At 52.0% G+C, this 115,343-nt stretch carries 105 protein-coding genes and 1 riboswitch (2 of these 106 running past the window's edge); of the genes, 61 read left to right on the forward strand and 44 right to left on the reverse strand.

Annotated features, from left to right (window positions below; genetic code table 11):
* Both EFO84_RS01340 and EFO84_RS01345 read right to left on the reverse strand, forming a co-directional pair.
* Nucleotides 1-113: the start of an EVE domain-containing protein gene (locus EFO84_RS01340; RefSeq protein WP_127346263.1), read on the reverse strand. The gene continues 373 nt to the left of window position 1, outside the view; 113 of the gene's 486 nt are visible here — the first part of the coding sequence; it begins with the start codon at nt 111-113; the stop codon falls past the left edge of the window.
* A gap of 9 nt (nt 114-122) precedes the next feature.
* Nucleotides 123-743: a hydrolase TatD gene (locus tag EFO84_RS01345; protein WP_127346264.1), complete on the reverse strand. Its 621-nt coding sequence runs from the start codon at nt 741-743 to the stop codon at nt 123-125.
* Nucleotides 744-791: 48 nt separating this feature from the next.
* Between EFO84_RS01345 and EFO84_RS01350 the strand changes: the two genes are divergently transcribed.
* Nucleotides 792-1,280, forward strand: a complete 489-nt coding sequence (locus EFO84_RS01350) for a TspO/MBR family protein (RefSeq protein WP_127346265.1) — start codon at nt 792-794, stop codon at nt 1,278-1,280.
* On the opposite strand, the gene EFO84_RS01355 is transcribed toward EFO84_RS01350, so the two are convergent.
* Nucleotides 1,277-1,894 (reverse strand): glutathione S-transferase family protein, encoded by a 618-nt coding sequence (locus EFO84_RS01355; RefSeq protein WP_127346266.1) that lies wholly within the window; start codon nt 1,892-1,894, stop codon nt 1,277-1,279. The genes EFO84_RS01350 and EFO84_RS01355 overlap by 4 nt on opposite strands.
* A 58-nt stretch (nt 1,895-1,952) precedes the next feature.
* Here EFO84_RS01355 and EFO84_RS01360 point away from each other — a divergent pair, with 58 nt between their 5' ends.
* Entirely contained in the window at nt 1,953-2,666 is a 714-nt protein-coding gene (locus EFO84_RS01360) for a YoaK family protein (RefSeq protein ID WP_127346267.1), read from the forward strand.
* Here EFO84_RS01360 and EFO84_RS01365 read toward each other — a convergent pair.
* Nucleotides 2,640-3,578, reverse strand: a complete 939-nt coding sequence (locus tag EFO84_RS01365) for a sodium-dependent bicarbonate transport family permease (RefSeq protein ID WP_127346268.1) — start codon at nt 3,576-3,578, stop codon at nt 2,640-2,642. The genes EFO84_RS01360 and EFO84_RS01365 overlap by 27 nt on opposite strands.
* 74 nt (nt 3,579-3,652) lie before the next feature.
* Here EFO84_RS01365 and EFO84_RS01370 point away from each other — a divergent pair, with 74 nt between their 5' ends.
* On the forward strand, nt 3,653-4,897 hold the full coding sequence (locus EFO84_RS01370) for an APC family permease (protein ID WP_127346269.1): 1,245 nt from the start codon (nt 3,653-3,655) through the stop codon (nt 4,895-4,897).
* Nucleotides 4,898-4,940: 43 nt separating this feature from the next.
* Here EFO84_RS01370 and EFO84_RS01375 read toward each other — a convergent pair whose 3' ends face one another.
* From EFO84_RS01375 to EFO84_RS01390, 4 genes are all read right to left on the reverse strand, one after another.
* Nucleotides 4,941-7,025: a TonB-dependent receptor family protein gene (locus EFO84_RS01375; RefSeq protein WP_127346270.1), complete on the reverse strand. Its 2,085-nt coding sequence runs from the start codon at nt 7,023-7,025 to the stop codon at nt 4,941-4,943.
* 102 nt (nt 7,026-7,127) lie between these two features.
* Nucleotides 7,128-8,426: an anti-phage deoxyguanosine triphosphatase gene (locus EFO84_RS01380; protein WP_127346271.1), complete on the reverse strand. Its 1,299-nt coding sequence runs from the start codon at nt 8,424-8,426 to the stop codon at nt 7,128-7,130.
* 32 nt (nt 8,427-8,458) lie between these two features.
* Complete coding sequence (locus tag EFO84_RS01385) at nt 8,459-9,118, reverse strand: class I SAM-dependent methyltransferase (protein WP_164742349.1); 660 nt, start codon at nt 9,116-9,118, stop codon at nt 8,459-8,461.
* Nucleotides 9,111-9,596: a YajQ family cyclic di-GMP-binding protein gene (locus EFO84_RS01390; RefSeq protein WP_127346273.1), complete on the reverse strand. Its 486-nt coding sequence runs from the start codon at nt 9,594-9,596 to the stop codon at nt 9,111-9,113. Before EFO84_RS01390 ends, EFO84_RS01385 begins: the two co-directional genes overlap by 8 nt.
* Before the next feature lie 67 nt (nt 9,597-9,663).
* Between EFO84_RS01390 and EFO84_RS01395 the strand changes: the two genes are divergently transcribed.
* Nucleotides 9,664-11,727, forward strand: coding sequence for a sensor domain-containing diguanylate cyclase (locus EFO84_RS01395; protein WP_127346274.1), 2,064 nt, complete (start codon nt 9,664-9,666; stop codon nt 11,725-11,727).
* Here EFO84_RS01395 and EFO84_RS01400 read toward each other — a convergent pair.
* The gene (locus EFO84_RS01400; RefSeq protein WP_127346275.1) at nt 11,717-13,108 is read right to left on the reverse strand and encodes an amidohydrolase family protein; all 1,392 of its coding nucleotides are present in this window, start codon (nt 13,106-13,108) and stop codon (nt 11,717-11,719) included. The two genes, EFO84_RS01395 and EFO84_RS01400, sit on opposite strands and share 11 nt — an antisense overlap.
* A 194-nt stretch (nt 13,109-13,302) precedes the next feature.
* On the opposite strand from EFO84_RS01400, the gene EFO84_RS01405 reads away from it, so the two are divergent.
* Genes EFO84_RS01405 through EFO84_RS01415 form a run of 3 tightly spaced genes read left to right on the forward strand, consistent with a single transcriptional unit; the run spans nt 13,303 to nt 16,563 of the window.
* The gene (locus tag EFO84_RS01405) at nt 13,303-14,223 is read left to right on the forward strand and encodes an alpha/beta fold hydrolase (protein WP_127346276.1); all 921 of its coding nucleotides are present in this window, start codon (nt 13,303-13,305) and stop codon (nt 14,221-14,223) included.
* Nucleotides 14,216-15,262, forward strand: a complete 1,047-nt coding sequence (locus EFO84_RS01410; RefSeq protein WP_164742350.1) for a hypothetical protein — start codon at nt 14,216-14,218, stop codon at nt 15,260-15,262. Before EFO84_RS01405 ends, EFO84_RS01410 begins: the two co-directional genes overlap by 8 nt.
* Before the next feature lie 17 nt (nt 15,263-15,279).
* Nucleotides 15,280-16,563 carry an O-acetylhomoserine aminocarboxypropyltransferase/cysteine synthase family protein gene (locus EFO84_RS01415; RefSeq protein WP_127346278.1) on the forward strand — a complete coding sequence of 428 codons (1,284 nt, stop codon included), beginning with the start codon at nt 15,280-15,282 and terminating at the stop codon, nt 16,561-16,563.
* A 5-nt stretch (nt 16,564-16,568) separates the two neighbouring features.
* Here the strand turns inward: EFO84_RS01415 and EFO84_RS01420 are convergent, their stop codons facing one another.
* From EFO84_RS01420 to EFO84_RS01440, 5 genes are all read right to left on the reverse strand, one after another.
* Entirely contained in the window at nt 16,569-18,035 is a 1,467-nt protein-coding gene (locus EFO84_RS01420; protein WP_348534527.1) for a cryptochrome/deoxyribodipyrimidine photo-lyase family protein, read from the reverse strand.
* 11 nt (nt 18,036-18,046) lie between these two features.
* The gene (locus EFO84_RS01425) at nt 18,047-19,387 is read right to left on the reverse strand and encodes a DASH family cryptochrome (RefSeq protein WP_127346280.1); all 1,341 of its coding nucleotides are present in this window, start codon (nt 19,385-19,387) and stop codon (nt 18,047-18,049) included.
* A 14-nt stretch (nt 19,388-19,401) separates the two neighbouring features.
* Nucleotides 19,402-20,499 (reverse strand): NADH:flavin oxidoreductase, encoded by a 1,098-nt coding sequence (locus tag EFO84_RS01430; protein WP_127346281.1) that lies wholly within the window; start codon nt 20,497-20,499, stop codon nt 19,402-19,404.
* Nucleotides 20,500-20,586: 87 nt separating this feature from the next.
* On the reverse strand, nt 20,587-22,239 hold the full coding sequence (locus EFO84_RS01435) for a M48 family metallopeptidase (protein WP_127346282.1): 1,653 nt from the start codon (nt 22,237-22,239) through the stop codon (nt 20,587-20,589).
* Nucleotides 22,240-22,258: 19 nt separating this feature from the next.
* Nucleotides 22,259-22,852 (reverse strand): LemA family protein, encoded by a 594-nt coding sequence (locus tag EFO84_RS01440; RefSeq protein ID WP_127346283.1) that lies wholly within the window; start codon nt 22,850-22,852, stop codon nt 22,259-22,261.
* Between the two features lie 80 nt (nt 22,853-22,932).
* Between EFO84_RS01440 and gmk the strand changes: the two genes are divergently transcribed.
* Genes gmk through EFO84_RS01460 form a run of 4 tightly spaced genes read left to right on the forward strand, consistent with a single transcriptional unit; the run spans nt 22,933 to nt 26,432 of the window.
* Nucleotides 22,933-23,577, forward strand: coding sequence for a guanylate kinase (gmk, locus tag EFO84_RS01445; RefSeq protein WP_127346284.1), 645 nt, complete (start codon nt 22,933-22,935; stop codon nt 23,575-23,577).
* A gap of 58 nt (nt 23,578-23,635) precedes the next feature.
* Nucleotides 23,636-23,911 carry a DNA-directed RNA polymerase subunit omega gene (rpoZ, locus tag EFO84_RS01450; RefSeq protein WP_127346285.1) on the forward strand — a complete coding sequence of 92 codons (276 nt, stop codon included), beginning with the start codon at nt 23,636-23,638 and terminating at the stop codon, nt 23,909-23,911.
* Between the two features lie 5 nt (nt 23,912-23,916).
* Nucleotides 23,917-26,034 carry a bifunctional GTP diphosphokinase/guanosine-3',5'-bis pyrophosphate 3'-pyrophosphohydrolase gene (gene spoT, locus EFO84_RS01455; RefSeq protein WP_127346286.1) on the forward strand — a complete coding sequence of 706 codons (2,118 nt, stop codon included), beginning with the start codon at nt 23,917-23,919 and terminating at the stop codon, nt 26,032-26,034.
* A 5-nt stretch (nt 26,035-26,039) separates the two neighbouring features.
* Nucleotides 26,040-26,432, forward strand: coding sequence for a RidA family protein (locus tag EFO84_RS01460; protein WP_127346287.1), 393 nt, complete (start codon nt 26,040-26,042; stop codon nt 26,430-26,432).
* Nucleotides 26,433-26,439: 7 nt separating this feature from the next.
* Here EFO84_RS01460 and EFO84_RS01465 read toward each other — a convergent pair whose 3' ends face one another.
* Nucleotides 26,440-27,762 (reverse strand): Na+/H+ antiporter NhaC family protein, encoded by a 1,323-nt coding sequence (locus tag EFO84_RS01465; RefSeq protein WP_127346288.1) that lies wholly within the window; start codon nt 27,760-27,762, stop codon nt 26,440-26,442.
* A gap of 137 nt (nt 27,763-27,899) precedes the next feature.
* On the opposite strand from EFO84_RS01465, the gene EFO84_RS01470 reads away from it, so the two are divergent.
* The gene (locus EFO84_RS01470) at nt 27,900-29,423 is read left to right on the forward strand and encodes a carbon-nitrogen hydrolase family protein (RefSeq protein ID WP_127346289.1); all 1,524 of its coding nucleotides are present in this window, start codon (nt 27,900-27,902) and stop codon (nt 29,421-29,423) included.
* Nucleotides 29,424-29,448: 25 nt separating this feature from the next.
* Complete coding sequence (locus EFO84_RS01475) at nt 29,449-31,101, forward strand: fatty acid--CoA ligase (protein WP_240642618.1); 1,653 nt, start codon at nt 29,449-29,451, stop codon at nt 31,099-31,101.
* Here EFO84_RS01475 and EFO84_RS01480 read toward each other — a convergent pair.
* From EFO84_RS01480 to EFO84_RS01495, 4 genes are all read right to left on the reverse strand, one after another.
* The gene (locus tag EFO84_RS01480; protein WP_127346291.1) at nt 31,084-32,001 is read right to left on the reverse strand and encodes a histone deacetylase family protein; all 918 of its coding nucleotides are present in this window, start codon (nt 31,999-32,001) and stop codon (nt 31,084-31,086) included. The two genes, EFO84_RS01475 and EFO84_RS01480, sit on opposite strands and share 18 nt — an antisense overlap.
* Nucleotides 32,002-32,003: 2 nt before the next feature.
* Entirely contained in the window at nt 32,004-33,833 is a 1,830-nt protein-coding gene (locus EFO84_RS01485) for a GNAT family N-acetyltransferase (protein ID WP_127346292.1), read from the reverse strand.
* A 24-nt stretch (nt 33,834-33,857) separates the two neighbouring features.
* A complete protein-coding gene (locus EFO84_RS01490) occupies nt 33,858-35,162 on the reverse strand; it encodes an amidohydrolase (protein WP_127346293.1) in 1,305 nt (434 codons plus the stop codon).
* An 82-nt stretch (nt 35,163-35,244) separates the two neighbouring features.
* Complete coding sequence (locus EFO84_RS01495; RefSeq protein ID WP_127346294.1) at nt 35,245-35,874, reverse strand: TIGR01621 family pseudouridine synthase; 630 nt, start codon at nt 35,872-35,874, stop codon at nt 35,245-35,247.
* Between the two features lie 53 nt (nt 35,875-35,927).
* Here EFO84_RS01495 and recG point away from each other — a divergent pair, with 53 nt between their 5' ends.
* The 11 genes from recG to hemB all read left to right on the forward strand — a co-directional run bounded on the left by recG (nt 35,928) and on the right by hemB (nt 46,442).
* Nucleotides 35,928-38,030 (forward strand): ATP-dependent DNA helicase RecG, encoded by a 2,103-nt coding sequence (gene recG, locus EFO84_RS01500; RefSeq protein WP_127346399.1) that lies wholly within the window; start codon nt 35,928-35,930, stop codon nt 38,028-38,030.
* Nucleotides 38,031-38,101: 71 nt separating this feature from the next.
* Nucleotides 38,102-38,857, forward strand: a complete 756-nt coding sequence (gene ubiE / locus EFO84_RS01505; RefSeq protein WP_127346295.1) for a bifunctional demethylmenaquinone methyltransferase/2-methoxy-6-polyprenyl-1,4-benzoquinol methylase UbiE — start codon at nt 38,102-38,104, stop codon at nt 38,855-38,857.
* An 11-nt stretch (nt 38,858-38,868) separates the two neighbouring features.
* Nucleotides 38,869-39,459: a ubiquinone biosynthesis accessory factor UbiJ gene (locus tag EFO84_RS01510; RefSeq protein WP_240642619.1), complete on the forward strand. Its 591-nt coding sequence runs from the start codon at nt 38,869-38,871 to the stop codon at nt 39,457-39,459.
* Nucleotides 39,459-41,093: a ubiquinone biosynthesis regulatory protein kinase UbiB gene (ubiB, locus tag EFO84_RS01515; protein ID WP_127346297.1), complete on the forward strand. Its 1,635-nt coding sequence runs from the start codon at nt 39,459-39,461 to the stop codon at nt 41,091-41,093. The genes EFO84_RS01510 and ubiB overlap by 1 nt, the downstream gene beginning before the upstream one ends.
* A gap of 2 nt (nt 41,094-41,095) precedes the next feature.
* On the forward strand, nt 41,096-41,257 hold the full coding sequence (gene tatA, locus EFO84_RS01520) for a twin-arginine translocase TatA/TatE family subunit (protein WP_127346298.1): 162 nt from the start codon (nt 41,096-41,098) through the stop codon (nt 41,255-41,257).
* A 5-nt stretch (nt 41,258-41,262) separates the two neighbouring features.
* A complete protein-coding gene (gene tatB / locus EFO84_RS01525) occupies nt 41,263-41,592 on the forward strand; it encodes a Sec-independent protein translocase protein TatB (protein WP_127346299.1) in 330 nt (109 codons plus the stop codon).
* Complete coding sequence (tatC, locus tag EFO84_RS01530; RefSeq protein WP_127346300.1) at nt 41,589-42,323, forward strand: twin-arginine translocase subunit TatC; 735 nt, start codon at nt 41,589-41,591, stop codon at nt 42,321-42,323. Before tatB ends, tatC begins: the two co-directional genes overlap by 4 nt.
* A gap of 15 nt (nt 42,324-42,338) precedes the next feature.
* Nucleotides 42,339-42,824 carry a hypothetical protein gene (locus EFO84_RS01535; RefSeq protein WP_127346301.1) on the forward strand — a complete coding sequence of 162 codons (486 nt, stop codon included), beginning with the start codon at nt 42,339-42,341 and terminating at the stop codon, nt 42,822-42,824.
* Nucleotides 42,825-42,835: 11 nt separating this feature from the next.
* Nucleotides 42,836-43,621, forward strand: a complete 786-nt coding sequence (locus EFO84_RS01540) for a TatD family hydrolase (protein WP_127346302.1) — start codon at nt 42,836-42,838, stop codon at nt 43,619-43,621.
* A 2-nt stretch (nt 43,622-43,623) separates the two neighbouring features.
* Complete coding sequence (locus EFO84_RS01545; RefSeq protein ID WP_127346303.1) at nt 43,624-45,414, forward strand: sensor domain-containing diguanylate cyclase; 1,791 nt, start codon at nt 43,624-43,626, stop codon at nt 45,412-45,414.
* A 23-nt stretch (nt 45,415-45,437) separates the two neighbouring features.
* A complete protein-coding gene (gene hemB / locus EFO84_RS01550) occupies nt 45,438-46,442 on the forward strand; it encodes a porphobilinogen synthase (RefSeq protein WP_127346304.1) in 1,005 nt (334 codons plus the stop codon).
* Between the two features lie 9 nt (nt 46,443-46,451).
* Here the strand turns inward: hemB and EFO84_RS01555 are convergent, their stop codons facing one another.
* Together EFO84_RS01555 and rhlB are read right to left on the reverse strand one after the other, a co-directional pair.
* On the reverse strand, nt 46,452-47,369 hold the full coding sequence (locus EFO84_RS01555; RefSeq protein ID WP_127346305.1) for a Ppx/GppA phosphatase family protein: 918 nt from the start codon (nt 47,367-47,369) through the stop codon (nt 46,452-46,454).
* A 5-nt stretch (nt 47,370-47,374) separates the two neighbouring features.
* Nucleotides 47,375-48,664 (reverse strand): ATP-dependent RNA helicase RhlB, encoded by a 1,290-nt coding sequence (gene rhlB / locus EFO84_RS01560; RefSeq protein WP_127346306.1) that lies wholly within the window; start codon nt 48,662-48,664, stop codon nt 47,375-47,377.
* A gap of 102 nt (nt 48,665-48,766) precedes the next feature.
* On the opposite strand from rhlB, the gene trxA reads away from it, so the two are divergent.
* The 8 genes from trxA (at nt 48,767) to EFO84_RS01600 (ending at nt 57,905) form a co-directional block, all read left to right on the forward strand.
* Nucleotides 48,767-49,093: a thioredoxin TrxA gene (gene trxA, locus EFO84_RS01565; RefSeq protein ID WP_127346307.1), complete on the forward strand. Its 327-nt coding sequence runs from the start codon at nt 48,767-48,769 to the stop codon at nt 49,091-49,093.
* A 219-nt stretch (nt 49,094-49,312) separates the two neighbouring features.
* Complete coding sequence (rho, locus tag EFO84_RS01570; RefSeq protein ID WP_127346308.1) at nt 49,313-50,578, forward strand: transcription termination factor Rho; 1,266 nt, start codon at nt 49,313-49,315, stop codon at nt 50,576-50,578.
* A gap of 2 nt (nt 50,579-50,580) precedes the next feature.
* On the forward strand, nt 50,581-52,008 hold the full coding sequence (locus EFO84_RS01575; protein WP_127346309.1) for a serine hydrolase domain-containing protein: 1,428 nt from the start codon (nt 50,581-50,583) through the stop codon (nt 52,006-52,008).
* A 10-nt stretch (nt 52,009-52,018) separates the two neighbouring features.
* Nucleotides 52,019-53,506 (forward strand): 4-hydroxy-3-polyprenylbenzoate decarboxylase, encoded by a 1,488-nt coding sequence (gene ubiD, locus EFO84_RS01580; protein ID WP_127346310.1) that lies wholly within the window; start codon nt 52,019-52,021, stop codon nt 53,504-53,506.
* The gene (gene fre / locus EFO84_RS01585) at nt 53,503-54,201 is read left to right on the forward strand and encodes an NAD(P)H-flavin reductase (RefSeq protein WP_127346311.1); all 699 of its coding nucleotides are present in this window, start codon (nt 53,503-53,505) and stop codon (nt 54,199-54,201) included. Before ubiD ends, fre begins: the two co-directional genes overlap by 4 nt.
* A 45-nt stretch (nt 54,202-54,246) precedes the next feature.
* A riboswitch (TPP riboswitch) is annotated at nt 54,247-54,355 on the forward strand.
* Between the two features lie 54 nt (nt 54,356-54,409).
* Nucleotides 54,410-56,503 carry a TonB-dependent receptor gene (locus EFO84_RS01590; RefSeq protein ID WP_127346312.1) on the forward strand — a complete coding sequence of 698 codons (2,094 nt, stop codon included), beginning with the start codon at nt 54,410-54,412 and terminating at the stop codon, nt 56,501-56,503.
* A 29-nt stretch (nt 56,504-56,532) separates the two neighbouring features.
* On the forward strand, nt 56,533-57,144 hold the full coding sequence (gene pnuC / locus EFO84_RS01595) for a nicotinamide riboside transporter PnuC (RefSeq protein ID WP_127346313.1): 612 nt from the start codon (nt 56,533-56,535) through the stop codon (nt 57,142-57,144).
* Complete coding sequence (locus EFO84_RS01600; protein WP_127346314.1) at nt 57,126-57,905, forward strand: phosphotransferase; 780 nt, start codon at nt 57,126-57,128, stop codon at nt 57,903-57,905. The genes pnuC and EFO84_RS01600 overlap by 19 nt, the downstream gene beginning before the upstream one ends.
* A gap of 53 nt (nt 57,906-57,958) precedes the next feature.
* Here EFO84_RS01600 and EFO84_RS01605 read toward each other — a convergent pair whose 3' ends face one another.
* From EFO84_RS01605 to EFO84_RS01620, 4 genes are all read right to left on the reverse strand, one after another.
* Nucleotides 57,959-58,156: a DUF3185 family protein gene (locus EFO84_RS01605; RefSeq protein ID WP_127346315.1), complete on the reverse strand. Its 198-nt coding sequence runs from the start codon at nt 58,154-58,156 to the stop codon at nt 57,959-57,961.
* An 86-nt stretch (nt 58,157-58,242) separates the two neighbouring features.
* Nucleotides 58,243-58,719, reverse strand: coding sequence for a Dps family protein (locus EFO84_RS01610; protein WP_127346316.1), 477 nt, complete (start codon nt 58,717-58,719; stop codon nt 58,243-58,245).
* Nucleotides 58,720-58,837: 118 nt separating this feature from the next.
* Nucleotides 58,838-59,764, reverse strand: coding sequence for an oxygen-dependent tRNA uridine(34) hydroxylase TrhO (gene trhO / locus EFO84_RS01615; protein ID WP_127346317.1), 927 nt, complete (start codon nt 59,762-59,764; stop codon nt 58,838-58,840).
* Nucleotides 59,765-59,834: 70 nt separating this feature from the next.
* Complete coding sequence (locus EFO84_RS01620; protein WP_127346318.1) at nt 59,835-60,353, reverse strand: protein tyrosine phosphatase family protein; 519 nt, start codon at nt 60,351-60,353, stop codon at nt 59,835-59,837.
* Between the two features lie 68 nt (nt 60,354-60,421).
* Between EFO84_RS01620 and EFO84_RS01625 the strand changes: the two genes are divergently transcribed.
* From EFO84_RS01625 to EFO84_RS01650, 6 genes are all read left to right on the forward strand, one after another.
* Entirely contained in the window at nt 60,422-61,324 is a 903-nt protein-coding gene (locus EFO84_RS01625) for an META domain-containing protein (protein WP_127346319.1), read from the forward strand.
* 83 nt (nt 61,325-61,407) lie between these two features.
* Entirely contained in the window at nt 61,408-64,872 is a 3,465-nt protein-coding gene (gene recC, locus EFO84_RS01630) for an exodeoxyribonuclease V subunit gamma (RefSeq protein ID WP_127346320.1), read from the forward strand.
* A complete protein-coding gene (gene recB / locus EFO84_RS01635; RefSeq protein WP_127346321.1) occupies nt 64,862-68,605 on the forward strand; it encodes an exodeoxyribonuclease V subunit beta in 3,744 nt (1,247 codons plus the stop codon). The genes recC and recB overlap by 11 nt, the downstream gene beginning before the upstream one ends.
* Entirely contained in the window at nt 68,605-70,551 is a 1,947-nt protein-coding gene (recD, locus tag EFO84_RS01640; protein WP_127346322.1) for an exodeoxyribonuclease V subunit alpha, read from the forward strand. Before recB ends, recD begins: the two co-directional genes overlap by 1 nt.
* Nucleotides 70,552-70,968, forward strand: coding sequence for an alternative ribosome rescue aminoacyl-tRNA hydrolase ArfB (gene arfB / locus EFO84_RS01645; RefSeq protein ID WP_127346323.1), 417 nt, complete (start codon nt 70,552-70,554; stop codon nt 70,966-70,968).
* A 127-nt stretch (nt 70,969-71,095) separates the two neighbouring features.
* Nucleotides 71,096-73,630 carry a penicillin acylase family protein gene (locus EFO84_RS01650; protein WP_127346324.1) on the forward strand — a complete coding sequence of 845 codons (2,535 nt, stop codon included), beginning with the start codon at nt 71,096-71,098 and terminating at the stop codon, nt 73,628-73,630.
* A gap of 14 nt (nt 73,631-73,644) precedes the next feature.
* On the opposite strand, the gene EFO84_RS01655 is transcribed toward EFO84_RS01650, so the two are convergent.
* On the reverse strand, nt 73,645-74,538 hold the full coding sequence (locus EFO84_RS01655) for a MaoC family dehydratase (protein ID WP_127346325.1): 894 nt from the start codon (nt 74,536-74,538) through the stop codon (nt 73,645-73,647).
* Between the two features lie 130 nt (nt 74,539-74,668).
* Here EFO84_RS01655 and EFO84_RS01660 point away from each other — a divergent pair, with 130 nt between their 5' ends.
* From EFO84_RS01660 to EFO84_RS01670, 3 genes are all read left to right on the forward strand, one after another.
* The gene (locus EFO84_RS01660; RefSeq protein WP_127346326.1) at nt 74,669-75,748 is read left to right on the forward strand and encodes a helix-turn-helix transcriptional regulator; all 1,080 of its coding nucleotides are present in this window, start codon (nt 74,669-74,671) and stop codon (nt 75,746-75,748) included.
* 52 nt (nt 75,749-75,800) lie between these two features.
* Entirely contained in the window at nt 75,801-76,709 is a 909-nt protein-coding gene (locus EFO84_RS01665) for a DUF3667 domain-containing protein (RefSeq protein ID WP_240642620.1), read from the forward strand.
* Between the two features lie 272 nt (nt 76,710-76,981).
* Nucleotides 76,982-77,656: an ankyrin repeat domain-containing protein gene (locus EFO84_RS01670; RefSeq protein WP_164742351.1), complete on the forward strand. Its 675-nt coding sequence runs from the start codon at nt 76,982-76,984 to the stop codon at nt 77,654-77,656.
* 121 nt (nt 77,657-77,777) lie between these two features.
* Here the strand turns inward: EFO84_RS01670 and EFO84_RS01675 are convergent, their stop codons facing one another.
* Both EFO84_RS01675 and EFO84_RS01680 read right to left on the reverse strand, forming a co-directional pair.
* Nucleotides 77,778-78,095, reverse strand: coding sequence for a hypothetical protein (locus EFO84_RS01675; protein ID WP_127346329.1), 318 nt, complete (start codon nt 78,093-78,095; stop codon nt 77,778-77,780).
* A 100-nt stretch (nt 78,096-78,195) separates the two neighbouring features.
* Nucleotides 78,196-78,642 (reverse strand): methylated-DNA--[protein]-cysteine S-methyltransferase, encoded by a 447-nt coding sequence (locus tag EFO84_RS01680; protein WP_127346330.1) that lies wholly within the window; start codon nt 78,640-78,642, stop codon nt 78,196-78,198.
* A 114-nt stretch (nt 78,643-78,756) separates the two neighbouring features.
* On the opposite strand from EFO84_RS01680, the gene EFO84_RS01685 reads away from it, so the two are divergent.
* Entirely contained in the window at nt 78,757-79,974 is a 1,218-nt protein-coding gene (locus EFO84_RS01685) for an Nramp family divalent metal transporter (protein ID WP_127346331.1), read from the forward strand.
* A gap of 8 nt (nt 79,975-79,982) precedes the next feature.
* Here the strand turns inward: EFO84_RS01685 and EFO84_RS01690 are convergent, their stop codons facing one another.
* The 5 genes from EFO84_RS01690 to EFO84_RS01710 form a co-directional block, all read right to left on the reverse strand.
* Nucleotides 79,983-80,933, reverse strand: a complete 951-nt coding sequence (locus EFO84_RS01690) for a hypothetical protein (RefSeq protein ID WP_127346332.1) — start codon at nt 80,931-80,933, stop codon at nt 79,983-79,985.
* Nucleotides 80,934-80,993: 60 nt separating this feature from the next.
* Nucleotides 80,994-82,673 (reverse strand): NAD-dependent malic enzyme, encoded by a 1,680-nt coding sequence (locus EFO84_RS01695; RefSeq protein ID WP_127346333.1) that lies wholly within the window; start codon nt 82,671-82,673, stop codon nt 80,994-80,996.
* A 62-nt stretch (nt 82,674-82,735) separates the two neighbouring features.
* A complete protein-coding gene (locus tag EFO84_RS01700) occupies nt 82,736-83,428 on the reverse strand; it encodes a 2OG-Fe(II) oxygenase (RefSeq protein ID WP_127346334.1) in 693 nt (230 codons plus the stop codon).
* Nucleotides 83,421-84,425, reverse strand: coding sequence for an alpha/beta fold hydrolase (locus EFO84_RS01705; protein ID WP_240642621.1), 1,005 nt, complete (start codon nt 84,423-84,425; stop codon nt 83,421-83,423). Before EFO84_RS01705 ends, EFO84_RS01700 begins: the two co-directional genes overlap by 8 nt.
* Nucleotides 84,426-84,438: 13 nt before the next feature.
* Nucleotides 84,439-85,065, reverse strand: coding sequence for a peroxiredoxin (locus tag EFO84_RS01710; protein WP_127346335.1), 627 nt, complete (start codon nt 85,063-85,065; stop codon nt 84,439-84,441).
* Between the two features lie 190 nt (nt 85,066-85,255).
* Between EFO84_RS01710 and EFO84_RS01715 the strand changes: the two genes are divergently transcribed.
* Entirely contained in the window at nt 85,256-86,938 is a 1,683-nt protein-coding gene (locus EFO84_RS01715; RefSeq protein ID WP_164742352.1) for a serine hydrolase domain-containing protein, read from the forward strand.
* On the opposite strand, the gene EFO84_RS01720 is transcribed toward EFO84_RS01715, so the two are convergent.
* The gene (locus tag EFO84_RS01720) at nt 86,935-87,684 is read right to left on the reverse strand and encodes a DUF2306 domain-containing protein (RefSeq protein WP_127346337.1); all 750 of its coding nucleotides are present in this window, start codon (nt 87,682-87,684) and stop codon (nt 86,935-86,937) included. The two genes, EFO84_RS01715 and EFO84_RS01720, sit on opposite strands and share 4 nt — an antisense overlap.
* 144 nt (nt 87,685-87,828) lie before the next feature.
* On the opposite strand from EFO84_RS01720, the gene EFO84_RS01725 reads away from it, so the two are divergent.
* The 3 genes from EFO84_RS01725 (at nt 87,829) to EFO84_RS01735 (ending at nt 91,271) form a co-directional block, all read left to right on the forward strand.
* The gene (locus EFO84_RS01725; RefSeq protein WP_127346338.1) at nt 87,829-89,007 is read left to right on the forward strand and encodes a histidine kinase; all 1,179 of its coding nucleotides are present in this window, start codon (nt 87,829-87,831) and stop codon (nt 89,005-89,007) included.
* Entirely contained in the window at nt 89,004-89,654 is a 651-nt protein-coding gene (locus EFO84_RS01730) for a response regulator transcription factor (protein WP_127346339.1), read from the forward strand. Before EFO84_RS01725 ends, EFO84_RS01730 begins: the two co-directional genes overlap by 4 nt.
* A gap of 114 nt (nt 89,655-89,768) precedes the next feature.
* Complete coding sequence (locus EFO84_RS01735) at nt 89,769-91,271, forward strand: DUF3300 domain-containing protein (RefSeq protein ID WP_127346340.1); 1,503 nt, start codon at nt 89,769-89,771, stop codon at nt 91,269-91,271.
* 44 nt (nt 91,272-91,315) lie between these two features.
* On the opposite strand, the gene EFO84_RS01740 is transcribed toward EFO84_RS01735, so the two are convergent.
* Genes EFO84_RS01740 through gorA form a run of 3 tightly spaced genes read right to left on the reverse strand, consistent with a single transcriptional unit; the run spans nt 91,316 to nt 93,843 of the window.
* Nucleotides 91,316-91,711 (reverse strand): rhodanese-like domain-containing protein, encoded by a 396-nt coding sequence (locus EFO84_RS01740; protein WP_127346341.1) that lies wholly within the window; start codon nt 91,709-91,711, stop codon nt 91,316-91,318.
* 9 nt (nt 91,712-91,720) lie between these two features.
* Nucleotides 91,721-92,470 carry a sulfite exporter TauE/SafE family protein gene (locus EFO84_RS01745; protein WP_348534528.1) on the reverse strand — a complete coding sequence of 250 codons (750 nt, stop codon included), beginning with the start codon at nt 92,468-92,470 and terminating at the stop codon, nt 91,721-91,723.
* Nucleotides 92,471-92,481: 11 nt separating this feature from the next.
* Nucleotides 92,482-93,843 carry a glutathione-disulfide reductase gene (gene gorA, locus EFO84_RS01750; RefSeq protein ID WP_127346342.1) on the reverse strand — a complete coding sequence of 454 codons (1,362 nt, stop codon included), beginning with the start codon at nt 93,841-93,843 and terminating at the stop codon, nt 92,482-92,484.
* A 91-nt stretch (nt 93,844-93,934) separates the two neighbouring features.
* Here gorA and EFO84_RS01755 point away from each other — a divergent pair, with 91 nt between their 5' ends.
* Nucleotides 93,935-94,642 carry a M48 family metallopeptidase gene (locus EFO84_RS01755; protein ID WP_127346343.1) on the forward strand — a complete coding sequence of 236 codons (708 nt, stop codon included), beginning with the start codon at nt 93,935-93,937 and terminating at the stop codon, nt 94,640-94,642.
* A 5-nt stretch (nt 94,643-94,647) separates the two neighbouring features.
* On the opposite strand, the gene EFO84_RS01760 is transcribed toward EFO84_RS01755, so the two are convergent.
* Nucleotides 94,648-96,930, reverse strand: a complete 2,283-nt coding sequence (locus EFO84_RS01760) for a S9 family peptidase (protein ID WP_127346344.1) — start codon at nt 96,928-96,930, stop codon at nt 94,648-94,650.
* 99 nt (nt 96,931-97,029) lie between these two features.
* On the opposite strand from EFO84_RS01760, the gene prlC reads away from it, so the two are divergent.
* Entirely contained in the window at nt 97,030-99,099 is a 2,070-nt protein-coding gene (gene prlC / locus EFO84_RS01765; RefSeq protein WP_127346345.1) for an oligopeptidase A, read from the forward strand.
* Here prlC and EFO84_RS01770 read toward each other — a convergent pair.
* Nucleotides 99,080-99,292, reverse strand: a complete 213-nt coding sequence (locus EFO84_RS01770; RefSeq protein WP_240642622.1) for a DUF2970 domain-containing protein — start codon at nt 99,290-99,292, stop codon at nt 99,080-99,082. The two genes, prlC and EFO84_RS01770, sit on opposite strands and share 20 nt — an antisense overlap.
* A gap of 26 nt (nt 99,293-99,318) precedes the next feature.
* Complete coding sequence (locus EFO84_RS01775; RefSeq protein WP_127346346.1) at nt 99,319-99,633, reverse strand: hypothetical protein; 315 nt, start codon at nt 99,631-99,633, stop codon at nt 99,319-99,321.
* A gap of 152 nt (nt 99,634-99,785) precedes the next feature.
* Here EFO84_RS01775 and rpe point away from each other — a divergent pair, with 152 nt between their 5' ends.
* Nucleotides 99,786-100,469 (forward strand): ribulose-phosphate 3-epimerase, encoded by a 684-nt coding sequence (gene rpe, locus EFO84_RS01780; protein WP_127346347.1) that lies wholly within the window; start codon nt 99,786-99,788, stop codon nt 100,467-100,469.
* Nucleotides 100,466-101,470, forward strand: coding sequence for a tryptophan--tRNA ligase (gene trpS, locus EFO84_RS01785; protein ID WP_127346348.1), 1,005 nt, complete (start codon nt 100,466-100,468; stop codon nt 101,468-101,470). Before rpe ends, trpS begins: the two co-directional genes overlap by 4 nt.
* Before the next feature lie 6 nt (nt 101,471-101,476).
* Here trpS and EFO84_RS01790 read toward each other — a convergent pair whose 3' ends face one another.
* Entirely contained in the window at nt 101,477-102,496 is a 1,020-nt protein-coding gene (locus EFO84_RS01790) for a CNNM domain-containing protein (RefSeq protein WP_127346349.1), read from the reverse strand.
* 83 nt (nt 102,497-102,579) lie between these two features.
* On the opposite strand from EFO84_RS01790, the gene EFO84_RS01795 reads away from it, so the two are divergent.
* The 6 genes from EFO84_RS01795 to EFO84_RS01820 all read left to right on the forward strand — a co-directional run bounded on the left by EFO84_RS01795 (nt 102,580) and on the right by EFO84_RS01820 (nt 108,414).
* The gene (locus EFO84_RS01795; RefSeq protein WP_127346350.1) at nt 102,580-103,182 is read left to right on the forward strand and encodes an anthranilate synthase component II; all 603 of its coding nucleotides are present in this window, start codon (nt 102,580-102,582) and stop codon (nt 103,180-103,182) included.
* Nucleotides 103,183-103,410: 228 nt separating this feature from the next.
* Nucleotides 103,411-104,625: an aspartate aminotransferase family protein gene (locus tag EFO84_RS01800; protein ID WP_127346351.1), complete on the forward strand. Its 1,215-nt coding sequence runs from the start codon at nt 103,411-103,413 to the stop codon at nt 104,623-104,625.
* 18 nt (nt 104,626-104,643) lie between these two features.
* On the forward strand, nt 104,644-105,666 hold the full coding sequence (gene astA, locus EFO84_RS01805) for an arginine N-succinyltransferase (RefSeq protein WP_127346352.1): 1,023 nt from the start codon (nt 104,644-104,646) through the stop codon (nt 105,664-105,666).
* Between the two features lie 2 nt (nt 105,667-105,668).
* Complete coding sequence (astD, locus tag EFO84_RS01810; RefSeq protein WP_127346353.1) at nt 105,669-107,138, forward strand: succinylglutamate-semialdehyde dehydrogenase; 1,470 nt, start codon at nt 105,669-105,671, stop codon at nt 107,136-107,138.
* Entirely contained in the window at nt 107,135-107,551 is a 417-nt protein-coding gene (locus tag EFO84_RS01815; RefSeq protein ID WP_127346354.1) for an OsmC family protein, read from the forward strand. The genes astD and EFO84_RS01815 overlap by 4 nt, the downstream gene beginning before the upstream one ends.
* A gap of 8 nt (nt 107,552-107,559) precedes the next feature.
* Nucleotides 107,560-108,414 (forward strand): 23S rRNA (adenine(2030)-N(6))-methyltransferase RlmJ, encoded by an 855-nt coding sequence (locus tag EFO84_RS01820; RefSeq protein WP_127346355.1) that lies wholly within the window; start codon nt 107,560-107,562, stop codon nt 108,412-108,414.
* A 3-nt stretch (nt 108,415-108,417) separates the two neighbouring features.
* Here the strand turns inward: EFO84_RS01820 and EFO84_RS01825 are convergent, their stop codons facing one another.
* Nucleotides 108,418-109,311 carry a phosphoribulokinase gene (locus tag EFO84_RS01825; protein WP_127346356.1) on the reverse strand — a complete coding sequence of 298 codons (894 nt, stop codon included), beginning with the start codon at nt 109,309-109,311 and terminating at the stop codon, nt 108,418-108,420.
* 76 nt (nt 109,312-109,387) lie between these two features.
* The gene (locus EFO84_RS01830) at nt 109,388-109,621 is read right to left on the reverse strand and encodes a SlyX family protein (protein ID WP_164742353.1); all 234 of its coding nucleotides are present in this window, start codon (nt 109,619-109,621) and stop codon (nt 109,388-109,390) included.
* Between the two features lie 85 nt (nt 109,622-109,706).
* Here EFO84_RS01830 and bamJ point away from each other — a divergent pair, with 85 nt between their 5' ends.
* Nucleotides 109,707-110,477: a BamJ family beta-barrel-assembly machinery protein gene (bamJ, locus tag EFO84_RS01835; RefSeq protein WP_127346358.1), complete on the forward strand. Its 771-nt coding sequence runs from the start codon at nt 109,707-109,709 to the stop codon at nt 110,475-110,477.
* A gap of 87 nt (nt 110,478-110,564) precedes the next feature.
* Here bamJ and rsd read toward each other — a convergent pair whose 3' ends face one another.
* Nucleotides 110,565-111,047 (reverse strand): sigma D regulator, encoded by a 483-nt coding sequence (rsd, locus tag EFO84_RS01840; protein WP_127346359.1) that lies wholly within the window; start codon nt 111,045-111,047, stop codon nt 110,565-110,567.
* A 116-nt stretch (nt 111,048-111,163) separates the two neighbouring features.
* Between rsd and nudC the strand changes: the two genes are divergently transcribed.
* From nudC to EFO84_RS01860, 4 genes are all read left to right on the forward strand, one after another.
* Nucleotides 111,164-111,991, forward strand: a complete 828-nt coding sequence (nudC, locus tag EFO84_RS01845) for an NAD(+) diphosphatase (protein ID WP_127346360.1) — start codon at nt 111,164-111,166, stop codon at nt 111,989-111,991.
* Nucleotides 111,988-113,052, forward strand: coding sequence for a uroporphyrinogen decarboxylase (hemE, locus tag EFO84_RS01850; protein WP_127346361.1), 1,065 nt, complete (start codon nt 111,988-111,990; stop codon nt 113,050-113,052). Before nudC ends, hemE begins: the two co-directional genes overlap by 4 nt.
* A gap of 124 nt (nt 113,053-113,176) precedes the next feature.
* Nucleotides 113,177-114,235 carry an efflux RND transporter periplasmic adaptor subunit gene (locus EFO84_RS01855; protein WP_127346362.1) on the forward strand — a complete coding sequence of 353 codons (1,059 nt, stop codon included), beginning with the start codon at nt 113,177-113,179 and terminating at the stop codon, nt 114,233-114,235.
* A 3-nt stretch (nt 114,236-114,238) separates the two neighbouring features.
* A protein-coding gene (locus tag EFO84_RS01860; protein WP_127346363.1) for an efflux RND transporter permease subunit crosses the window boundary here: on the forward strand, nt 114,239-115,343 show its 5' end (the start). 1,997 nt of this gene lie beyond the right edge of the window; the window shows 1,105 of its 3,102 coding nt (coding positions 1-1,105); its start codon is at nt 114,239-114,241; its stop codon lies off the right edge, out of view.

Raw genomic sequence — 115,343 nt, forward strand, 5'->3', positions numbered from 1 at the left:
TTGCGTGCTTGGTAGTTCCGTACGCCATCCCAACGCAATGCCTTGTTCGGTGCGTTGGCGAAGTCGTCGATGCTACATTCATCGGGTTCGGTTTTCATCAGCCAATAGGCCATAGCGATCTCCTAAACAAGTTTTGTCGTAGCACCTAATGCCTGCGCTAATTGGCGAATTTCGCTTTTAGCTGGCGCGCTTTCTGGTACCAACGCAGTGACTCGCAGTTCATGGCTCACCGCAGTCGTTATGAAATGACATACAGCGCTAAAATCACCTATGAGTGGCTTGACCTCGGTCTGATAGGTCGGTGGGTTGGCCGCTGGGAAAAATATCTCCAGTGCTTCTACGCCGCTATCCGTGAGTTGTTGGCAGATACTCTCAGCCTGCTCGGGGGCTACTAGGCCGTAGCTCAGCAAGGTGACCGGAACGCCATGACGAATCGCCTTGAAACGTTGCATCAGCTCGGTCACGGTGGCTAAGGCTAAGAGTGGGTCACCATGCCCGGCAATAGCGATTCCTTGCAACTCAAATTCATTGGCGGCGTGTTGCTCGTAACCATCTTGATAAGCTTGTTGCAGCGCCTGTAAAGCATCAGCAGCGCTAACATCACGCACTGGGATGTCTGCCAGCGCATGCTGACACCGAGACGCGATTGATAGTGTCGATGGGTTCTCAGAATTGATACTGAGCATTAAGCGGTTCTGGTGGCTATAAGTGAGAGCTGGGGCTATGCTTTTAGTGTTGCTCATTATAAGTTTACTACTCTACGCGGCGAAAACAGTTCATAAGGATAAACCATGACTACCACAAAACAAGTATTGGGCCTCGTTGGCTGGCTGATTTTAGTTTACGCGGCCGCCGCTATTGGCGCGGCTGGATCAATGAATGCGCCAGAATTTTATACGGAGTTAGTGCGACCTACTTGGGCACCACCAGCCTGGTTGTTTGGCCCAGTATGGACGGTGCTTTATGCCATGATGGCGGTAGCGGCTTGGCAAATTTGGCGGTTAGCCGGTAGTTGGCAAGCTGCTGCCCGTGAGCTGTGGTGGTTTGTTGCGCAACTGCTCTTAAACGCGCTGTGGAGCTGGGTATTTTTTGCCTGGTACCTAGGCGCGGCGGCCTTTGTTGAGATCATACTACTGTGGTTGGCCATTGTCGTGACGATGGTACTGTTCTGGCGCCGCGACAAATTAGCTGGCGCCCTGTTATTGCCTTATTTAGCTTGGGTCACCTTTGCCACGGCGCTAACTTTTGCAATGTGGCAAGGCAACCCAACGATTCTCTAAACACTGGCGCTGGGCCGCGCTTTGATGCGGTCATACCAAGCCTGCAGATGCTGCTGCTCGGGTTGGATGCGAATATTCACCACCCGGGCAAAAGCAACCGTGGTAAACGCGTTGATATCCGCCGCGGTAAACTGCTCGCCGCAAATGTATGGCCGCGTGGCCAAGTGCTGATCGAGAAAACTGAAGTAGCTACTGACTTGCTTACCGCATTCGGCGCCCCATTCCGGATAGGGTGTCATGCGGTCTTTGAAGTAGCCGGTGGAATGCTGAAAGCACATGCCAGTGGGCATAAAGAAATAGAATTCTATCCAACGTAACCACTGTTCAATCAATGCTTGCTCAGCGGCGCTATCACCGAGTAACTTCGGCGTAGTTGGATAAGCCACTTCAAAATAACGGCAAATCGCCATGGTCTCGGCGATACAGGTACCGTCGTCGAGCTCCAGCACTGGCACCTTTTTCATCGGGTTGCGCGCAACAAACTCCGGGGTTAGGTTTTCCCCTTTGGCAATATCAATTTCGACTCGCTCGACCTGATCAAGTAGGCCTTTTTCGGCTAAAAACATGCGTACCCGTCGAGGGTTTGGGGCGGTGGCAGTTTCATAGATTTTCATAGACATTTACTCCAATTTTGGCAAATGATAGGTATCCGTAGCTTAGCAGGGTCAGCTTATGAATGCGCCAGAAAATCAATCACCCGCTGACGTGTTTCAGCAGCATACTGAGCGCCCGTGGATCATCAGTGGAGGCGCCTTTCTGGCCTTGCTCGCGGGCTACATTAATGTGGTGATGTTGGGTTTTTTCAAAGTTCCAGTGAGCCATATGAGCGGTGCGGTATCGCAATTGGGTATTGATATCGCCGCCCTGGATCAGCATGACTTAGTGCTGGTCGGCTCGATTGTTTTGGGGTTTTTCGCTGGCGCCTTTTTATCGGGGCTGCTGATTGGTAGCACTCACTTCAAGATGACCCGCCGCTATGGTGTGGCATTAATGCTGCAGGGAGGCTTGTTAAGTATTGCTAGCGTCGCCGCACAGTCTGATAGCAACCTCTCGGTGACCTTGGCTGCCACCGCCTGTGGCTTACAAAATGCCATGGCTAGTAGTTACCGCGGGCTAATTTTACGCACCACGCACGTTACCGGTATTGTCACAGACTTGGGCGCCTTGCTGGGGAATCGTTGGCGCGACCGCAGTATTCAAGGTTGGAAATTTGGCTTATTGCTAAGTTTGCTGCTGGGGTTCTTTGTTGGTGGGCTACTCGGTGCTTTGAGTTATACAGCGCTCGGTATGACAGCTTTGACCTTTGCTGCGCTAGCCAGTTTTTTAGCTGGCAGCGCAGTATGGCTAAGACTCCAGTGGTTACGTGGTGGAGAATTGCGCCACTAACCAAGGCAAGTGCAGTAATACGTTGACTGGGAAGGTGACTCCCAGCGAGGCCAACATGGCCAAGCCTAAATCGGCTTCTTTAATGCCCGCGCGAATGGCCGCGGGCGCGGCAATGTACGACGCACTGGCGGTCAATGCGGCAAGAATAAACAGGCTGCCATTCGGTAACTCCAACATCACACCCACACCGACACCAAGCCAGGCTAAGGCAAATGGTGCGGCGGCGGCAAAGCACATTAGGCGCCAGTGCTGCCAGGGTACTGGGCGGAATACTTGTGCGGTGGTCAGGCCCATTTCTAATAGGAATAATGCTAGTAGTGTCTTGAAGCCACCAATCACGGTACCTTCAATAGGCGCTAAGCCTACTGGTCCGTAGGCCCAACCAATTAGTAAGCCACCCACCAGCAGTAATACACCGCGGCTCGTGAGGGCCTCAATCCAGACATCACGCATACTATGGGTGACCCCTTTACTGGGGTTCATCTTCTGGTAATAAGCTAAGGCTAATATGATGGCCGGTAATTCTAGTAATACCAGGTATAGTGTGGTTTCTGGGGCGATGGTAAGACCTGCGCTATCGGCTAACGCCCACGCCACTGCGAAGGTACCGGCGCTGACTGAGCCATAATGGGCGGTAATACTCACTGCGTTGATTTGATCTAAGCGCACAACATAGCGTAAAACAGGGTAAACCAGCAGTGGTACCACAACGCCGATAAGCGTTACCGCGATCAAACTCAGATAATTGATGTTGAGATCAGGGTCGTTGAGGACCAAGCCACCTTTAATACCGATACTGAGCATCAGTAAAATAGTAAGTATTTCATAGACTGGTAACGGTACTTTTAGGTCAGATTTAACCAGCCCTGCGAGCAAGCCGAGGGCGAAAAAAGCAATGACGATATCAGGCATGCTGGGAACTCTCCGAGGTTTTAGTTAGTGTACTGACCATCGATTGGCTTGAACATTCCCGATAAGGAAAAAATATGCACAGATCGGAGCAGTTACAGCGAACAACTGGGTTAATCGGCGCAGTTATTTTAGGCTTAGGCTCGATTATTGGCACCGGCGCTTTTGTCAGTATCGCCTTGAGTGCTGAATTGGCGGGTAGCTATTTACTGTGGGCGATTGCCTTGGCCGCACTGGTGGCTGCGTGTAACGGTTTATCAAGCGCGCAACTGGCCGCAATTCACCCAGTGAGTGGCGGTACCTACGAGTACGGCTATCAATTTTTGAATCATGACTTGGGCTTTATTGCCGGTTGGTTATTCGTGCTGGCTAAGTCAGCATCGGCCGCAGCTGCAGGTTTGGCTATCGGCGCCGCGCTGCAGCTTTGGTTGGGCGGGCCATTGTGGTTAGTGAGCGCTTATGCTGCCGCGGTGATTGGGGTGTTCACCCTGTTGGTGGTCGGTGGTGTGCGCCGCTCAAACCGCGTCAACGCCCTACTGGTGGGGCTAGCGGTCGCGGCATTGTTGGTATTCGTGGTCTATGCTGGCAGTGAGCCCGCGGCAGATACTATAACGGTCACTGCAGTACCTGCTTTGATCGATGTGCTGGCAGCGGTAGCACTGATGTTTGTAGCCTACACCGGCTATGGCCGCGTCGCCACCATGGGTGAGGAAGTGCAGCAGCCGCGGCGGACTATTCCCCGCGCGATTATCGCTACGGTGGTGGTGGTTACCTTGCTGTACCTAGCTGTAGGCTGGGCGTTGTTACAATTGCCAGCACCGGCTGTCAATCAAGCCGGCTTGGCCGCCTGGATGCGAGCTGGTTTATGGCAGCAGCTAGTGATGATAGGTGCGGTGATCGCCATGGCTGGGGTGGTATTGAATCTGATTTTAGGGGTATCGCGGGTGGTACTGGCTATGGCGCGCCGCCATGATGCCCCTGCAGCATTAGCGCGGCTGAATGCCGACCGCAGCTCGGCCCCTGCAGCAGTTTGGGCAACAGCCGCAGTAATGGTGCTGCTTATTGCTGCGGGCGATTTAAAACTGGCCTGGTCATTTAGCGCCTTCACCGTGTTAGTGTATTACAGCATCACCAATTTAGCGGCGTTACAAGTACCGGCGGAGCAACGGTTTGTACCACGCTGGGTGTCCGTATTGGGCTTAGTAAGTTGTTTAAGCTTAGCGGTATTTGTTGATATCAACGTACTATGTTTCGGCAGTGCAATTGTGCTGGTTGGCTGGCTACTGCATCGCTGGAGTTGGCTGCGCCGTCATAGCAGTTAAAAAAATGGCCTCAACAGAGGCCATTTTTTTACCGTGATGGGGGTTAGAAATTGTAACGGAAGCCCGCTTCAAAACTGCGCTCTGGGCCAACATAAATGCCTTGGCGTAAGCCGCTAATGTAGCTTTCATCGGTCAAGTTCTTGACCGCAGCAAACACTTGCAACTCTGCCGTGAGCTGATACTGCGCAGTGACGTCGAGCACTGTGTAAGCGGGTAATAAACCACCCCAAATACCACCAGCAGCATCGGCAGGAATATCCATACGATTATCAGGAGAACCGAACTGCTCACCGCGATGATGGGCCGTGAAGGCGGCACTGAGATTATCGTATTGATAACTTAAGCTGACGTTGGCCAGTACTTTCGGCGCATAGGGTAAACGATTGCCAGCAAAGTCACCGCTCTTAAATTCAGAGGTAGGGATCCAAGTGGCGTTAGCATCCCATGCCCAGCCGTTGTCAAAATCATAGCCAAGGGCAAATTCCATGCCTTCGTGTGAGGTAGCGCCCCCGTTTGATTGCGACAAATTAGGGTCGCTATTACCGGTCACTACTTGATTGGAGAAGTCCATAATGAAGGCTGCTACTTCATAGCGCCATTCACCGTTATCGCCTCGAATACCAATTTCATAATTAGTCGAACGCTCACCATCGAGCTGTTGGTCGGTTAATCCATCCAGAGCTACACCGTTACTCGCTGGTGAAAAGGCGCGGTAGATCCCGCCATACAGTTGCGCGGTTGCAGACCACTCATAGGTCGCGCCAACGCCCGGCAAAAATTCGGTATTATCAGTGCTGGCGGTGGCATTGTTCTGGGTAAATACCACACGCTCTTGCTGGTATGATTCAATGCGTAGGCCAGGAGTAATGCTCAGCTTATCGTTAATTGCTAAACGAGTTTGGGCATAACCCGCATAACTGGTGGCGCTATCTTGCCGTGCACGGGTGTTAGGGCCGTTGCGGTCGTCGGCGCGGGTGGCACGAATTTGATTGTCATCAGACTCTTCGGTCATGATGCGCAGACCGAACTCACTCTCTGCCGCCCAACCAGCAAGCTCATGAGCTACGCTCAAACGGCTCTCAATACCTAAGCGCTCGAAGCTACGATTATTGCCGGTTAAGCTATCCGTGTAGACCCAGCGTCCGGCGGTGTTTGAGGCCGCGGTATCCACGTTATAACGCCAATAATCACGGCTAACGTCGCTCCAATACAGCAAGGTTTTTAAACTGACAGTGTCACTAATCAGCCACTGATGATTGACATCAAAGGCAACGCGGTCAGTCAAATACCAGTCGTCCGGCGCCGGATTGTAGCGCTCACCATTCTTGTAAGCGTCTAACAACAAACCGCGATACGAAATATTGGCGTCATTGGTGTAGTAGGATAACTTCACACCAATACGCTGGTCGGCAGTGATCTCGCTACCGGCTTTGACCATCACATCGGTCATGTCGTAGCCTTTGTCCATAAAGCCGTCGCTGCTGGCATGAGTAACCACTAGGCCGCCGAAGCTGCGGTCGTCATCACTGCGACCACCGGCCTCGAGAGTCACTTCTTGCAGATTAAATGAGCCTAAACGAGCCGCAAGTTTAACGCCGTCATCAGGTGTTTTGGTGATGTAGTTGACTACGCCACCAATGGTTGATGGTCCATAACGCAGTGATGCCGAACCTTTTAGCACTTCAACGGTGTCGACTCGTTGAATACGTGGGTTGAAGTAACGGTCATTACCGATAAACAAGCCCGGAGCCACCGGCACGCCATCTTCAAGTAGCAATGACTTTGATTCGCTGGCGGATAAACCGCGTAGGCCAAAGTTGGCAACAATGGAGGTTTCTTCTTCACTTTTAATGTTGATACCCGGTATGCGGCGCAGTACATCCTCGGTCGAGAGCGGTTGCAGCGCTTCGATTTGTTCGCGATCGATGAGCACAACGGTACCAGTCTCGTTATAGGCATGGCTAACACGTTCACCAGTAACGCGGATCACCTCGATGGTCGGCATACGCTTCTTGCTGCTTTCAGCTTGCTCGGTTTGTTCGCTGCTAGTTTCTTGAGCCGCCGAGGTTAGAGGTAACAGCGCTGCGGTAATGGCCAATGCGACCATAGACAAATGATAAGATTTCATAACAATTTAGCACCTAAAGGAAATGTTGGCGCTATTATAAATAAGAACAATTCGCAATTACAATACTAAATGCGAATTATTCTTATTTATACCCACAAAGGGTTAGGTCATAAATAAATTACGGTACATGCGCTCGGCATAGTCGTCGGTCATGCCAGCAATGTAGTCACACAGAATGCGGTCGGCACTGGCTTGCCCCAGCTGATCATAGGCTGCTCGCCAGCGCGCTCGCGTGTTGCGTGGCAATAATCGCTCAGGCTCGGTATGAAAGGCGCCGAATAAGTCTAACAGCATGTTTTGGCTACGATAGCGTAGTTGCTGAATATCTGGTTGGTTGATGACGTGTTCAAACACCACCGCTTTGAGATTGTCCAGTAGAGCTCGCTCTTCACTCGGTAAGGTTGCGTTGAACCGAATGAACGGCTCGCTAGCACCAGCAAGTACTTCGGTGATTTGTACTTGAGTGACGAAAATATTGACCAGCGCACCAATCGCATCTTTGCGTAAATGGTGCTCTGGTTTGAACAACTGATGACCAAGTAACTTCACCGTATGCGCTAAGCTTGGACTCAGTTGTTGATAGAACTGGCTGTAATGTTGGCGCCACTGACTCTCGGTCAGGGTACCGGTGACCACCGCGTCTTCTAAATCATGTACGCCGTAAGCAATATCATCGGCCAGTTCCATTAACGAGGCATCGAGGTTCTTGTGCCGCGACTTTTGCCACGGCGAACGGTCGAGCAGATCGACCTGTTGAAACAGTTGGCGATCATGAGCATTCAGTGGCTCCAGCACCCAGTCCAATAGATCCGCATCACAAGCGAACAACGCTTTAGCGGGTTTCCATTGACTCAAGCTACCCGGTTGTTGCGCCGGTGGTGCGGGCAATGGTGGCATTAGTACCGGATATTTTAACAAGCCGAACAGTGATCGCCGGGTCAAGTCCATGCCGTGTTCAGGGTGGTAAGCTTCTAATTTACCGACGATGCGAAAGGTTTGACCATTTCCTTCAAAGCCACCAGATTGCAACATCTTGAAGTTCAGGGCAGTTTCGCCACCGTGACCGAACGGCGGGTGGCCAATGTCATGGGCGAGGCACAAGGTTTCCATCAAGTTCAGATCAGGGAGTAGTTCCGCCAGCTCTGGTGTGGCGACCCGTTGTAGCTGATTAATCAACGATGAACCAATCTGTGCTGCTTCCAAACTATGGGTCAGGCGAGTGCGATAAAAATCGTTTTCGCCAACGTTCATGATTTGGGTTTTCGATTGCAGCCGTCGAAATGATGCTGAGTGCAGCACCCGCGCACGATCGCGTTGCCACGGATTACGTTGATCACCGGGGCGTTGCAGTGACTCTCCGGAGCGGCGAGCTTGCCATTGTGGTGCGGTGCGAGACGACATGGGCTGGTTCCTATTGCTTGGCTAGCTCTATGCTAGTCGATTTTGCGTTGAAATATAACTACATCGCGCTGTTGATAGCAGATATCGAGTGGCCACTGTTGGGCTACCCAGCGCCAACTATCAGCATGATAAAAGGCGATATGAGTAGGGTCGTTGCGATAGTTCCACTGACTAAAGCGTTGTTGGCTGAGCCATAATTGTGTCATTACCACCAACAGGCCGCCTGGTTTCAGACAGCGCAGCCAGCGGGCAAACACTTCGGCTGGCTGACTGATATGTTCAATCACCTCAGTGCAGGTAATAAAATCATACTGCTGTTCCAGCAGCTGCAGTTCACGAGAAAAATAGTAATCATAGTCGGCACACTGATGACCGTGCTCAGCCAGCATGCGTGAGAGTGTCGGTGCCGGGCCACAGCCAAAATCTAAGCCTACTGATGCTGGCTTTAAACGCTCCAATAAAGGTTGCGCTGCACGGTTTAAAAAGCCCCGATAACCCGGGTCTTCGGGATTATTCTCATGGGTTTGGTAAAACGCTGCTTCAGCGGCTTCGCTGAGCTGGAATTGTCGTGGTACATGAACTAGCGCGCAGACTGGGCAAAGCCAGAATTGGCGCCCTTGTTGAGCGCCATGTGCGAGGGTATGAAATAACGCTGTCTGGCCATGACCGCACAGCGGGCAAGCATTAGTCACGGAAGTTTTCGTACTGCAACGGTTGCTCAATATCAGAACTGCGCAACAGTGCGATGGCGGTTTGCAAGTCATCACGTTTTTTACCGGTAACCCGCACTTTCTCGCCTTGAATAGCCGCTTGCACTTTCAATTTGGCATCTTTGATGCGCTTAACGATATCTTTGGCTAATGTTTGATCGATGCCATTTTTGAAGGTGATCGCCAGACTATAGGTCTTACCGCTGTGCGTGGCCTTGTCAGGAATATCACAGGCGGCAAGACTAATGCCGCGTTTAGCGCAGTGATTGTTGAAAATGTCTTGTAGCTGCTGCACCTGAAATTCAGATTCTGAGGTTAAGGTGACGGTAAACTCTTTGAGCTCGACACGCGCTTCCACACCACGAAAATCAAAGCGAGTGCCGACTTCGCGGGTAGCGTTATCAACAGCGTTTTTAAGTTCTACTTTGTCGATTTCTGAGACGATATCAAACGTTGGCATAAAATTACCCTTTACATTGTCGAAACGTTTATTAAGCTGTAGCTAAAGCATTTTAGGTTAGTTCATTATGACGGATGATTATCTCGGTTCACAGCTGGCGCGTCTACAAACAATTATCGACGGCACGGGTGCGGGCACCTGGGAGTGGAACGCGCAAACTGGCGAAACCCGTTTTAATGAAGCTTGGGCCACAATGTTCGGTTACAGTTTGGCTGAGCTGGAACCCATCTCCATAGCCACATGGCGTGCTGTGTGCCACCCTGACGATCTGGTTCGTTCTGATGCCGCTCTGGCGGACTACTTTGCCGGCAAAACCTCTGAATACCGCTGCGACCTGCGCGTGCGTCACAAGGATGGCGGCTGGCGTTGGATCCGCGATAGCGGACGCATTGCTACTTACACCGCTGATGGTAAGGCGGAATGGTTGGCTGGTGCGCATTTCGATATCACCGCATTGAAAGAGAATGAGCAGCGTCTCGCCCACAATAAAGCCCGTATGCGCGCTATCCTTGATAGTTTACCGGCCGCAGTTTATACCCAAGCAAACGCTGCTGGTCGCGCCTATACCTATGTCTCAAAGCAAATCACCGAAGTACTTGGTGACACCCCAGAACAATGGTTGGCGAGCAGTAATGAATCGAAGTGGCAGCGCATTCATGATGCTGATCGTGAAGAAGTGCGTCAGCGCGTATTGCGCTGGTTGCGGCACGGCTCGCAGGGTGATCTGATCGAGCAATACCGCATGCGTCATATAAGCGGCCATTATGTGATGGTACATGACCACTTGCGCGCGCAACACAACGAACACGGCGAGATCACCGAATATGTTGGGTCATTGACGGATATTAGTAGTGAAAATGAATTGAGCCAACGTCTCGACAAGCTCGCCAAGAGTGTGCACGGCGTGCTGTATCAGTTTGAGATGCGCAGCGATGGGCACATGCGCTTTCCGTATGCCGGTGATGGCATCGAACGTATTTATGGTGTCACCCCAGAGGCAGTGCGAGACGATGCGAGCTTGGTCTTTAAGGCGATTCATGCTGATGACTTAGAGACCGTTTCGGATAGTATTGCGATATCAGCGCGTACATTAACCCCTTGGGCGTTGGAGTATCGCGTAAGAATAGACGGCGCTATTCGGTGGGTTTATGGCCACGCAGTCCCCGAGCGCGATGCCGATAACAATGTGTTATGGCATGGTTTGCTGGTTGATATTACTGACCGTAAAGTGATTGAGATAGAACTGCAACGCAGCCAGGGTCAGCTCTTGGCAGCACAAGAGGTGGCTCAATTAGGCTATTGGGAATTTTCCTTAGCTGACCAGTCGCTGTTATGGTCAGACTTGGTTTACAAGATTGTTGGTGTCGATAAAGCCACCTTTAAGCTATCCCTTGAGGCGTTCAGACGCTGCATGCATCCCGATGATAATGTGCTTGTTGAGGTGGCTTCAGAGAATCTTGCCAAACGTGGTGTTCACGACGTTGAGTTCCGTATTATTTGGCCTAATGGAGAGGTTCGTTGGGTTCACGAATGGGCATCAAAGCGCTTTTTGGCTGATGGGAGTGAGGTCATTACGGGAACCATCCAAGACATCACTGAGCGTAAAGAGCTTGAATTGGTCTTACGCACTCAATCAATTACCGACGCGCTGACGGGCTTGTACAACCGTCGCTATTTTGTCGAGGTCTTAGAAACTCAATTTGCCCGCAGTAAGCGTCAAGAAACCCAAACACGGTGTTGCGTGTTGAGTGCTGATTTGGATTTCTTTAAACGTATTAACGACACCTTCGGGCACTTAATTGGCGATGTGGTATTACGCACCATCAGCGATATTCTGCGCGAGCAAGTACGTAGTGCTGATGTGGTGGCGCGCATTGGTGGCGAGGAGTTTGCTATATTTTTACCACGAACCGCTATTACTGATGCTGAGCGGCTAGCGGAGCGGATTCGCGAAGCGGTTGCCGGCCATGTTTTTGATTTTGACGGCCAGCAGGTACAGATCACCATCACCTTAGGTGTCAGTCAGTTTGACCCGCACGATGAAAGCTTCGAAGATGTGCTGATTCGGGTTGACCGCGCCCTCTACCATGGTAAAGAGCACGGTCGCAACCAAGTGGTGGTTATTGTCTAAGTGAGGGTGGCAACAGCTGTTCGTTGACTTTGCCATCTTGTTTATAAATCACCCCGTCTTTCATAACCAGGTCGACGCGCTGCATTAAACTCATATATTTCAGCACGTCACCGCGTACCGCAATAATGTCAGCTACTTTGCCTGGAGTTACTGAACCATAACGATCTTGGACCCCCATCATGACTGCCGGCCAGTAGGTTGCTGCACGAATGGTTTCCATCGCACCAAAGTCTAAATCATCAACCCATACGGCCATTTCATGCCAGGTGGTTTGGCAATGAAACTTCATTGGAATGCCAACGTCGGTGCCGACCAACATCACCACACCAGCCTCTTTGAGTTGTTCAATTTTGCGTTTTAACGTTGGCTTACGCAGCGGTACTAATTGCGAATAGCTTAGATGGCCAGGCTTAGTAATTGATTGCTGAATATCGGCAATGGTGTCGGCTTTTAGGCCGCGATGCCAACAGGTATTATCCAGATGCTCGGGGTTGGCTACAGTATCTTGGTAGCTCCATAGCCCCTCTACTGTAGGCGTCCAGAACATCAAACCATGGAAAATACCGGTTGCGGTGCGCTCTTTCAGAGCGGTTAGCACATCGTCGGGGTAGCCAGGGGCGGTGGTGAGACCGGTATGTTCAAAGTTATCGACGCCAATTTCTACACCCAGACGAATTTCATCGGGTTTATGCGAGTGAGCAACCACTTTCATGCCGCGTTTGTGTGCTTGCTGTACAATCACTTCAGCCACATCACGAGGCATGTCATCTTGGTCGATCAGTTTGACGATATCCATACCAGCATCGGCAAGTTGATTCACTTTACTCACCGCATCTTGCTGGTTACGCACAGCCCAGCGGTAACCGCTCTGCCAGTCATCGACCTGCCACTGAATAAACGGGCCAGAGGCATACAGGGTTGGTCCGGGGATGACCTTTTCGGCGAGCCGTTGTTTAATGATTCGCGTGTCTTCCAGTGGTGCGCCTAAATCACGGACACTGGTCACGCCTGCCAACAACAATTGCACCAATGCCGCTGGCATCACTTCATCAACAAAACGGTCTCTATAATTGGCTTGCCAATGGCGGTAGTCGGAATGACCGGTAAGCTGAATATGGGCATGGTTCTCCCACAGCCCAGGCAGTACGTCATGCCCCTCGGTTGATACCACCCGATAGCCCTCTGGTACTGCTAACTGGCCGACGCTACCGACCTGTTCAATGATGCCGTTGTTGACCAAAATGACACTGTTTCGTAATGGCAGTTCGGCAGTGCCATCAATGAGACGACCACCGACTAAAGCGATTTTCTCTGCTTGAGCAGCACTTGAGAGAGTCAATAACAGGGCGGGAATCACGATACTGGCGCGGAATGACAGCATGATAGAAGGTCCTCGTTGATAGATGGTGGATTGACCATAGCTTAGTCAAATTAACTGGAGTTGGACCCATATGCAACGACTGTTGCAACGCTCACGTCACTATTTTATAGCCGTCTAAACGTCTAGATTGACAAAGTCTACTTTGCCCGCTAATGTAGCGCCATTCTATTAGCGACTAAGCTCAAGGTTCATGCATGTCCACAACAGTTCAGCAGCCGGTTACCCATGTCTGTCGCGTACCCGGCGGGACGCTCTATATCAACGAATTTGGGAATGCTCACGGTCCGCTGTTGTTGGTGCTTGGTGGTATATCGGGTGGTCGTGAGGTCTGGCGCAGCGATGGTCAGGGCTGGTGGCAGGAGTTGTTTAGCGCGGTTGATGTCAGTCATTACGGCATATTAGCGGTGGATTATGCCGGTGGTACTGGTGAGTCATCAGTACAACCACCACCGAGCTCAATCAGTGCGCAAGCACAGCTGATTGCGCAGGCTTTAGAGCAACTGGGTTTAACTCACCTGCATGGTGTTATTGGCGGCTCCTATGGTGGCTTAGTGGCGCTCGAATTGGCGCAACACCCCAGCCTGACCATCGAGCGCTTAGTCATCATTGGCGCTGCCCATCGGCCGCCAGCACAAGCCGTGATGTTGCGCCATTTTCAACGCCAGTTGGTGCAACTCGCCGATGCCGCTGGCTGCAGTGAACGGGGTTTACAATTAGCTCGAGCGCTGGCGATGTTAAGCTATCGTAGCAGTGCCGCGATGGACCATTACTTCACTGATCCGCAGCAGGCGGTTGAGTATATAGAGCGCAAAGGTGCGGCCTTGGTGCAAGGCGATGCCTTGCGAGCGCGGCAACTGTTTGAGCTATTTGGCCCGGCACTGGATACCTATCGCTTGGAGCCAGCGCTGATCAAGCAGCCGCTGTTACTGATCGGTTTTACCAGCGATCAATTGGTACCGCCCGAGCTATTGCATGAGTTCGCCTCGTTGCTACCCCAATGCCATGGCCTCCATTGCGTTGATTCAAGTTATGGGCACGATGGCTTCATCAAAAGTGTTGGCACTTATGGTCAGCCGCTACGGCTATTTTTAAGCCATGAGGTACGCGGTGGCTAAGGTCGCAATTATTGTGGTTGGGGTTGGTCAGATCGCCAGTGCTTGGCTGGATCAATTTGCCGAAAAACTGCCTCCGCATGCCTACATTCACTCCATGCATAGTTCGCAACATAGTGCTCTATTGGCGGCGCCACATAGCGCCAAATCATGGCGACAGTGGTGGCAGCAGGCGGGGCCTCGTGGTGCCATCGAGCCGCTTATTGCAGCGCTGCGTGACCAAGGCCAACAGGTCATCGTGCTTGATTTAACCGCCAGTAAGACCATTAGCCGCGATTATCCAAACTGGTTTGCCGCTGGTGCCGATGTGGTCAGTGCCAATAAGTATGCTGGTTCGAGTAATCCACTATTTTATCAGCAGCTGCGTCACCAACTGCAGCAAAGCGGTCAGCGTTGGTTATACAACACCACTGTGGGCGCGGGTTTGCCTATTCAACGCGCCATTCGAGAGCGACTTGCCTGTCATGATCAATTGCGTCGCTTAGAAGGGAATTTTTCCGGTTCGTTAAGCTGGATTTTTCAGCATTATCGCCCTGGCGACCGTCTGTCAGATTGGTTGCAGCAGGCCGCACAACGCGGTCTCACTGAGCCCGATCCGCGCCTTGATCTCAGTGGCATGGATGTAGCTCGGAAGCTACTCATTTTGGCTCGCGAGGCACATTGGCAGCTGGCCTTAGCCGACATACAAATAACTAATTTAGTGCCACCGCAGCTGCGCCATTGCTCGGTGGAGCAATTCTGGCAGCAGCGCGAGTTGTTTGATCAACATTTTGAGCAATGGCGCCTTAGCCAGCATCCGCAGGCACAGCAGTTTTGCTATTTAGGTGCGGTGCAACAGCACACTCATGGCGTGGTCGCTAGCGCCGAGTTAACACCTATCACGCAACAATCACCTTATGCCCATTTACCACCGGGTACCGCTAACTTCATTGTTTACAGCCGCCATTACGCCGACAACCCACTGATTATTCAGGGCCCAGGTGCTGGGCGCGAGGTAACCGCTGCTGGCGTGCACAGCGATATTCTTGAACTCATTTATTGATCACAGAGGTAACCATCATGAGCCACTATCATCCTGCCACACTAGCCATTCACCACGGTTTTCAGTGCGACCCAACCACCAAAGCAACTGCGGTGCCTATTTATCAAACCGCTGCTTATGAATTTGACAGCGCTCAGCATGGTGCTGACCTGTTTGATCTTGCCGTACCAGGCAATATTTACACGCGCATCATGAACCCCACCAATGATGTGTTAGAGCAGCGGTTGGCGGCGCTCGAAGGTGGCATTGCCGGGCTCGCCGTTGCCTCCGGTATGGCGGCCATAGAATATGCGCTGATTACCCTCGCCAAACAGGGCGATAATATCGTCACCACACCGCATATTTATGGCGGTACCTACACGCTGTTTAAGCACATGTTGCCGAGCTTTGGTATTGAGGTGCGTTTTGCCGATTCTGATGAACCCGAAGCATTAGCACGCTTAGTCGATGGCAACACCAAAGCGTTATACTGCGAAACCATTGGCAACCCAGCGGGTACGGTCGCTGATATTCCTGGTCTTGCTGCCGTAGCTGAACAGGCGGGAATTCCACTGGTGGTCGATAATACCGTGGCAACACCGCTATTGTGTCAGCCAATTGCTTTGGGTGCGCACATTGTGGTGCATTCATTGACCAAATATATCGGCGGTCATGGCACCACCATTGGTGGCATCATTGTTGATTCCGGCCGCTTTGATTGGTCCCAGCATGCCGGCAAATTTCCACAATTTAGTCAGCCTGAGCCGGCCTATCACGGTGTTGTGTATAACGCTAGTTTTGGTCCCGCTGCCTTTATTGCGCGAGCCCGCACAGTAGCATTGCGTAATACTGGTGCGGCCTTGGCACCATTCAACGCGTTCCTGATTTTGCAGGGCTTGGAAACACTCGAACTACGCATCACCCGGCATTGTGAGAATACGGTCAAAGTTGCTAACTATCTGCAGCAACATCCGAAAGTCAGTTGGGTAAACTATGCCGGCTTGCCCAGCCATCCGCATTATCAGCGCGCGCAAGCCATTATTACCGGTGGTATACCATCGGCACTACTCACCTTCGGTATTGAGGGCGGCTATGCCGCTGGTGTAGCCTTTTACGACCAGCTCAAACTCTTTAAGCGCTTGGTGAATATTGGTGACGCCAAATCGTTGGCGTGTCATCCGGCGTCAACCACCCATCGGCAATTGAGTGCCGAGCAGCAGCAGGCGGTTGGTGTGCGCCCTGAAGCCATTCGCCTGGCGGTGGGTATTGAGCATAGTGACGATATTATTGCTGACTTGGCACAGGCACTCGCGCACAGCTAAGGGCTTTATTTGCGCCGAACATGACGGCTGACGATGCGTTTGCCGTCTTGTTTGACCGCCGGTTGTTTGCGGTAGCCCCAGAGTAAGTCACGCGCTTGCTTGGCAGCCACGGCTAAATCAATGATCGGGGCAGGGTAATCGTGGCCAATACGGCAGTTATACAGCGCCTGCTCCATCATGGTCATACGCCATGGTTCAGCAATCAGCGGTGCTGGCACTTCAGCCAGTTCGGGGCACCACTGCTTGATAAATTCACCCTCAGGGTCGTGCTCTTGGGCCTGCTTGGTGGGGTTATAAATACGGATGGTATTGGTGCCGGTGACGCTCGCTTGCATCTGAAATTGCGGGTAGTGAATGCCCGGTTCAAAATCAAGAAATTGCTGGGCCAGATGTTGTACGCCAAGGCGCCAGTCGATACGCAGTAAATGGCACAAAAAGCTCACCAACATGGCCCGCATGCGAAAGTTGAGATAGCCAGTGGCGCGCACGCAGCGCATGCAGGCATCGACTAAGGGATAGCCAGTTTGACCTTCTTTCCATGCATGTAAGTGCTCACTTACTTGGCTATCTTGACGGTAAGGAAAGTCCGCATAGGCGTGATTCACTGGGCGGAATTCCATCTCGCATTCACTCTCAAACTTCTGCATAAAATGACAGTGCCAGTGTAACCGTGAGGCAAGGGCAATCAGTGTTTTACGCCAGCCAGGGGTATGCCATTGTCGCAGTAAATGTTGGTAAAACTCGCGCATACTGATGGTGCCCCAGGCTAGGTGCGGTGACATGCGCGAGCAACTCTGCCGGCTTAGCAGCGGTTTGGAAATGTGGTACGGGTAATTTTTGCCGCGGGTGTCGAAGAAGTCGTGCAAGGTTGCCCATGCAGCACCACTACCACCTGCTTGTTGTGCTATTGGCGTGGTGTTTACCAGCAGCTGCGGCTGCGCTGAAAAGCTCGCCAGCACGGTGCGCACTGTCGTTGCCGATACCCAGCTAGCGCGCTGCCACGGCACTGGTTGGATGCTGCTGCGCATCACCTGTTTCCAGCGCTCATCCCAGTGCTGGCGATTGCGCAAACCTCGGATCACCCCAGCGCTTTGCTGTTGCTGCCAAACCACCTGATGTTGCTGACACCACGCTTGTACGGCGCGGTCACGCGCATAGGTGTTGGCGAGGCCAATTTCCTGATGGGAATGCAAACTGGCGATGCCCAGTTGCTGCTGCAGTGTGGAGAATAGTTCTATCGCATCACCGTGCAGCACCCAAAGCCGGGCATCATCAGCGCCAAGCAGCGCCAGTTGCTGGTTGATATCGGTAATAGCTTCAGCGACAAATTGCCAATGGCGGGGATGATAATGTGGGTCGTGCTGGAGAAACGGTTCAACTAGGTAAATCAGCAGCAACGGCTGACCACTGTGTATGGCGTGGAGTAGCGGCAGATGATCGGTCAGCCGTAAGTCACGCTTAAACCACACCACCGCGCAACTCATTAGCTGATAGGCCAGTCCGCAGCATCGCAATCATCGAGCACTAAACTCGCCTGACTGTTACCCCAGTAGGCAATAAAGCTGCCTTGCGGGTCATATTGGCGGGTTTGCTTATCCAGATCGAAGCGTCGATGGCCACGTGGGTCAGCACCAACGCCGGCCAGATATTGCCAGTTCCCCCAGTTAGCGGCAACGTCATAATCAATCAACTGCTGCTCAAAATAGGCCGCACCATAGCGCCAATCCAGTGCCAGCTCATGCACTAAACAACTGGCCACCAATTGGCGCCCGCGATTGGACATATAGCCAGTGGTATTCAATTGGCGCATGCAGGCGTTGACCACCGGATACGGCGTATTGCCGCTGCACCATTTTTGAAAGCGGGCCGGATAAAAACTGGTGGCTGGGCCGCGCTGCTTGAGCCCCGAAAAGGCGAACAAGCGCTTACCATGAGCATGGGCATACCACTGAAAATACTCGCGCCACAGCAGTTCAAACCAAATCCAGTAGGTGCTGTCGTTGGCGCCTTGCTGCTGTTCATGCTGGGTCAGCGCGGTCAAGATTTGTCGCACCGACAACGAGCCATCAGCGAGCCAGGCTGAGAATTTGGTCGACGACGACCAATCATCGAGGGCATTGCGGGTTTCTTTATAGGTTTGCGGCGCGCTGCTAGCGAAGTACTGTTGCACATGCTGCAGTGCCGCACTACTGCCGCCCTGCCACGGGTGGTCAGCGATGACTTTGGTGGCTGGTAACTGCTGCCATTTCTGCAACACTAACTCAGCTTTCAGCGGCGAGCGTGGCAATGCAATGGCAGCTGGCTCTGCGGCAGCAATGCGTGCGCGCAAGTCGATAGACTCGACCAAGCGTCGAAACTTCGAAAAGTTATCGGGTAAGTCGGCAAGGTCAAAGGGCAATTGTAGGGGGTCAAACAGGGTATGGGTAGCAGCGCTGTTGTAATGAATAAACGGGTAGCGCTGGCGCAAAATGTGTTGGTAGCGACGCTCGTAATAGCCAGCGTGTTGGGCAAAATAAATCGCCTCAATGCCATGGGTGCTAATCAGCTCAGCCAAGCTATGCAAGGGGTTTTGCTGCAGCACCAAAAGCTGCTGACCACGGGCTTGGAGTTGCTGCTGCAGGTCACGCAAACTGCCTTGTAAAAAACGCCAACGTTGCTCACCTAAACCACGTAAACCATAGCGATTGGGCTGCCGCGATTCGGGCGGCAGCACATACAAACAAATCAGCTGTTGGCATTCATTAGCCGCTTGCGCTAGCAACGGATTGTCAGCAACCCGAAGGTCGTTACTGAACCAATACAAACCAACCCGATGTAGCGCCATGGTTTACTCCATTATCAATACAGCTGTTTCAGCGAAGCATTGCTAAAGGCTTGCAGGTCGTCATCGCGACCCTCACGCACTTTATGCACCCAATCTGGGTCTTGCAGCAAGGCGCGACCAATGGCAATCAAGTCAAATTCGCCAGCTTCCATTCGCTGGTTGAGCTCTTCAAGACCTGATTTTTCCACCTGTTCTTGCTTCGACATAAAGGTGCCACTCATAAAATCTTCAGTCAGACCGACACTACCGACCGAGATAGTCGGTTTACCGGTGAGTTTTTGTGTCCAACCGGCTAGGTTTAACGCCGAGCCAGGAAATTCTGGCTCCCAAAAACGCCGCGTTGAGGCGTGGAACACATCCACCCCAGCATCGCTCAGTAATGTTAACAGCTCAGCCAGTTGCTCTGGGCCATCCACGAGGCTGGCTTGGTAGTCTTGCTGTTTCCAAGTTGAAAAGCGGAATACAATGGCAAAGTCTTCACCGACAGCGGCGCGCACTGCTTTGATCACTTCCACCGCAAAGCGCGCGCGGTTTTCCAGCGAGCCACCATATTCGTCCTCACGCAGGTTGGTACCCGCCCATAAAAATTGGTCAATGAGGTAACCATGGGCACCGTGAATCTCCACCCCATCAAAGCCAACTTCTTTGGCTAAGCGCGCAGATTCGGCAAAGGCAGCAACCACTTCATCGATATCCTGCTTGGTCATGCTGACGCCGTTGTGCTTGCCCGGCGCAAATAAGCCAGACGGTGAGTAAGCTGGGGCAGCATCAGCGTGCTCTGGTTTACGAACTGCGCCGACGTGCCATAATTGCGGAATAATCTGTCCGCCTTCAGCATGCACAGCATCAACCACTTTTTTCCAACCGGCCATAGCGTCAGCACCAAAAATATGCGGCACATTCGGGTAGCCACTAGCGCCCGCATGGTTGATTTCGGTGCCCTCGGTAATGATCAGACCCACTTCACCGGCGGCACGACGGGCATAATAGGCCACGTTATCGGCATTCGGCACGTTGCCTGGTGAGAAACTACGGGTCATTGGCGCCATCACGGTACGGTTACGAAGCTTCAGTGTTTTACATTGAAATGGACGAAATAAAGCAGAGGTCATTCGGTACTCCTTGAGAATAGTTCACTAGCTACGCAGAGCTAGACGGATTGGATCGCTTGCTGTAGCAAGGATGGGTGTATTCGGTGGTTACTTAGATGGGGACAAAAGTGCGTCAGGCAAGGGCTCGTCGATACACGCACAGAGTGTGGCGATAAGTTTTTGCTCAACCGCAGAAATACTCTGGTCGTGTTTCGCTACTTGCAGCCAGCGCGCCACGATCTTCTCTTTCATGCTGGGCGCCCAGTGGCGACAGGTATTGAGAGCTAATTCAAGCTGCTGGTAATCAAGCTGCTGGCCTTGATCGGCTTGGCTGATGGCCGCTACCGTCAGATCAAAAGCCTGTTGATTATCGATACGCTTGGTAAACCATTTGGGCGGCAACAGTTGCCGCGCGATCAATTGGTATAAGCACCAGTGAAATAAGCTTTGGCTATCCGCCAAGCGCTCCAGATCGGCCAGTAACGATACTTTTTCGCTACCTTGGGCTAATCGCAGTGCCGGCACAGACAGCTCCACTAAGGCCAACAATTGCGCGGCATTGAGGTGATGTTGATTGGCGACAGTGCTGCTATCAGCAGCCGCGGTTGCCAAAAGCTCACGCACCAGCAGCGGCGCTTGTTGTGGGCTCCGTGCTTGCTCCAGTAGCAGGGCTGGCAGCCACAGTAGCGCCAAGCGGTTGAGCGCGCTTGGTTGTGGTTGTGCTGCTTGGTGGGCTTGTTCGGTTTCACTAAAGGCTTGGCGTGGTTCTGGGTAACGGCCATTCCAACGCGGCTCAATGCGTTTAATACGTTTGTCCAACGGCGGGTGCGTGGCCATAACACTGAACCAACTTGATACGGCGTTACCGAAAAATAAATGTGCGGCTTCGCTGCTATTTTTGTGCTGTAGACGACTGCCGTGTTGGCGCGCGCCAATTTGCTTTAGCGCGCCAGATAGCGCCTCGGGGTTGCGGGTAAATTGCACCGCGGCGGCATCGGCAAGATATTCACGCTGGCGTGATACAGCGGCTTTGATGACGCTGCCAAATAGCACCCCGATCCAGCCAATAATCAACAATGCTAAGCCAATAAACGGCAGCGGGTTGACCTCTTTGCTGTTGCGACGACCACTGAAACGAGCACTGCGCAATAACAATTCACCCAGCTTAGCGAGCGCTACGATGCCTGCCAAGGCGGCGATAAGGCGAATGTTCATGCGCATATCGCCATTCAGAATATGGCTGAATTCGTGCGCAACAACCGCTTGCAATTGCTCCCGTGAAAAGCTCTCCACGGCACCGCGGGTCAAACCAATCACTGCATCATTGGTAGCATAGCCCGCGGCAAAAGCATTAATAGCTGCCTCATTGGGCAGTAAATATACGCCAGGTACTGGCATGTTTGCCGCTATCGCCATCTCCTCAACCACATTGAGAATACGACGTTCTAATGGGTCTTGGGTGTCTGGGGCGATGCGCACGCCACCGAGGCTCTCAGCAACCACATGCCCGCCTGGCTTGAGTTGTTGCCACTTGAACAACATCACTAGAGCAATTCCACCGGCGACGGCGGCAGCCACCCAAATTAACGGGCCGACTTGCACCTGGTAAGTGCCTTGCGCATCGCTGTTAAGGTAGCCCATAGCAACCGCAGACAGCGCGGTGACAATGGCAATGATCAGACTGACAGCCAGTACAAACAACACCACTAATAAGGTGGTATTGCGCTTGGCTTGCTGTTGTTGTTCAAAAAAATTAACCATAGTGGCTCAAGTCAGCGCCTTAAAATTGCACTTTCGGTGCGGCTTGAATTTCGGCACTATCGGCAAATTCCAGTAAGCTGGCATCTTTCGGATGACCAAAAAAGCTCGCAAACATCACCGGTGGGAACGACTGGCGATAGGTATTGAAGCTCATCACAGCATCATTAAAGGCTTGGCGCGAAAACGCCACGCGATTTTCGGTGCTGGTCAGCTCTTCAGATACTTGCATCATGTTCTGGTTAGCTTTGAGGTCGGGATAGGCTTCCATCACCACGTTAAGCCGCCCTAAGGCTGACCCTAAAGCAGATTCTGCACCGCCTAAACCTTGCATGGCGCTGGCATTGGAGGGGTCGGCCGCAGCTTGTTTAAGGGCACCAGCGGCTTGATTGCGCGCGGCAACAACCGCTTCTAGGGTTTCGCTTTCATGCTTTAAATAAGCTTTGGCGGTTTCCACTAAATTGGGGATCAGGTCGTAACGGCGCTTCAATTGCACCTCAATTTGCGCAAAGGCATTTTGATACTGATTTTTCAGGCGCACCAAATTGTTGTAGATACTGATTGCCCAAACCAGCACAATTACCGCAATAATGATTAGAATCCAACCGGTAGTCATCACACTCTCTCCTGTGGTAGCAATGCTATCAACATGCTATGCTTTGTCGTCATTAGCAAGCCATAGACAAAAATTTGTTCATGACCAACACCGCCACCACCCCAGGAAACCTATTTATTGTTGCTGCGCCCAGTGGTGCCGGCAAGTCGAGCCTTATCAAGGCGCTGCTAGATCGCTATGCCGATGGCTCGATGCAAGTATCGGTCTCTTGTACCACCCGTGCTATTCGCCCCGGTGAACAAGATGGTGTGCATTATCATTTTATTTCGGTGGCGCGCTTTCAAGAAAAAATTGCCAATCATGAGTTCTATGAGTGGGCTGAAGTATTCGGTAATTACTACGGCACCTCACGCACTGTGATTGAGCAAACCTTGGCGCAAGGTATCGACGTGTTCCTTGATATCGATTGGCAAGGCGCGCGGCAAGTGCGCGATGCGTATCCTGCGGCCCAGTCAATTTTTATCCTACCCCCAAGCTTAGCGGTGCTGGAGCAGCGTTTACGTCTGCGTGGTCAAGATAGCGACGCGGTGATTGCTCAACGCATGGCCAAGGCACAGCATGAAATGTCGCATTATCATGAGTTTGATTATTTGCTGATCAACGATGACTTTGCCACGAGCTTAGCCAATTTTGAGCACATTGTGCTGGCCCAGCGCCAACGAATGGCATTGCAGCAGTCACGACATGCGACTAAACTCAAAGATCTGTTGGCGAATCACGGCTAAATCCGTATAATTCCTGACCCGTTTATTTTCGCCCGAATTGATATTTATTGGAGTAACTATGGCACGCGTAACTGTAGAAGAAGCTGTTGATCGCATTGGTAACCGCTTTGACCTGGTATTGGTTGCCTCTCGCCGTGCGCGGCAATTAGCCACCCAAGGCAAAGATTCACTGGTGCCATGGAAAAACAACGAGAAAGCGACCGTGGTAGCATTGCGCGAAATTGAGCAGGGCCTGATTGATGCCAAACGCCTTGATGCGCAAGAACGTACTGAAATGGCGCAACAAGACGCTGATGAACTGGCTGCTGTTGATGCCTTGCGTGGGATTGAGTAACACGGGTGTATTTGTTCGAAGGTTTACGGCAGAAAGTTTCAGAGTATCTGCCCGCTGAACAGGTAGAGCAGATTACTGCGGCCTATCGCTTGGCCGCAGATGCCCACAGCGCGCAAAAGCGCCATAGCGGCGAACCCTATATCACCCATCCAGTTGCCGTGGCCGGCATCCTTGCCGACATGCGCTTGGATCACGAAACCATCATGGCGTCGTTGTTACACGACGTTATTGAGGACACCCGCTTTACCCAAGAAGACCTGGCTGAACAATTTGGCGGTACCGTGGCTGAGTTGGTCGAAGGCGTGTCAAAGCTCGATAAACTGCAATTTAATTCACACGAAGAAGCGCAGACCGAAAACTATCGCAAAATGATTATGGCGATGGTGCATGATATTCGAGTGATTTTGATTAAACTTGCTGACCGCACCCATAACATGCGCACCATCGGTCATTTACGCCCTGAAAAGCGTCGCCGTATTGCCCGCGAAACCCTTGAAATCTATGCGCCACTCGCCCATCGACTTGGTATCCACGATATCAAGGACGAACTTGAATACCATGGTTTCTTTGCTATGTATCCGTGGCGCGCACGGTTACTCGAATCGCAGGTAAAAAAGGCCCGTGGTAATCGTCGTGAGTTGGTTGAACGGGTTGAGATCGAAATTGATAAGCGCCTGAGCGATAACGGCATACCGGCTCGTGTGATTGGTCGGGAAAAACACCTGTACAGTATTTATAAGAAGATGCTGCACAAAGAGCTGCAGTTCGAGCAGGTCATGGATATTTACGCGTTTCGCGTCGTGGTTGCCGATGTAGACACCTGTTATCGCGTGTTAGGCGCGTTACACAATCTCTACAAGCCGATCGAGACACGCTTTAAAGACTATATAGCTATTCCGAAATCTAATGGTTACCAGTCATTGCATACCTCACTAAAAGGCCCGCATGGTATTCCGGTCGAGGTACAGATTCGTACCGAAGAAATGAATTTAATGGCAGACCGTGGTGTTGCCGCGCATTGGTTGTATAAAACCGAAGAAAGTAGCGGCACCACTGCACAAGTGCGTGCGCGGCGCTGGATGCAAAGCTTACTCGAGCTGCAACAAAGTACTGGTAACGCGTTTGAATTTATCGAGAACGTGAAATCGGAGCTATTCCCCGAAGAGATCTATGTGTTTACCCCTGAAGGGCGCATTATTGAGCTGCCGCAAGGTGCCACGCCGGTTGATTTTGCCTATGCCGTGCACACTGATATTGGCAATAGCTGTATTGGCGCGCGGGTGAATCACAAAGTTTATTCGTTAAGTAAACCGCTGGAGACCGGGCAAACTGTTGAGATCAAAACAGCAGCGGGCTCACGGCCAAATATTGCCTGGCTGAACTTTGCGGTGACCGCCAAAGCCCGTGCCAAAATTCGCCAATACCTGAAGGGGCAAGAAACTCGCGAAGCGGAGCAACTGGGCGAGCGCTTATTGCGCGCGGCACTGGGGCCAGTGAACTATGACGAGATCCCAAGTAAAGAATTTAAACGGGTATTGAAAGAAACCAAAATTGAATCGGTGCCGCAGTTATTGCGTGAAATTGGCCTCGGCAACATGATGTCTATTGCCATCGCCAAGCGTTTATTGGGTGAATTGGTCAATCTCAAAGATGACAGCAATAGCGCTGGTGGTAATCAACGCTCGCTGGCGATTAAAGGTGCCGATGGTTTATTGGTGAGCTTTGCCAAGTGTTGTCGCCCAATTCCAGGTGATGACATCATTGCTCACGTCAGCCCAGGCAAGGGCTTGGTGATTCACCGCCGCGAATGTAAGAACGTGCGCGGCCACGAATATGAGCCTGGCCATTATTTCCCGGTGCAGTGGGATAACAAACCAGAAGCTGAATTCATCACCGAAGTACGGGTAGAGATCGTGAACCATCAGGGCGCACTGGCTAAACTCACCTCGGCGATAGCGCTGACCGGCTGTAATATTCACGGCCTTAAAACCGAAGAAGTCGATGCTAATATTTACTACATCGACATTGCTTTAACCGTTCATGATCGAAAACAACTAGCCGATGTTATTCGCCATATCCGCAAAATGCCGGATGTGCAGCGAGTATCGCGTTTAAGGAAATAACCAGTATGGCAAAAGTCATTATTAACACCGACCAAGCCCCAGCGGCTATTGGTACCTATTCACAAGCGGTTAAAATTGGCACCACAGTGTACTTGTCGGGGCAAATCCCGTTAGTACCGAGCACTATGCAATTTATTAGCGAGAATTTTCGTGACCAAGCAGTGCAGGTGTTCAACAATCTGAAAGCGGTCTGTGAAGCAGCTGGTGGTTGCCTGCAAGATATGGTCAAGGTGCAAATTTATCTGACTGATTTGGGCAACTTTGCCGTTGTGAATGAAGTGATGGCGGAGTTTTTCAGCAGCCCGTATCCAGCTCGTGCTGCCATCGAAGTCAAAGGCTTGCCGAAGGGCGCGCAAATTGAAATCGATGGCGTTATGGAGCTACCGAGCACTCATTAACCGCCTGCTAGGCAGTGGCTGGTGCACGCCCCTCTAAGGGTTTGCGCCAGATAATCACCGCCAAGGTGACGGCCAGCAAAATAAAGCAGTAACCGGTATGCAAACTAACCTGAAGTGGCGACAAGCCAAAGCTGGCTCCCATCAATAGCGCTTGCGCACCGTAGGGCAGTACGCCTTGCACCACACACGCGGTAATGTCTAACAAGCTAGCACTTTGTCGCGCCGCTAAATTGCCATTTTCAGCGAGATTTTTGCTCACCTCACCGGATAACAAAATGGTGACGGTGTTATTGGCTACCGCTAAGTTGGTCACCGCGGTTAAGCCGACAATACCAAAGGCTGCACGCTGCTGCGGCTGGCGAAACAGCGCACTAGTAATTCGCGCCACACCGTTGGCGAGAAACTGTAAGCCACCCTGTTGCCGAATCAACGCCGACAAACCACCAATCAACAGTGATAGCAGAAAAATTTCCTGCATACCGGTAAAGCCCTTGTAGATATCTTGGCTAAATGCGACCCATTGATAGTCGACCGTGGCCATGCCAAAGGCACCGGCCATAATGATGCCGAGGCTGAGCACAGCAAACACATTCAAGCCTAATACAGCCAGGGCAATAATGACGAAATAGGGTACGCTTAACCATAAATTCGCGGCTGGTATCTCGGCCGGGGATGCGCTGGTGTCGTAGGTGGTCAACCAAATGACCGTCAGCAGAGCTGCGGGTAAAGCGATTTTCAAGTTCGCTTTAAACTTATCGCGCATGTCACAGCCTTGGGTGCGCGTTGCCGCAATAGTGGTGTCTGAGATAATCGACAAGTTGTCGCCGAACATCGCGCCGCTTACCAGGACCCCAGCCATCAACGCCAAGTCAATATTGGCCGCTTCGGCAATACCCAGTGCCACCGGTGACAACGCTGCCAGCGTTCCCATAGAGGTGCCCATAGCCGTTGATACCACCGCAGCGATAATAAACAAGCCGGGCAAAATGAAGCTTGCTGGTATGATATTCAACCCCAGCGCTACCATGGCATCCACCCCACCGGTTGCAGCTGCTACCGTAGAAAAGCCGCCGGCCAATAGATAAATAAGGCACATGGTAATGATATTGCGCTCGCCCACACCCGCTACAAAGGTGTTGATACGCTCTTCAAACACTTGCTTGCTCAGCAGCACACCTAGCACGATAGCGGGCAGAATAGCGACTGGGCTTGCCAGTTGATAGAAGGCATAGTCAACACCAGTCAGTTGAAAATAAATACCTGTACCGAGGAATAGCAGTAGAAAAAGCGCAAGCGGTAAAAGGGCTTTGGCGCTGGCTGGCTGAGTCATAAATATCCTTGCCTGTTAAATTTGGACGTCCAGAAGTTTATATGGCTTGATCTCGGAGCGCAAGCATCAAGGTTGCCAATTTTGGTCACATCGTCATACTAAGACTACTGTTGTACCTGTCACTAGCTAGGATGTCTATGAGCCCGGATGAACTGCACTTACAAATGCGCAATTTGCGTAGCGACGATTACCCTGAATTAAAAGCGCTGATGGACAACGTCTATCCCGATATTGGCGGCGCTTGGGGAGAACATACGATCCAACGGCTGATTAAGGATTTCCCTGAAGGGCAATTATGTCTGGAAGATAACGGCAAAGTGGTTGGGGTGGCGCTTACTGTGATGGTGAAATACGCGCGCTTTAGCAACCCCCACACCTATGATGACCTGATGGATGCGCGGCAAAATATCCTCAATGATCGCAAAGGCGATGCGCTCTACGGCCTCGATGTTCTGATTCACCCGAATTACCGCGGTTATCGTTTAGGTCGGCGCTTATATGATGCGCGCAAAGAGCTCTGTCGACAGCTCAATCTCAAGGCGATTCTGGCCGGTGGGCGTATCGTCAATTATCACAAATATGCCGAAGAACTGAGCCCAGGTCAGTACATTGAGCAAGTTCACCGCCGTGAAATTTACGATCCAATTTTGACCTTCCAGCTCGCTAATGACTTTACCGTAAAGCGCTTACTTGGGCGTTATTTGCCAGAAGATAAGCGCTCGGCTGGTTTTGCCACCCTATTAGAGTGGGATAACTTTCTCTACGAGGCGTCCGACAATATTTTGGGTAGTCGTATTCGTAACGTGCGTGTCGGTGCTATTCAATGGCAGATGCGGGCGGTGGAGTCGGTGGAGGAAATGCTCAAACAAGTCGAGTACTTTGTCGACGCGGTATCCAACTACCAATCAGATTTCGCGGTATTTCCCGAGTTTTTCAATGCGCCCTTGATGGGGCTCACCGATCAAAGTCGGCAAAAGGACGCAATTCGCTTCTTGGCGGGTTATACCGAGCGCTTCAAGCGTGAAATGTCGCAGATGGCGGTCAGCTATAACGTTAATATCATTACCGGTTCGATGCCTTTGGACGAAGACGATGTGATTTATAACGTCTCCTATTTGTGCCGCCGCGATGGCACGGTTGAAGAGCAACGTAAGATCCACGTGACGCCTCACGAAAAGCGCGATTGGGTGATAGAAGGCGGCGATCAGGTGCAGGTATTTGATACCGATGCTGGGCGCGTGGGTATTTTAATTTGTTATGACGTTGAGTTTCCGGAACTTGGCCGCTTAATGGCTGCCGAAGGATTAGAAATTTTATTTGTACCGTTTTGGACCGATACGCGCAATTCGTACCTACGTGTGCGCCATTGTGCTCAGGCCCGGGCGGTTGAGAACGAATGCTATGTGGTGACCTGTGGCTCAGTCGGTAACTTGCCACAAGTGGAGAGCTTAGATGTGCAATATGCGCAATCGGCAGTATTCTCGCCATCTGACTTTGCTTTTCCGTACGATGCTATTTTGGCCGAAACCACACCAAATACTGAGCAATTGATCTTTTCTGATCTGAATTTAGATGAATTGCGCTATTTACATCATGAAGGCTCGGTTATGAATTTAAAGGACCGCCGCACCGACTTGTATGAAGTAGTACGCAAGCGTTAATAAAAATTATAAGAGGAACAACATCATGCCTGTAAAACTCATGCCGCCTACCGACGAGGCGTATCAATACCCACTGTTAATCAAACAACTGTTGTTGAGTAGCCAACGCTATGGTGTTGGCCGCGAGATTGTCGGTGGTAATAACGGTCAACGGTACAGTTATGCCGAGTTTTATCAGCGCGTACAGAAGTTAGCCAATGTGCTCACTGAAGCAGGCGTGAAAGCGGGTGATGTGGTGGCGGTACTCGATTGGGATACCCCACGCTATCTGGAATGTTTCTTTGCTATTCCAATGCTCGGTGCGGTGCTGCATACCGTCAACGTGCGCTTGGCGCCAGAGCAAATCGTCTACACCATGAATCATGCCGCAGATGACTTAGTATTGTGCCACGATGACTTTTTGCCCTTACTGGCCAAGGTTCGCGATCAGCTCACCACGGTCAAAGGCGTCATTCAGTTGTCTGATCATGACCAGCCCGAGGCTGCGCCACTGCCAACCTTGGGCCATTATGAACAGCTGATGGCGGGGGCACTGGCGGAGTTTGATTTCGCTGATTTTGACGAAAACGCCATTGCGACCACCTTTTATACTACCGGCACCACCGGCAATCCGAAGGGGGTGTGTTTCTCGCATCGTCAATTAGTGCTGCACACCATGACCTTGGCGGCCACCACTAGCATGAACAGCGAGATGCAGCTGATTCACTCCGACACCGTGTATATGCCGATTACCCCGATGTTCCACGTACATGCCTGGGGTGTGCCGTACTTAGCAACCATGCTGGGTATCAAACAAGTCTACCCTGGCCGTTATGACCCGGCCGCGCTGGTGAAATTGTATCTCACCGAAAAAGTCACCTTTTCGCACTGTGTGCCAACTATCTTGCAAATGGTGATTGGCAGTGAGAAAGCTGCGGCTATTGATTTTAGCGGCTGGCAAGTTTTAATCGGTGGTAGCGCTTTAACCGAAGGTTTAGCCAAAGGTGCCTTGCAGCGCGGCATTCAGGTGTATACCGGCTATGGCATGTCAGAAACTTGTCCACTGCTGAGCACCTCGTGGCTACCTGCTGGTGCGGGCAAGCTGAGTATCGATGAGCAAGTGGCGATTCGAGTCAAGGCCGGTAAGCCCGTGCCGATGGTGAATATGCGTATTATTGATAGCAATGGACGCTTCTTACCGCACGATGGTGACGCCATGGGCGAGGTCGTGGTGCGTACACCGTGGCTAACCCAAGCTTATGTGGGTGAAGCCGAAAAGAGTGCAGAGTTATGGGCCAACGGCTGGTTACACACCGGTGATGTGGGCACCATTGATAGCAGCTACACTTTGCAAATTCGCGACCGTATCAAAGACGTGATCAAGACGGGTGGCGAGTGGGTATCATCGCTCGATATTGAGAACTTAATCAGCCAGCACCCTGATATTGCTCTGGTGGCGGTGGTGGGCTTGCCCGATCAAGAGTGGGGCGAGCGCCCACATGCTATGGTGGTTGCCAAGCCGGGAGCTAGCGTGAGTCGTGACACTATAGCCGCGCATTTGCAGCAGTTCATTCGTAGCGGCGTGATCGAAAAATGGGCGATTCCGGATACTGTGCAAGTGGTCGACGATGTGCCACGCACCAGCGTTGGCAAAATCGACAAAAAAGTCATTCGGGTACAGCTACAACAAACCCTTTAAAAAAGCCACCACGCTACGGCCCAAAGAACTGTGGTCGTAGCCCCCTTCTAAGACCGCGACCAAGCGCCCCTGACAATGATGGTCAGCCAGGCGCTTGAGTTGTTGCGCCACCCACTGATAGTCGTCTTCAACCAGCATAAATTGCGCCATATCATCCTCAAGGTGGCCATCGAAACCGGCCGACACGAGGATTAATTCGGGCTGAAAATGGTCAATTGCCGGCAGCCAGCGCGCGCTTATAGCCGCCCGCCATTCAGCGCCGCGAGTGGCTGCCGGCAAAGGAATATTAATAATATTGGGGCTAATGCTATCCGCACCGCTGTTTGGATAGAGCGGGTGCTGAAACGAGGAACAAAACAATACTCGTTCATCGTGGGCAAAAATATCTTCGGTACCATTACCGTGATGCACGTCAAAATCAATAATTGCCACTCGTTCGAGAGCATAGCGATGCATGGCGTAGGCCGCAGCGACCGCGACATTATTGAAAATACAGAAACCCATGGCTTGGTCACGGGTAGCATGGTGGCCTGGTGGGCGAATACTGCAAAAAGCCTGTTGCTGCGGCGCTGCCATCACCTCATCAACGGCATTGATGCCGGCACCAGCAGCATACATGGCGGCTTTTAGCGAGCCAGGACCGACCAAGGTATCGGGGTCAAGCCAACGTGGCTCGGGCTCATCGTCACGTAAAAATAGGTCATCAACATAAGTTGCGCTGTGCACTCGGTACAGGTCATGGCGCTGCGCTGGGCTGGCATCCTTTTGCGTGAGCACGTAATCCAGCCCGGATCGAATTAATTGGTCGTTAATGGCATCGAGCCGCGCGGGCTCCTCGGGATGCATTGTAGACACTTGATGAAGGCCACATAAATAATGGCTAAAAACCGTAATCGACATACTTAACTGCTCGGTAAGGTAAGTTTTAGATGTACTTCACCGGGTTCATCGCCGGCGCTACGAATAAAGCCAGCGCGCTCGAACACCGCCAGCATTTTGCTATTTTCAGCGCGCACATAGGCCCGCATGCAGCTTAAGCCGCGGAGGCTGGCGATACGGATCATCTCATCAAGGAGCAACTTCGCCATACCCTTGCCCTGCGATGTTTCACGGGTGACAAATGCCACTTCACAACTGTTGTCGCTATCGATCAGATAATAGCGGCCGACTGCATGAATACGCACCATGGAGCCTTTCTGGGTGACGATGCACAGTGCTAAATCTCGCGATTGGTCTACCGCCACTAAGTTACAGGATTTCTCCCGGCTCATTTGTGTCGGTACCGAGTTGTAGCGCATTTGTAGGGTTTCTTTGGTGTGCGAATAAAAGAATTCCTGCAGGCGTCGTTCATCGCTGGGATTTAGCGGTCGCAGGTCAAATTCTTCACCGTCGAGCATGATTTCTTTAAAACCAACATGACCAAGCTCGGGCACTTCAGTGGCCTTCACAATCTGATAATTGGGCACATAGTAATGCTGTCGTACTTCGGCTAATAACTGATCGCGAAACTTCGGGTGGGCGACTCGAATCAATTCCAGCGCCCGCTCGCGGATACTTTTGCCACGTAGCGAGGCAACGCCAAATTCAGTGACCACGTAGTACACATGGGCACGCGATGTGGCCACGCCAACGCCTTCAGTGAGATGCGGAACGATCCGTGAAATGGTGCCATTTTTTGCCGTAGAGGGCAGTGCTATGACTGGTTTACCACCACGGCTCATTGAGGCGCCGCGACTAAAATCGACATGACCGCCGATACCGCTATAAAAGCTGTGACCAATCGAATCGGATACCACTTGCCCGGTTAAATCCACTTCAATGGCACTATTAATCGAGACCATGTTGTCGTTGCGGGCAATATTAGCCGGCGAGTTCACATACTCACTCGGGTAAAAGCCAATATGCGGATTGTTGTGAACGAACTGGTACAAGGCTCGGCTGCCAACACAGAAGCTAGTCACGGCTTTATGCTGATGATAGGTTTTTTTACGATTATTGATCACGCCGCTTTGCATCAGCGCCATGATACCGTCGGTAATCATCTCGCTATGTACGCCTAAATCTTTGTGATTACTCAGATATTTCAGAACTGCGTCACAGAGATTGCCAAACCCAATTTGAATAGTCGCGCCATCATCAACGAGCAACGATACGTATTGACCAATCCGTTCAATAACAGGATCGGGTGGGTCCGCTATGAGTTCGGGTAATTCTTGCTCAGCATGAAAAAACGCATCAATTTGGCCTTTATGGATAAAGGCTTGGCCGAAGGTCACTGGCATCTGCGGATTGACTTGGGCGATCACCAGTTTGGCGGCTTTTAGCGCCGCGGCAACAATATCCACCGATACGCCAAGCGAATGATAACCGTGTTGATCGGCTGGGCTGACCATAATCAAGGCGGCATCAAGGGGTAAAATATCCTCGCTAAACAGCGATGGAATATCGGACATAAAACATGGCGTGTAATCAGCGCGCCCCTCAGCAACCGCCTGGCGTACTTGTGACCCACCAATAAATAACGAATTCACTTTAAAGTGTTGGGTAAATTCGCGCTCCGCCCAACGATTGTCGCCTAAAGCGGCAACTTGAACGATTTCAACATCGTGAAGATGCTGACAATGGCACAACAGGTCATCGATCAGAGCATGAGGCACCGCCGCGTGGGAGCCAATAAAAATGCGTTGGCCAGACTTAAGCAGCTGTTGCCAGCTGACAGTCTGACCGTGCATATCAAGGCGCCCCGGCACAGCGGCTTACTGACCTGGGTAGTCGAGCACCCAGTTCACGTACAACTCAGTGCCAGTTTTCAGCGCGGCTTCATCAGCATAGAAAAATGGCGAGTGGTTACTCGGTGCTTTAGCCGGGTCTTGCCCTTCTGGGGTGATGCCTAGGAACACAAATAAGCCCGGCGTTTCGAGCGCAAAGTACGAGAAGTCTTCGGCGCCAGTGACCAGTGGGTTCACCCGCACCTTATCAGCACCGGCAACGCGTTGCATGGTGGGCAACATTTTACGGGTCAGGTCTGGGTTATTAATAGTCACCGGGTAGCCTTCGTCAATGTGCACATGAGCATCGGCGCCACTGGCCTTGGCGGTCATTTCTGCGGTGGTTTTGAGCTGGCTGAAAATGGCTTGGCGATTATCCATATCGAAGTTACGAATAGTGCCTTCAAGGTATACGTCATCAGGGATAATGTTGTTACGAACACCGCCTTCAACGATACCAAAGCTCAACACCGCTGGCGCTTTGGTGATGTTGATATGGCGACTGACGATGGTTTGGCTGGCATTGATAATTTGTGCTGCGGCGACAATCGGGTCAACCCCACCCCATGGTGTTGAGCCATGGGTTTGACGGCCTTTCACCCGAATCTCAAAGCGATCGGCTGAAGCCATCAACGGCCCTTCACGGTAACCAATAACGCCGGTATTGCCGGCTGACCACACGTGAATACCAAACACTGCATCGGGTTTCTGCTCGGCAAATAAGCCCTCTTGCAACATCAATTCGGCACCGGCCACGCCTTCTTCAGGCGGCGCACCTTCTTCAGCGGGTTGAAAGATAAACATCACGTTACCTTGAATTTGCTCGCGGATAGCGACCAATTGCTCGGCTGCACCCATCAACATGGCAACGTGCAAGTCATGGCCACAGGCATGCATAACGCCAACTTCTTTGCCACGGTACTCGCCAATAGCGGTTGATTTAAACGGCACATCGGTTTGCTCGGTTACCGGCAACGCGTCCATGTCGGCGCGCAACGCCACTAATGGGCCGGGTTTACCGCCTTTTAAAATAGCCACCACACCGGTATTAGCGACGCCGGTCTGCACCTCTAAACCCAGGCTTTGCAAATGCTCGGTAATCACTTTAGCAGTGCGAAATTCGCGGTTACTCAGCTCAGGGTGTTGATGCAGATCGCGGCGCCAAGCAATAACTTTTTGCTCTAGCTCAGCAGAAATCTGTAACGGGCTATCAGCCGCTTGCGCGGTTAACGGTAACGAACTAGCCGCCATGCTTAACAGCATAGCGACCGGAATAGCAGCAAGACGGAACATAGCACGAACCTCTCTGACACAATCAATGATGACCAAATGGTGTATTGAGTATGCCAAAAGTGGCGCGATTTACTAGTAGCCCTTAGTCGATAGTGGGTAAGTCGTTGAATAGACCATAGTTCGGAATATCAACCTGCAACGAAAACGCCTGTTGTTGATAGCTAAAGCTGAGCTTCCAGGCATGCAAGTGCAAATACTCATGGGCCTCGCCGCCGTAGCGTTGGTCACCGACTATCGGCGTGCCGAGGCTTTTTAGTGCCACCCGCAGTTGATGGGTGCGGCCGGTCAATGGGTGCAACAGGTAATAGCGATAGCCGGGTTTGAGCGAATAGCTGAAAAAGCGTGTTTGCGCTGGATTGTTTTGGCTGTGCAGCAGTCGCCAGTTACCGCGGCGGACATTATCCATATCGCCACTGATGAGCCCTTGCTTCTTTTTTGGTTTGCCGGCGGCAATGGCAATATAGGTTTTACTGATTTGGCGTTGCGCAAATAATTGGCTGAGTTCGGCGGCAGCCGCAGCATTGCGGGCAATCAGCAGTGCGCCCGAGGTCGGGGTGTCGAGACGATGCACCGGGAACAGCGTTTCACCGGTTTGTGCGGCCAGTTGATGCACCACACTAAGTTCCTGTTCGTTGGCATGCATAGGTGCCCCTGCGGGCTTGTTGAGCAGGTAAAAATCAGCATGGTGAAAGGCTATGGATAACGCGCGCATGTGGTTATACTGGCCCTTATGTGAATCGTTGCAATGATGTGAGTCGGGTTATTATGCGGCCAAACGCCAGCCAAAACCACTCATCCGGATTACACCGTATCCCGTTGAGTGCGTTAAAAGGAATTGGGCCTAAGTTGCAGGAGCGCTTAGCCAAGCTGGGCTTGCAAAATGTGCAAGATGTGTTGCTGCATCTGCCGTTGCGCTACGAAGACCGCTCGCGCATATACCCGATTGCGGCGTTATTACCCGGTAGCAGCGCCACCGTAGTGGCGGAGGTGGTTAGCGCTGATGTGGTGTATGGCAAACGGCGCATGCTGCGCTGCAAGGTGCGTGATGGCAGTGGCCAACTCAATTTAGTATTTTTCCAATTCAGCGCGGCGCAATTAAAGCAATTTGTCGCCGGTACGCGGCTGCAACTGTTTGGTGAGGTGCGGCGTGGTTTGCAAGGTCCGGATATGATTCATCCGGAATACAAACTCATTGATGATGCCCACCCGGTGCTTGCCGACGACACGTTAACCCCGGTATACCCAGCCACCGATGGCGTGCAGCAAGCCACGTTGCGAAAACTCAGTGAGCAAGCACTGAGTTATCTTACCGACCATTCATTACCGGAATTACTACCGAGCAGTCTGCAACCCGGCCAGCTTAGTTTGGCCGATGCCATTCGCACCCTACATCGGCCGCCGGTGGATGTCAGTTTGCAGCAACTCACCGATGGTGTGCATCCAGCTCAGTTGCGGCTAGCTAGCGAAGAATTGCTGGCGCACCAATTGAGCCTGCTTAAACTGCGGGCAATCAAACAAGCGCATCACGCTCGACCGTTACCCATCAATAGCGCGTTGCAGCAGCAGTTTCTGAGTCAATTACCGTTTCAGCCCACCGCTGCTCAGCGCCGTGTAGTGGCAGAAATTCAGGCTGATTTAGCGCAGCCGATGCCGATGATGCGCTTGGTGCAAGGTGACGTGGGTTCGGGCAAAACCTTAGTGGCTGCATTAACCGCGCTAACGGCTATCGGGCAGGGCTACCAAGTGGCACTGATGGCACCAACTGAAATACTCGCCGAACAACATGCGCTGACTTTTCGCCAGTGGCTGCAGCCGCTCGGCATTGGCGTGGGTTGGCTGGCCGGTAAACAAAAAGCCCAAGAGCGGCAACAGAATTTGGCAGCAATTGCCGATGGTAGCGCGCAGCTGGTGGTGGGTACTCATGCCCTGTTCCAAAGCGAGGTGCAGTATCAGCAACTGGCCTTAGTGATTATTGATGAGCAGCATCGCTTTGGCGTGCATCAGCGCCTTGAATTGCGTCAGAAAGGCGTTGATCAGGGCTACCAGCCGCATCAACTGATTATGACCGCCACACCTATACCGCGTACCTTAGCCATGACCGCCTACGCCGATTTAGCCACCTCTATTATTGACGAGCTACCGCCGGGTCGCACCCCGGTTACCACGGTGGCGATTCCTGATACCCGCCGTGACCAAGTGATAGACCGTGTGCGCCAAGTGTGCACCGAACAGCAGCGTCAAGCGTATTGGGTATGTACCTTGATTGAAGAATCAGAAGCACTGCAATGCCAAGCCGCAGAAGATACCGCGACCTTGCTGGCCGAACAGCTGCCTGATTTGCGTATTGGTTTGGTGCATGGGCGTCTGAAGAGCGCCGAAAAAGAAGCCGTCATGCAGGCTTTCAAAGGCCATGAACTGGATTTATTGGTAGCCACCACGGTGATCGAGGTGGGTGTTGATGTACCCAATGCCAGCCTAATGATTATTGAAAACCCAGAACGCCTGGGTTTGGCACAATTACATCAGTTGCGCGGTCGGGTGGGGCGTGGCGCGGTGGCCAGCCATTGTGTGCTGTTGTATCACGCGCCGTTGTCAAAAAATGCCAGTCAACGCTTGGCGGTGCTGCGCGATAGCAATGATGGCTTTGTGATTGCCCAGCGCGATTTAGAGTTACGTGGGCCCGGCGAATTATTAGGGCAAAAGCAAACCGGCCTGACCGACATGAAGGTCGCCGATATTATCAAGCACAGCCACTTATTAGTGCAGGTGCAAGAGCTCGCTGGGCAAATTTGGCAGCACTATCCGAGTACTGCTGATGCGTTGATTGAGCGCTGGTTACCGCGCCGCGATCACTACGCCCAAGCATGATTTCGTAGTACACTAACGGGCATTTGCGGCAGAGTGAAACTCAGCCCGCCCGTCCACATATAGGCACTAGCATGAACGATAAGCAGCAAGACACCATCGATTTTGGCTATCAACAAGTGGCTAAGGCCGATAAGCAGAAACTGGTGGCCAATGTGTTCCAGTCGGTGGCGCAAAAATATGACCTGATGAACGATTTGATGTCATTCGGTATTCACCGTTTATGGAAGCGCTACACCATTGACTGTAGCGGCGTGCGTAGCGGTATGCGGGTGTTAGATATTGCCGGTGGCACTGGTGATCTCACCGAGCAATTTTCACGGCGGGTGGGGCCAACCGGTGAAGTGGTGCTGGCTGATATCAATGCTGCCATGCTGGAAGTCGGCCGCGATAAGCTGCGTAATCGTGGAATTGTCGGCAACGTGCGTTATGTGCAGGCAAACGCTGAAGAACTGCCGTTTGCCGATGACAGTTTTGACATCATCACCATTGCTTTTGGTCTACGTAATGTTACCGATAAACAAAAAGCCTTAGAATCAATGTTCCGGGTGTTGAAGCCGGGTGGTCGTTTGCTGGTGTTGGAGTTCTCTAAACCGCAGCCGCCGCTGTTGTCACAAGCGTACGATTTCTATTCCTTTAATGTCTTGCCAAAAATGGGCCAGTTGGTGGCTGGTGACGCCGACAGCTATCAGTATTTAGCTGAATCGATTCGAATGCATCCTGATCAAGACACCTTGAAGGGCATGATGGAGCAGGCCGGTTATGCCGAGGTCAGCTATCACAATCTGACCGGTGGCATTGTTGCCATGCATCGTGGGTATAAATTCTAATGCTCTGGGCTATGCTGCCAACCAGCTTGCTGGAAAGCTTATTAAATCAGCTGTTACGCCTTGATCCAGCGTCGCAACCGCGGCTGCAGAAACTGGCCGGTAAACGCTTGCGGGTGACCCTAGATGACATTGCCCAGCCACTGACCGTGAGTGTTAGTGAGCAAGGCGTGTGGTTGAGCTGGCTGGATCAAGAGCCGGTTGATTGCGCCATTCGTACCCGCTTGGCGGTCCTGCCGGAATTACGTGAAGCGGCCAATATTACCCGGCTGATCAAAGCCGATCTATTAGACATTGACGGCGACCCGATGCTAGCGCAAGCGCTTAGCAAGCTGTTTGCTGAACTTGATATTGATTGGCCAGAGCACTTATCGCAGCGCTTAGGCGATGTGCCCGCTCAGTTGATTATTCAGGCCTGGCAGCGCAGCCAGCAGTGGTTACAACAGCAGCGTCGCGATCAGCAGCAATGGCTACGTGATGCCTTAATTGAAGAACAGCAATTACTGCCAAGTGCGGCAGAATTTTCGCTATTTCGCAGTGACGTGCAGGTGTTGAGAGCGCACGTTGATCGGCTGGAACGGCAGTTATCAGGGTGGAAAGGCTAATGCGTTTAGGGCGTTTGTATACAATCACCAAGACCTTTTTGAATTATGGCCTCGACCAATTGATTCCGGCAAAATGGCTGCCTTGGTCAGTGCGCATTGGCCGCCATGTCTTGTTTTGGCTGCCGAATAAGCATGCTGACAAAAGTGCCGGTGTACGCTTGCGCTTGGCCTTGGAATCGCTCGGTCCGGTGTGGATTAAGTTTGGACAGATGCTATCCACTCGACGCGATCTGCTGCCCCCCGACATTGCCAATGAATTAGCCAAACTGCAAGACCGAGTCAAACCGTTTCCGGGTGCGCAAGCGCAAGCGTTGATAGAGCAGGCACTAGAAATCAACAGCATTGATGAGCTGTTCAGTGACTTTGCACAAACCCCGTTAGCATCGGCATCGATTGCTCAAGTGCATACTGCGCGGCTGCGCCATGGCGACGATGCTGGGCAAGAAATTGTCATTAAAGTCATTCGTCCAGATATTCGCAAAGCCATTGATGCTGACCTGGAACTGATGGATACCTTGGCGCAGGTGTTGGCGAAACATTTACCCGATGGTCGCCGCCTAAAGCCGCGTGAAGTAGTCAAAGAGTATCGCAAAACGCTACTCGATGAGCTGGATTTGCTGCGTGAAGCCGCCAATGCCATGCAGTTGAAGCGCAACTTCGAAAACTCGCCATTGCTGTATATTCCTAAGGTGTATACCGAATACGGGCGGCTATCGGTGATGGTGATGGAGCGTATTGATGGTATTCCAGTGAGCGATGTCGCCACGCTGCAGGCCATGAATGTGAACATGGAAAAGCTTGCCGAACGCGGAGTGGAAGTGTTCTTCACCCAAGTGTTTCGTGACAGCTTTTTTCATGCTGATATGCACCCGGGCAATATTTTCGTATCCCGCCACAACCCCCATGATCCATCGTATTTAGGCATTGATTTTGGCATCGTTGGCACCTTAAACCGCGAAGATAAACGTTATTTAGCCGAGAACTTTCTGGCTTTTTTCAATCGTGACTATCGCAAAGTGGCGGAACTGCACATCGATTCGGGCTGGGTTCCGGCACACATTAACGTTGAAGAATTCGAGTCCGCCATTCGTACCGTGTGTGAGCCGATTTTCAATAAGCCACTAGCGGATATCTCCTTTGGCCATGTGTTGGTGAATTTATTTAACACCGCGCGCCGCTTTGAGATGGAAGTGCAGCCACAATTAGTGTTGCTGCAAAAAACCTTACTTTATGTCGAGGGCTTGGGGCGTACTTTGTACCCGCAATTAGATTTATGGAAAACCGCCAAACCCTTCCTAGAGCGCTGGATGCAGGAGCAACTGGGCTGGCGAGCGGTATTGCGCTCGGTCAAAGAAAATGCACCCTACTGGGCGGAAAAGCTGCCAGAAATGCCCACCTTGCTTTATGATTACCTGCACAGTCAAAAGCAGTTGGCGCAATTTCAGCGTGACGCCATGCAGCAGCTGATAGTCCAGCAACAGCAATTAAAACAGCGCGTGGGCTATAGTGTGGGTGCTGCCGGCTTGCTGATTAGTGCCACCTTATTATGGAACGCTGCACAACCTTGGTGGTTAACCGCCGGTGCCGCGGCAGGCGCAGTGATCTGCGCACTTTTAAGTAGCAAACGAGGATAACCATGTCGATTGGACCGTTACAAATTTTACTAGTTTTGCTGATTGTGGTGCTGCTTTTCGGGACCAAACGGCTACGGGGTATTGGCTCTGATTTAGGTGCCGCCATCAAAGGTTTTAAAAAATCCGTCAATGATGATGACAGCGACCAGCCCAAGGATAAATAACGGGTATGTTTGATATCGGCTTTTGGGAGCTGCTGTTAGTTGCCATCATTGGGCTGCTGGTGTTGGGTCCAGAGCGGCTGCCGGCTGCCTTACGCTCTATGCAGCGCGGTATGCAAGGGTTGAAAAGCTATGGCAGTAAAGTGAGCGCCGAGCTTAATCATGAGCTGCGCATTAAAGAGCTGCATGAGCATCTTGCTCAAGCCGAACAGCTGAATATGGATCAATTACCGGCTGACGTGCAGCGTTCAATCGTTGAACTCAAAGCCGCGGCTGCCGCAGTTCAGCGCCCTTACGCCAACCCCAAACCCGCTGCTGACGATAGCCACAAGCCATGAGTCAGAATTCGTTGCTTGAGCATTTGTTAGAACTCCGTCGTCGCATCCTTCGTAGTGTGCTGGCGGTAGTGCTGATTTTTGCGCTGACCGCCTGGTTTGCCGACGAGCTGTATCGGTATGTCGCTGAACCATTACTGGCCAGTTTGCCAGCTGGCGGTAGTTTAATTGCCACTGATGTCGCCACGCCGTTTTTAACTCCATTCAAATTAGCCTTAGTGGCCGCTATTGTCATCGCGGTGCCGTATTTACTATGGCAACTGTGGGGCTTTTTGGCCCCCGGCTTGTATCGCCATGAACGCCGCTTGGTCATACCCTTGCTGGTATCGAGCACCTTGCTGTTTTACCTCGGTATTGGCTTTGCTTATGTCTTGGTGCTACCGGTGGCGTTAGCGTTTCTCACTGGTACTGCGCCGCTGGGCGTCACCATTGCTACGGATATTGCCAGCTATCTTGATTTTGTATTAACCATGTTCATTGCCTTTGGTATTGCTTTTGAAACGCCGGTGGCGATTATTTTGTTGTGCTGGAGTGGTGTTGCTAGTGTCGAGGGATTGCGTCAAAAGCGTGCTTATGTGATAGTCGGTGCATTCGTGGTGGGGATGATTTTAACGCCACCGGATGTGCTCTCACAGATCCTTCTAGCCATTCCAATGTGGTTACTCTTTGAACTTGGGCTAGTGATCGCTGGTCTATATCAAAAGCCATCGACTGAGACACCATCAACCCGTTAAGAACAGGAACAGAACATGTCAAATCGTGTAATGATCAGCAGTGTAATCTGTGGTACTGCGGTCGCCGCGCTCTTCAGCGTGACAGTGCAGGCGCAGAGTGTAACCGACGCGCAATTAGCTGCGTGTGCGAAGATTGAGAACCCATTGCAGCGGTTGGTTTGTTTTGATCAGCTGAGTGCTGGCAAAAAGCCTGTTGTTACGCAACAGCAGCAAGCCGATCAGCCGGTGGTCAGCGCTGAAGATAAGTTTGGCCGTGAGCACCTCGATGATGGTGGTGACGCGCCAGACAAACTCGCAGTGGAAATTGTCGGCAAGAGTAAAGACGTATACGGCTATTGGGTGATTGACCTAAGCAATGGTCAGCGCTGGCGACAAACCGAGTCAGCCACCTTCCAACTCCCTGATGATGCCGAGTACTACATTGAACGTGGCGTACTCGACAGCTTTTTTCTTGGTCGTGAGGGCATGAATCGTCGTATTCGCGTGCAGCGTATCGATTAAGGATACTGGCTATGCAATGGTTTGATGGCGGGGTGAACCTCACCAATGCTCGTTTCACCGAACACCTCGAGCAAATCATTGCCAGCGCTGAACAAGCCGGTGTTGTGCGCATGGTGGTTATAGGGACCAACCTAGAACACAGCGCCGCCGCCCTGCAGTTATGTGAGCGCTTTCCACAGCACTTAGTGGCTACCGTGGGTATTCACCCGCACGATGCCGAAGCTGCTCCGCGCCACTTTATCAACCAACTGCGGCAATTCAGCCAACACCCAAGCGTCTGTGCTATTGGTGAATGTGGGCTTGATTTTAATCGCAATTTTTCCAGTCGCAGCGCACAGCTGCAGGTATTCGAAGCACAACTTCAGTTAGCCGCCGAACGACAATTACCGGTGTATTTACATGAACGCGATGCGCTCACCGAGCAGGTCACGCTATTAAACCGATACGCCGCAGACATTCCCAAGTTGTTTACCCATTGTTTTACCGGTGGGCCAGAGCAACTAGCGGTCTATCAGCAATTAGATTGTTACATTGGTATCACCGGTTGGGTGTGCGATGAACGCCGCGGTGATGATTTACAACGCGCGGTGCCATTAATTGCAGCGGATCGTTTAATTTTGGAGACTGATGCACCATACTTACTACCGCGCAACATTCGACCTCGGCCCCGCAGTAATGTGCCCAGTTATTTACCGGCTATTGCCGAGCAGGTTGCGCAGCTGCGGCAGCAACCCATAGCCGAATTAGCCCAGCAGGTATGGCGTAACTCAACCAAACTTTTTGTCACGACAGGATAGCGATGATCAACAGCGTGCTGCGACCATGGATGTGGTGTGTATGGGTAAGCTTCATTATCAGCTTCAGTGTGCCTGTCAGTTATGCTCAATCCGAACCCACGCAGTTATCTTATTTGGTCGAATCTGAACAACCATTGAATCTCGACAAAGTCATGGCGCTACCGACAAGTGCCTGGCAAACCGTAGCAGATAACGAAGTATCTTTTGGTTACACCACGCAAGTTCATTGGTTCACCGCGCAATTCAACGCAGCGACCCATGACCGTGTGCTACACATTGGCTATCCGTTATTGGATGACCTGCAGCTTTACTTTGTGCGCAATGGACGAGTGATTGCTGAGCAACGCCTCGGTGATCATCAGCCCTATCAACAACGCCCCATTGATCATAAAAACTTTGTTGTGGAGTTGCCCGATCAGCAGGCCTTGACGGTGTATATGCGGGTGCGCACGGAGAGCTCCATGCGCTTCTCGTTTCAGTTGTGGCAGCCGATTGAGTTTCATCAACAGCAGCAATACTTGGCCGCCGCTACGGCGTTATATTTTGGCTTATTGCTGTGTATGGCGGTGTATAACTGTTTCAGTTTCGGGGTAACGCGTGACGTATCGTTTTTAAATTATGCCGCTTACATCGTCAGTATTGGCTTGTTGTTGGCAGGCCTCGATGGCACTGGTTATCAATACTTGTGGCCAGACTCACCGTGGTTACAAGATCGTATAGTCACGATGATTGGCAGCTTAGTGTTTATCTTTGCGACCCAAGTGGCGGCACAAGTATTGCGCACCCGCGAACGTAGCCCTAATTTGCATCGCGCGTTACGGATTGCTCAGGGTGTTTACGCCATTATTTTTTCAGCGAGTTTATTATTTTCCTACTCCACCATTATTCCGTATGTCTTGGTGGCCGCGGTAGTAGGCTGTATGCAGCTGATGCTCACCGGTATCATTTTGTGGCGTCGTGGTCTGAACTACGCGCGAATTTATACCCTCGCCTTAGGTTGTTTGCTGTTCGCCATATCGTGCAACGCGCTGGGTTATTTGGGCTGGTTTGATTCAATTTTTATCCAACGCTACGCTATTATGCTGGCTTCGGCGATTGAAATTATGCTGCTGTCGTTGGTGCTAGCGATTCGTTTTAATGACGATCGCCGCCATCGCTTATTGGCCGAACAACGGCTCAATAGTGAGTTAGAGCAAATGGTGCAGCAGCGTACTCAAGAGCTCGAACAAGCTCTCGAGCAATTGCACGTCGCCAACGTTGAACTCGACAAGAAAAGTAAGCAAGATCGGCTAACCGGCTTATTCAACCGCGGCTACATGGACGAAGAGCTGCCACGTGAGATACGCCGTGCTAAACGTAATGGCCAAGACCTCACGCTGATGATGTTAGATATAGACCATTTCAAAGCGCTCAATGACGAGTATGGGCACTTGCTAGGTGATGCGGTGCTGATCAAGTTAGCTGAGTCGCTACAAAACTTTACCCAGCGCGGTGGCGATCGGGTATTTCGCTACGGTGGTGAAGAGTTTGCTATTTTAATGCCGGGTACTGACGAGGCTGGCGCGCGTGAGACAGCCATGCGACTGGCTGAAGTGATCCGTAGCATGCCGATTGAACATCGTGCTATGCAATTGCACATTACCGTCAGTATTGGCATCGCGGTATACTATGCGGCGACTACCGAAGTAACGCCTGAAGCCTTTATTGGCGCCGCCGACGATGCGCTTTATCGGGCTAAAAATGCCGGTCGCGACCAAATTCGTTTTGCCCGCATTGAAGCGCCATTTCAATGACTAACACAGTAGTGAGATAACTCATGCAACATACTAGCCAGTTCCCCTATCGGCGTTTGCGGCGGCTTCGTCGACACGATTTTAGTCGTCGTTTAGTTGCTGAAAACCAGCTATCTGCAGCCGATTTAATCTATCCAATGTTCGTGCTACCAGGTCAGCAGCAACGCCAGCAAGTGGCTTCAATGCCGGGTGTCGAGCGCTTGTCTATCGATTTGTTAGTGGCTGAGTGCCAACAGGTGTATGCCTTGGGTATTCCCGTGGTGGCTTTGTTCCCGGTGACCCCGGCCAACGATAAATCACTCACTGCTGATGCCGCATGGGATGACAACGGCTTAGCCCAACAAGCGGTGCGAGCCATTAAGGCGGCTGTACCTGAATTAGGCGTGATGACTGACATTGCCTTAGATCCGTTTACCAGTCATGGCCAAGACGGCATTATCGATGAGCACGGTTATGTGCAAAATGACATCACCATTGAAGCCTTGGTGAAGCAGGCGTTGAGCCATGCTCGTGCTGGTGCTGATATTGTGGCGCCGTCAGACATGATGGACGGGCGTATTGGTGCTATTCGCGAAGCACTCGAGGAGCACGGCTTTGTGAATGTGCAGATTATGGCCTATTCAGCCAAGTACGCGTCGGCCTTTTATGGGCCGTTCCGTGATGCCGTGGGTTCTGCCGGCAATCTCAAAGGCGGCAACAAAAAAACCTATCAAATGGACCCAGCCAACAGTGATGAAGCCCTGCATGAGGTAGCTCTCGATATCGATGAGGGTGCTGATATGGTGATGGTGAAGCCGGGCATGCCGTATTTGGATATTGTACGGCGTGTTAAAGACACCTTTAAAGTGCCAACCTTTGCCTACCAAGTGAGTGGCGAATACGCCATGATGCAAGCGGCCATAGCCAATGGCTGGCTCACTGATGAGGTGATTTTGGAGTCATTACTGGGTTTCAAACGCGCCGGTGCCGATGGTATTTTGACTTATTTTGCTAAAGTCGCGGCGCAAAAACTCAAGCAGCAGGCCTAGACTGTTGAACTAAACCAGCGGGCGTAGCGCGAGTTGCTGCGCCAAACCCTCGCGTAGCGCACCTTGTGCCAATTCAATACGGGTAATCGGCAAGTGCTGCATGATTCCGCATAAAATAGCCAGCCCACCCATAAACACCGCTTGGCGGTCTTTGCGAATACCCAGCCGCCCCAGTTTCTGACACTGGCCAAGTTGTTGTGCGCGCACCACCACATGGTCGAGCCAAGCGGCTTCAATGGCTTGGCAGTTGTCGCGTTGCAGAATATCGTAAAGCGCCCGGAAGGTGCCCGAGGCACCCACCACGGTTTGCCACGGGTAGCGCTGAAATTGTGTGCTCAACGGCGCGACTAGTTGCGCCGCTGCAGCGGTGGCCTGCTGCATGGCCTCGGCAGTGATTTCACCATCGGCAAAATAGCGATTTTGCCAAATCACACAACCCATGTTGAGGCTTTCGAGGTAATGCGGGACCACGCCATTACCGGCGATCATTTCGGTACTGGCACCACCAATGTCGAGGACCAGCATGGCCTGCTCAGAATTGGCCATGGCTGCGGTGGCGCCTTGATAGATCAGCTCAGCTTCGGTATGGCCGCTAATTAATTCAATGGGAACCCCAAGAGCTTGTTCAAAGGCCTGAATCACAGCCGCATTGTTGCTGGCTTGACGCAGTGCTGCGGTAGCAACACAGCGAATGTGCTGCACATGACCGCGGGCGAGGTAGTTACGAAAACCACTGAGGCATTCAACACCGCGATCAATAGCGGCTTGGTCGAGTTCGCCGTTGGCTTGCAGGCCATCAGCTAAGCGCACTTTTTGGCGCTGGCGCGCCAAAATTTTGTAACCGCCATGGGTTAAGCGTTGCGCCAGCAGCAAATGAAAGCTATTCGAGCCTAAATCAATTGCTGCCAGACGCGTCGCATTGGCCATTGCGCTTACCGCGATGAGCCTTGTCGGTTACCACCGCCACTGCGGCGTTGGTTATTGCCACCGGTACGACGGCCACCACGACCACCACGACGGTTTTGACTACCGCTATGGCGTGGTGTGCGTAAATCAGTCAATAAGGCTTCTGGAGCGTACTTAGACACCGGAATAGCGTGACCAATGTACTCTTCGATAGCTGGCAAATTGTAGACATACTCTTCGCAGGCCAAGTTAATGGCTTTACCGCTAGCACCCGCACGACCAGTCCGGCCAATACGGTGCACGTAGTCTTCAAAATCATCGGGCAAATCGTAATTGAATACGTGGCTGACTTCAGGAATATGCAAACCGCGCGCCGCAACATCGGTGGCGACTAAAAAGTCCAATTCGCCTTCGGTAAATTGGTCTAGAATTTTCAGCCGTTTGCGCTGTGCTACATCACCGGTCAGTAAACCAACACGATGGCCATCGGCTTCAAGCCATTGATAGACTTTTTCGCAGGTATGCTTGGTATTGGCAAAAATAATCGCTTTGTCTGGCCATTCTTCTTCAATCAGGGTCAGCAATAACTTAATCTTGTCTTGCTTAGACGGATAGAACAGCTCTTCGCTGATGCGGGCGCCCGTCTTTTGCAGCGGCTCCACTTCAACCTTGGTTGGCGAGTTCATGTAATCGTATGCCAGTTCCTGCACCCGTTGTGACAAGGTGGCCGAAAACAACATACTTTGGCGTTCGCCAGCAGCCGGCATTTTCGCTAGCATGTAGCGAATGTCTTTAATAAAGCCCAAGTCGAACATACGGTCGGCTTCATCGAGTACCACCACTTCAATTTTGTCGAGTTGGTACACGCCTTGCTTGTAGTAATCGATCAAACGGCCAGTGGTACCGATTAAAATATCGACCCCTTGTTCAAGCCGTTGGCGCTGGCTCTCGTAACCTTCGCCGCCGTAGATCACGCCAATTTTCACGTCGCAATGATTGGCCAACAATTCGGCATCGTTAGCGATTTGAATCGCCAACTCACGGGTGGGCGCCATGATGATGGCACGCGGATAGCGTGCCTCGCCTTGCCGCGGCTTATTCAATAAGGTGGTGAAGGTGGCCACTAAGAAGGCCATGGTCTTGCCGGTGCCAGTTTGTGCCTGGCCGGCTACGTCTTTTCCGATTAGCGCAATCGGTAAACTGAGCGCTTGGATTGGCGTACATTGGGTAAAGCCCGCGCCATTCAAGGCAGCAAGCACCTGCGGGTGCAGGTCGAGATCGGCGAAGCGTGTCTCTGTTAAGTGTGTTTGACTCATAGGGTAAGCATATCAGTTTGCGCTAGCATTCAAAAACAGAAATAATAGGGCCATATTACGAGCCAACTAGTATTTCAACCAAATTCCGATGCGGAGAGTATCATGAGTGACAAAATTGTTCAGCTAAGTGATGAAAGTTTTGAGGCCGATGTTTTAAATTCAGAAAAACCAGTGTTGGTTGATTTCTGGGCTGAGTGGTGTGGTCCGTGCAAAATGATCGCGCCAATCTTAAACGCCACTGCTGACCAGTACGGTGACAAGTTGACGATTGCCAAACTGAACGTTGACCACAACAACCAAACGCCACAGAAATACGGTATCCGTGGTATCCCAACGCTGTTGTTGTTCAAAAACGGTGAATTGGTAGCGAACCACACTGGCTTGTTGTCACAAACTCAATTGGCTGAGTTTATCGACCGCAACATTTAAGCGGTGACTGAGCCGCATCCACCCCTGGGTGCGGCTACATTTATTGGTTTTGCGCAAAAAAGTGACGAAAAACTGGACGTTTTCAGTATTCGGTGGTACTTTTTCTGCATTGCATGTCTATCAGGGGCCAGCCATACGGCCGCTAAATAATCGAATCCCAACCGATTTCTCAACCTAACCCTTTGTATCCATTGGTCACTTAAAAAGTATTAACCCCTCATGAATCTGACAGAACTTAAAAATACTCCAGTCAATGAACTGGTCAAACTCGCCGATGAAATGGGCCTCGAGTCTATGGCGCGTGCGCGTAAACAAGACATTATCTTTGCCATCTTGAAGGCGCATGCCAAAAGCGGTGAGGATATATACGGTGATGGTGCCTTAGAAATTCTGCAAGATGGCTTTGGCTTCTTGCGCTCAGCCGACTCCTCGTACTTGGCTGGTCCTGACGATATCTACGTGTCGCCGAGTCAAATTCGCCGTTTCAACTTGCGCACCGGTGATACCGTATCCGGCAAAATTCGCCCGCCGAAAGAAGGCGAGCGTTACTTCGCGTTATTGAAGGTCCGCGAAGTCAACTACGACAAGCCAGAGAACTCGCGTAACAAGATTTTATTTGAAAACTTAACCCCATTGCATGCCGACGAGCGTCTGCGCATGGAACGTGGTAACGGTAGTACCGAAGATATCACCGCACGAGTACTCGACTTAGCCTCACCAATCGGCAAAGGCCAACGTGGTTTGATTGTCGCACCGCCCAAAGCCGGTAAAACCTTATTACTGCAAAACATTGCCCAATCGATTGCCTATAACCACCCTGACTGCGTACTGATGGTGTTACTGATCGACGAGCGCCCAGAAGAAGTGACCGAAATGCAGCGCTTGGTAAAAGGCGAAGTGGTGGCGTCAACCTTTGATGAGCCAGCCAGCCGTCACGTGCAAGTGGCCGAAATGGTGATTGAAAAAGCCAAGCGCTTAGTTGAGCACAAAAAAGACGTAGTGATTTTGCTTGACTCGATTACCCGTTTAGCCCGCGCCTACAACACCGTCATTCCAAGCTCAGGTAAAGTGCTGACCGGTGGTGTTGATGCTAACGCCCTGCATAAACCAAAGCGCTTCTTTGGTGCCGCCCGTAACGTCGAAGAAGGTGGTAGCTTAACCATTATTGCTACCGCGCTGATTGATACCGGTTCAAAAATGGACGAAGTGATTTACGAAGAGTTTAAGGGCACCGGTAACATGGAACTGCACTTGAACCGTAAAATTGCCGAAAAACGGGTATTCCCAGCTATTGATATCAACCGTTCAGGTACCCGTCGCGAAGAACTGCTGACTACCCCAGAAGAACTTCAGAAGATGTGGATCTTACGTAAAATCGTGCACCCAATGGGTGAAACTGAAGCGATTGAATTCCTCATTGATAAGTTACAGATGACCAAAACCAATGATGAGTTCTTTGACATGATGAAGCGTCAGAAGAGCTAATCATGCGTGCTTTCGGTGGTTTTACGCTGATCAGTGTGGCACTAGCAGCAATGCTTAGTGCCACCAGCGCAGCCGAAGATAGTGCCGCCACTGTGGCGGCCAACGCGGCCGGTTATCGCGCTAGTTTTACCTGCAGTGCGCTATTCAATGCGAATAAATCCCTCGACCAAATCCAACAGCATGAACTGACCGGCATTTACCCGCAGCTACAACCGTTGGTGAACGATTCAACTGCGGTGATTGATTACACCGCTAAAATTGTGGCGGTGCGTTACAGCGACACCATGCCACCACGCTTTGCCGTATGGCGGCCGCAGCTTGGTTGTGTGCAACTGCCAGTGGGTGCCGATATTAGCGCCATTGAGCAACTGCCGCTGTTGGCCCAGGCTAAATCTGCGCCAGCCGCTGATTCAGGGTTACCCTGGCAAACTCGGGTAGCACCCAACAGTAGCAGCGGCAATGCAGCACTGGACCAAGTCATCACACAAGCCTTCAGTCAACATTATGGTGCCGGCGCACGCACTTCAGCGGTGTTAGTGGCCACCCCTGAGCAGATTCTTGCTGAGCATTATCTCGATGGCTTTACCCCAACCACCTCGCAGCGTACTTGGTCAGTAGCAAAGAGCATTGGCGCCAGTATTATTGGTGTGGCGGTGCAACAAAAGTTGCTCACCGTGCAGCAACCTGCGGGCTTAGCGAACTGGTCGTCAGCCCTTGACCCACGCCAGCAAATTACCCTTGAACACCTGTTACATATGGCCTCAGGGCTTGATAGTCAAGTTGCCGGCAACCGCACTGACCGAGTTTATTTGGGCGGCGGTTTAGTCAGTGATACCGCCACCGAAGCGGCCCTGGAAGCGCAGCCGGGCGCGCGCTGGAAGTATGCTAACAACGACACCATGTTAGTGGGCCGAGTATTGCGTGAACAGTTTGCCAGTGCCGACGCCTATTTACAGTTTGTGTTTAGTCAGCTGATTAACAAACTCGGCATGCAACACACTTTTTTAGAGACCGATTGGCAGGGTGACCTAATCATTTCATCGCAAGTGTGGACCACCGCGCGTGATTTAGCGCGTTTGGGTATCCTGCACCTGCAAAATGGTCAGTGGCAGGGCGAACAAATTCTGCCGCTAAACTGGCTAGCCTACATAAGCACTCCCGCCCCGGTGCAACCGCCACGGGTCAACAGTGTTGGCCGAGCTACTCCCGGTTATGGCGCCCAATGGTGGCTATTTGATCAGGGTTTTCCCGGCTTACCGAGCGATACCATTGCTGCGCGTGGTAACCGTGGGCAATATTTATTTGTGATCCCTTCGCGTAATTTAGTCATAGTAAGACGCGGCTACGACCTAGCAGGTGAGCCACCGTTCCGTGAGCACGAATTTGCAGCCGATGTGCTGAACGCGCTCGATTCTGTTGCGCAGCCGTGAGACTTTGCTGGTGAAATATACTGATCTACGTGATTTCATGGCGCTGCTTGAGCAGCGCGGTGAGCTCAAACGTATTCCGCAAGAGATCGACCCCTATCTTGAAATCACTGAAATTTCTGATCGCACGCTAAAGGCTGGCGGCCCGGCATTGCTGTTTGAGAACGTCAAAGGCCACAGTATTCCGGTGCTGGCCAACCTATTTGGTACCCCAGAGCGAGTGGCATTAGGTATGGGGCAAGAATCGGTTGCGGCGTTGCGCGAGGTTGGGCAATTACTGGCATTTTTGAAAGAACCGCAGCCGCCGAAAGGCTTTCGTGATGCCCTCAACCTGTTACCGATCTACAAAAAGGTATTGAGCATGTCGCCCAAGGTGCTGAAAAAAGCACCGTGCCAAGAAGTGGTGCTCAGCGGTGATGCGGTGGACCTGACCCAACTGCCGATTCAGCATTGTTGGCCAGGTGATGTGGCGCCATTAATTACCTGGGGCCTGACTGTTACCCGTGGGCCGCACAAAGAACGCCAGAACCTCGGTATCTATCGGCAACAGTTATTAGCCAAGAACAAAGTCATTATGCGCTGGTTATCGCATCGCGGCGGTGCCCTCGATTTTCAAGAGTGGCAACGTCAGCATCCCGGCGAGAACTTCCCCGTATCGGTGGCTTTAGGTGCAGACCCGGCTACCATTTTAGGGGCGGTGACACCGGTTCCCGATAGCTTGTCTGAGTACGCTTTTGCCGGCTTACTGCGTGATGGCAAAACTGAAGTGGTGCAATGCGTCAGCAACAATCTGCAAGTTCCTGCGCACGCCGAAATTGTGCTTGAAGGGTACTTAGCGCCGGGTGAAATGGCTCCCGAAGGCCCCTACGGTGACCATACCGGTTACTACAACGAAGTCGACCACTTTCCGGTATTTACCGTCACCCACATCACTATGCGTAAACAGCCGATTTATCACAGCACCTATACCGGCCGGCCACCTGATGAGCCAGCGGTGCTCGGGGTTGCTTTGAACGAAGTGTTTGTGCCGTTGCTGCAAAAGCAATTCCCAGAAATTAGCGATTTCTATCTACCGCCTGAGGGCTGCTCATATCGCGTGGCGATTGTCACCATGAAAAAGCAATATCCGGGCCATGCCAAACGCGTGATGATGGGGGTATGGTCGTTCTTGCGGCAGTTTATGTACACCAAATTTGTGATTGTCTGTGACGACGATATTAATGCCCGTGATTGGAAAGATGTGATTTGGGCCATGACCACGCGGATGGACCCAATGCGCGACACTACGATGATTGCCAATACCCCGATCGACTATCTGGATTTCGCTTCGCCGGTATCGGGCTTAGGCTCCAAGATGGGAATGGACGCCACTAATAAATGGCCGGGTGAAACCGACCGTGAGTGGGGCGTACCCATTGTCATGGACAGCAACGTACAACAGCGCGTTGACGCGTTGTGGGATGAATTAGCCATTTTTAGTCAGGATAAACCGCAATCATGAAACAACTGCAGTGCCACGTGAGTGTCTGTGAACAACTTACCCCGATGGTCTATCGGCTGGTTTTAGATTTGCCCGAAGCGCTGTCTATCCGCGCCGGTAGCTATTTGCAGGTAGTCATGAGTGAACAGGATAAGCGGCCGTTTTCGATTGCCAGCGCGGCGGGTCGCCAGCACCAGTTTGAGCTACATATTGGCGCCACCGCCGACAACCCCTATGCCTATGAAGTGATTCAGCAGGTACAACAGCAGCAACGCTTAACCATTGAAGCGCCGCTCGGTGCGGCATGGTGGCGTGGTGATAGCGTGCGGCCGCTGATTTTAGTCGCTGGCGGTACTGGCTTCTCGTACACCTGGTCGATTTTACAGTCGCATCTCGCGGCGGCTAAAACGCAGCCCATTACGCTGTATTGGGGAGTGCGTAGCGAGGCCGACCTGTATGCGCATCAACAGCTAATACAGTTAGCCGAGCAGCACAGCAATTTCTCCTATCGACCAGTGGTTGAGCATGCCAGCGACAGTTGGCACGGCGCGCAAGGCTTGGTGCATTTAGCGGTACTGGCGGAACAAACTGATCTCGCTGAAGCCGATGTGTATGTCGCTGGCCGCTTTGCCATGGTGCGAGTGGTACGTGATAGTTTTCATGCGCAAGGCTTGCCGCTGACACAATTGTATGGCGATGCCCTCGCGTACCTGTAAACCCAGCAATATTTCTATTCCGCCCGCAAGCTGATATACTGCGCGGGCATTACCAAGGGGTGCCACGACCGATAGGTCTCGGCTGAGATGCAACTGCAAACCCTTTGCACCTGATCCGGTTAATACTGGCGTAGGGATGGTAGCTTACACTCCATTTTAAGACCTGCCCGACCGGATTATTTCTGAGCTTTTTTAAAGGAAATGATCCATGTTCTCACGTATTTCTTGGTGCCTCGGCGCCACTGTTTTAACCCTGATACCGCTGGCTCACGCACAATCTGACAGCACCGCTGATGAGCGCGCAGTTGAACGTATCACCATTCAAGGCACCTTTCGTAGCATGGCCATTAATGAGGCCCCCACTAGCGTGTCGGCACTGAATGCTGAGCAGCTTGAGCAACGTGCTGCGCTGCATCTTGAAGATGCGCTGAATGCCTTGCCTAACGTCAATTTTTCCGCTGGCAGTTCACGCGCGCGGTTTATTCAAATTCGCGGTATTGGCGAGCGTAGCCAGTTTGTTGACCCGATTAACCCATCAGTGGGGCTGTTAATTGACGGTATTCAATACAGTGGCTTAGGCCAAGCCGCTCAGCTGTTTGATATCAGTCAAGTGGAGGTCTATCGCGGCCCACAAAGCGGTCGCTTTGGTGCCGATGGCCTTGCCGGCATGTTGGTGCTCGAGAGCACGCGGCCTAGTAGCGAGGGCAGCGGCGTGTGGCAGTTAGGCGCGGGTAATTACGGTTTACGGCAGGGTGGCTTGGCCGTAGGTGGTGGCCTCGGTGCTTTGGGCAGCGCGCGCTTTAGCGTGTTTCAAAATCGCGACGACGGCTTTACCGAAAATACCTTCTTAGGCCGCGATGATACCCAGCAACGTTCAGAGCGCATGGCACGACTGAATGTATTTAGCGATATTGGCCAGAACTGGCAACTGCGTACTACCCTGCATGCCTACCGCCAAGATAACGGCTATGACGCATTTTCTCTCGATAATACCAGGCAAACGCTGTCGGATCAGCCTGGCGAAGATGACTTAAGTTTACGAGCTGCACGGCTGGCCGCCAGTTACAGTGGCTGGCAGGGTAGCGAACTGCAGTTGGCAAGCAGTTGGCTCAGCGCCGACAGTACCTATAGTTTTGATGAAGATTGGTCGTTTGAGGGGATCGCGCCAGGTTGGGAATATGTGTCATTTGACCAGTATCTGCGTGAGCGTAGCGACCGCACTTTTGAGGCGCGCTGGTTGAGTACTGTGCCAAGTCAGTGGTTTGGCGTACCAACAGACTGGCTGGTTGGCTTTTATCATTACGCCCGCGATGAACAATTACAGCGTGGCAGTTTTGCCAGCGACTATGACAACCGCCATAACGCTATCTATGGTGAGCTAGAGCTGCAGCTTGATCGGCACTGGCAATTCACCCTGGGGGGTCGGGTTGAGCATTACCGTAACCCGTATAGCGATAATAACACCGTTCAAGCGCGTCCGAGCGACACCATGTGGGGTGGCCGCGCAAGCCTATCCTACCTCGCTGACAATGGCGCTTTGTGGTACGCCACCTTGGCTCGCGGCTATAAAACCGGTGGTGTGAATGGTGAGGCCATTGGCCGTGCTATCGACAAACAACTTCCCGATGTCACTGATTTCTTGCAGACTCGCACCACCTTCGCGCCGGAGCTTCTCAGCAGTATAGAAGTTGGCTACAAGTGGGCTAACGCGGAGCAAACTCAGCAATTGACGGTGGCAGCTTTTGCTCAATATCGCGATGATGTGCAGCTGAAAGGCTGGATCAATGAGCAACAAACTTTTGTCGGCTACATTGAGAATGCCGCCAGTGGCCGCGTCAACGGCCTTGAGTTAGAGTGGCGTCAGCAGCTTAACCAGCAGTGGTTATGGTTTGCCAGCCTGGGTTTGCTAGACAGTGAAATGCAAGGCTATATCACCCAAGATGGCATGGACATGAGCGGGCGGGAATTGGCCCATGCGCCAAGCTATACGCTGAATACTGGGCTACAATGGCAAGTCTCTGAGGCTCTCCTATTTAGCATTCAGGCGGATGGTAAAGATCGGTTTTATTATTCCGATTCACATAACAGCCAAAGCCAAGCGATTACCCTGTTGCACGCCAGCCTGGCCTGGCAGCTCGCTGATTGGCAAATTGACCTATGGGCACGCAATCTGACCGACCGTGATTATGGTGTGCGCGGCTTCTTTTTCGGTAACGACCCGCGTATTGAGTATGCTTCACGTACCTATGAACAATTTGGCGAACCACGGCGCTTTGGTGTTACCTTTAGGCATCAGTTTTAAACGCGCGCCGGCGCTCAAGGACAGTGTAAATGGCTTGGATTATTGAACAGCTGGCACAGACCAGTCCCATTGAGGGGCTGGCACTGCTGTTGGCGTTAGCCTATTTGCTGCTAGCAGCGCATCAGTCGCAGTGGTGTTGGTTGGCCGCCGCCGTCAGTTGCAGCATTTATGCCGAACTGATGTGGAGTGCACGGCTGTATATGGAGGCCGGCTTGCAAGTGGCTTATGTTGTGCTCGCCGGTTACGGTTGGTGGCAATGGCAATATGGTGCTGGGCAGCAGCCTGCCGCGCAGCAATCAGGCTTTAGTTGGCGTTGGCATGCGCTGATGTTGCTACTAATGTCTAGCATCAGCACCCTAGTCGCGCTGTTATTGACACGCTACACTGATGCCGAAGCAGTTTGGTTAGATAGCTTTACGACCGTATTTAGCCTATTTGCTACCTGGTTACTCACCCGTAAACTGTTCTCCAATTGGCTGTATTGGTTGGTGATCGATGCGGTGTACGTGTACCTATACGCGAGTAAAGGATTTGTTGCCACCGGTGGGCTATACGCAGGCTATTTGCTGCTGGTACTCTACGCCATGTGGCAGTGGCAACGACAACAACAAACGGAACGCGCATGTTGCAGCAGTGGTTAGAACATTTACCGATTCACGGCGTGGTCGAAACGGCACCGTTGTTGCGTGGTGTGGCTAACGATGTGTATCAACTGACGGCAATGAGCGGTACCTATGTACTCAAACATTTTCGTTTTGACCACCCTTATGGGCTCGACCGCAACCAAGAAGTCAGCGTACAACAGCAACTGGCTGAAGTGGGCCTAGCGCCACAAGTACTGCATCATGACCCGGTACAAGGGCTGCTGTTACAGCCGTACATCACCAGCCCAGATTTGTTGCATGCCAAACTCAGCATGACCGCTAAACTACAAATTTTAGCCGATGTCAGCGCCCACATTCATCGTATGCAAATTGACGTCACTATTTGGTCGCTACGCAATCGGCTGCAACGCTATTGCGATACTTTGGCACGCTTTGATGCCGACCGTGCCAAGCAGTTTGAGCGGCGGCTTCAAAAACAGCGCAAGCTCATTGATAGTTTTGGCAGTCACCCGGTGTTCTGTCACAACGATCTCGCCTTTCATCACGTGTTTGTGGCGGCGCAACCGCTGGTCATTGACTGGGAATATTCAGGCTTGGGCGAGCGTTATTTTGATCTGGCCAGCAGTATTCAAGTGAATCAGCTTTCAGAAAGCCAAATGCGCGCCTTTTTGCATGCCTACGAGGGTGCTGCTGGCTTTACCGTCAATACCACCGTGCTCGCCGATTGGCTAGCGCTGGTAGCACTGACTAGTCAGCTGTGGTACGAGCTGCATCATCATTTGCAAAAGCAGCTGTAACTACAGGTATAAAAAAGCCCGCACCAGGCGGGCTTGATCATATATTCAGCGTATTACTTGCCTTTAATGGTGCCATAGAGGCCAATCAGCACCGCTGCTGCACCGCCAATCAAATACCACATAGCGTTGTCGGTGGGTTCACCGGTGACCGCTCGGGTGACATCTGAGGCCGTTGAGTTATAAGCTTCCCAACCGAAGTACAGCAAGATAGCGCCGGCGACCAAAAGCACAATTCCGATCATTTTGTTCATCGCGTATTTCCTTGTTATGACTGTTATGGTTTGGTTACTACCCACTCAGCATAACAAAGAAATAGCTATTGGCTACAACAAATTGTTTAGTGACCAAGATAAGCGTTCAGCATCCAGGCAGTTTTTTCTTGTGCCTTAATGTAATCACTCATCAAGCTTGCGGTACCTTCATCGCCTTCGGTATTGGCAATATCGAGGATTTCGCGCTGCAATTTAATGATCACTTGATAGCTATCCAAAATGGCTTTGACACACGCCGCGCCATCGCGAACATCTTTCTCTTCAACAATGTCGCTGTTTTCAATGTAGGTTGAATAGGCGTGCTGTGGACGCTGACCAAGGGTCAGAATACGTTCTGCCACTTCGTCTACCTTCATCAGCAGATCATTGTAGGTTTCTTCAAACTTGGCATGCAGCTGGAAAAACTCTTTACCTTTCACGTTCCAGTGAAAGCCACGCACGTTCATATAGAAGATCTGATAGTTGGCTAGCAATTTATTGAGCTTAGTCGCGAGCTCGCCAGCCGACTTCTGTTGCAGACCAATCACATTAAGTTGTTGCATAGAGCACTCCTTGTCGTTGTGGTTTGAATTAAATATGGGGACATTATCCCCATTTTCAAGGTCAAAAAACCAACAAATTAAGGCGATTGCGACTATCGGGTGAGGCTATTGAACCCGCTCAACGGGCAAATTGCTCCAGTTTACCGTCGCGAATATGCTCTTCACCGCGCTGTTTGGCGAGCTGGATTTGCTTCTCGCGTTCGGCAAAACGCGCCTTCTGCTCAGCGCTGGTTTTATCGTGACAATGTGGGCAACTGACGCCTTTAACATAGTGCTCTGAAGCCATTTCGTCTGCGGTGATTGGCATGCGACAGGCATAACACTGATCATAGTCACCTTGCACTAAGCCATGACGAACGGTGACGCGCTGGTCAAATACAAAGCAATCACCCTGCCAGGTACTGTCCTGCTCGGGCATTTCTTCGAGGTATTTTAAAATGCCGCCTTTGAGGTGATAGACCTCGTCAAAGCCTTGCTGTTTTAAATACGCAGTGGATTTTTCACAACGAATACCACCGGTGCAGAACATTGCGACTTTTTTGTGTTTGCTTGGGTCTAGGTGCTGCTGCACGTACTCGGGGAATTCCCGGAAGCTGTCGGTACAGGGGTTGATCGCCCCCTCAAAGGTTCCCACCGCAAACTCGTAATTGTTACGGGTATCAATCAGTAATACCTCTGGGTCACGAATCAACGCGTTCCAGTCTTTGGCCTCAACATAGGTGCCGACGATATTTTTCGGGTCGACCCAATCCACACCCATAGTGACGATTTCTTTTTTCAGCTTCACTTTAGTGCGGTAAAAGGCTTGGCTGGCGCTGGGTGACTCTTTGTGCTCGAGATCAGCAAATTCTGGACGTGAGCGCAAAAATGTGAGCACCTGGTCTATGCCATCGCGGGTGCCACAAATGGTGCCGTTAATGCCTTCACGGGCCAATAGCAGAGTGCCTTTGACGGCGTTATCAATTAAACATTGGTAGAGTGGCTCGCGGTACTCGGCAAAATCATTGAGTTCCACAAACTTATAGAGTGCGGCGCAAATATACATCAGTTGTTCCTTTTGGCGGTTCGGATCGCAAATCCGAGGTCAAAAATTGCGCCCATAGTTTAGCATGAAATTATGGTTTGAGCAGCTCCTGCAAGCGTTGTAATAGAGCCTCGCTGTCAAGCCCATGATGCTGGCCTATTGCCAGCGCCTGCTCGGCATCAGCACCCTGATACCAGGCGGCATGCAGGGTCAGCATCGCGGCTGCACGATTGCCACTGGAGCAATGCAAAAGTGCCTGCTGGCCGTCAAGAGCACGCAATACCTGATCTAACTGCGCGACATTTTCACGGCTCAACTGATCACCACCGCTCACTGGAATATGGTAATAGGCCATGCCCGCCGAAGTAGCCCAACTAGCCTCTTCTGGCAGTGCATCATCACGAAAGTTAATAACGGCGGTGACACCTTGGCGCGCCAACAACTGCAGATGTTCGGCACTTGGCTGAGCCGCGCTTAAATGCGCGCTGCCGCGTTTAAAATTCTCCAGCGTTGATAAATCCGTGATGGTCGAATCGGAGACTTGCGCATAAGCGCTGATCGGTACTAGTGTTAGACTCAGTAAAAGTAATGTAAACGTCAGTTGTTTCATGGCAATTTTTTCGCTTCGTAGTAAATTGTCCGGACTATGGTCATCATCTTGAGCGGAGTTTTTGTACGATGCAAGTTAAACCAATGGCTTTTGCCCAGTGCCTAGCTATCGCAGCTGTGGCCTTGACCGTTGCTGGCTGTGACAGCGAGCCAGCGCAACCGCAGCAATGGGTCTATCATTGTGGTGCACAACCTATCATGGTGACCGACATGGGCTCGGAGTCCATCGATGTGCTGCAAGATGGCACTACCTTTCGCTTAGTGGCTACCTCTGCGGCATCGGGTACCCGTTACGTTAGTGCCGATCAGCAGGTGGAATTTTGGAGCAAAGGCCATGAGGCGACCTTTAACCAACAAGGTAACGCGCTGCCATTATGTATTTTAGATGGCCACCTGCCGAGTGAGTTTACGGCTCGCGGTAATGAGCCAAGCTGGCAACTCAGCAGTACCGAATTGAGCCTGCAAGAAACCCGTGATACCACGCCACGCCAATGGCTACTACACGATGCCAAAGGGCACGCGGTGGAACTGACAGCGCGTCATTGTGTGGATAGCATGAGCGGGCGTTATTATCCTTACCAAGCACGCTATAGCCGCGGCGATGAGCAGCTAGTCGGCTGTGCTGGCGATAGTCAGCGCTTACTCGCCGGCTCCAACTGGCAGTTAGTCGGCAATTTTAGCGATGCTACGCGGCCGCTGCTGCAATTCGGTAGCGACAACTCGGTCACTGGATTTACTGGCTGCAACAATTTTCGCGGTAGCTACCAGCTTAGCCCAGAAATCTTTGCTTTTGACCCGCTAGCGATTACCCGCAAGGCCTGTGAAACGGAAGTCATGGCGGCTGAACACGACTTTTTACGTCAGCTTTTAGAGGTTGAACAATTTAGTTTTGATGCTGATGGGCGGTTACAACTGCACCCACGCGGTGCTGAATTGTTAGTGTTGGAAAAAACTAGCGCGCCGAAAGCTTAACGCGACACATTCTGTCGCAAATCGTTGCTAGTCTGAACGTGCATGTTTGGGTAGGATGAAGCCATGCACGGAGAGGACTAGCAATGAGTGAATTAACCCCAGGATTTATAGTTGCGCACAGCCATAGGTTAGAGGAACTGACCGATTTGGTGGTGCGTCTCACACGGAACTATCCTCTCGACCCGCTCGCTACCGAGACTGTATTGGTGCAATCCAATGGTATTGCCCAGTGGTTAAAGATTAATTTGGCCCAACAGGTCGGCATTGCCGCGATGCTGCAGGTGACGCTGCCGGCGCGCTTGCAATGGCAACTTTACCGCGCTGTACTCGGTCAGGATTTACCGACCAGCTCACCCTTCGATAAAAACCGCTTGGTCTGGCGGCTGATGCGATTATTGCCCAGTCAATTGGCCGACCCGCGCTTTGAACCACTGCGTGATTATGTTGCCGACGATACCGATCAGCGCAAACTCTACCAACTGGCAGAACGCCTGGCCGACCTTTACGACCAGTACCAAATGTATCGGCCGCAGTGGCTGGCTGCTTGGGCGGCTGGCGAGGACCATCCAGCCAGTGGCGACAATGCCTGGCAACCGGCGTTGTGGCGGGTGGTTATGGGCGACGTTGGTGCGGCGCGCTGGAATAACCGGGCGAGTTTACATCAAGCCTTTATTGACGCAGCGCAACAACTGACACCAGCCACCCGACCTGCAGGTGTACCGCCACGTATTATAGTCTTTGGTATCTCCAGCTTACCGCAGCAAATTCTGCAATTACTTGATGCTCTCAAAGGCTGCTGTCAGGTGGTGCTGTGTGTGCATAACCCCAGCCAATATCACTGGGCTGATATTGTTGAAAAGCGCCGCGCGTTTAAACCGGGTATGGCGCCAACTATCAGCTTAGAACAGCTGCATGTCAGCGGTCATCCATTGCTAGCGGCCTGGGGAAAGCAAGGCCGCGACTACATTCGGTTGTTGGATGTGTTTGATGAAACGCGGCTGAAGGCTGCGCATTTTAATGAACTCAACTTTGACTTGTTTGAATCGCCCGAGCCACAGAATCTGCTGCAACAGCTACAAGACGATATTCTGAATTTACGCGATTTAGGCGAAACCCAGCAGCATTGGCCACGCTATGACAGTGCAGATGATTCGTTATTGGTCAAATGCGCCCACAGCGCTCAGCGCGAAGTGGAGATTTTACATGATCATCTACTCGCCGCTTTTGCCGCCGATAGCAGTTTGAAGCCACGCGATATTATGGTGATGGTGCCTAATATCGATGACTATGCCGCGCATATTGAGGCGGTTTTTGGCCGGGTTGACCGCGATGACCCGCGTTACATTCCATACACCTTAGCCGACCAGGGCCAGCGCAATCGCAATCCGCTGTTAATCTCTTTGGAGCAAGTACTCACCGTTCGTCAAGGGCGCATGAGTATGAGCGACGTACTCGACTTGCTGCAAGTGCCGGCGTTGCAGCAACGCTTTGGCTTAAGCGCCGAGCAATTGCCGCTGTTACAGCAGTGGATCTACGCCGCTGGTGTTCGTTGGGGCCTCAACGCCGAGCATCGGCAGCAGTTAGGTATTGCGGCTAATCAGGGCTTGCATACGTGGCACTTTGGTCTTCAGCGCATGCTATTGGGCTATGCCATTGGTCAGCCCGAACACGATGATGAGGCTTGGCATGGCATTGTACCCTTTGCCGAAGTGGGTGGCTTAGAGGCGGCATCGGTTGGGGCATTGGCACAACTGCTTGACAGCTTACAGGAGTACTATCAACGTCTCGAGCAGTCGTACACCGCAGCGCAATGGCTGCAGCTACTACAGCAGCTATTAGCTGACTTTTTTAGCGCCAGTGATGATGCTGATGTGCTGCTGTTAGCGCAGCTACAACAGCAGCTACAACACTTTGCCCAATGCTGTCATGACGCCGGTTATCAGCAACCACTGCCACGCACCGTGGTGCAAGAAAGCTGGCTGGCACAACTGGATCAACCACAATTACAGCAACGCTTTTTAGCCGGCAGTGTGAATTTTGCCACCTTGATGCCGATGCGAGCGATTCCGTTTCGGCTGGTGTGCTTATTGGGTATGAACGACGGCGATTATCCGCGCAGTCAAAAGCCCTACGACTTCGATTTGATGGCGAGCGATTATCAGCCGGGTGACCGTTCTCGTCGTGATGATGATCGCTATTTATTCCTTGAAGCACTGTTATCAGCGCGACAGCAATTTTATCTCAGTTGGCAGGGGCGCAGTATTCGCGATAACAGCCCGCGCCCGCCATCGGTTCTGCTGAGCCAGTTATTGGAGCATCTCAGCTTGGGCTGGGGCGCGGATGACCTAGTGCAAGAACATCGTATGCAACCCTTTCATGCGGATTATTTTCAAACCCAACAGCCGCACCATCAGCAGCTGTTCAGTTACGCCCATGAATGGCAGCGCGCACACCAACAATGGCTAGCGGATACCGCGACGCAATTACCCCCGTGGCTGCCAGAGACTCCACTGAGCTTGAAGCAGTTGGCTGATTTTTTACGCGAGCCAGCACGCTTGCTGTTTAATCAGCGCTTCTCGGTATATTTTCAACAGCAGCAGTTGCGTGCCCAAGACGATGAGGCGCTGGTACTCAATGGCTTGCAGCAGTGGCAATTAAAGGCGCCGTTATTGCAGCAGCTGTTTAGCCTGATGACGCAGACCGACACCGCTACCGACTGGCGCGCCGCCGCTACCAGTCGCTTGCAGAATTTACAACGACAAGGGCAACTGCCGACCGGTGCGGCTGGGGTATTATTGAGCAAGCAGCTGTTTACTGATTTAGAACAGGTACAGCAGCAGTTACAACACTGGTTGCAGGCCTTTCCGCACGAACTCTCAGCACAAACCATTACGCACAGTATGCATGTGCCGGAGTTAGAGCAGCAATTGCTGTTGCAGGATAGTCTAACTGGGGTGCGCACCAATAGTGCCGGTGAATGGCTACTGTTACGAGTATCTGCCAGCAAGATCAGCGACGATGGCAACGTAAAGGCCACCAAGTTAGGCAAAGTTTTACTCGAGTGGTTGCAGCATGTGGTGCTGAATTGCGCGCAACCGGCGCATACGGTGGTGATTGGTATGCCGGGCTGTATTGAGTTTCCGGTGATGGCAAAAGCACTGGCACAGGATTACCTAGAGCGCTTGTTGGGCTGGGTTCTACAAGGTTATCAACGGCCGTTGGCGGTTGATTTTGAAACGGTTTATCAGGCTTGGCAAAGCAATTACAGCAAAGCCGTAGAGTTCATTGCCAGCGAGCAGCCCAACGCCGATGGCGCCAGCAAGAGTGCTGAATTCTTCGATGACGGTAGTTATTTCAGACCACCGCATCGGCTTAATGTACCGTATTTGGCGCGTTTCTATCCGAGCTATGCCGAGTTGGTTGCGCAAACAGACTACCACCAGCTAGCGCAGCAATTGTATCGGCCGCTAGTGCGTGCCGCGTATCGCACTTTGCTGGTGCGACAGGCTGAGCAAGCCGCCGCCGAGGAGGCTGCGAATGAGCATTGAGACCCTGCAAGCGCTGCGCTTTCCGCTTCACCATAGTCGCTTAATTGAAGCCAGTGCGGGGACCGGCAAAACCTATACCATTGCGGCGCTGTATGTGCGCCTAGTGCTTAATCATGGCAGTGCTGATCAGCGTTTTGGGCGGCCGTTGCAGCCCAATGAATTATTGGTGGTGACTTTTACCGAAGCGGCTACCGAAGAATTGCGTGATCGCATTCGGGCGCGCTTAAGTGAGGCAGCACGATTTTTCCGCGGACACTTAGCCGACCCCGATCCACTACTGCAGCAATTGGCGGACGATTACCCTGACCAACAGCAGTGGCCGCTGTTAGCACAGCAGCTTGAAGATGCTGCACAGGCCATGGATGAAGCAGCGGTGCATACCATCCACGGTTGGTGTAACCGTATGCTCCGTGAGCATGCATTTGCCAGCGGCAGCCTATTTACCCAGCAGCTCAACACCGATAGTAAGCAACAATGGTTAAGTTTGGCCCGCGATTATTGGCGTAACCATGTATCACTGCTCGCTGAGAACCAATGGCAGCGCTATCAGCGCTTGCTCGAGCTATTACAAAACCCGGCCAACTTGTATCAAAAACTGCGTCCACTGATCACCCTCAGCAGCTCGTCAACGGCTTCATTGCAGACAATGCCGACGCCGACCCAGCTGCTCGACCGTTATCAGCAGGCTGAACAAGTGCTGATTGAAAATTTTCACGGCTTACCCTGGTTACAGTGGGTGGAGCAGGCTTGGCAACAGTTAGAGCAGTATTGGCAGAGTAAAGCGCTGAACGGCAATAAATTTCGCCGCAGCTGGGGAGAGCCTTGGTTTTATGCCTTGCGTGAGTGGGCGACCAGTATTGCTGCTGACCAGCAACAAGCGACGGCCACGGTGCTTCCAGTGTTACCGCCAGCGGCATGGTCACGGTTAAGTCATGACGGGCTATTTGCTGCATTGAAACAGCCCCGCCACGATGACCCGCTGTTGCAATTGCCGCTGTGGCAGCAGTTAGCTGAATTACAGCAGGCCTACACACAGCTGCCTGACTACGCCAACGGTGTGCTTGAACATGCCGCGTGGTGGTTACAACAACGCTTTGGCGAGCTGCAAGCGCAACGCGCAGAAATTGGCTTTGATGATATGTTGATACGCTTGCAACAAGCGTTACAGGGGCGCCATGGTGCGCGTTTGGCGGAGTTGATCCGGCAGCAGTTTCCAGTCGCCATGATCGATGAGTTTCAGGATACCGACCCCACTCAATATGCGATTTTTAATGCCATTTATCGCCTGGCGCAGCCCTATCCGGATACCGGTATCTTCTTGATTGGTGACCCTAAGCAGGCCATCTATTCGTTTCGTAATGCCGATATTTATACCTATTTACAGGCGCGCCGTGATACTAGCCCGCGTCACTACACCTTAGCAGTGAATTATCGTTCGACTGAGGCCATGGTTGCTGCCAGTAATGGGCTGTTTTTACCCGCTAACGATTATCCGGCTGGGGCGTTTTTATTCAAACAACCGGAGGACGATCCGGTGCCCTTTATTGAGGTGGCTGCTCACGGTCTGAAACGCCACTGGCAGGTCGCCGGCCAGCCGGCTCCTGCACTGCAATGGTTTGCCGATAGTGACAGCGACAAGGCCAACAAAGACACCTTATTAGAGCGCCTAGCAGAGCATTGTGCCGAACAAATGGCGACGCTGCTGAACGCTGGGGATACCGGTTTTGTCAATGCCGATGGTGAACTGAAACGCGTGCTACCGGCTGACATGGCGGTGTTAGTTAATAGCGGTAGTGAAGCGCGGGTGATCCGTGCCGCGTTGCGTAAACGGCAGATCCCATCGGTGTATTTATCTGACCGCGACTCGGTGTTCGCTGGGCCGTTAGCCCGAGATTTACTGATTATTTTGCGCGCCTGTGCCAGCCCCCGTGATCCACAGTTATTGCGTGCGGCACTGGCCACCGAGTTAGTGCAATTAAGCTTGGCGGAACTTGAACAACTGAAACAAGATGAGCGCAGTTGGGACCAGCGCGCGGACCAATTTGTGCAGTATCACCAGTGCTGGCAGCGCCAGGGCGTGTTAGCCATGTTACAGCGGCTGTACCATGATTTTTCCGTACCAGCGCGGTTGCTAGATGATGTTGATCAGGGCGAGCGCATGCTCACCGATGCCTTGCATCTGGCTGAGTTACTGCAACAACAGTTACGCCAAGTTGAGGGTATGGCCGGCCTGCTGCGCTATCTGGATGAACATATTGAAGCCTGCAAAAGCGATGGCAATCGCACCGATAGCGAAGAGCAACAAGTGCGCTTAGAAAGTGATAGCAAATTGGTGCAGGTGATCACTATTCATAAATCTAAGGGCTTGCAGTATCCGCTAGTATTCTTGCCGTTTGTGAGTTATTGCCAAGGGCCGGATTACCGCCTGCGGCTACCGGCGCGTTATCACGATGAGCACGGCCAGCTGCGGTTAGTGTTCAGCAAGGATGATAGCGAGGCTTATGCACAAGCCGACCGTGAGCGCCTGGCAGAAGATCTGCGCAAGCTGTATGTGGCGGTCACCCGCGCACAATACGCGACGTTTATTGGCTTGGCCAATTTCAAAGAATGGCCTGCCTCGGCCTTAAGCTACCTCGCCAGTGGCCAAATCAACGCCAAGGGCAGCACCATTGACCAGCTTCTGGCACTTAGTAAGGCACCGGCGCAAAGCGTCGCAAGCAGCACCACAGTACAACGCTATAACGATTACGCGGGTACCAAATCCACTGTTGAGCTGAGCTGCGCCATGCCTGCTCAGCATCAGTTCGAACCGTGGTGGGTGAGTAGTTACAGTGCGCTAACCTATAGTGCCTCAAATTATAATAATACCGCGCTGGCAGTCGATGATGCTGACAGCGCAAATTTGCTCGAAGAACAACACAGCACCGATAGCCTGGCCACGCTCCCATCGGCAGCATACCCAGCGCCCAATACCATCCATAGTTTCGCCAAAGGCGCAGAGCCTGGCACCTTGTTGCATAACCTGCTGGAAGCCGCCGCCGTTGAGGGTTTTGCGGTGGTGGCCGCGGAGCCAACACGGCAACAGCAGTTACTCGCCACGGTTTGCGCCGCGCCGCAATGGCAGCCCTATTTAGCAACCTTAAGCAGCTGGTTGAACGACTTTTTAGCACTGAATTTTAGCCTTCCCGATCAACAGCGTGTGAGTTTGGCGCAGTTGCGCCGGTATCAAGCTGAGCCGGAGTTTTGGTTTGTTGCCGATAAGGTGGATACCCGCGCCATTGATGAGCTGGTCGGGCGCTTTATTCACCCCGGCAGCAGCCGTCCGGCATTACAGCCGAAGCAGCTAAATGGCATGTTAAAGGGCTTTATTGACTTATTATTTGAGCATCAAGGGCGTTATTACGTGCTCGATTATAAATCCAATTATTTAGGCCCAGACAGCAGCAGTTACCATGCCGATGCCCTGCGCGATAAAATGCTAGCCAGCCGCTATGACTTGCAGTACGTGATTTATTTAGTGGCACTGCATAAATTACTCCAAGCTCGGTTAGGTGAACAGTACGACTACGATCAGCATGTGGGTGGGGCGGTGTACTTGTTTATGCGTGGCTATCAGCACACCAGCGCTGGGGCCTATTGTGAGCGTCCGCCGCGGCAGTTGATTGAACAGTTATCGGCGTTGTTCGAGGGCCAGCCGTTGACCTCGCCAAGCCCGTCAGAGGAGCAATACTAATGCACGCCATGCAAGTGCTTCGACTGTGGCAACAACACGGCTGGATCAGAGCTCTCGATGTGCAATTTGCCCAATTTATTGCCAGCAACAGCCCTCAGGATACTGACTGGGTGGCACTATTGGCTGGTTTAGCCAGTCATCAGCTGGGACGTGGCCACCCGTGCTTAGACGTGACGCTGTTGCACCACGATAGTGATAACTACTTACAGTTACCGCCGGAGTTTGCCAGCGCCGAGAGTTTGCAGCTTTGTCCGCGCCCGCAGCAGCTCATGGCATCGCTGAGTCTAGTCGAGCTACAACAGACCTTAGCGAGCGCTCAGGCGACTCGCAAAGCGGACCATGCGCCACTCGCTTGGGTCGCCCATGAAAGGCTTTATTTACGCCGCTATTGGCGCTATGAGCAAGCTATCAAGAGCGATTTAGCGCGCCGCATGCAGCGTCAGCCGCAACGTGATAGCGACAAATTACGGCGGGTATTACAGCAATTGTTTGGTACCAGTTTCAGCTGGCAGAAGCTGGCTTGTGCCATGGCCGTGCGCAGTGGCTTTAGTATCATCACCGGCGGCCCCGGTACTGGCAAGACCTATACCGTGGTGCGGCTGTTAGCAACCTTATTTCAGCTGCATAAAGGCCATCAGCCGTTACAGGTGAAGTTGGCGGCGCCGACCGGAAAGGCCGCCGCGCGCATGACCGAATCAATCAGTAAAGAACTCGCCGCGATGATCAAATTCGATAGTCGCCTCGCTGATCTCGATGCCAGTGCGGTCACGTTGCATCGGCTCTTGGGCAGTCAGCCGCAGTCACGGTTCTTTAAACGTAATGCAGCGAATCCACTGCTTGCCGATGTGGTGATTGTCGATGAAGCATCGATGATCGATATCGAAATGATGGCGGCGTTACTCGATGCGTTACCGGCTCATACCAGTTTGATTTTATTGGGCGATAAAGACCAATTAGCCTCGGTTGGCGCTGGTGCAATTTTAGGCCAGTTATGCCGCGATGCCGAGCTCGGCAACTACAACGCTGAGCTGGTACAGTGGCTGCAACAGGTTACTGCGCAGCCACTGCCCAGTTCGGTAAGTGCGCAGCCGCAACAAAACCTGTTGGCCAGTGCGCAGTATCATCAGCATACCGTAATGCTGCGTGAAAGCCGTCGCTTCGATGCCGAACAGGGTATTGGCAAGTTGGCTGCAGAAATCAACCAGCAGCGCACCGATTGGTTGAGCCAATGGTTACAGCAGCAACAAAGTGGCCAACCGTCGGCACCGCAGTTTGCCAATATTCGCTTTCTCAGCCCGCCGCAGTGGCACAGCGCCAGCGTGCGGCAATTAGTTCAGCAAGGCATGCAGGGCTTTCTGCAATTGCTCGCTGCGCCTGCTACTGGCGATAGTCAGGGCCATGATGACTGGGCCCGGGCGTTATTGCATCAGTTCAGCCAGTTTCAAGTACTGACCGCGGTCAATCATGGTGAATGGGGTATGCATCATCTTAATCAGGTCATTAAGAGCTGGTTACACCCACAGCAAGACAGTAGCTGGTACCATGGCCGCCCGATCATGGTGACGCGCAACGACTACAATAGTGATCTGCGTAATGGCGATATTGGTATTGCCCTTCAGGTCAGTGAGCAAGCGCCATTGCGGGTGGCATTTTTTGATCAACACCAAGGCATTCGGTGGCTGCTGCCTAGTCGCTTAAGTCATTATGAGACGGTTTATGCCATGACCGTGCATAAGTCACAGGGCTCAGAATTTACCCATACCCTCGTCGTGCTGCCGGAATACGATACCCCGGTGCTGAGCAAAGAATTGCTGTATACCGGAGTCACTCGTGCCCGCGAACAGCTCACTCTGATTGCTGCCAAACCGGAGGTGATTATTCGCACGGTGCAAAAACGTGTGGACCGGGTTGGCGGATTGATTGCTGACGGCGAGGAGCAGAGCTAAATGGCCCAGCTAGTGATTACCGATCAGCTCAGCATTGATGAAAACGAACTAGAGTGGCAATTTATTCGTTCAAGCGGGGCAGGCGGTCAGAACGTCAATAAGGTCTCTACTGCTGCACAATTAATCTTTGATATTCGCGCTTCTAGTTTGCCTGAATTGTATCAGCAACGGCTGTTGACGAAGGCCGACCACCGCATCACCCAAAGCGGTAAAATCATCATTAAATGCCAAGAATCACGCAGCCAATTAACCAATCGTGAGAGCGCACTAGCGCAATTTATTGAGTTGCTGAAAAGTGTGACCATTACTCGCAAACGGCGCATTGCTACGCGCCCAACCAAAGCCAGCAAAGAGCGCCGTGTTCAGCATAAAAAGCAGCGCAGCGATATCAAATCGATGCGCAAGAAGCCTTTATAGGCTACTAGTCGATGAAGCGTGGTTCTGATCAGTTCAATGACCTTGCCCGTATCCACGCTTGAGACCATACTCAATATAGTTTGCAAACATAATTGCAAATAAAAACAAACAATAAACAGGTGAAGTTATGACAGAACAACGTTCGTTTAAGCGCTCACTGCAGGTAAGTCTCGTTGCCGCAGCAACCGCTTTGGTGCTGGCTGGCTGTGATGGCAGCGATAATGATGAGCAAACTGGGGTCACCCCACCGCCGCCACCGCCACCGCCAGCCGGCTTAGTAGCCTTTGCTCCCAATGGTGCGCTCGACGCTACCATTCAGTGGACCGACTACGGCGTGCCTTATGTCACCGCCAACAACATGGAAAGTCTCGGCTTCGGTGTGGGTTATGCGTTTGCTCGTGACAATATTTGTATTTTGGCCGACCAAATTGTGAAATTTAACTCGCAACGGTCGAAATATTTTGGCCCTGACCGTGTACCGGGTTCAGGCGATTCAGATAACTTACTGAACGACTTTGGCTATTTAGCACTGGGTATTCGTGCCAATGCAGAGCTTGGCTTTGCGCAAATCAGCGAAGAATCGCAAGCTGTAGTGACTGGCTATGTGGCTGGTTATAACCGCTACTTAGCCGATACCGGAGTCGCAAATATCGACCCCGCCTGTGCCAATCAACCGTGGGTGCAGCCGATCACGCCAATCGATATGGTGACCTATGCACAGGGCGTGGCGCTGTTGCCCGGTGCGGCGAACTTTACTGGCCCACTATTCCTAGCCATCCCGCCGGGGCAACAAGCTGCTGCCACCAATAAAGCCACCGGTGAGGCCTTGCAGCTGTCTGATCTGGCTATCGAAATTCCCGATAAAATTGACACCAACCCAACTGAATCCGGATCAAATGGCTGGGCCATCGGCTCTGATTTGAGTGCCAACGGGCAAGGCATGCTAATTGCCAACCCACACTTCCCGCACTCAGGTAATCAGCGTTTTTGGCAGTTTGGCATTGAAGTGCCAGGCCATCTCAAGGTGGTGGGCGGTTCGTTGTCAGGCATGCCAGGTATTGTGAACATTGGCTTTAACGAAAATGTGGCCTGGACCCATACCTTCTCAACCGCATCACGTTTCACCATTCACCGTTTGACGCTAGCGCCAGATAGCTCAACCCATTACATGCTGGACGGCGAACCGGTTGCGATGACCCGTAAAGAGCATGAAATTGAGGTGCGTACCGGTGCTAACTCAAGTGCTTTGCTGCAACGTCGCAGTTATCACTCTGAGTTTGGGCCAATCATTGTGGTGCCGAATGCGCTGCCGTGGGGAACCGATTTCACCGGTGGTCAAGCGGCCTACGCATTGCATGATGCCAACTTACCCAATTTTGAGGTGCTGGACCATTGGTTCAAACTCAATATCGCCGGCGACATCAATGAATACAAGCAAGCGTTTGAGGACCATGCCGGTGGCATTATCTTCAACAACGCTATGGCGGTGGATAAAGACGGTAACGCCTTTTATGTGGACGGCTCATCAGTACCTAACATTGGTGCGCAGGAGCTAGCTGATTGGGCGGCTAACCCGCTATATCAAGGCATCACTACGCAGGCCGGCTTGCCGATCTTCCCCGGTGATGAGCGCCGTTTCTTGCCTGATGGCCGAGTGCCATTTGCTCAAGCGCCGAAACTTGATCGTACCGACTTTGTGCAAAACTCCAACGACAGCTTTTGGTTAAGTAACCCGAATGCGCCTATCACTGGGGTATCGCCACTGTACGGCCGCGTGGGTAACCAGCAATCACTGCGCTCGCGTATGGGCCAGAAAATGCTGGCTGAAGGCGGCTCAGTGGATGGCCGCTTTACCTTGGCCGATTTGGTTGACCGTTTAGTGGGTAACCGTAACTTCCTCGCCGAAGAAGTGTTGGCTGACCTATTAGTACACTGCCAAGCGCAAGGCGAAAATCCAGTCGCTTTGAGTTCGGGTGCAGAGGTCAATATTAAGCCGGGTTGTGACGCGATTGGCGCCTGGGATGGGCTCTACAATCCAAACTCAGTGGGCGCCATGATGTTCCGCGAATTTGCCAGCGAGTTTAATCGTAATCGCCAGTGGCAGGTGCCGTTTGACCCAGCACAGCCAACCACCACGCCAAATACGCTAGCGGCAAATAATACCGTGCTACAGCAATTTGCTACCGCGCAATTGCGCATCACTAATGCCGGTCTTGACCCTGCAGCCACACTGGGCTCAGTGCAATTTGTTGAGCGCAGCTTGCCAAATGGTCAAGCCTCAGGACAAAAATTACCCTGGGGTGGTTCGAACAACATTGAAGGTGGTTTCAACGTGTTCAGCAGCAACATGGGTAACGATGGCACCTTGTTACCGCGCCATACCTACCCATTGCTGAGCGGCTCGGCATTAAGTGCAGCAGCTGGTGGCTACCATATTACCTATGGTTCAAGCTGGATGTTCGCCATGGAGTTTACCGATGAAGGCCCAGTAGCACAGGGTTTGTTGAGCTATTCTCAGTCATCAAACACCGCCTCTGATCACTATATTGATCAGACCTTGCTGTACTCAAGTATGCCGCAATTGCGTGATATTTATTTTCAGCAAGCTGATATTGATGCCAATACCATTGAAGAAATTAACCTGACCGGAACCCGCGACTAAGTCGCGAGTAACCGTTAGGCAAATAGTTTGAAGTGACCTTCTAAACGTTGCAGGTGGTCGTCAGCGCCACAGATCTGATAGCCACCTTGCACGCCATCTAGTTCCGCCTGTTGCCACAAGCAAATCGTCGCTGGTAACGCCACTGGGCGTTTAAACTCAACATCCAAACGTTGCATAGCGCGGCCGCTATGGCGCTCAATTTCAGCTTGTGCGCGAGCCACCATGTACATGCCATGAATGATCGGCTGATCAAAACCAAACCAGCGCGATAACAGCGGGTGTAAGTGAATCGGGTTAAAATCACCAGAAAGCCGCGCGTACTGGCGACCGGTAGCACCGTCGAGCGACCAACTGCCTAAGCGTTGCCATTGCTCGCCAGGCGGGGTTGCTTGTTTTTGTTCACGTGCTTTAGCTGATCGAGGCGGGCTGTTTTTGGGCCGCACTTGGTACTCGCTGGTACAACTGGCTACTAATTGGTCAGCTTGCCAAAACGCCACTTCAAACAGCGGCCGTAAGCGCCGTGCCGAGACCGCAGGGCCGCGCGCTGGCAGCTGAATAGTGGCCTGCATGGTGAAACCTTGATTGATGCGTATGGGCGCATGCTGTTGCAGTGAATTGCTGACATGCACCAAACCAGGCGCGGGCCAGGGAAACTGCTCATCAAGCATTTGTGCTAAATGTACGCGCTGCGCCAAGCAATACATCATGGTCAGCGGAACGTCGCTAATAAAACCACCAAAGGCTTGGGAAAAACGCTGCAATTGCTCGTTGTTGAAACCAGCCGATTTGAAGGTGCCACGCATCTCGCTGGCACTGGCAACATGTTCGCCGCTGCGGGCAACGGTAAACAATGAACGGAAAAACATGCCCGGCAAGGCGGGTAATACAATAGGACGTTCCGTTTGCATGGTGCATTCCCTCGGGTCTTACCTACGACCGCGTACGGCCGACAACATGACGGCTAATATAACATAATTTTGACTTTAGCAGGCAATCATCGCTAGCATCAAGGAACTCTATTGTACACGGACTCTAGCCATGGCAGGAACGACCACTTCACCACGCAACGATAAGAAGACCGTCGTTTTACGTTGTATTTACATGTTATTAGCGTTGTATGAGCGACCGCGTACGGTGGCGGAGTTACTTGACTATTTCGCCGAAAAAGAGCTTGAGTTGGTCGATAAGCGCACCGTACAGCGCGATTTAAAAGCTTTAGAAGGGCATTTTGGCTTGTACCGCGACGACGAGCGCAGCACCCAAAGTCGGGCCGATGTATGGGCGCTCGATACCATTGATTTTGAACGCTTGCTGGAAATGGACGATGCCGTAGCGCTGGCGCTGGTCATTGCCGAGCAACAACTGACAAGTTTGGGACCAACGCATCTATTCACCCCGGTCAAAGCCCTATTTAATCGTGCCAGCCATCAATTAGCCAACCGTGATACCCCAGCGTCGCGTTGGCTGCAACGGGTGCGAGTGACGTCGGCGTCTCATCGGCTGCTAGGGCCGAATATCACTATCGACATCAGTGACAAACTGCAGCAAGCCGCACTCCAGCAAGCCGCCGTGAAGCTGCACTACCATCGCCATCGTGGTGATGCCGCCGAGGTGTTTACAGCCACCGTAGTTGGCATGTTTTATCGCGGTGTGGTGGCTTATGCTATCGTTCGTCAACATCATGATCAGCGTTTGCGCCAGCTACCGTTCTCACGTATTAGTCAGGTTGATTTTATTGTTTCTGAAGCGGCCCAAGTTGGCGACTTCAATTTGGATGATTACACCAAATCTGGTGCTCTAGCATTTCGCTATGGCGAGCCGTTTCGTTTACGTGCGGTGATATTTAATTCAGTACGCCGTGAAATTGAAGATGCGCCGTTAGGCGAGCAGCAAGTGCTGAGCGAAATTGACGGCCAGCCTTATAACCGCTTGCTGGAAGTCACTGTACCCTATACGCTCAATTTGATTCAGTGGTTAATGGCGCGCTCGCCCTACATCAAGATCCTCGCACCAGACGACTTTCGTCAACGTTTCCGCGAAGAACTGAGTCGTGCTTTACGCAACTTTGATGACGACGAATTACAGATCCCGCTGCAACGAACCTTTGGAGCCTCATAGCGTGAGCACCGATCTTTCTACCCTGGTTGAACCTGCCCAAATAGGGCACTGTATGAACTGTGAGACCGAGCTTGCCGGTGAGTACTGCCATCACTGTGGCCAGCATCATCGACAATATATTCGCAGTATTTTTGCCGTGGTTGGCGATCTATTCGGTGAAATAGGGCATTGGGACTCACGCTTTTATCGCACCATGGTCGGTCTGTTCTTTCGCCCCGGTTTTCTCTCGCTGGAGTTCTCGCGCGGCCGCCATGCCAGCTATGTGCCACCACTGCGGCTCTACTTTTTCGTGTCGTTAGTTGCCTTTTTGGTGCTATCCATGACCTTTCGGTTTGAGGTGCAAGCGCCCACTGACCCCGAGCAGGTGATCACCGAGGTCAATCAGGCGGTTAAGGATGGTGTGGCCGGCAACGCCAATGCCGAGGCAGCCATTCAAGGCCTCGACGTGAGCCAACTGCGGCTTGACCTGCCGTGGTTAGATGAGCAAGACCAACAGACCTTGCGCGAACGCATCGCTTATTTGTCGAAAAACCCGAGCCTTTTAGTTAAAAAACTGGTGTCTTTGGCGCCACAAATGATGCTGTTAATGCTGCCGTTCTGGGCCCTGTATCTGAAACTCATGTACCTGTTTAATCATCGCTATTATTTGGAGCATCTGACCGTAGCGTTACACACTCATGCGTTCCTGTTATTGAGTTTAATGATTCTCAGTGTGCTTGATTGGAGTAGCGATACCCTAACAGCGTGGCTGCAAAACCCACTGCCCGAACAAACCATTAATTGGCTAGAAACACTATTACTGGTGTGGATGGGCACCTACATGCTGTTCACCCAAAAACTCTACTATCAGCAAGGCTGGGCGCTGACTTGGGTTAAGTTTGTGGTATGCAGCATTGGCTATTCACTGCTGCTGAGCGTTGCCTTTATCATCATGATTATTGTCGGCATCATGACCGCCTGAAATCGTAGCTCTCCAGACTTTAGTGCGCGGGTCCTTGCACACAAGGAGCTAATTGATAGCACTAAGTAGATTGGCTATGGTTTGTCAGCATTCACAAAACTGCCAATGTCATTTGCACCAACCTTAGGTAGAAGAGTTTTAGTGGATGGGGCTCGCGGCCATAATATTCAGAGCATGTATGATGCACTTAGGTAGGTTATCAAATGTTTTCAAGAATAATTATTATAGCGTTAACGTTAGTTTGCACTAGTTGCAAAGCTGGAGATTCGGTTTTGGATAATTACAGCGTAAGTGAGCAAAATAAACGGGTCATGCTGGAGCTGTCAGAGCTGATTCATGCTAATAAATTAGTCGCAGCAAAAGAGCTACTCAGCAGGAATAACTTAGATATTGATACGACTGATAATAACGGAAGAACACTGCTGGTAGCGGCAATCTTATCTGAGCAATATGACACAGCTGAAATATTGCTTAAGTTAGGAGCTAACCCAAATTTCCTACCATCTGGTAAGCAAAAGTCAGCTATGGGGTGGGCAGCACAATACAAAGATACTAAATTTCTTCAGCTGTTGTTAGATTTTGGCGGAGCCCCTGACCTGTTTAACAAAGGGGAGCGGACAGCAGCCTACCCAGTACTTAGCGCTATCTCGGCAGATCGTATTGATAATCTTAAGATTTTAATCGATGCTGGGGCTAACTTAAATGTTGTGGATCAACGAGGATTAACACCGCTTATGTATGGCGCATCTATTTCTGCGTGGGAAATGGTCTATTTGATGTTGGAGTCAGGGGCGGATATTTCTGTAAAGAATAAATGGAATGAGAGCTTTTCTAGCTACGTTGCACTGCCTGATCTAGGGACGATGGGTGAAGAATTAGAGTGGCGTAAAAAAGTCATTAGTTTTCTACAAGAAAGAGGTATAACCGTGACGTCTCCGCAAGAATAGAACCATGACATCGATGAAATCTCTTTTAGGTTCAGATTGTTGTAGATCTTGCAGTCGATTGAACAAAAAAGGCCGAACGGACAACCGCTCGGCCTTTGAATACTCACGTTGAATCAGCTGACTAGTAATCGTCTTTCTTTTTACTGTCGTCTTTTTTCTTGGCTTCTTCTGGCTTTTTGCCATCGCGCTCTGCTTTGAGGCGAGCCAGTTCAGCTTCGCGTTCCGCTTTGCGGGCCGCTTGCTCGGCTTTCATTTTTTCCCGGGCGGCCTCTAGCTCAGCTTTGCGTGCTTCAGCATCCTGTTGCTGCTGGGTTGCTTTGGCCTTGGCGTCGTCGGCTTGTTGTTGGCCTTTGGCGGCATCGGTGGCCTGCGCCCAAGTAGTTGCGCTAAGCATAGTAAGGGTAGCTACAATCGTCGTTACTAGAAGTTTTTTCATCATCAATTCTCCTTGTTTAGCTTCCACGTGCGCTGTGGTGCACTGTCATTCAAGACTATTAGATGCAAGATTGGTAGCTTAAGTTGGCTCATTTGCGTTTATTTTACAGAGCTTCATGCTGCAGTAACCACTGCTTTTTATCCAAGCCCCCGGCATATCCGGTAAGGCTGCCGTCGGCGCCAATTACCCGATGACAGGGAATGATGATGCCGATCGGGTTGCGTGAATTGGCCATACCTACGGCACGTACGGCATTGACATCACCCAGTTGCAGCGCGATATCTTTATAGCTAGCGGTGCGGCCAAACGGCACCGTCAGGAGGGCGCGCCACACCCGTTGCTGAAACTCGGTACCCGCAGGTTCTAATGGCAGGTCAAAGCGTTGCCGTTGACCGGAAAAATAGTCCTGTAGCTGTCGAACGGCCTGATCAGCAATAGCGCATGGTGCCGTGTTGGTGGTCGCTGAGCTAAAACTGACATCGACCACTGCGCGGCCATTGGAGGTGACCGTAATAGGCCCCATTGGACTGACAAAACTGCTACAAAACATAATCGGCAACCTTGGCGAATTGATAACTGGCTTGCAATATAGTGTATGGTTTAGCATGAAACTACATCATTCGCCATGCATGCAGCGCATGTTTAGCGCCAAGGAACTCGCATTATGACATCTCGCCAACGATATAGTATGGGCCCAGCTGCACTGGTGGCGGCGGCATTTATTGGCCCAGGTACGGTGATTACCGCCAGTTTTGCGGGGGCTAATTTTGCCTACGCATTAATGTGGGCGCTAGTGTTTTCAGTGATTGCTACGATGGTGCTGCAAGAAATGGCGGCCCGTCTTGGGGTAGTGACGCAGCAGGGGCTTGGCGAGAACATCCGTGCTATGGCGGTACGGCCATGGTTGCGTTGGCTGCTGTTGACACTGGTGGTGGGCGCGGTGGTGATTGGCAATAGCGTGTACCAGGGCGGCAATTTATCGGGTGCCAGTATGGGCCTTGCAGATTTAGTGCAGCGCACCGCCATTCCTGCCTCGTGGCTACCGCTGATCATTGGTGCTATTGCCGCGCTGGTGCTGGCGTCTGGCAGCTATCGAGTGATTGAAAAGGTGCTGATTGCGCTAGTACTGCTGATGAGTATTGCCTTTGTTGGCACCTTTATACTTACCCAGCCCGATTGGCCGGCATTATTTAAAGGCTTGCTGTGGCCGTCATTGCCAGCCGGTAGCATCTTGACAGTGGTGGCTCTGATTGGCACTACGGTGGTGCCTTATAACTTGTTTTTACATGCCTCAAGTGCGGCACAAAAATGGCACAATGTCAGTGATTTAGCCGCTGCGCGCCGTGATTTAGCGCTGTCTATTCCGCTCGGTGGTTTAATTTCTGTCGCCATTGTTGGCACCGCGGCAGCGGCATTTTTCGGTCAAGCTATGCAGCTAGAAAGCGCTGCTGATTTGGGCCAAGCGCTGCGACCTTTGTTTGGTGACTACGCCGGCTATTTAATGGCTATCGGGCTATTTGCTGCGGGTATCTCATCGGCGCTGACTGCGCCCTTGGCATCGGCCTACGCCTTGAGTGGGGTGTTGGGCTTTAAAGCTGATTTATCCAGTTGGCCATTTCGGCTAACTTGGGGCGTTATTTTAGTGATTGGCATTGTCATCGCCTCAAGCGGCTTTCGGCCGGTCAGTGTTATTTGGTTTGCGCAAGTCGCCAACGGTTTGTTGTTACCTATGATTGCGGTATTTTTGCTATGGGCGTGTAATCAACAGCGCTTGGGCGAACAGCGTAATAGTCGGCGCCAAAATGCCTTAGCCATGGTGGTGGTGGTGATTGCTATTGGTCTCGGTGTGCGTAGTTTGGCGAGTGCTTTTGGCTTGCTGTAGCGCACTGATTACTGGCCAAATTGCAGTTCTAATTCAATACCAACGATCCAGCGCGGTTCACGCGCTTCGGTCAATAATTCGCGTGGCCAATGCACACCCACCCAACTCTCAAGATATAGCCAGTCGCGATGAAAGCGTTGGCGATGCAATGCCCGAATACCATAATCCTGCATCGGCACCACCGCTCGGGTTTCTCCGTACCACCACACTTCCGCGCCCAAGGCGCGTTCGGGTGCATATAAATAGTAGCTCTTGTTCGACAGATGCCAGCGCACGCCCTCGGTTCGCTCAGCAAAGGTGCCGCGGATCCAAAACTTATTAAACCAGTTTTCACTCAGCACGCGGTCGTATTCAAAGGTTTGTGCAATACCAAAGCCATCGCTGTCACGCCAAAAACCTACCGACTGCGAATACAACTCACTGATATCTGAGAGTACCGTCTCGAACCGGTAGGTACTGCTGACATAGGTATCGAGTGCTAGACCACCTCGTATGCCTGCTGAAAACGATAAGCGTTGACTGTCGTCAACGTAGGGGTCAAAGCCTAAGCCAACCATCCATTCTTCATCGGCTTCGTCACGGCGAATCACCGAAGGGCGGCTATCTTGAGTTTCGTTGATGAAGTCATCGAAGTCGGCGCGACCAATAAAGGCTGTGATGCGCTGTTCAGCATTAGGAAACACCACGCGGGCGCGAAAGCTGGAGTCAAGTTTGAAGCCACCGTATTCATCCCATTCCGGGCGCAGGGTAAAGCGCCCCGAGGCGGTATTGTAATCGTCTGGATTGACTTTATCGGCAAAAAACGAATCGACCCATTGTGCCGTTCGGTTGACACTGTTGGTTAAGCCATCACGAAACTCATCAACGAGTTCAGGCTCTTGCTGCTGTTGTTGGCTTGGCGCTGCTCCGGCGGCTGCGGTGAGCAAGCCGAATACGAGTGCGCCGTATTGATACCACATGCTGCCCTCCCACATTCCTTAATGATGAACATACAAGGAATGTAGAAGTTTGGCTAGCGCTTAAATGCTGACGCGTTTATAGCGTCGATATTGTGGCGTCCAAAACATCGTCTCAATGCGTTGCTGCAACATCTCATCGCTAATTTCTAGGGCTAAGTCTTGTGCTTGCGCAACTTTAGCCACATTGAAAGCGATACGCTTGCTCAGCTCAGCAATATCAGTAAGCGATGGTAGTAAGTGTTCACTATCGCCGCGAGCTCTTGGTGACGAGTCGGCTAATGTATTGCTTGCAGCCATCAGCATCTCATCACTGATGATCCGTGCTTTCACCGCCAGCACACCCAGCCCGACGCCTGGGAAGATATAGCTGTTATTACACTGCGCAATAGCGATATCGCGACCGGCAATGGTGACCGGTTGATACGGGCTACCAGTCGCAACAATGGCTTCACCGCCGGTCCATTCCAATACCTGCGCTGGGTGCGCCTCCACTTGCCGTGATGGGTTCGATAACGGAAAGATAATCGGTTGCGGGGTATGTTGATGCATGGTGCGGATCACCGCTTCAGTAAACAGCCCCGGCTGCCCCGATACGCCAATCAGTACCGATGGTTTAGCGTGTTGCATCACCTCAAGCAAACTGGGGTAATCGCCAGTAATCGGCCAAGCCGTCAGGCGCTGCCGTGGTTGTGCCAAAGCCTGCTGAAAATCACGCAAATCGGCCATGTCATCCACCACCAAACCAAAACGATCGATCATAAACACCTGTGACCGCGCTTGGCTATCGGATAACCCCTCGGCGACCATTTGTTGCACCACCATTTCGGCAATGCCACAGCCTGCCGAACCAGCACCAACAAAGGCTACGCGTTGCTCGCTTAAACGTTGGCCTTTGCTTTTACAGGCAGCAATTAAGGTGCCAACGGTGACGGCCGCTGTGCCTTGAATATCGTCGTTAAAGCAGCAATAGTCGTGACGATATTTACGCAGAATCGGCATGGCATTCGGCTGGGCAAAATCTTCAAACTGAATCATCGCCTCGGGCCAACGGCGCCGCACCGCTTGCATGAATTTCTCTATAAATTCATCGTAGTCAGAGCCGGTCACCCGGCGGTGGCGGTTGCCCATATACATGGGGTCATTGAGTAGTTTTTCGTTATTGGTACCGACATCTAGACACACCGGCAGGGTATAGGCCGGGCTGATACCGCCACAGGCGGTATATAAGCTGAGCTTGCCAATGGGAATGCCCATACCACCAATACCTTGATCGCCGAGCCCCAAAATGCGCTCGCCATCGGTTACAACAATGACTTTTACCTTGCGCTTGGTGGCGTTGCGGAGGATATCGTCGAGCTGGTCACGGTCGCTATAGCTAATAAATAAGCCGCGTGAGCTGCGATAGATGTCGGAAAACTGTTCGCAGGCATCGCCAACCGTTGGGGTATAAATAATTGGCATCATTTCAGCTAAGTTGTCGTTCAACAGCCGATAGAACAAGGTTTCGTTGTTATCTTGAATAGCGCGCAAATAAATATGTTTATCAATGGCTTTATCAAAACTGGAATACTGCAAATAGCAGCGTTTCACCTGTTCTTCAATGGTTTCGTAGCGCGGGGGCAGTAAGCCGGCTAGATTAAATGCGGCACGCTCTTCAGCAGTAAAGGCACTGCCTTTGTTCAATAACGGGGTTTCTAGCAAATTGGGGCCAGCATACGGGATATACAGCGGACTCTTCACGAATCAATCTCCTCGCACAACGAAAAAGGGCGTCTATTATGGCAAAAAAAACGCCACCAAGGCTAACGGAATATCTGACTGCCTGGATTCATCAAAATCCAGCTAGTGATAATGTATTTATCATTAGATATGGGTACCGTGCCACGATGGGTGTGGGTGAAATAGGCCGGGGCTATCACCATGCGGCCTTGCTTGGGTTGAATAGAACGCTGTTGATAGTAAAAATCAGTACTACCACCCTCAGCAACATCGTTCAGATAAAACATAAACAATAGCGAGCGATGCAGTGCCTCAACGCTATCTTTTTGCGGATAAACTTCACAGTGCCAGTAGTTGTAGTTACCCATGCCTTGCGGATATTTTTGTGCTTGAATAGCGCCCAAGCGATACAGCAATTGCATATAGGCTGACTCTTTACCCGCTGCCAGCTCATCAAAGTTTTCATGGGTTAAATTCACCGCCTCGCCAGTTTGTGGATGACGTACTTGCAGCGCAACTGGGGCTATCAAGGCAAACCGGTATTTTTCAAAATAACGGGTGGAGTACTCACGGGTAACCGTGCGAATGAAATCAAGTTCCTTGGCGTAATCGGCAAAACTGTCTAGATAGAGGTCTTCGCTGAGCTTTTTGCTGGTATCGACACCACTGCCGGTACGGCCTTGGGTGCGATGTGGGCTGGTTTCAAAGGTACGCAGCAATTGCTGGCAAAATTCAGCCGGTAAGGCGTTGTCGTACACCTCGATAAAATCATTCATGAGCAGCTGTTTCCTCAGCTAAAAAGGTGAGTACCGGGGCAACGGTGGCGGCTGGGTCTTCTTCATGGGGAATATGCCCCAGCTCGGCAAAAATATGCAACTGGTGATGCTGCAGGTCGGCGGCATACTGATGTGCGTGACTGACCGGAATCAAGCGATCTAAAGCGCCCCATAAAATCAAGGTGGGCTGCTGTAAGCCTTGGATCAAGGTTTGCTCGTGCGCCACGGCCTGCGGATTATTCAGTGGATCTTGCGCAAAACGGTCACGCAGTGCTTGGCGATTGCCGCTGCGCACCGACATGGCATAGTACAAGTCAACCAACTCCTCGGTCACTAAGCTCGGATCACCATACACATTCTCGACACTGCTGCGGATCACTGCGCGCGGCAGCATATAGTTCATTAATCCGCTGAATAACGGGTTGCTGGCGATTTTAAATGCCAGCGGTACCGATTCGGCTTGCAGTGGGTAGCCACCACTGGCATCTACCAGCACTAAACGTTGCACTCGCTCCGGATTAAGTGCTGCGGTATACCAGGCAATACGGCCACCGAGCGAATTACCACCGAGGTGAAACTGCGATAATTGGTAGTGGTCGGCAACGGCCATGACAAATTCGGCGTAGCGCGCCATGCTGTAGTCGCGGTTTGGCTCCGGCCCGGTTAAACCGAAGCCGGGCAGATCCACGCGAATGACTCGGCGTTGCTGGGTGAGTGCCGCGCTCCAGCCATCCCAGGTGTGCAAACTAGCGCCGGTGCCATGCAACAAAATAATCGGTATGGCACTGCTAGAGTCAGCCCGTGGGCCTTCATCACGGACGTGCACTTGCATGCCTTGCAGGTCAATAAACTGAGATGGTGCCGGAGCCCAGCGTTCGGCCAACTGGCGTAGCGGTTGGTCGGGCGCCCAAAAAGCAATGAGGGCACCGACTAGCAGCACCATAGCGGTCACCACCACAGTGACCAGTAGCCAGGCTAATTTCACCAGAACGCTCATGGCTGCGGCCCTATTACAGGTTGGTTAAACGCAAGTAGGCGGTGAGAGCTTTCCAGCCTTGCGGGAATTTTTCTTTGGCATCGGCATCACTGACACTGGGGCGAATAATTACTGGCTGACCCGGGCGCCAATCGGCCGGGCAGGCAACTTCCTGTGCATCAGTGGTTTGCAGTGCATCAATCACCCGAATAATTTCGTCAAAGTTACGGCCAACCACCATCGGGTAGGTCATGGTCAGACGAATACGATGACTTGGATCGATAATAAACACTGAACGCACGGCGGCAGTGCTGCTCTCACCGGGGTGAATCATGTCGTACAACTCGGCAATTTTCTTGTCTTTGTCGGCGACAATGGGGAATTCTAGCGAGGTGTTTTGGCTCAAATTTACATCGTTGATCCAGCGCATGTGCTCGGCCACACTGTCAGTCGATAACCCCAACGGCTTAACGTTGCGCTTAGCAAATTCCGGTGCTAATTGAGCGGTACGGCCCATCTCGGTGGTACACACCGGCGTGAAATCAGCAGGGTGGCTGAAAAAGAAGACCCACGAGCCAGCGCTCCACTGATGAAAATTGATCGGCCCTTGAGTGGTTTCAATACTAAAATCAGGGGCGATATCGCCAATACGTAATCCCATGATGTACTCCTTGCATGAACGGCTTTAAGACAAGCCTCATCATACCCAACTTTACCCGCAATGATTAGTGCAAAATGTTATCGCTTCGTCCTAACTATATTTGCTTACATAGTCTTACGGAATAAAACAGCACGGTTGTTCGTCTATGCACTACACTGAGTTGTTACCCTTTGGTAATAAGGAGATAAACATGGTTCGCTTGATGATTTCTGCGCTGGCACTGACTATCGGCTTGGCATTGGTATTACCGAATACCTCTTGGTTTGCTGACACCCCGCAGCCGACTTCAGCCTCTCAACACACCAGCGCCTTTGATGCGCTGTTGTCACAGTCGATCAACGCCGATAAACCAGGGGTAACGGTAGTGATTTCTCGGCATGGTGAGGTCATCTATCAGGCCAGCCGCGGTGTTGCCGATGTCGACACCAAGCGAGCCCTAGCCGCTGACGATCTATTGTTGATCGGCTCGATTACCAAGCAATATGCCGCTGCGGCGGTATTGAAATTGGCTGCGGAGGGGCAATTGGCATTATCCGATTCGGTGGGTACCTTGCTTGCTGATGAACGCTTTAATGATGTCACCGTTGCGCAATTACTCAATCACACCTCAGGTATCGCCAGCTATACCAGCATTCCTGGTTACATGATGGATGAGCGCATCACCCGTGACCTAACCACCGCAGAACTGATTGAAGTGTTCGCCGAGTTGCCGCGTGATTTTGCCCCGGGTGAGCGTTGGGCCTACAACAATTCTGGTTATGTGCTGGTTGGCGCGGTGATTGAAGCGGTCACGGGTATGCCCTGGCATGCTTATATCGACCAAGCGCTGCTGCAACCGTTAGCGCTGAAAGCCACTGGCTATTACACCGATGCCAACAGTCAGCCCTATCCGATTCAAGGGTACACTGGTGGTGACGCTATCGCCCCAGCGCTCCCTATGAGCATTACCCAGCCGCATGCGGCTGGCGCATTGGCGGCCACAGCGCTAGATGTAGACCGCTGGCAATATGCGCTGCATAGCGGCAAGGTATTATCGGCAGCATGGTATACGCAAATGGTTACGCCGACTGAGGTGATGCCAAACTACGGCTTTGGTTTAGGTCTTGGTAATTTTTTAGGGCAAACCTTGCGTGAACATAGCGGCGGTATTCATGGTTTTGTCAGTGACGGCATCTGGCTGGAGGAAAGCCAATTATCGGTGGTGGTGTTGGCTAATAGCGACACGCCGCAGATGTCACCAAGTATGCTAACCAAACGCTTGGCGGCCATCGCCTTGGGGCAGGCGTTACCGATTGACTGGTCAGCACAACCGCTAGCGGCCGAAGCGCTGCAGCAGTTGCATGGCAGCTATCAAATTGATGCAGACACGCAACGCTATTTGATTCACCGTGATGGCGAGTTGTTTAGTCAACGCCAAGGCGGCAGCGAGAGTAAAGCCATTTATGTTGGTAACGATACTTTTGCGTTACAGGATTCTCTGGCCTATTTCAGCGTAAAGCGTGATGCCGATGGAGCGGTGCAAGGGGTCGATTTTTATCAAGCGGGCGCGGTTACCCCAGGCTATGCTGAAAAAGTCAGTGATGAGGTTGTTACTCGCGCTGTGATAGAACTCACAGAACAGCAAGCACTGCGCTTGACCGGTGACTATCAATTGCAGCCTGGCTTTGTGATTCAAATACGCTTGACCGCTTCAGGGTTAACCGCACAAGCCACAGGGCAGAATGCCTTTGCGCTTGCGGCCGCCTCAGCGAATGAACTCTACAATACCCAGTTCGGTATTACCTTGGAGTTTGCTGCTGATGAAGCAGTGCCAACGCAGCTCATCTTGCTGCAAGGCGGGGCACGGATGCCGGCCCCGCGCGTTAACGATTAGCTAAGTTGCGGGCGTGGTTGATATTTGCGGGTCCAGTAATGGATAGCGATAGTGCCAATCACGCCCGGCAAGATCCAGCCAAGCAGCTGCCAGTTGCCGAAGTTAGCCAATATATGCCGTGCGCCGAAGGCAAAAAAAGCGGTGTATACGGCTATACCGGTGCCCATCATGGCGCTTAAATGCTCAATTACCCAGCGCTTGTGATTGAGTTGTCGCTGCCACACATACTGCACCATCTGCACTGAACTCACGAGACCCAAGGTGGCGAAGATTAGGTGTAGCCAATTCGGGCCTATCGGGGTGCGAATGCCACTTAAACCATAAAGTAGCGTAGCAATAGATACTGCAAATAAAGCAACGGGCCATAGCAGATAGCTAAAGCGCCGCAATTCGTGTGGTTGCTTGTGCTTTAACACCATAGTGCCGTTGACCACGCCGGTGATAGTTAATATCGATAACAACAGCAGCAAGGTCCACATCGAGCGAATCGCAGCAATGGTTGCTGCCGGGTCGCTACTGCGCGCTATAGCGCCGGCCTTAAAATAGCCCGGGTCAATCAGCACCATAATCGACATCAGTAAGCCAGACCCAGCGACGGTATACATGGTCCATACATATACACGACCAAAACGGCGATGGTTAAGTCCACCTTTGCGGGTCAGCATGGGCACCCAAAACAGGCCCATGGCCAAAACGCCAAGCAGTATATGGGTGTACAGTAAGGTGCTATGTAAGCTTAGTAACATGATCAATCTCCCCGTTACGGTTGTAGCATGATGCTGTGAAACAGCTTAACTAGTGGTTGGCGGTGATTGCAGTGCCGACAGTCACGATTTAAAAAATGACTTTTGGCCTATTGGCGTGCGCCAAGATACTGGCATACTGACAGCATGAAACAGACATGGTCACATTGGTTTTCACAGTTGAACCTCGGCGTTGAGCGCTGGGCGGGATTTTTTACCTGGGCGCTAGTAAGCGGGTCGGGGCTTTACTTTTTCGGCCAGCGCAGCCTCAGCAGCTACTTCAGTCTGTCATGGTGGTGGGCACTGGCACTGTTTGTAGCCTTTATTGTGTTGTTTGTACTGGCTACCCGCGATGCCCCATATCGGCGTGAACCAGGCACCCGACTGCTGCTGATTGCTGTGCAACTACTAGTGATTGTGCTGCTGTATTGGCAGGTGCCTTATAGTTTTATCGCTATTTTGGCGGTGATGTGGGTTTCCCAGTTACCGTATTTTATGGCCTTGAACTGGGTTACCTTAATGGCCTTTGTATTAGCCATTCCGCATGCCTTGATTTATGGGCTGCACTGGCACGATGACTATGCCTGGCTAACGGCATTTTTGTTTGTTGGCTTTAATTTATTTGCTGCCATGATGATGGCGGCACAATTGCGTGAACAGCGGGCTCGCGAGCGTGAACAACAAGCCAATCAAGAGTTACGTACCACGCAAGCACTGCTCAAAGAAGTGACCCGGCAAGCTGAACGCACCCGTATAGCGCGTAATATTCACGATTTAGTCGGTCATCACCTCACTGCTTTGAGTATTCAATTACAAGTTGCTGAGCGCCAAACAAGTACCGGCGACAGCGCTGCGCATAAGGCAATTGCGCAAAGTCGCAGCATTGCCCAGTTGTTGTTAGCTGATGTGCGCGAAGCCGTGGCAGACATGCGCGCCGCTGAAGCCACCAATGTGGCGGAGTTATTAGCAACCGCGTTGCTGGAGGCGCCAGGTAAGCGTATCGCGCTTGAGGTTGCCCCCGATTTACAGTGTCAGCATTGGGGTATTGCCGAAGTGTTGTTGCGGGCGGTGCAGGAGGGCGTGACTAATTTTGTTCGCCATAGCCACGGTACCCAGTTGCGCATTAACGTGCAATTACAGCCCCAGCAGTGGTTGCTGACGCTCGTTGATAATGGTGGCGTCAGCCAACAGCCAGTGACCGATAGTGAGCTCGGTAATGGCTTAAAAGGTATGCGCGAGCGGGTTGAAGAATTAGCTGGCCACTGGCAGCTTGATCGTCATGATGGTTGGCAACTCAGCATACGATTACCGCGAGTACCCTTATGACCATTGGTGTGGTAGTGATTGATGACCAACACTTGGTGCGAGCGGGGCTGATTAGCCTGCTGCAGCTTGCTGATAACATTAAGGTGTTGGGCCAAGCCGCCGATGGCGATGCCGCTATTGCAGCGATTGAGCAGTTACAGCCCGACGTCGTACTGATGGATATTCGCATGCCAGGCTGCGATGGCATTACAGCCTTGCAGCGTCTGCGCGAGGCTGGCAATCAAACGCCGGTATTGTTACTCACTACCTTTGACGACCACGAAACTATTTTGCAGGCACTGCGTGCTGGCGCTAAAGGCTATCTGCTCAAAGATGTGTCGCTGGATACCCTAGTCGAGGCCATACAATCTCTGCATAGCGGTGGTAGCTGGTTACAGCCAGTGATCACCAGTCGTATTGTTGAGGGCTTACAAGGGTTAACCAGCGCTGCTGCGAGCAGCGAGCCAGTGCTAGAAGCGCTGACAGATCGTGAGCTGGCTATTTTACAGTTGATGGCGGCAGGGCTGAGCAATCATGAAATAGCCGCAAGCTTGTTCAAATCAACGGGCACTATCAAGAATCAGGTGTCTACGGTATTAGCGAAACTGGGCGTGCATGATAGAACCCGGGCGGTGTTGAAAGCTATTGAGTTGGGCTTGTTGAGCTAACAAATTCACACTTTCTTACATGTTTTGCCGGGTGCAAACGAACTTTATCGGCGCCAGCAACGACTATATGTAGAGGAATAGCTCTGCTGCTATTCGCCGTGAGGAGGCAGTATTATGCAAACCACCCAGATCACTAAGTTATCACTATTGGCGGTATCTAGCCTGTTAGTGAGTGGCTGTGTTAGTGCTACAACCGCGCAGCAAGCGGTCACGCAAACCCCTTTGCAGAATCAGCAGGTGATGCCACAAGGCAGCTACAGCGAGGCAGAAATTGCCCAGCTATTGGCGCCTATTGCGCTGTATCCCGATAGCTTATTAAGCCACATTCTGATTGCCGCCACCTATCCACTCGAAGTGATTCAGGCTGAGCGTTGGTTAAGTGAAAACCCAACCTTAACGGGCGCAGCAGCCGTTGCCGCTGCTGCGGATAAACCGTGGGACCCGAGCGTGATTGCGCTGACCGCCACCCCTGATGTGTTAAAACGCATGAGTGATGACATTGCCTGGACGCAAAACCTCGGCGAAGCGGTGCTGACCGACGAACAACAAGTGCTGGCTAGCATTCAGTTGTTGCGTGAGCAAGCCTATGCTGAAGGGCAATTAGCGAGTAACGAGCATGTGGTGATTGAGCGTGAACAAGCGCATAAAACCATCGTCATTGAGACCGTTAAGCGCGAGTATATCTACGTGCCTTACTATGACCCGCGGGTGGTGTACGGTAGCTGGCGCTGGTACGAGTATCCGCCTATTTATTGGCCGCAACCCGCGTTGTCAGTTAGCATCGGTAGTGGCTGGGGTAGCGGTATTTATTGGGGTATCAGCTACCATGTGCCCAGTGCGTTTTATTTTAGCTACATGGCATGGCCGCAGCGCTATATTGTGGTCAATCATCATTATTACCACAAGCCACAGCGCCGTCATCCGCATCGTTACCATGTGATTGATCAGGGTAAACGCTGGCAGCACAACCCTGAGCATCGTCGCGGTGTGGCTTACAAGCATCGTGATTTGCAGCGTGACCAGCCGACCTATAAGCGGGTAAGTCGCGATTGGCAGCGCCCGCAGCAACCTGTTGGCGAGCGCCAACGCAAGCAGCCGATTGATCGTCGCGAACTTGACCGTCGGGCGTTAGCTACACGGTTACGGCAGAGCCCGGTGGTTGAGCAACCGCAACAGGTAAAACAGCCACCTATGACGACCACACCAATTGCGCGTGAGATCACCGATGGCGACCGTGATAGACCGCGCCAGCGGGTGGTGCAGCAGCGTGAGCAACGTCAAGTTACCCCGCCGCGGCAACGTCCAGTGCGCGAGACGCCAGTGGGTGAGGTTCGTGAAACACCTGTTCGTGAAACACCAGTGCAGCGGCCACAGAAATATCGTGAGCCACCTATGACCACTACGCCGATTGAACGTACCGTTCGCACACCGCAGTATACTGCACCGGTGCAACAGCCGCAGGTACGCCAGCTAGTGCGTCAGCAACAGGTGCAACCGCCGGTGCAGCAACCGCAGGTGCGTCAGCAACAGGTGCAACCACCGCGTCAGGTGGTGCGGCCACAACCACCGGTGCGCGAGCGTGATAGAGGAACACCGGACAAGCGTGCGATTGATTAAAACAAAAGGCCGAGCAATGCTCGGCCTTTTTTATGCACAGTGGTTTATTTCTCGACCGGCAGGCCAGCCTCATGCCAAGCGACAAAACCACCAGCTACCGAAATCGGCTGTTTGAAGCCCATCTGCCGTAGGCTGTCAGCCGCCAGAGCCGAGCGGGCGCCAGAGCGGCACATCAGATAAACCGGTTGCTCAATCAGCTGCGCCAGCGCTTGGTCACCTTCACATAAATGCGCCACCGACGGATGCTGATGAATTTTCATTTCTAACACCCCACGCGGCATATTCACGGCGCGGTCAACATGACCCTGACTGAACTCTTCCGGCTCCCGCACATCGATCAGCAGCGTATGGTGATCGTTGAGCGCTTGCTGCAGCTGTTGCACAGTCACTTCGGTAATGCGAGTTTTGGCCTCAGCGACCAGTTGTTGCGCGGTTTTCATGGGGTTCTCCTAAAGCACAGATTGGGTTAATACAATAATGGCCATAACACCTAAAAACAAGGCGAAGCCCTTCTGTAAGGCTTGCCGCGGTAGTCGCGTACCAATGAAATTACCAGCGAAACTGCCGACAATGCCGGCTGCAGCAACCATTGCAATAACCGGCCAATCAAACTGTAAGCCTTGATCGGTGAGTACGCTGTAATACTTGGCAAAGCCGACAAATGATTTCAAGGCAATAATCAATAAACTGGTACCGATAGCGCGCACCATGGGCACGCCACCCAGCAGCACCAGCGCTGGTACGATCAAGAAGCCACCACCTACGCCAACAAACCCGGTAATGGCTCCCACTACCAGGCCATCGGTGATGACCTTGGCGATGTTGATTTGCTGCGCTGGTTTATCCACGCTGCGGCCGCGCCACATAAACACCGCCGCTACTGCCATCAATAGCACAAACACCGCCAGCTGAATGCGGCTATCTACCAGGCCACCGGCCCAGGCACCCAAATAGGCGCCAATCATGCCAGGAATACCGAACAGCCACACATGCGGCCACGACACCAGTCGCTTGCGCACGCTCGGCCAACTGCCAAATAAACTGATAAAGGCGACAATCAGCAGCGACGAGGCAATGGCGGTATTGGCTGGCATATCGGCCAAATACAGCAGCACCGGCACGGTTAAAATAGACCCGCCGGAGCCAAATATGCCTAAGCTTAAGCCAATAAAAATGGCACCGAGCAGCGCAAGAATCATCGTTTATATCCTTATCGTAGCGTCACAAATTCTTCGGCGGAGGTGGGGTGTAGCGCTATGGTAGCGTCAAAGTCGGCTTTGCTGGCGCCCATACGAATGGCCACCGCGAAGCCTTGTAAGATTTCATCCATGCCCTCGCCAATGCCGTGCAAGCCAATAATTCTTTCATCGTCACCTAGGCACACCAGTTTGACCGTGGTTAGTGCGCGGTGCGGGGTGATGGCGTTGTACATAGCGGCAAACTGCGATTTGTACACCCGCACGGCGTCGCCATGCTGCTCCCGTGCTTCGGCCTCGGTGAGACCAATAGTAGCAATGGGTGGGTGACTAAAGACGATGGTTGGGATCTGACTAAAATCCATTTTGGCGTTAGCCATAGCAGGGTTAAACAGCCGTTCTGCCAGCAGCCGCCCAGCTTTTATCGCCACTGGGGTAAGCTGCGCGGCGCCGGTGACATCACCGACCGCGTATATACCAGCAACATTGGTTTGTTGCCACGCATCTACGCAAATGTGACCGCCGTCATCGGTGGCTATGCCAGCGGCAGCCAGATTCAAGTCAGCACTGTTGGGGTCGCGACCAATGGCCCAAATCAGGCAATCAATATCGGTCAGTTGTTGGCCGTCAGCGGCGCTTATGGTTAACAAGCCATTGGGCTGCTTGGTGACTGCGGTGGGCACAAAATGTCGGTGCAGCGGTAATTGGTCGTGTTCCATGCGTTGCAACAACATGTCGGTCATATCGTGATCAAAACCGCGCAGGGGGCGGTCACCACGCACCAATAAATGGGTGTCGGTGCCAAGCGCATGCAGCACACCGGCTATTTCTACCGCAATATACCCAGCGCCGACCACTGCAGCTTTGCGCGGTTGTTCCGTGAGGGCAAAGAAGCCATCGGAGTCGATACCGTATTCAGCCCCCGGCAGCTCGGGCCAGCGTGATTTGGCGCCGGTGGCAATGGTGATGTGGTCAGCACTGATACGCTCGCCATTGACCTCAACGGTGTGGGCGTCAACAAAGCGGGCAAAGCCCTCAATATAGGTCACGCCATTGTTGGCAAAACCGCGTTGATAACCGCCATGAATACGTTCAATGTAGGCTTCACGATTGCACACCAGGGTGGCCCAATCGAAACCATTTTGGCTGATGTCAAAGCCGTAGGCTGGGCCGTATTTCAATGCTTCGGCAATATGCGCGCCGTACCACATCACCTTTTTCGGTACACACCCCACATTCACGCAGGTGCCACCGACTGCGCCCGCCTCAATCACGGCGGCTTTTGCTCCGCGTTGAGCCGCACGATTGGCTGAGGCAATACCGCCGCTACCGGCGCCAATGGCTAAATAGTCGAAATGTCGGGTGTTACTGCTCATACTACTACTCCTGTTGGGCCGTCGCATGGAAGGCGATGCCGTGCAATCAAATCTGCGTTATGATCACGCAAAACCACAGTAGGTGCAATGCATGAGCTATACCATTAAACGCAGCAAACGGCGCACCTTGGCGATTAAAATTAGCGCCGGTGAAGTGTTGGTGCATGCGCCGCTGCGTATGCCGGAGCGCACTATTGCCGCTTTTGTGCAGGCCAAGCAAGCGTGGATTAGCGATCATGTGTCGCGCCAACAGCAGCTGTTACAAGCGTTGCCGCGGCGGCACTGGTGCAGTGGTGAACGCCTGCGTTGGCTTGGTCAGCCTCTGACCCTACAAGTTTTCGCCGCGCCACGCAATCAGGTCAGCCAGGAGTATGATGGTTTGCAGGTGGGCGTAAGTGCACGGAGTAACCCCGAGCACAAAGTCCCACAACTGGTGCAACAGTGGTATCAACAGCAAGCTCAGCAGTGGCTCGATGATTTTTTTAGCCGCTGGCCGAGCGATCATGCCTTACAGCCGAAAAGCTGGTCGGTGGGCAGCTTTCGCAGTAAGTGGGGGCATTGCACTCGCAAAGGTGAACTGCGGTTTAGTTGGAAACTGTGGCTGGCGCCCGAGTGGGTGGTCACCGATGTGGTGTTACACGAGCTCTGTCATTTGCAGGAATTCAATCACTCGGCGCGTTTTTGGCAGCTGGTGAAACGCTATGCGCCTGACCATGAGCGCAGTGATCAATGGCTTCGTCAGCACGGTATGACCGTGCTCAACGATGCCTATTTGGATTACCACGCTCCTACTGAGTGACCGCGTTAGCGGCCACCGGCAGGCAGATTACGTTGTAAAAACTCGGCCATCATGGTGCGCAGGTGCTGGGTGGTTCCAGTGCCTTCGCTAATACCATGGGTGCGATTCGGGTAGGCAAAATAGTCAAACTGTTTGCCATGCTGAATCAGTGCATTGACCAAGCGCTCAGAGCCCTGAAAGTGCACGTTGTCATCACCGGTGCCGTGCACCAGCAGTAATTTACCCTGCAAGTTAGCTGCATGGGTAAGTGCTGAGGTTTCCCGGTACGAATCCGCGCTTTCTGGCAACAGCCCTGAGTAGCGCTCTTGGTAGATGGTATCGTACAGGGTCAGATCAGGCACCGGCGCTAACGCCATACCAACATGAAATGCCTCAGGGTAGCGGAATAACGCATTCAAGGTTTGCGTACCACCGCCGCTATGGCCCCACATGCCGACGCGCTCAGCATCAATGAAATCCCAACGTTTGAGCATGGCTTGCAGGGCATCGTGCTGATCGCGCACGGTGACAATACCCAGCTGTTTATAGATCGATCGGCGCCATTCGTAACCACGCGGTGAGCGCGTACCACGGTTATCCACCGAGGCGACCAAATAGCCTTGTTGGGTTAAATACGTATGGAACAAGAAGCGCTCTCCACCCCAGCTGTTGGCTACGGTTTGGCCCCACGGCTCACCGTAAACAAACATCACAATCGGGTATTTTTTGCTCGGGTCAAAGTCGGCCGGTTTCATTAAAAAGCCGTCCAGAGCTAGGCCGTCTTGCGCTTCAACTTGGAAGAACTCGAACGAGGCCTTGGCTAAATTATCATAGGCTTGTTGTGCCTTGCTGTTGGCCTCAATGACCCGCAGCGGCTGGTGATCAGGCAAACTGATCATGCTGGTGACCGGTACTTGACCAAAGCTGCTGACGCTATGCACCGCATAGCTGGCATCGGCCGATAATTGATAGCTGTGGCTGCCTGGCTGGTTCGGTGTTAAACGTTCTAGCTTGCCGCTACCATCAAGGCTGGCGCGGTATAAATAACGCTCCAATGGGCTCTCTGGCGAGGCGATAAAATACACCCAGCCACTGGCTTCATTGATTTGTAGTACTTCAATCACATCCCAGTTGCCACGGGTGATGGCGCTGATACGACCGGTGTCGCGTTGCACTCGGTACAGGTGCCGCCAGCCTGAACGCTCGCTCAACCAGGTAAAGGCTTCGCCATTGTTAACGAATTCAATATGGTCGACATAGTCAGCCCAACTCTCAGTGGTTTCACGCAGCAGTTCGCGTACGTCACCGTTTTGGGCATCAGCAATAAATACCGTGTTAGTGGCTTGTGAGCGTGGCATTTGTTGAATCAACAGTTGCTCGCTATTACCGGCCCAATGCATGCGCACCAAATAATGCTGGCGCGGGTCACCGGGCATAGCCATCCATTGGGTGTCACCGCCGGTTGCTGCAATAACACCAATGCGCTGAGCGGCATTAGTTTCACCCACTTTCGGGTACGGGAATTGCTTCAGTGTTGGGTACAAGGTGTCGGTATTGTTGATCATGGTAAATACCGGGGTGCCTTCGGTGTCGAGCTGCCAGTAGGCAATATGCTCGCCATTCGGGCTCCAAGCAAAGCCTACGGTGAGGCCAAACTCTTCTTCGTTGACCCAGTCAAAAGTGCCGTTAACAATAGTCGCTGAACCATCGCTAGTGAGCTGAGTGATGGCCCCACTACTGAGTTCTTCTACGTAAATATTGTTGCGCATCACATAACCAACGCGCTCGCCTTGCGGATCAAACTGGGCAAATTGCAGCGTCGATGGATCAGCATCGCCACCGAGTTGTTGCAGTTTCTCGGTGCTGCGATCATACACCCAGTAATCGCCGTAGGTGTTGGTCCGCCATGAGCGTTTGGTGTTGGTGAATAACAAAATTTTGCTGCCATCCGCTGACCAGCTGTAGTCATAAATCGACAGTGCCGTACTAGCACCCGCTGGGGTTAATTGGGCCGCGGTCACCAGTACCTCACGTTGCTGCGTAGCCGGGTGATAGCGCACTAAATCTTCCCCTTGACCGTTGCCGGCAGGCTCTAGGTCGGTATAACCACTGCCGTCGGCAAGCCAGCGCGTGCTACCGACGCGATTCAGCCGAAAGGGGTTGTCGTTATAAAGGGTATCTAGCGTTAATTGTTGGGCTTTGGTCGCGCTGGTGCTATTGCTGTGTTCACTGTTATCAGGGCTTGTGGTACAACCTGCTAAGGCAAGTAAGGCAATAACACTGATGATCCGTGCTGATGGCATTGGCATAATAGATCCTGTGGTTTCGCGGCATGGCGGGTTGAATATCAAGCCCATTGGCCGCACATCAATACAATAATACAGCAGCATTATTCAAGAGGAAGTCGTATGAGTCAAAACCCTTTGCTCGGTCAGTATCATTTACCGCCCTTTGCGCAGATCACCGCGGCTGCTGTGCAGCCAGCCATTGAACAGCGTATTGCCGCTTGTAAAGCAATGATCGAGACGGTTTTGGCCCGCGGCGATTACAGTTGGGACGGTCTGGTGGCGCCATTGGAACAAATGGATGACCAACTGGAACGTAGTTGGAACCCAGTATCGCATTTGAATGCAGTGATGAACTCGGCTGAATTGCGCGCAGCGCACGATGCCTGCTTACCCTTACTGTCTGAATACGGCACTTTTGTGGGCCAGCACGAGGGTTTGTATCAAGCCTTTAAGCAACTGCGCGATAGCGCCGAATATAGCACCCTCAGCGAAGCGCAACGCAAAGTGGTGGATGACACCTTGCGCGACTTTACCTTGTCAGGTATCGCTTTGCCGGCTGAGCAGAAAAAGCGTTATGCCGATATTATGGCGCGCAAAGCTGAGCTCACCTCGACCTTCAGCAACAACCTACTGGATGCCACCGATAACTGGCATTACTTGGTGACCGATGAAAGCCTGCTGGCGGGTTTACCGCCGAGCGCCATTGCTGCGGCAGCGGCGAGTGCCCATGAGCATGACCAACAAGGCTGGCGTTTTGGCCTTGATATCCCCAGCTATTTGCCGGTCATGACCTATGCCGATTCCAGTGAATTGCGCCGAGTGATGTATCAAGCCTTTAGCACCCGCGCATCTGATCAGGGACCACAAGCTGGTCAGTACGACAATAGCGCGCTGATTGATGAGATTTTGGCGCTGCGTGCGGAATTGGCCGAATTACTCGGTTTCGCCAACTATGCCGAGTTGTCTATGGCGACCAAAATGGCGCAATCGGCGGATCAGGTTGAGCAATTCTTACGTGACTTAGCCACCCGTTCACTACCCCAGGCGCGCGCCGACTATCAACAGATCCTTGATTATGCCGCCGCTGAACATGGCGCCACCGAGCTGGAAGCCTGGGATATTGCCTACTACAGTGAAAAGTTGAAACAACAGCATTATCAAATCTCTGACGAGCAATTACGGCCTTATTTTCCTGAGCATCAGGTGCTGAAGGGCTTGTTCGAGATCTTCAATTTATTATTCGGTATTCGGGTTGAAGAACAGCGCGGTGTTGAAACATGGCACCCTAGCGTGCGTTACTTCACCATCACCGACAGTAATCATGATGTGCGCGGCAGTTTCTACTTAGACCTGTATGCGCGCAGTGGCAAGCGCGGCGGTGCGTGGATGGCGGAATGTGCAGTACGACGCATTACGGCTGACCACCAGCTACAACTGCCAGTGGCCTATTTGACCTGTAATTTCAACAAGCCGCTGGGTGATAAACCGGCGCTGTTTACTCATGACGAAGTGCTGACCCTATTCCATGAGTTTGGCCACGGTTTGCACCATATGCTGACCAAAGTGGACGTAGCGGGGGTAGCTGGTATTAATGGCGTGGCCTGGGATGCGGTGGAATTGCCGTCGCAGTTTCTGGAAAACTGGTGTTGGGAGCCCGACGCCTTAGCACTTATTTCTGGTCATTATGAGACTGGGCAACCACTGCCGAAAGAACTGCTCGATAACATGCTGGCTGCACGCAACTTCCAGTCGGCCATGCAAATGGTGCGGCAGTTAGAATTTAGCTTGTTTGACTTGTTGATTCACCGTGACTATCAGGGTGAAGCGGGGCAGGTACAGCGTATTTTGGACGCCGTTCGTGCCGACGTGGCGGTGCGTATTCCGCCAGCATATAACCGTTTTCAACATAGCTTTGGGCATATTTTTGCCGGTGGTTACGCGGCAGGCTACTACAGCTATAAATGGGCCGAAGTGTTGTCAGCCGATGCCTATTCTCGTTTTGAAGAAGAGGGCATTTTCAACCGCGATACCGGGCAGGCATTCTTGCAGGCAATTTTGGAGCGTGGCGGTTCGCGTGATGCGATGTTGCTGTTCCGTGAGTTTCGTGGTCGTGAGCCGAATATTGATGCATTGCTGCGGCATTCTGGCATCCATGCTGAGCAGGCCAGTGCTACGGCAGTACCCAGTTAACAATCAGCAGTAAGCTGACCACAAACAGCACAATAAACACCACGCCAATAGCGATATATAGCGCTGGCTTTCCATGTTGAAAGTCACGCTGTCTGTTGTGCTCGGTTTGCACGCCGAACAGTGCAGCGATGACGCTGAGCACAACAGCGAAAAAGTTAGGGGTTTGGTGAGAGTCTTGCTTGCTTAGCAACACCAATAGCTCGCGAGGAGGGTTAGCAATTACAGACGTAACTTGGGACCGGCATAATCACCGCCCCGGTAGTCACGTTTCTCGTCATCACCGAAGACTAGTTCAAAGAAGTCGAGGAAATGGAACTGGGTAGATCGACTTTCACCGCTAAACCATTCACCCCAAGTGACCGCGTCATCTGCAGCTAAACATATATCGGCCGACGGTGTCAGCTCACTGGATTGCATGATTTGCTCACATTGCTGAGTTAAGTTACTCGCATGTTGCTGCCACGCAGGGCTCTGCATAGCACCGAGAAAAGCGATGCCAGTAAGAACAGCGATGGTTGCGATTTGATAACGCATAAATACCCTCGACGATAGCCCTGATGGTTGAAAAGTAGCCTGAATATAGCAGAAAATCGCTGATTCTGCCAAGCTCATTGGCGGATATTTTTGACTGATATGCGCGTCAAGCTCTGTTAAACTATACGCATTCATAGCTTCTGGAGATCAGTATGTCCGAATTCCTCATTGCACCGTCTATTTTATCTGCCGATTTTGCGCGCTTAGGTGAAGACGTTGAGCGTGTATTAGAAGCGGGCGCTGATGTGGTGCATTTTGATGTGATGGACAATCATTTTGTTCCCAACTTAACCTTTGGGCCGATGATCTGCCAAGCGCTGCGTAAATACGGTATCACCGCTCCCATTGACGTGCATTTAATGGTGCAGCCCGTTGATCGCATGATTGATGATTTCGCCGCAGCAGGCGCTTCCATTATCACCTTCCATCCTGAAGCGTCCACTCATATTGACCGTTCATTACAGCAAATCAAAGCCGCTGGCTGTCAGGCCGGGCTGGTGTTTAACCCAGCTACCCCGTTGCATTATTTGGATTACGTGATGGACAAAATTGACGTAATTTTGTTGATGTCGGTGAACCCTGGCTTTGGCGGCCAGCAGTTTATTCCCGCCACACTGGACAAATTACGCCAAGCCCGCCAGCGCATCGAGGCCAGTGGTCGCCCCATTCGGCTAGAAATTGATGGCGGTGTAAAAGTCGATAATATTGGCGCCATTGCCGCCGCTGGCGCCGATATGTTTGTGGCTGGTTCAGCCATTTTTAGTCAACCCGATTATGCCCAGGTGATCAGCCAAATGCGCGCTGAATTAGCACAAGTAAGGAATCCATCAGCATGAGTAAACCGATTGTATTAAGCGGCTGCCAGCCTTCTGGCCAGCTTTCTATTGGCAACTATATTGGTGCCTTGCGCCAATGGGTCAAGATGCAAAGCAGCCACGATTGTCGGTTCATGTTAGTTGATCTGCACGCTATTACAGTACGTCAAGACCCCGCCGCATTGCGTGCTGCTACCCTTGATGGTCTGGCGCTGTATATGGCCTGTGGCTTAGACCCAGAGCAAAGCGTGATTTTCGTGCAATCCCATGTACCTGAGCATGCGCAATTGGCCTGGGTGCTGAATTGCTACACGCAAATGGGCGAGCTCAACCGCATGACCCAGTTCAAAGACAAATCCGAGCGTCACGCCAGTAATATCAACGCCGGTTTGTACACCTATCCAGCGCTAATGGCGGCGGATATTTTGCTCTATCAAGCCAACCAAGTGCCGGTCGGCAATGACCAGAAGCAGCACTTAGAGTTAGCGCGCGATGTCGCTACCCGGTTTAACAACTTGTACGGCAACGTGTTTACTATTCCTGACCCGTTTATTCCGGAAGTAGGTGCGCGCGTTATGAGCTTGCAAGACCCACTCAAAAAGATGTCGAAATCAGACGATAACGAAAACAACTACATCGGCTTACTCGAAGATCCGAAGAAAATAGAGAAGAAACTGAAACGCGCAGTGACTGACTCGGACGAACAAGCACGGATTTTCTTTGACCCAGAACAAAAGCCCGGAGTATCCAACTTGCTGTCGATCTTATCGGCGGCCAGTGGCACTGCAATTGCCGACTTAGTACCGCAGTATGAAGGCAAAATGTACGGCCATTTGAAAGGTGATACCGCGGCTGCGGTGGTTGCCATGTTAGAGCCGGTGCAGCGGCGCTACGCTGAGTACCGCAATAACCTCGACTACCTAAACCAGGTTATGGCAAAAGGTGCTGACGCCGCGTCTGAACACGCCGCCACCACCCTGCGCAAAGTCTACGATGTGATTGGCTTTGTCCCACGGCCATAATAGCCGCTACTTAGCCATTTGTTTTTGCTTGTTTTCCCAGCGTCGCTTAGCCAAGCGGCGCATATTCGGAACATCGTCGGTCTCGTCCATAATGGCCTGACCGATGATTGCCTCAATAATGTCTTCCATGGTGATTAAGCCCAACCATGAGCCATATTCATCGTACACCAGAGCCATATGTTGTTGTTCGCGCATCAACTGTGACATCAGCTGTTCAACGTTCATGGTTTCAGTGACAACTTTGGCGGGCTTCATGATGTCGGCAACCACGGCGTTTTCATCAACATCCAGTAGGTCGTAGCGGAACACGATCCCCAATGGCGCTTCATCCTCATCCAGAACCGGATAGCGTGAAAACTGATCTTTCTTAACCCGTGTGGTGAAACTGCCTAATGATTCGTCAGGTTTTGCCGATTCACAGACCATGCGCGGGGTCATAATATCTTTCACTTTGACTTCGTGCAGGTCGAGGATATTGGCGATAACTCGCTGTTCATCTTCATCCAGTTTATTCAGTTCGCGGCCGAGTATGGTCAGTGCTTTAATTTCTTGGCGTAGGTCGTGATCGTGTTGGCTGCCACCGAGCAGTTTGATAATTTGGTCGGACATCCAGATAAATGGTTTGAGAATGAAGATCATGCCATTTAATGTGGCTGGCAATATTGGCGCAAAGCTGGGCCAATATTTAGCGCCAATGGTCTTTGGTAATATCTCGGATAGTACCAAAATCAGTACCGTCATGACCGCCGAGGCGATACCCAAATAACCATCGCCATAGATGACCGTGACTTGCGCCCCAACACCGGTTGCACCGACAGTGTGTGCCACGGTATTCAGGGTCAAGATTGCTGCCAATGGTTGGTCAATGCGATCTTTCAAAGCCTTCAATTTCTCGTACAACTTCGGCTTAGTGAGTTTCTGCTGTGCTATATAGCTCGGCGTCAGTGACAATAGAGCGGCCTCAAGAATAGAACAGACAAACGAGACTGCGATAGATATAGCCACAAAAGCAATTAAAAGACCCATAGAATTAAGTTAAACTTCCCTCGGAAAATTAGAGTTAAAATTATACAGCTGTTTTAGCGCAGCTGATACTAATACGGGACATCATGCTACTTTTGATCGATAACTATGATTCATTTACCCATAACGTGGCGCGCTACTTTGCTGAGCTGGGCGCGCCTGTTGAAGTTGTGCGTAACGATCAGATCAACGTGCAGCAGATGGCGCAGCTACCGCTCACTGGCTTGGTAATATCGCCAGGGCCATGCACTCCGAATGAAGCGGGCATTTCACTGGCTGCTATTGATTACTTTAAAGATAAACTACCTATTTTAGGTGTGTGTTTAGGCCATCAAGCCATTGGCCAAGCCTTTGGCGGTAAAATTGTTCGCGCTGAAAGGGTCATGCATGGTAAGACCTCAGCGGTTGAGCATCAGCAAGGCGGCGTATTAAAAGGCCTGCCAAGCCCCTTTACCGTGGCGCGTTATCATTCGCTGCTGGTCGATTACGCCAGTTTGCCGGACTGTCTGGTAGTCGATGGCGTTTGCTACAACAGTCGCAATGAGCCAGAAATCATGGCCATGCATCATCGCCAATTGCCTATTTTCGGGGTGCAGTATCACCCTGAGGCCATTCAGTCTGAGTTTGGCCATGCGGTTTTGAAAAACTTTCTTGAATACTGTCAACGTGAATACTGTCAACCTGATTAATGTCAACCTGATAACTGTCAATCTCAGCTCCACCGCAGCGCATAAAAAATAGCCGCACCCCCTTACATTCTGCATACTTATTCAGACCCCCTGCAAACTTACCTAGATTCAGCTAAGGCCTTATTTTTTCTATCCTCACGGCACGACAGCAGGTAAAAAATCTGCCATAATAGCGCTCTATAATAGGCGTCAATAAAAGACCAAATTCAACAGTGACGAGGGAGCTTTATGTCAAACCAAGCAGCAGTTAATCGAGCCGATTTTGATCAGGTGATGGTACCTAACTACAGTCCATCTAAAGTCATTCCGGTGCGCGGCGTTGGCTCACGCTTGTGGGACCAAGAAGGTCGTGAATTCATCGATTTTGCCGGCGGTATTGCGGTGAACTGCTTGGGTCACTGTCACCCAGCTTTGGTCAATGCACTGACCGAGCAAGGCAACAAACTCTGGCATTTAAGCAATGTCTACACCAATGAGCCGGCAATTCGCTTAGCGCAAAAACTGGTCGATGCCACCTTTGCCGACAAAGTGTATTTCGCTAACTCGGGCGCGGAAGCGAACGAAGCTGCATTAAAGCTGGCACGGCGCTGGGCGCTGGATAAATTCGGCGCGCACAAAGACCAAATTATCTCGTTTACCAAGAGTTTTCATGGCCGTACTTTCTTCACCGTAACCGTCGGCGGGCAGCCAGCCTATTCCGATGGTTTTGGGCCGAAACCAGGCGCTATTGAGCACGTTGCTTACAATGATTTAAGCGCCCTTGCTGCGGTGATGTCTGACAAGACCTGTGCGGTGATGATTGAGCCATTGCAAGGCGAAGGCGGGGTCATTAGCCCTGACGTTGAATTTATCAAAGGCGTACGTGATTTATGTGATCAACACAATGCGCTGCTGGTATTTGACGAAGTACAAACCGGCTTTGGTCGCACCGGCAGTCTGTATGCTTATGAGCAATTGGGCGTTACCCCAGATATCTTGGCTTCGGCTAAGTCATTAGGTGGTGGCTTCCCTATCGGGGCAATGTTGACCACGGCGGCTATTGCTGAGCACTTGAAAGTAGGTACTCACGGTAGCACGTATGGTGGCAACCCACTCGCTTGTGCGGTGGCCGAAGCGGTCTTTGATGTGGTCAATACCCCGGCAGTTCTTGATGGCGTGAAGCAGCGCGAACAGCTGTTCAAGCAGCATCTTGCCGACATCAATAGCAACTACAGCGTATTCAAGGATATTCGCGGCCAAGGTATGTTGTTAGGCGCGGAATTAAGTGATGCTTACACCGGTCGGGCACGGGATTTCCTCAATGCCGCTACCGATGCTGGCGTATTTGTGTTGATGGCAGGGCCAAACGTCATCCGTTTTACCCCGTCACTGGTGATTCCAGAGCAAGATATTGCCGAAGGAATGCAGCGATTTGCCAAAGCGGTAGCCAGCTTAGTGGGCTAAGCCACTAAGGAGACCTATATGTTAGTGGTTCGTCCTATTACGCCGCATGATTATGCGGCGTTGTACACCTGCGCAGTAGAATCTGGCCATGGCTTCACCTCGTTACCCGTCGATGAAGGCTTGTTGCGGCGGCGCATTGCCCGCGCGCAAGAAGCCTTTGCCCGTACTCATGTCAGTGAACCGGGCGAAGAAGGCTACTTATTCGTCATGGAAGATAGCAGCACCGGCGAAGTAGTCGGCTGCAGCGCCATTGAGGCCTCGGTTGGTTTAAGCGAATCATTTTATCACTATCGCTTGGGCAAAGAAGTCCACGCGTCGCGCGAGCTTTCGGTGTATAACGAAGTTGAAACGCTGACCCTGTGCAATGATTACACCGGCGTTAGTGAGCTCTGTACCTTGTTCTTACGGGAGCCGTTCCGCAAAAACATGAACGGTCGCGTATTATCGCGTTTCCGTATGCTGTTTATGGCCGAATTCAAACAACGTTTCAGCCCCACTGTGATTGCCGAAATGCGCGGTGTCTCAGACGATAACGGCTGTTCACCGTTTTGGAATTGGTTACAACAGCACTTTTTCTCTATCGACTTTACCCAAGCGGATTATCTCACCGGTATTGGCGAAAAGACCTTTATTGCCGAACTGATGCCGCGCCATCCGATTTATGTGAAATTACTCAGTGCAGAAGCACAGGCAGTGATTGGTAGAGTGCACAGCAATACCCGCCCGGCATTGGCCATGTTAGAAAGCGAAGGCTTTCGCTGCCGAGGTTACGTGGATATTTTTGACGCTGGCCCGACTGTTGAAGCCGATTTGGTGAATATTCGCAGTGTAAGAGATAGCGTCAAATTACCGGTAAAAATTGGCAGCGTAGCAAGCACTGCGCGCTACATTATCTGCAACACGCGGCTTGCCGATTTTCGTGCCGGCCAAGCGCGGGTTGATCGTCATGCTGATCATGTGGTGATTGATGCCACAGTAGCCAGTGCATTGCGCGTCACCGAGGGTGAAGCAGTGCGTTTGGTCGAATTAACAGGAGCCTAATAATGACTGCAGCAAATTTATTGATTGATGGTGTATGGGTTGCTGGCGAAGGTGAAGCCTTTGAATCTATTAATCCAGCCCGCAATGAAGTGGTGTGGCAGGGGTATGCCGCCACTGATAGTCAAGTTGACCGAGCGGTTATGGCTGCGCGGAAAGCATTTCTTGAGTGGGCAGAGCGCAGCGTTGATGAACGTTTACTGATTATTAAGCGTTTTGCCGAGCTATTAGAGCAGCACAAAACTGAGTTTGCGCAAATTATTGCTGAAGAAACCGGCAAGCCGCTGTGGGAAACTGCCACCGAAGTCGGCTCCATGATTGCCAAAGTGGCTATTTCAGAACGTGCGTATCATGAGCGTACTGGGGTGGTTGAGAATCCAATGCCGGGCGCACAAGCCTTTATTCGCCACAAGCCACATGGCGTGGTTGCAGTGTATGGACCGTACAACTTCCCCGGCCACCTGCCCAATGGCCACATAGTGCCGGCGCTGATTGCCGGTAATACCATTGTCTTTAAGCCCAGTGAACTGACCCCAAAAGTAGCCGAATTCACAGTACAAATGTGGCAGCAGGCAGGGCTCCCGGTCGGCGTGTTAAACCTCGTGCAAGGCTTGGTCGAAACCGGCAAAGCGCTGAGCGCCCACCCACAAATTGATGGGCTGTTTTTTACCGGCTCGTCTAATACGGGCCATGTCTTACACAAGCAATTTGCTGGTCGCCCAGACAAAATACTCGCCTTAGAAATGGGCGGTAATAATCCGTTATTGGTGCGTAACGTGAGCAATATCGATGCCGCAGTTTACGACATTGTACAGTCAGCATTTATTACCAGTGGCCAACGTTGTACCTGTGCGCGGCGGTTGTTTTTAGAAGACAACGCCCAAGGCGATGCCATTTTAGCCCGCCTACTCGAAGTTACCGCACAGTTGCAGGTGGGAGATTACGCCGCCGATCCACAGCCCTTTATGGGCGCGATGATTTCTGCCAAAGCCGCCACAGACATGGTGCGTGCTCAGAATGATTTGATCGATGCGGGCGCAAAGCCATTACTGCGAATGAAGCAGCAGGACCATAACTTAGGCTTTGTCACCCCAGGTATTATTGACGTCACTGCAGTTGAGAAAATGCCTGACATTGAGCATTTTGGGCCATTACTCAAAGTCTATCGTTACACTGATTTTGATGCCGCCATTGCCGAAGCGAATAACACCTCATTTGGTTTGTCGGCCGGTATTTTGTGTGACGATGAAGCCAGCTACCGCTATTTCTTCCGCCGTATTCGCGCCGGTATCGTGAACTGGAATAAGCCCATCACTGGTGCCAGCAGCGCGGCTCCGTTTGGCGGTGTTGGTAGCAGTGGTAACCATCGTGCTAGCGCCTTCTATGCGGCCGATTATTGCGCCTACCCAGTCGCCTCAGTCGAAGCCAACGCGATGGCGCTACCAGAAAAACTAGCACCAGGAGTTACTCTATGAGCAAACCGAATATGTCCGCGCTAGTGCAGTGGCGCGATGCTAACGTTTTTACCGCGACCTCTGGCTCAGGCCATCAAGTCACAATGGATGGCGATAAAGGCGAAGCTGCCAGCCCGATGGAGCTGGTATTGATGGCGGCCGGTGGCTGTTCGTCGGTGGATGTGGTCAGCATTCTTGGCAAAGCGCGCCAACAGGTCACCGCCTGCCGCTGTGAAGTGCAGGGCCAGCGAGCCGATGCTACACCGGCGGTATTTACCGACATTCACCTGCACTTTGTGGTCACTGGTCATGGTGTGGCGGCGCAGCATGTTGAACGCGCTGTGGCGTTATCCGCGGACAAGTACTGCTCGGTCGCTAAGATGCTCGAGGCATCGGTACGCATCACCCATAGCTTTGCCATTGAAGAGGCTTAAGCGCACCGATGAATTATCGCCATAGCTATCATGCTGGGAATTTTGCTGATGTGGTCAAACACGCGCTGCAATGCATGTGTTTGGCGTATTTGCGACAAAAAGATAAACCGTTTTGGGTGCTCGATACCCATGCCGGCATTGGTATGTATGATTTGCTCGGTGAGCAGGCCAGCAAAACCGGCGAGTGGCAGCAGGGCATCGCCAAACTATTAGCGGCCGACAATATCCCGGTGCTGTTGCAGGATTACGTAAATGCCGTGCGCAGCTTAAATAGCGCGCACGAATTGCGTTGGTATCCAGGTTCGCCGTGGTTAACGGCGCAACAGTTGCGCAGCCAAGACGCTTTGACCTTGTGTGAACTCCACCCGATTGATAGTCAGTTGTTGCGCGATAATGTCAGCCAGTTTCACTCCGCCGGTAGCGTCAAAGTACTGCCGCAAACCAACGGCTACAGCGCTATTAAGGCGCTGCTACCGCCGCCTATAAAGCGCGGTATGGTGCTGATTGATCCGCCCTTTGAGCAACGCGATGAATTCGATACCGTGCTGCAAGCCTTGAGCGACGGTATGCGGCGCTGGGCTACTGCCACCTATGTGGTGTGGTATCCAATCAAAGACCCACTCAGCGTGGGAGAATTTCATCAGCAGGTGGCGGCTATTCAGGGTGTGGAGAAGTTATTCGCCGCTGACGTATTAGTCCGCAGCGCACTAGACCGTACTAAGCTCAATGGCTGCGGCATGTTGTTTGTGAACCCGCCCTATGGGGTAACCAGCCAAGCTGCAGAGGTGCTAGCTTTCTTAACCCCTTTGCTAGCTCAAGATCGCGGCGCACAGTGGCAAGCGCAGTGGCTTAAGGGCGAGTAAGCATTAGCGGCTGAGCCAGTCGACTTGGCCGCCGTGACGCTTTTTGTGCAAGATCTCTTCGATCAATGGGGTCAGAATTAACTCCATAGCAAAGACCATTTTGCCACCCGGCACCACTAAGGTGTTCATGCGTGACATAAAGGCGCCATCAATCATCTGCAAGTAATACGGAAAGTCGACATTGCGCATATTGCGGAAGCGGATCACCACAAAACTTTCATCTAATGACGGAATATCTTTGGCACTAAATGGGTTCGAGGTATCCACGGTCGGTACCCGCTGAAAGTTTATATGGGTGCGGGAAAACTGCGGCACGATATGGTGAATATAGTCTTCCATACTGCGCACAATACTTTGCGTCACCGCTTCACGTGAATGACCGCGTTCCGAGGTATCGCGCAGCAGCTTTTGAATCCATTCCAAGTTGACAATGGGCACCATGCCAATCAGCAGATCAACGTGCTGCGCCACATCATAGTCACTCCCCGTTACCCCGCCATGCAAGCCCTCATAAAACAACAGGTCGGTATCGCTGGGCAGGGATTCCCACGGGGTGAAGGTTCCTGGTGTTTGGTTGTAGGGTACCGCATCATCAAAGCTATGCAGGTAGCGGCGCACCTCGCCGTTGCCGGTTTCAGCGTACTGCCGGAACAGCGCTTCGAGGCGATTAAAATCGTTCGCTTCGGGGCCGAAATAACTGATATGGCGGCCTTGTTCCTGCGCTTTACGAATGGCTACTTCCATTTCTGGACGCGAATAACGGTGAAAACTGTCGCCTTCAACACACGCCGCTGCCACCGAAAGATTACGGAAAATATGCCGTAACGCCTGACTGGTGGTGGTCGTGCCCGCACCGGATGAACCGGTTACGGCAATGATCGGATGTTGTGCCGACATAATGACTCCGCAACAAAAGGAACAAATGTTATACGGGCTCAGCGCAGCGGGGTCAAGTCGCTACGCCGCGTTGGCATCAATAGTGTGGGGGTATTTCGTCGGCTGGATTGCTGTTGCTTGGGCCTTGATTATCGTGCAGTTGTTGCACCCGATTAATGACTACGCTGAACTTGCGTTGCAGCTCATCGAGTTGCGCCGCTTGTTGAGTCAGCAACTGATTGAGTGTTTCAATGGTATCTTCCTGAAACGCTAATTGGCTCTCTAAATCTGCCAAGCGCTGCATTAACTCAGGTTGTTGTCGCGAAGCCATAGGCAAAGCCCTCAAAATTTGTGTAGTATAACTAGCGCTGGGCATTAGACCCTGTTCCGACACAGAATTCAATCGTGGAGAATGTATGACCTATTTGAAAACCCCAATTGCACTGGCGCTTGTCGCCGTTGCCCTGGTTGGCTGTAGCAAACCAGAACCGTATCCGATTTCAGAGCAATTGCCTGCTGAGCAACGTGACCAGATGGGTTACGCCTTGGGTGCTTCGGTAGGTGATTTCGTCCACAGCAACCTAGCCAGCCAAGAAGAAAGTGGCTATGTGGTTGATCGTAATGCGGTCATTGCTGGGTTTGTGGATACCCTGCGTGACAGCGGCAAGATGGATAAAGAAACCCGTCAGCAGTTGCTTGAAGCCATGCAGGAAGAGTTTACTACCCATCGTAACGATACCTTAGGTGCCAGCGCACAAGCTGATGGCGCGGCGTTTTTGGCGGCTAACGCACAAGCAGAGGGCGTAGTAACCACCGAGTCGGGCTTACAGTACAAAGTTTTGGAACAAGGTCCAGCAGATGCCCCGAAACCTACTGCTGAAGACATTGTAGAAGTACATTACGAAGGTCGTCTGGTCAACGGTGAGGTGTTTGACAGCTCATTAGAGCGTGGCGAACCGTTAGTCATTCCATTAAATCGCGTTATTAGTGGCTGGACTGAAGGTGTGCAGCTGATGTCAGTGGGTTCAACCTACCAATTCGTGATCCCAGCTGAACTCGGTTACGGTGCTCGTATGGCTGGTTCAATTCCACCGAACTCAACCTTGATTTTTGATGTGCAATTGCTGCAAATCATCAAGCAAGAAACCGAGCAGCAAGCGGAAATTGAGATCGACGGCAACCAGTAATTTGCGAGCCAGCAACAAACCTGAGGTACCACAGCATGGCTTGCCCGTGCTGTGGTATTTTTTTATTCCGTAGTTTTATTCAGTAACTTATTCCGCAGTAATCAGCAATTCGTGTGCCACCAGCGTGGCGAGCAGTTGATCTTCAAAGCCCATGCGTAGTTCCAGTGCTTCGCCGAGCTCCGATACCGCTTGATCAAAGCCATCGAAGCTGTCGTCGGCATGACGGTCAGCAAAACGGTCGCTGAATTCTAGCGCGATTTCAGTGGTATCGCTGATTAACGGAAACAGATCATCGGCTAATTCGCGCGTGGCTTCAGGTGCCGACTGGCTATTGCGAATAATATGGTCATAAATTTCGAAATGACCAGCTGATACATAGTCCACCAACAGATTGCAGAAGTTGCGGATATCGGTGATCGCCGGTAAAGCGTGGTCAGCGCGTTCATAAGGTGGTAAGCCGGCAATCCTGACATAACCAACCAGCAATTGCTGGCGCTCACCCAGCCAAGCATCGATGGCTTGGTGTTGACCACCAAAGCGCTGTGCGGCGAGTTGTTGTTTTGTCAGCATAGTGGTGCCCTCTAACCCCTTCGGGGTAACTGTCTATCACGCGAGAATCATAGTGCCAATCTTCCGATGATGGTAAGCTAAGGTCAACCTATTTCGTTGTTTGCAGAGACTATGCCATGACCAAACCCTATCAACGCCCAGCTGCTGATGAGCCCGCGTGGTGGTTTATTTTGTCTGCGGGCGACATCTTGGTGCGTGAGCCGGACAAACTTCCCCCACATGGCCAATTAAACAGCCTCGCCATGCCCGACTTGAGTGCTTATCAACTGGTGTTTTTGGGTGAATTGCGTGAGCGCAATTGCTATCTGGTAGTGGCCGATTACGGTGATAATAACTTTGGCGCACTGGGCGAGTTCGTCAATTTGCGTGAGATATTAGCGCTGGGCGATGATGAGCTGTTTGCCGTGGCGGCACGGGCTAAGCAAATCACTGAATTTTTAAGTACGCACCAGTTTTGTGGGCGCTGCGGCACCCGCATGCAAGCGGTTGATTGGGAGCTTGCCATGCATTGTCATCGCTGTGAGCACCGCTGCTACCCGCGAATTTCGCCGTGCATCATTGTTGCCATTCGGCGCCAGAACACCATTTTGTTAGCGCGCGGTAAACGTCACCCTGAGGGGTTGTACTCGGTGTTGGCTGGTTTTGCCGAGGCGGGTGAGCCGTTGGAGCAAACGCTCGCGCGTGAAGTCTATGAAGAAGCTGGCATTCGTATCAAAAATGCGCGTTATATTGGCAGCCAAGCGTGGCCCTTCCCGCATTCGCTCATGCTCGGTTTTGTCGCCGAGTGGGATAGCGGTGACTTGCGTCTTGACCCCTTTGAACTCGAAGATGGCGACTGGTTTGCCATAGATCAACTGCCACGCGTGCCATTTCAAGGTACAATAGCGCGTCGCCTTATCGAAACCGTAATTGCTGAAATTGAACAGGAACAGAATGCCTCATGACTGAATTAAAAAATGATGTTTACTTACGTGCCTTGTTGCGCCAGCCCACTGAACGCACACCAATTTGGATGATGCGCCAGGCCGGTCGCTATTTGCCAGAATATCGGCAAGTACGTAAGCAAGCAGGGGACTTTATGGCGTTATGTAAAAACCCTGAGTTAGCCTGTGAGGTAACCTTGCAACCGCTACGGCGGTTCGCGCTCGATGCCGCGATTCTGTTCTCCGACATTTTAACCATTCCCGATGCTATGGGCTTGGGGCTGTATTTTGAAGCTGGCGAAGGCCCGCGTTTTCAGCACGTATTGCGCACTATGAGCGCGATTGAGCAATTGCCTATTCCTGATCCAGAAGTTGAATTGCGTTATGTTATGGACGCGGTGCGAACTATTCGACGCGAATTAAATGGTGCGGTACCGCTGATTGGTTTTTCTGGCAGCCCATGGACCCTCGCCACTTACATGGTGGAAGGCGGTAGCACTAAAAACTTCAGCGAAGTGAAGCGCTTGATGTTCGCTGAGCCACAGGCCATGCATTTGTTGCTGGACAAGTTAGCGCAATCGGTCACCTTGTACCTGAATGCACAAATTGCCGCGGGTGCGCAGGCGGTGATGATTTTTGATACCTGGGGTGGGGTGCTCAGCCCGCGTGATTATCGCGAATTTTCACTGGCGTACATGACTAAAATTGTCGCTGGATTGACCCGTCATGCCGACGGCCGTCAAGTGCCGGTCACCTTGTTTACCAAAAATGGCGGTGCCTGGTTGGCGGACATGGCCGCCAGCGGCTGTGATGCGCTTGGCGTAGATTGGACCACGGACCTTGGCACAGCGCGTCAATTGGTGGGCGAGACTGTGGCGCTGCAAGGCAACATGGACCCGAGCATCTTGTATGCCCCACCAGCCCGCATTGAAGAAGAAGTTGCAAGTATTTTGGCTAGCTACGGCCACGGCCATGGCCACGTGTTTAACTTAGGTCATGGCATCCATCCTGAAGTCGACCCAGAACATGCCGGCGCCTTTATCGAGGCGGTCCATAAATTGAGTCCAGCCTACCATCGTTAGCCCTTAGCCCCCGCGCTTAGCGCTCAATTTGCGGTAAAGCCGTATGATTGAGCGTTAAGCGGCACTCCCTGCGTATAACACTGGGTTACAATAGTATCCATGAACGTCGTACATCGAGGGACTTATGGCATTTCGACAACTGATTAACCCGATTTCTTTGTTTGTAGCTGCGCTTGCGGCTACCGCTGTGTATTTAACTTGGTTCGCTGATAATGGCCCACAGGCCGATGAGCGGCCGCAGCAAGCGGTTCCGGTACGCGTACAAACGTTGCAAATCAGTGAGTTTCGCGATGTCATTGAAGCCCTTGGTACAGCCCGTGCTAACGAATCCATCATTGTTACTGCGCAAGTCCAAGATATTGTCACCCAGGTTCATTTTGATGACGGTGACGTGGTTGAAGCCGGTCAGTTGCTGGTAGAAATGGATGCCCGTGAAGAGACTGCACGGGTGCAGGAGCTAAAGTTTCGCTTAGCCGAAGCCAACCGTCAGTATCAACGCTTATTAGACTTAAATCGGCAAAATGCGGCCTCTCAGCAGCAGCTTGAAAGCCAAGATGTGGCAGTGAAAGAAATCATTGCCGAGCTTGAAGTGGCGGAAACGCAATTAGCGCAAAAACGTATTAGCGCGCCCTTTGGTGGTCGTCTTGGCGTACGCCAGATCAGTAACGGCTCGCTAGTAAGCCCCGGCGCACAAATCACCACCCTCGATGATATCAGCCCGATCAAACTCGACTTTAACGTGCCAGAATTGTTCTTCGCCAGCCTGCAAGTTGGCCAGCAAGTATCAGCGCGCAGTGATGCCTACCCAGGTGAGGAGTTCACCGGAGTGATTCGCAGTATCGATTCGCGCGTTGACCCGTTAACTCGCGCTATTCTGGTTCGCGCTGAATTACCCAACGACGCACTCAAGCTGCGGCCGGGTATGCTGTTGCGGGTTAATTTACTGCGTAGTGTTGACCAAACGCTGGTGCTGCCCGAGCGCTCTATCGTACCGATTCAAGACCGCCACTATGTGTATGTGTTGCGCGATGACAACACCGTCAAGCAGCAGCAAATTACTATTGGCCGCCGCAAGCCAGGTATCGTTGAAGTGATTGATGGTTTGCAGCCGGGTACACGTGTCGTCACCGAGGGTATTGTTCGCTTACGTGATGGCGTTGCTGTCAGCATCATGGAGAATTAAGCCATGTTACTCTCAGATGTATCGGTAAAACGCCCGGTTTTTGCCTCGGTCATCAACATTTTGTTGATAGTGTTCGGTATTGTCTGCTTCACCATGTTGCCGCTGCGCGAATACCCCGATATTGACCCACCTGTAGTTTCTATCGATACCTCTTATCGGGGCGCATCGGCGGAAATCGTCGAAACTCAGATCACGCAAATTATTGAAGATCGAATTAGTGGTATCGAGGGCATTAAAAACATCAACTCGACCAGCCGCAATGGGCGCTCACGTATCAGTATTGAATTTACGCTAAACCGTGACATCGATGCAGCCGCCAATGATGTGCGTGACCGTGTGTCGCGTGTCATTGATAGTTTACCCGAGCAAGTTGAACCACCCGAAGTGTCCAAAGCGGACACCGACGATAATCCAATCGTTTGGTATAACCTGCGCAGCGATACCATGACCACGCTGGAGTTGAGCGATTACGCCAATCGCTATGTGGTAGATCGGCTATCAGTAGTCGACGGCGTTGCCCGCATTCAGATTGGTGGCGAGCGTAAGTATGCTATGCGCTTGTGGCTCGACCGCGACGCTATGGCAGCGCGAAATATTACCGTCGCCGATATCGAGAACCGTTTACGCGCCGAGAACGTCGAACTGCCAGCCGGTGAAGTAGAATCGATTGACCGTGAATTTAGTGTGCGTGTGGCACGCTCTTATCTGTCAGACGAAGACTTCAAACGCTTGGTGATCCGTCGTGGTGAGAGTGGCCAGTTAGTGCGCTTAGGCGAAGTGGCTCGGGTACAACTCGATTCAGAAGACGACAAGAGTGAATTCCGCGGTAACGGCATCAACATGATTGGCGTTGGCATCGTCAAGCAATCCAAAGCCAACACCCTCGATGTGGTGCAAAACGTCAAACGCGAAGTGGCCCGCATTGCTGAAAGCTTGCCAGAGAGCATGATCATCGTCGAGAGTTACGACTCCTCGATTTTCATCAAAGGCTCCATTGATGAAGTGTATAACACCCTGGGCATCGCCATGGGCCTGGTGGTGGTGGTGATCTACCTGTTCCTCGGCAACGTTCGAGCTACTTTGATACCAGCGCTGACAGTACCGGTTG

It is taken from the genome of Pseudidiomarina mangrovi (assembly GCF_003999375.1).
GTDB lineage: Bacteria > Pseudomonadota > Gammaproteobacteria > Enterobacterales > Alteromonadaceae > Pseudidiomarina > Pseudidiomarina mangrovi.

What these genes read in the sequence shown, in the direction of transcription:
- trpS (WP_127346348.1), top strand. Translation starts at nt 100,466, where the DNA reads ATGAGTAAACCGATTGTATTAAGCGGCTGCCAGCCTTCTGGCCAGCTT.
- EFO84_RS01675 (WP_127346329.1), bottom strand. Translation starts at nt 78,095, where the DNA reads ATGATGAAAAAACTTCTAGTAACGACGATTGTAGCTACCCTTACTATG.
- fre (WP_127346311.1), top strand. Translation starts at nt 53,503, where the DNA reads ATGAAACAACTGCAGTGCCACGTGAGTGTCTGTGAACAACTTACCCCG.
- EFO84_RS01375 (WP_127346270.1), bottom strand. Translation starts at nt 7,025, where the DNA reads ATGAAATCTTATCATTTGTCTATGGTCGCATTGGCCATTACCGCAGCG.
- arfB (WP_127346323.1), top strand. Translation starts at nt 70,552, where the DNA reads ATGGCCCAGCTAGTGATTACCGATCAGCTCAGCATTGATGAAAACGAA.
- EFO84_RS01815 (WP_127346354.1), top strand. Translation starts at nt 107,135, where the DNA reads ATGAGCAAACCGAATATGTCCGCGCTAGTGCAGTGGCGCGATGCTAAC.
- EFO84_RS01820 (WP_127346355.1), top strand. Translation starts at nt 107,560, where the DNA reads ATGAATTATCGCCATAGCTATCATGCTGGGAATTTTGCTGATGTGGTC.
- EFO84_RS01710 (WP_127346335.1), bottom strand. Translation starts at nt 85,065, where the DNA reads ATGGGATTACGTATTGGCGATATCGCCCCTGATTTTAGTATTGAAACC.
- EFO84_RS01660 (WP_127346326.1), top strand. Translation starts at nt 74,669, where the DNA reads ATGGCAGGAACGACCACTTCACCACGCAACGATAAGAAGACCGTCGTT.
- EFO84_RS01380 (WP_127346271.1), bottom strand. Translation starts at nt 8,426, where the DNA reads ATGTCGTCTCGCACCGCACCACAATGGCAAGCTCGCCGCTCCGGAGAG.
- rho (WP_127346308.1), top strand. Translation starts at nt 49,313, where the DNA reads ATGAATCTGACAGAACTTAAAAATACTCCAGTCAATGAACTGGTCAAA.
- trhO (WP_127346317.1), bottom strand. Translation starts at nt 59,764, where the DNA reads ATGTATATTTGCGCCGCACTCTATAAGTTTGTGGAACTCAATGATTTT.
- EFO84_RS01725 (WP_127346338.1), top strand. Translation starts at nt 87,829, where the DNA reads ATGAAACAGACATGGTCACATTGGTTTTCACAGTTGAACCTCGGCGTT.
- rhlB (WP_127346306.1), bottom strand. Translation starts at nt 48,664, where the DNA reads ATGAGTCAAACACACTTAACAGAGACACGCTTCGCCGATCTCGACCTG.
- ubiB (WP_127346297.1), top strand. Translation starts at nt 39,459, where the DNA reads ATGCGTTTAGGGCGTTTGTATACAATCACCAAGACCTTTTTGAATTAT.
- EFO84_RS01405 (WP_127346276.1), top strand. Translation starts at nt 13,303, where the DNA reads ATGTCCACAACAGTTCAGCAGCCGGTTACCCATGTCTGTCGCGTACCC.
- EFO84_RS01755 (WP_127346343.1), top strand. Translation starts at nt 93,935, where the DNA reads ATGAGCTATACCATTAAACGCAGCAAACGGCGCACCTTGGCGATTAAA.
- tatC (WP_127346300.1), top strand. Translation starts at nt 41,589, where the DNA reads ATGAGTCAGAATTCGTTGCTTGAGCATTTGTTAGAACTCCGTCGTCGC.
- EFO84_RS01730 (WP_127346339.1), top strand. Translation starts at nt 89,004, where the DNA reads ATGACCATTGGTGTGGTAGTGATTGATGACCAACACTTGGTGCGAGCG.
- pnuC (WP_127346313.1), top strand. Translation starts at nt 56,533, where the DNA reads ATGGCTTGGATTATTGAACAGCTGGCACAGACCAGTCCCATTGAGGGG.
- EFO84_RS01795 (WP_127346350.1), top strand. Translation starts at nt 102,580, where the DNA reads ATGCTACTTTTGATCGATAACTATGATTCATTTACCCATAACGTGGCG.
- EFO84_RS01435 (WP_127346282.1), bottom strand. Translation starts at nt 22,239, where the DNA reads ATGGTTAATTTTTTTGAACAACAACAGCAAGCCAAGCGCAATACCACC.
- EFO84_RS01555 (WP_127346305.1), bottom strand. Translation starts at nt 47,369, where the DNA reads ATGGCCAATGCGACGCGTCTGGCAGCAATTGATTTAGGCTCGAATAGC.
- EFO84_RS01685 (WP_127346331.1), top strand. Translation starts at nt 78,757, where the DNA reads ATGACATCTCGCCAACGATATAGTATGGGCCCAGCTGCACTGGTGGCG.
- rpoZ (WP_127346285.1), top strand. Translation starts at nt 23,636, where the DNA reads ATGGCACGCGTAACTGTAGAAGAAGCTGTTGATCGCATTGGTAACCGC.
- EFO84_RS01680 (WP_127346330.1), bottom strand. Translation starts at nt 78,642, where the DNA reads ATGTTTTGTAGCAGTTTTGTCAGTCCAATGGGGCCTATTACGGTCACC.
- EFO84_RS01345 (WP_127346264.1), bottom strand. Translation starts at nt 743, where the DNA reads ATGAGCAACACTAAAAGCATAGCCCCAGCTCTCACTTATAGCCACCAG.
- EFO84_RS01745 (WP_348534528.1), bottom strand. Translation starts at nt 92,470, where the DNA reads ATGATTCTTGCGCTGCTCGGTGCCATTTTTATTGGCTTAAGCTTAGGC.
- EFO84_RS01480 (WP_127346291.1), bottom strand. Translation starts at nt 32,001, where the DNA reads ATGTCGATTACGGTTTTTAGCCATTATTTATGTGGCCTTCATCAAGTG.
- hemB (WP_127346304.1), top strand. Translation starts at nt 45,438, where the DNA reads ATGCAACATACTAGCCAGTTCCCCTATCGGCGTTTGCGGCGGCTTCGT.
- EFO84_RS01740 (WP_127346341.1), bottom strand. Translation starts at nt 91,711, where the DNA reads ATGAAAACCGCGCAACAACTGGTCGCTGAGGCCAAAACTCGCATTACC.
- EFO84_RS01475 (WP_240642618.1), top strand. Translation starts at nt 29,449, where the DNA reads ATGCCTGTAAAACTCATGCCGCCTACCGACGAGGCGTATCAATACCCA.
- EFO84_RS01460 (WP_127346287.1), top strand. Translation starts at nt 26,040, where the DNA reads ATGGCAAAAGTCATTATTAACACCGACCAAGCCCCAGCGGCTATTGGT.
- EFO84_RS01760 (WP_127346344.1), bottom strand. Translation starts at nt 96,930, where the DNA reads ATGCCAATGCCATCAGCACGGATCATCAGTGTTATTGCCTTACTTGCC.
- EFO84_RS01775 (WP_127346346.1), bottom strand. Translation starts at nt 99,633, where the DNA reads ATGCGTTATCAAATCGCAACCATCGCTGTTCTTACTGGCATCGCTTTT.
- recG (WP_127346399.1), top strand. Translation starts at nt 35,928, where the DNA reads ATGCGGCCAAACGCCAGCCAAAACCACTCATCCGGATTACACCGTATC.
- astA (WP_127346352.1), top strand. Translation starts at nt 104,644, where the DNA reads ATGTTAGTGGTTCGTCCTATTACGCCGCATGATTATGCGGCGTTGTAC.
- EFO84_RS01690 (WP_127346332.1), bottom strand. Translation starts at nt 80,933, where the DNA reads ATGTGGTATCAATACGGCGCACTCGTATTCGGCTTGCTCACCGCAGCC.
- EFO84_RS01735 (WP_127346340.1), top strand. Translation starts at nt 89,769, where the DNA reads ATGCAAACCACCCAGATCACTAAGTTATCACTATTGGCGGTATCTAGC.
- EFO84_RS01535 (WP_127346301.1), top strand. Translation starts at nt 42,339, where the DNA reads ATGTCAAATCGTGTAATGATCAGCAGTGTAATCTGTGGTACTGCGGTC.
- gorA (WP_127346342.1), bottom strand. Translation starts at nt 93,843, where the DNA reads ATGAGCAGTAACACCCGACATTTCGACTATTTAGCCATTGGCGCCGGT.
- EFO84_RS01425 (WP_127346280.1), bottom strand. Translation starts at nt 19,387, where the DNA reads ATGGCGCTACATCGGGTTGGTTTGTATTGGTTCAGTAACGACCTTCGG.
- EFO84_RS01610 (WP_127346316.1), bottom strand. Translation starts at nt 58,719, where the DNA reads ATGCAACAACTTAATGTGATTGGTCTGCAACAGAAGTCGGCTGGCGAG.
- EFO84_RS01440 (WP_127346283.1), bottom strand. Translation starts at nt 22,852, where the DNA reads ATGACTACCGGTTGGATTCTAATCATTATTGCGGTAATTGTGCTGGTT.
- rsd (WP_127346359.1), bottom strand. Translation starts at nt 111,047, where the DNA reads ATGCTGACAAAACAACAACTCGCCGCACAGCGCTTTGGTGGTCAACAC.
- EFO84_RS01665 (WP_240642620.1), top strand. Translation starts at nt 75,801, where the DNA reads ATGAACTGTGAGACCGAGCTTGCCGGTGAGTACTGCCATCACTGTGGC.
- EFO84_RS01430 (WP_127346281.1), bottom strand. Translation starts at nt 20,499, where the DNA reads ATGACCTCTGCTTTATTTCGTCCATTTCAATGTAAAACACTGAAGCTT.
- EFO84_RS01800 (WP_127346351.1), top strand. Translation starts at nt 103,411, where the DNA reads ATGTCAAACCAAGCAGCAGTTAATCGAGCCGATTTTGATCAGGTGATG.
- EFO84_RS01415 (WP_127346278.1), top strand. Translation starts at nt 15,280, where the DNA reads ATGAGCCACTATCATCCTGCCACACTAGCCATTCACCACGGTTTTCAG.
- EFO84_RS01705 (WP_240642621.1), bottom strand. Translation starts at nt 84,425, where the DNA reads ATGAGCGTTCTGGTGAAATTAGCCTGGCTACTGGTCACTGTGGTGGTG.
- gmk (WP_127346284.1), top strand. Translation starts at nt 22,933, where the DNA reads ATGACCAACACCGCCACCACCCCAGGAAACCTATTTATTGTTGCTGCG.
- EFO84_RS01720 (WP_127346337.1), bottom strand. Translation starts at nt 87,684, where the DNA reads ATGTTACTAAGCTTACATAGCACCTTACTGTACACCCATATACTGCTT.
- EFO84_RS01350 (WP_127346265.1), top strand. Translation starts at nt 792, where the DNA reads ATGACTACCACAAAACAAGTATTGGGCCTCGTTGGCTGGCTGATTTTA.
- tatB (WP_127346299.1), top strand. Translation starts at nt 41,263, where the DNA reads ATGTTTGATATCGGCTTTTGGGAGCTGCTGTTAGTTGCCATCATTGGG.
- EFO84_RS01600 (WP_127346314.1), top strand. Translation starts at nt 57,126, where the DNA reads ATGTTGCAGCAGTGGTTAGAACATTTACCGATTCACGGCGTGGTCGAA.
- EFO84_RS01395 (WP_127346274.1), top strand. Translation starts at nt 9,664, where the DNA reads ATGACGGATGATTATCTCGGTTCACAGCTGGCGCGTCTACAAACAATT.
- EFO84_RS01575 (WP_127346309.1), top strand. Translation starts at nt 50,581, where the DNA reads ATGCGTGCTTTCGGTGGTTTTACGCTGATCAGTGTGGCACTAGCAGCA.
- EFO84_RS01620 (WP_127346318.1), bottom strand. Translation starts at nt 60,353, where the DNA reads ATGAAACAACTGACGTTTACATTACTTTTACTGAGTCTAACACTAGTA.
- prlC (WP_127346345.1), top strand. Translation starts at nt 97,030, where the DNA reads ATGAGTCAAAACCCTTTGCTCGGTCAGTATCATTTACCGCCCTTTGCG.
- EFO84_RS01400 (WP_127346275.1), bottom strand. Translation starts at nt 13,108, where the DNA reads ATGCTGTCATTCCGCGCCAGTATCGTGATTCCCGCCCTGTTATTGACT.
- EFO84_RS01700 (WP_127346334.1), bottom strand. Translation starts at nt 83,428, where the DNA reads ATGAATGATTTTATCGAGGTGTACGACAACGCCTTACCGGCTGAATTT.
- rpe (WP_127346347.1), top strand. Translation starts at nt 99,786, where the DNA reads ATGTCCGAATTCCTCATTGCACCGTCTATTTTATCTGCCGATTTTGCG.
- EFO84_RS01650 (WP_127346324.1), top strand. Translation starts at nt 71,096, where the DNA reads ATGACAGAACAACGTTCGTTTAAGCGCTCACTGCAGGTAAGTCTCGTT.
- EFO84_RS01490 (WP_127346293.1), bottom strand. Translation starts at nt 35,162, where the DNA reads ATGTTCCGTCTTGCTGCTATTCCGGTCGCTATGCTGTTAAGCATGGCG.
- bamJ (WP_127346358.1), top strand. Translation starts at nt 109,707, where the DNA reads ATGACCTATTTGAAAACCCCAATTGCACTGGCGCTTGTCGCCGTTGCC.
- EFO84_RS01540 (WP_127346302.1), top strand. Translation starts at nt 42,836, where the DNA reads ATGCAATGGTTTGATGGCGGGGTGAACCTCACCAATGCTCGTTTCACC.
- EFO84_RS01360 (WP_127346267.1), top strand. Translation starts at nt 1,953, where the DNA reads ATGAATGCGCCAGAAAATCAATCACCCGCTGACGTGTTTCAGCAGCAT.
- EFO84_RS01715 (WP_164742352.1), top strand. Translation starts at nt 85,256, where the DNA reads ATGGTTCGCTTGATGATTTCTGCGCTGGCACTGACTATCGGCTTGGCA.
- EFO84_RS01390 (WP_127346273.1), bottom strand. Translation starts at nt 9,596, where the DNA reads ATGCCAACGTTTGATATCGTCTCAGAAATCGACAAAGTAGAACTTAAA.
- EFO84_RS01605 (WP_127346315.1), bottom strand. Translation starts at nt 58,156, where the DNA reads ATGAACAAAATGATCGGAATTGTGCTTTTGGTCGCCGGCGCTATCTTG.
- recD (WP_127346322.1), top strand. Translation starts at nt 68,605, where the DNA reads ATGCACGCCATGCAAGTGCTTCGACTGTGGCAACAACACGGCTGGATC.
- EFO84_RS01365 (WP_127346268.1), bottom strand. Translation starts at nt 3,578, where the DNA reads ATGCCTGATATCGTCATTGCTTTTTTCGCCCTCGGCTTGCTCGCAGGG.
- hemE (WP_127346361.1), top strand. Translation starts at nt 111,988, where the DNA reads ATGACTGAATTAAAAAATGATGTTTACTTACGTGCCTTGTTGCGCCAG.
- recB (WP_127346321.1), top strand. Translation starts at nt 64,862, where the DNA reads ATGAGCATTGAGACCCTGCAAGCGCTGCGCTTTCCGCTTCACCATAGT.
- trxA (WP_127346307.1), top strand. Translation starts at nt 48,767, where the DNA reads ATGAGTGACAAAATTGTTCAGCTAAGTGATGAAAGTTTTGAGGCCGAT.
- ubiE (WP_127346295.1), top strand. Translation starts at nt 38,102, where the DNA reads ATGAACGATAAGCAGCAAGACACCATCGATTTTGGCTATCAACAAGTG.
- recC (WP_127346320.1), top strand. Translation starts at nt 61,408, where the DNA reads ATGAGTGAATTAACCCCAGGATTTATAGTTGCGCACAGCCATAGGTTA.
- EFO84_RS01470 (WP_127346289.1), top strand. Translation starts at nt 27,900, where the DNA reads ATGAGCCCGGATGAACTGCACTTACAAATGCGCAATTTGCGTAGCGAC.
- EFO84_RS01545 (WP_127346303.1), top strand. Translation starts at nt 43,624, where the DNA reads ATGATCAACAGCGTGCTGCGACCATGGATGTGGTGTGTATGGGTAAGC.
- EFO84_RS01625 (WP_127346319.1), top strand. Translation starts at nt 60,422, where the DNA reads ATGCAAGTTAAACCAATGGCTTTTGCCCAGTGCCTAGCTATCGCAGCT.
- EFO84_RS01485 (WP_127346292.1), bottom strand. Translation starts at nt 33,833, where the DNA reads ATGCACGGTCAGACTGTCAGCTGGCAACAGCTGCTTAAGTCTGGCCAA.
- EFO84_RS01495 (WP_127346294.1), bottom strand. Translation starts at nt 35,874, where the DNA reads ATGCGCGCGTTATCCATAGCCTTTCACCATGCTGATTTTTACCTGCTC.
- EFO84_RS01355 (WP_127346266.1), bottom strand. Translation starts at nt 1,894, where the DNA reads ATGAAAATCTATGAAACTGCCACCGCCCCAAACCCTCGACGGGTACGC.
- EFO84_RS01510 (WP_240642619.1), top strand. Translation starts at nt 38,869, where the DNA reads ATGCTGCCAACCAGCTTGCTGGAAAGCTTATTAAATCAGCTGTTACGC.
- EFO84_RS01790 (WP_127346349.1), bottom strand. Translation starts at nt 102,496, where the DNA reads ATGGGTCTTTTAATTGCTTTTGTGGCTATATCTATCGCAGTCTCGTTT.
- EFO84_RS01370 (WP_127346269.1), top strand. Translation starts at nt 3,653, where the DNA reads ATGCACAGATCGGAGCAGTTACAGCGAACAACTGGGTTAATCGGCGCA.
- EFO84_RS01465 (WP_127346288.1), bottom strand. Translation starts at nt 27,762, where the DNA reads ATGACTCAGCCAGCCAGCGCCAAAGCCCTTTTACCGCTTGCGCTTTTT.
- tatA (WP_127346298.1), top strand. Translation starts at nt 41,096, where the DNA reads ATGTCGATTGGACCGTTACAAATTTTACTAGTTTTGCTGATTGTGGTG.
- nudC (WP_127346360.1), top strand. Translation starts at nt 111,164, where the DNA reads ATGACCAAACCCTATCAACGCCCAGCTGCTGATGAGCCCGCGTGGTGG.
- EFO84_RS01655 (WP_127346325.1), bottom strand. Translation starts at nt 74,538, where the DNA reads ATGCAAACGGAACGTCCTATTGTATTACCCGCCTTGCCGGGCATGTTT.
- EFO84_RS01825 (WP_127346356.1), bottom strand. Translation starts at nt 109,311, where the DNA reads ATGTCGGCACAACATCCGATCATTGCCGTAACCGGTTCATCCGGTGCG.
- EFO84_RS01855 (WP_127346362.1), top strand. Translation starts at nt 113,177, where the DNA reads ATGGCATTTCGACAACTGATTAACCCGATTTCTTTGTTTGTAGCTGCG.
- astD (WP_127346353.1), top strand. Translation starts at nt 105,669, where the DNA reads ATGACTGCAGCAAATTTATTGATTGATGGTGTATGGGTTGCTGGCGAA.
- EFO84_RS01830 (WP_164742353.1), bottom strand. Translation starts at nt 109,621, where the DNA reads ATGGCTTCGCGACAACAACCTGAGTTAATGCAGCGCTTGGCAGATTTA.
- EFO84_RS01590 (WP_127346312.1), top strand. Translation starts at nt 54,410, where the DNA reads ATGTTCTCACGTATTTCTTGGTGCCTCGGCGCCACTGTTTTAACCCTG.